We start from the raw sequence: 115,343 nt of genomic DNA on the forward strand, positions 1-115,343 counted from the left end.
GAAACTCGGTATGTTGTTTAAGAACTGATCAACATGGGGCTACCATGTCTTCTCACCGAATTAAGCAACAAAGCCAATTCGATCTACTCTTCTTATAACTTAACTCAACATAAGTATATTGAAACAACAGAAAACGAGTCTTACGTGCAAGCTAAAAATAAGTGGTTGGTCTTTCAAGCCAACGGTGCTCGTAATGCTCTGTTTCAAGTGCGTATTAAGCAGACAGGTTTAGAGACTGAAGCGATATGAAACGCCTTCTTTTTGTTAGTTTAAAAGGTGGTTGTGGCTCAACGACCGTCGCTGCGAACTTGGCACAAGCATTAGTTAAGATAAACAAACAGGTACTGGCCATTGAGGTGGTGCCTAACAGTTTACTGCAAACTCATCTTGGCTTGCCGAGGGAAGAGCAAGGAGGCTGGGCGAAACAACTTCTTTCAGATAAACCTTGGACCCAGGCTGGTTATGAAAGCCCACAAGGTGCACTTTTTTTACCGTTTGGCCATCTGAATTCTGAGCAGTTAAAAGCGTTTTTTAACGAGCGTTCTCACTACCTGTCAATGCTAGGTGAAATGACGTTGCAAGTGAGCGAAAACCGTGGTGAGCAGTGGCTGCTTTTTCACGCCGACTTAGCAGAGCTTACTGATCCTGAAGTGCGATCTTTTGTCGACTCAATGGATATGATTGTGGTGGTGGTAACGGCAGACGCCCTGAGTTATCTCACTCTTCAATCTTGGCTACAACATGAAGAGCTATCGAGATTGCTTCGCTCTGACAAATTACGTTTTTTGGTGAATAAGTATCAGCCAGAAACCGAAATTGGTCGTGATTTCATGTTGGTGCTGAAAAAGGAACTTAGCGAATCCTTGATTCCTGTTTCGATTCATCGAGATACGGCATTGCTTGAATGTGTGGCAAACCTGACGACCGTTCAACACTATTCGCCATCGAGCCAAGCCGCAAAAGATTTTCAGTCTTTTGCTTTTTGGTGTGTATCCGCGTTATCAAGCGCTCAGGACCAAAGCTAATTTATGCGAAGTCTTAATCTGATTTTCCAACGTTGGGTAGTGGACCAATTCAGACTGCAGAAGAACGCTTACGAGCAAGCCTGGAATTGCAAAACAAACTGGGTTGGTGAGTGTGCTTTGTCTTTTTGGTTTTCATTGAGTTTTGTATTTTTAAAGCCAGTTATTTCGGGTGTTCCCTCATGGAAACTACCTTTGGTTTACTATCCAAACGTTAATTTTGCTGCGCCAAGATGGTTTGATCCTGTACGTTTTATTATCCAAAGCGTGTGGTTGCTTTGCTTCAAGCAAAACGTAAATACAGCATGGTCCAAAAAAAACAGCAGCTTAGCGATGACTTTAGCCGAGCAAATTCGCAATGCGTTCTACTTGCCATTTGAATTGGTTGCAAAAGGCGTCCGCTGGTTAGAACAGACAGCGAACAACATCAAAGATCCGCAAGTTCGGGAGCATATTAAAGCAAGTAAGTCAGCGATGGCGTTGAACTACACCTTGCTGTTTTTCGTGGTGTTAATCGCTTTGCTTTGTTTTACGGTGCCATTTGGTTATCAGGCTCAGACTGTCTTTGTGCTTTTACTCTGGGCATTAGCGATGATGGTCCGTCGCATGCCGGGTCGTTTTCCTACCATGCTTTTGATCATCTTGTCGGTTACGGCCTCATGTCGATACTTGTGGTGGCGCTATTCGTCTACCCTGAACTGGGACGATCCTGTTGCTTTGTTTCTAGGGGGCGTTTTACTTCTAGCTGAGACGTATTCTTGGATTGTGCTGATGCTTGGCTATTTCCAAAATAGCTGGCCATTGAATCGCAAACCAGTATCGATGCCACCGGATCAGTCAACTTGGCCAACCATTGACTTGATGATCCCTACTTACAACGAAGATCTCGATGTTGTGAAAGCGACGGTTTATGCCTCGTTAGGTGTCGATTGGCCGAAAGACAAACTTAACATCCACATTCTGGATGACGGCAAGCGTGATAGCTTCCGAGATTTCGCCAAAAGTGTAGGGGTGAACTACATCCGCCGCCCAACGAATGAACATGCGAAAGCCGGTAACATTAACTATGCGTTGAAGCAGACCAGCGGTGAGTTTGTTGCGATTTTTGACTGTGACCATATTCCTACACGAGCATTTTTTCAGCTCACAATGGGGATGTTCCTGAAAGATCCAAAGTTGGCGCTTATTCAGACGCCGCACCATTTTTTCTCACCGGATCCTTTTGAGCGTAACTTATCGAACTTTCGTAACGTGCCAAACGAAGGCAACTTGTTTTACGGCCTGATTCAAGATGGTAACGACTTATGGGATGCGACTTTCTTCTGTGGCTCGTGCGCTATTTTACGTCGAGAGCCTTTAGAGGAAGTCGGTGGTATTGCAGTCGAAACCGTGACGGAAGATGCGCACACGTCTCTGCGCATGCACCGTTTAGGCTATCGTTCTGCATATCTTAAGCAGCCGATTTCTGCTGGTTTGGCGACAGAAACATTGTCTGCACATGTTGGGCAACGCATTCGTTGGGCTCGCGGGATGGCGCAGATATTTAGGGTAGATAATCCATTGACTGGAAAGGGGCTTAAGCTCTCTCAACGGCTTTGTTACGTCAATGCCATGCTGCACTTTCTATCTGGTATCCCGAGGATTGTATTCCTGATCGCACCCTTGGCTTATTTGTTGCTGCATTCCTACGTGATTTATGCACCAGCGCTGGCGATCATTTTGTACGTATTACCCCACATGATTCACGCCAGCATGACCAACTCTCGTATGCAGGGTGACTACCGTTATTCGTTTTGGGGTGAGGTATACGAAACCGTGCTTGCTTGGTACATCGCAAGGCCAACAACAGTAGCTTTGTTTGCGCCCCATAAGGGGACATTCAACGTAACGGCTAAAGGCGGTTTGGTTGAAAAGTCTCACTATGATTGGGTTATTTCCCGACCATATTTGGTTTTGGTTGCACTCAATATTTTGGGCTTCGCTGTAGGGATTTACCGAATGGGGTGGGGGCCTCAAGACGAAATCGGTACGGTTATCGTGAATCTCGTTTGGACGATGTACAACTTGTTGATTTTAGGTGCTGCTGTCGCCGTTGCGGTAGAAGCCAAGCAAGTGCGAAAAGATCACCGAGTAGAGGTGGCGATTCCTGTCGCGGTAAGGCTTCACTCAGGACACTTGATTCAAGCGCAGATGAAGGATTTCTCTTTGGGTGGCGTGCGCATTGAAATAGACGGAGTCGATGAACCAACCTGTGCGTACCTACTTGGCCAAACCTTAGAAGTGATCCTCAATCGCGGTGGTCAAGAGTTCGTGTTCCCGATGACGGTTGCCTATGCTCATAAGGGGATATTTGGTTTACAACTCAACGAATTGTCTCATCAACAACAAATCCAATACGTCCAATGTACATTTGCACGTGCAGATACGTGGGCGAAATGGCAACAAGGCTATCAATCAGATAAGCCTCTCTCGAGTATGCAGGCTGTACTGCAAGTCGGCTTTAATGGATACAAACGCTTGTTGCAACATTGCCCTAAATTTGTTCAGGCCAGTGTGGATGCACTTTTATTTTGTATCGAATTTATTTGGTCACTAAGACCTCGTTATGTCCCAATCAGGACCTCAAGTCATGCTAAATAATAAAAAACTAACAGCGTTGACGACGGCTTTCACTCTCATGTGTATGTCGGGCAGTCTCGCGGCACAAGAAGTAAGTCAGCAACAACCAACGCCTTTGGCACAGCAAGATGCTGAAAATTCGACCGTATTTAAGCGTGTCATTCCATTTAGTCAATTGGGTTACAGTGGTTCAATTGCTATTCAAGGTAGTGAGGCCAGTGCTTATATTGGTTTCGGTTCGCGACTCGATGAGGTGGTGTCTAAAGCCACGTTGTACTTTGACATCACACCTTCACCAGCGTTGCTCTCTTTGGTTTCTCACGTCAAAGTGTATTTGAACAACGAGCTTATGGGAGTGGCGTCAATCGTCGATGGTCAGCAAGGTAAAAAATTGAGCTTATCGATGCCGCTGGATACTCGTTACTTCAGTAACTACAACCAAATTCGCTTTGAGTTGATTGGGAATACTCAGAAAGAGTGTGCCAATCCAAATGACTCGAGCATTTGGGCTGAGATCAGCCAAAGCAGTCGAATTGAAATGTTCGCCCAAAAGACAATGCTGGAAAGTGACTTGAGCTTGTTGCCAGCGCCGTTTTTTGATGTCCGTGATTTCAGCCAGTTAAATCTGCCTGTCGTTATGGGCGGCAAATACGATCTGGATGATGTCAAAGCTGCCGGTGTCTTGAGCTCTTACTTTGGTGCTCTTGCGGGTTGGCGTGGCGCTCAATTCCCTTTTAGTGTCGACACGTTACCTAAGCGCAACGCCATTGTCTTTGTTACCAATGACAACAAACCTGAGTTTCTGAGAGATTTTCCAGACACGGATGGGCCTCGTCTTCAAGTCATCACTCACCCAACTGACCCGTACGTGAAGCTTCTTCTAGTGATAGGCCGTGACAGTAAGGATCTTAACGTTGCGGTGCAAGGTTTGGCGTTGGGAAACCAACTTCTTACTGGGCCAATCGCGAAGATTAATGAAGTCAAACAAATCAAACCACGAGTCCCGTACGATGCGCCAAACTGGGTGAGTACGGCTCGTCCCGTTGCATTATCTGAATTAGTCGAACAAAAAAGCATGTTGCAAGTGGAAGGTCGAACGCCTCCTCCAATCAATGTGAGTTTGCGCTTACCACCCGATCTCTTTACTTGGCAGAGCCGTGGTATACCGATGGATCTTAACTATAGGTATTCGCCACCAGCTGCGGATCATTCTGGTTCTCGCCTGACTTTGAGCATCAATGACCAGTTCATTGAGGCGTTTAACTTAACCACAAAAGGCCAAGGTGGTGAGTCTAACCGTGTGCGTGTTCCTCTGTTAGATGACAGTATTCTGAGTGGTGATGCGCTTGTTCGTATTCCGGCCTTTAAAGTTGGCAGTAAAAACCAAATCGAGTTTGAGTTTGGCTTTGCGTCGGTGACTGATGGGCAATGTCAGGTGACGCAACCAAGTAAGCAATACGCGGTCATTGATGGTGACTCTACGGTTGATTTTAGTGGTTTCCCTCACTACATCGAAATGCCAAATATGCGCGCTTTTGCTACTTCTGGCTTCCCTTACACACGCATGGCCGATTTGTCAGAAACTGCGATTGTTGTTCCAGAGAGAGCTCCAAAAGAAGTGTTGCAGACCTTCTTAAACGTCATGGGTTCGTTAGGAAGTGATTCTGGGTACCCAGGTATTCAGGTGCTTTTGACAGATAAATGGAATGCTGAGCAACTAAAAAATAAAGACATCCTGACGATTGGTGTTGTGGATGCACTAGAAGAAGCCGCTAATAACCCTGACCAAGTTAACTTAGTGGTTAAAGAAGGTCAGAGACAAATTCGCCTGCCAAGCAAAAATGAAAAGCAGCTCGGAATGAACTGGATGAGTCCAAGTGATGCTCGTCAAGTGGCCGCGGATTATGTTTCTGTTGAGGCAGAAGGCTCTTTTGCTGCTATTTATGGTGCAGAATCGCCATTTACGAAAAAACGCAGCGTCATTTCTATTATGGCGGCTCACCCGTCAGATTTTTCGTCGGTTGATCGCGCGTTGGCTGACTCCGGTAAAGTGGAGCACATGTTTGGCTCGGTGGTGACGTTGAGAAATAACGAAGTAGCAAGCTACAACGTGGGTTCGCACTACTATGTCGGTAAGCTTCCTGTGTGGCAGCTCGTTTGGTATCACTTCTCTAATCACCCAGTCATCGTTGCGTGCTTTGCCGCCTTGCTAGTGGTGATCGTAACCATTGTGCTTTGGCGCGTATTACGTCAAGTCGCGTCTAGACGTTTAGAAAAAACTGAGGAAGAGGAATAATGAAAAAACTCATCTCGTTCCTTATGTTGTTCGTGTCTCCTTACTTGTGGGCTAACACCTGCGAGTGGCCACAATGGGAAACATTTAAGTCGGTATACATGGAGCAAGGCCGAGTCGTTGATGGCAGTGACGAGCGTATGATTACAACCTCGGAAGGCCAATCTTACGCATTGTTCTTTGCCTTGGTTGCCAATGACCCTAAAACCTTCGATCAGGTTTTAAAATGGACTAAATCACATTTGGCTGGTGGGGATTTGACGGCAAGGCTTCCTGCTTGGTTGTGGGGAAGAAAAGAAAATGGTCAGTTCGGAGTCTTGGATTCTAACCCAGCGTCAGATTCTGATTTGTGGATAGCTTACTCCCTTGTTGAGGCGGGGAGATTATGGAATAACTACTACTATCAGACCCTTGGACATCTGATCGCGAGTCGTATTTTACGTGAAGAAACCGTCAACATAGCGGGAGTTGGAACGGTATTGTTGCCAGCTCCAACGGGCTTTGATGCCGACGGCCAGTACCGTGTGAATCCGAGTTATGTTCCGTTACAACTGATTGCTCGTATGCAGTCGCTGTACCCGCAATACAACTGGGACTCAATGTATAAGGCAAGTGTTCACATGCTAGAGAAAACGATGCCAGCTGGCTTTAGCCCAGACTGGGCAGTATTGAGAAATGGTCGTTATAGCTCAGATGTGGTTACAGGGCCGATGGGCAGTTACAACGCGATCCGCACTTATCTTTGGGCGGGTATGCTAAATGACCAAGTTTCAGAAAAAGCAGTATTAGTACAAAAAATGCAGCCGTTTGTCGCGGCAACCAAAGCCCTTGGTGCGCCAGCGAGAGAAGTAAATACTGAAACGGGTAAATATACCCAAGCAGGAAGCGCAGGTTTTTCTGCTGCGGCTCTTCCGTTACTCGCGGCTTCTGGTGAATCTGCGCTGTTGGAGACGCAGTTTCGTCGTGCTCAAAATGAACTTGTGGTGGACAAAAACGATCATTATTACGACAACGTATTAAGTCTATTTGGGCTTGGTTGGCATGAAGAACGTTACCGTTTTGGTGTGCAAGGTGAATTGCTTCCTGCATGGAGCGAGAGATGTCAGTAACAGGACGCGCGTTATGGTGGATTCCACTGGTTGCTTTGGCGACTGGTGGCGTCGGCACTGTGCATGCAGAAAGCTTTAGTTCAAAACCTCTGACAAAGTCGCAGCTCGCACAGGTCTACAAGCCTATCGAGCTGGTTCAATTTTCCACATCATTAGCACGAGTTGACTCGGTTGAGTGGTTGGTTGAGCAGCTAAAACTGGCGGACGCGATTGGCCGAGATGATATTGTCGAGAGTACTCTGGAGAGGCTGTTCGCGATTGAAGAAAGCAATCCAACGGGGCTTTTCTATCAAGCGAATATGTATCTGAAACGTAAGCAGCCAGAATTAGCAAAACCGGTATTTGAGCGCTTAATCAGACAGGCGCCTCATTCGCCTCAAGCGAAAAACTTGTCATCGATTATGGCCATTCAGGGAGAGAAAAGAGCGGATTATCAGCGCGCTCAGTTGCTTGCAAAATCTGGTCGTTACGATGAAGCGATTCAAGCTTACAAAGCTCTTTTTCCAAATGGAATGCCATCACCAGCGTTACAACTTGAATTCCTACAGTTGCAAAGTAATTTGCCTGGCAGTTGGAGCTCGGTAAAACAGGGACTGGAACGTTTAAATGCAAATTATCCTAGTGTTCCGTCTTTTCAACTCGCGTTGGCCAACCACATTCGCAAAGAGAATCCTGCCGATCCATGGATTCTCGATACCTATAAAAAGTTAGCGCTTGCTCCTTCGGTTGGAACAAATGCGGCAACGTCGTGGTTGCGTGCATTGGATCAATTGCCTATTTCAGATCAAGTTGTTCAGCAATATGCCATCTTAGCTAGCTACTACCCGTCTGACATGGAGATACAAAGAGCGAATCAAAGCGCGAAAGATCGCTGGAAAAAGGAAAAGGAATTACGCAAAGACCCCACTTATCTCGCCAAGCTCAAAGGGTTAGCGTTGCTCGAGGAAGATAAAACCGACCAAGCAGAAGCTCAGCTGCGTTATGCGTTGACGACTCGTCCGCAAGAGCCTGAATTGCTTGGTGCTATGGGTAAGGTTTATCTACGTAGAGGGCAGCAACAAAAAGCGCTCGGATACTTTAAACAGGCTCAGCACTTAGATCATAATCCTGACTCGGCCTCTAAATGGGCAGCGCTAATCGAGACTTCTCAATATTGGGCGTATCTTGATCAAGGTGATGCCTTGGTCGAAAAAGGCCAGTTTAAGCAAGCAGAAAGCGTTTATCACAAAGCGATTCAATTAGATAAATCCCAACCTTATGCTTATTCATCATTAGGCTCTTTGTATCTGGTACAAGAAAATTATGCCGCGGCAGAGAAGGTTTTCAAACAAGCTTTGCAACTGGATAGCAGCAATAGCTCTGCATTGCGTGGTCGCTTAGATGTTCGTATTCAGCAGCAAGATTGGTCTGGCGCGGAAGCACTCGCGCGCAGTTACTCAGCCCAACAGCAGAAAGTGGTCGCTGAAAAAATAGCGAGCATCAAGTCGGAAGTTATTTTGACTCGTCTGCGGATCGCAATCGCTCAAAATGATCAGGCAACGATGAAAGCGTCCGTAGAGGAATTGATTGCGCTACAGCCAACCTCCCCATGGCTAAGGCTTGATATTGCTGACGTTATTCATTCAATGGGCGACAAAGTACGCGCGGATACGCTGATGTCCGATTGGGCTACATCTAGTAATGATCCTGAAATGAAATTTGCTTACGCGCTTTATCTCGCGCAGGACTTCAACGTGAATGAGGCCATCGCTGAGCTAGAGAGTATCGCACAACATGACATGACAGACGCAATGCAGCGCAATTTAACCCGCTTGAAGCTTGATGCTCAGTTGAGAGACATTCAAACGCGTTACTTAGCTTCTCCCGAATCAGTAATGGCGACATTACGTGCGCTAGAGTCGGATTATCAAGGTCAAATTCAACCGCTCGCTCGTCTAGTGAGTGCGTGGTTAGACATTGATGAAGTTAAGGAAGCTGAGAGGATTTTCCAAAACATTTCGCTTTCAGAAGATTGGTCAACCGATGACAAACTGGCTTACGGCAGCATGATGGTAAGCTTGAATCACTTTGAAGATTTTGATCGTTGGTACGTGGACTTAGCATTAAATTCCGCAACACAAGATTTAAGTGCTTCGGAAGCATTACAGCTTGATGAACTCAAAACCCGTCGACTGTTGAGTCAAGCGGATCTGATGCTGGTTAATCAACAGCCTAAGCTTGCGTTGGATTTGTATGAACAAGTTTCTTTAAAGCCTGAGCCATTTAAAACTCAAGCAGAAATTGGCATGTTGCAAGCTAGTGCTTTGACTGGATATGAAGCGACGTATCACGACATGCACCTCATTTTGAATAAAAAGCGCGATAGCTTAACTGCGGCACAGTTGATGACAGTGGCCGCGGTGTTTAATCAACAAGGCTATCGAAATGACGCTAATGCGCTAAATCAGTTGTTGGATGCGATGCCTGATGCTGATGCATTAGCGTTTCGCAATAGCATGTCTATAGCAATGATAAATCAACAGTGGGCCTTAGCTGAAACACGCGCCTATCAAGCCTTAAATCGTGACCGAATGGATAAAAATCGTGAACCTGAAGAGGCGAAAAAAGAACCCCTAAGCTTACGCGAGCTATATGATACTGCTGACGACTACTGGTTGACTCGTAACGTCAAATCGGACATCGATAAACTGCATGATCGGAGTGATGGGCATGTCATGATTGGCTGGGATTACAGTGCACGAGATGGCCGTAATACTTCGAATCAAGTGCCCATAGAAGCCCGAATCCCGATAGAGAGCTGGGATGGGCACCTGTTGCTAAAAGCCGATTATGTTTCTATCGATTCAGGTCAGTTGGACTATTATGAAAAAACCACCGATTCTGACAGCACTTCGTTCCAAAATGACGCATCAGGTATGGCATTTGGAGTGGGCTGGCAGGCTGAAGATTGGTTGGTCGATATCGGCACGACACCAATTGGTTTCGACCATACCACATGGGTTGGTGGTGTGCGCATCAATGGGGGCCTGGGTGAGTTCGGTTGGACGGCAGAAGCTTCGCGTCGCCCAGAGACCAGTAGCACGCTTTCTTATGCTGGAATGTCTGTCCCTAGCGGCACGACTGACCCTCAAGGGACTAAATGGGGCGGAGTTGCTCGTACTGGTGTGAAGTTGAGCTCAAGTTGGGACATTGGTGGCCCTTACGGTTTTTGGAGTAGCTTGCAGTATCATGTTTTGACTGGTGAAAAGGTTGAAGACAACACTAGTTTAGGCGTGTTAGGTGGGGCGTACTACAAGTTAATTGCAACGGATGACCAGCGTTTAAGTATAGGTACGAACTTAATGTACCTTGATTACGACAAAAACCTGGGTGAGTACACGCTAGGTCACGGTGGCTACTACAGTCCGCAAAGTTACTTCTCGGTGTCTTTACCTATCAACTTTTATGGCCGATACAACAGTTCTTGGTCATATCAATTGAGTGCATCCGTCTCTAACTCTTGGACTAAGGAAGACGCGCCATACTTATCGACAGTAGCGGAGTCAGACAAAGGTGGTGGTTTTGGTACGTCGTTGCAAGCGGCGGTGGAAAAGCGAGTCAGCAAACGTTGGTACCTTGGGGCGTTAGTCGATGTACAACGTTCTGAGTTTTATACACCAAACCATTTCATGCTTTATGCCAAGTACACCTTTAATGATCGTTGGCAACCAATAGAGTATCCGCCAGCAGCACCAACGCTGTATAGCGACTTCTAACAAAAAACAAAGGCCGGAAGTCCCGGCCTTTGTTATCTTATTCCTAGAAGAATGCGACGCTTAGTACAAAATTGAGTAAAGCTGGCGACGATATTTGCTTGCTAATGCGTTACCTTGACCTAGCGCACTGAGAATATCCATAAAAGTCTTCTTCACGTCACCGTCTTGGGCGCCCAAGTCTTTTTTAAGAATATTCCACAGCAGTTCCAACGCTTCTTCATCCCGAGCAACTTGGTTGTATTGTACCGCCAATTCACAAGCGAGTTCGAAGTTTGCCATGTCTGCTGCGTATGCTTGTTCTAGTCGCTGTAACTCAGGGCTATCTGCAGCCTGCAAATGCAGCTCGAGCTTGGCTATTAGGCTCTTGTAGTAGTTATCTTGATACTCGAGAGGGATAGCGTTCAGTAGTTCTTGGGCAATATCAAATTGTTTGGTTTCTAGCAAACAATCAGCCATCGCGAGTTTCACATCACCACGCTCTTGCAGCTCTGGCGGCAAAGTGTGGATGATGCTCAAAGCCTGAGCATGCTCACCTTGCTGAAGAAGTTCACTGACTTGTTTTAATAGTTGTTCATCTGGGCTTGGCAAATGCTTTTGTAGCATGGTAGCAATGGCATCAATTGGCTGGGGGCCTCCCAGACCATCGACGGCTTGACCATTTATAAACAGCGCGATAGTTGGCAATACTTGCACGCCAAATTGAGACGCTAAAGCGGGCTGATCTTCACAATTTAGTAGAGCAAGCGTAAATGCACCGTTGTACTGTTGAGCAAGAGATTGCAACTCAGGGAGTATCTGTGCGCTTTCTGGCTGAGCGTTGGCCCAAAAGTGGATCAAAACGGGCGTGTTCATTGATCCTTCAAGCGTTTCGCGAAAGTTCTGTTCTGTTATCTCAACGATAAATGGGGATTGCATCAGAGTATCCTTGCCTTGTGTCTTGTCGTTGATATTAGATATGGAGTTGATTTAGGTGAAATTCAAGCGACATTCACCATCAATAATGAATCATTCTATTTTGAGAAAACGTGGGGTAATAGAGTGAGGTTATTGCTGCTCAGGTGTTAGATAAAAAGAAAACGCTGCCGAAGCAGCGCAATTCTAATGCTATTTGTTAGTGCGGTATCAAAATAGGATGAACATGGTCAACACTACACCCACACTAAGCCAGTTAAGCTGATTTAATGTCATTGTTGCCTCGCAGTAGTATAAACATTGCTACAAAACGTAATGGGTGGCGATACCAAATCTAAGCAACTCAATCACTTTGGGCGAAAGAATCCCCGCTGAATTGCGTAGAAATTGATTCGTTTAGTTGAGGTTTTTTCAACCTACATGTTCATAATGACATCACATTGTTACGATGAAATTACATTTCGACAAAACTTTTTTATGCAGCCTGTCGCAAAATTTTATCAAGTGCACGGGTTGGTAATAGTCTTTTCAAGACTGCGAATAATTTAGTCGGTGTAGTAATTCGATAACGAATTTTCGGTGAAACGCTAGTTAATGCATGAAGAACTGGTGCGATGCAAGACTCTGCAGGTAAAACAAATCGATTATTAGACTTGTCGTTGTTGAGTCGCTCTCTTTGTCCTTCATAAGCATGACGATGGGGGCTAGATTCAATATCAACCCACTTCTCAAAGGCTCGTAATGCATTGTTTCTAAATTGAGTTTCGATCGGTCCTGGTTCTATCAATGCCACTTTGATATTCGTATCCGCAAGCTCTAGCCTGAGCGTATCTGTCCAGCCTTCTAAGGCAAATTTTGATGCATTATAGGCACCACGGTATTTCATTGCGGCAAAACCAAGAACAGAGCTGTTTTGTATGATGCGTCCTTCGCCTTGCTGGCGCATATGAGGAAGCACCTCTCTGACCAACTGGTGCCAACCAAAAAAGTTGGTCTGAAATTGATCTTGAAGAGCCTCGGTGGGTAAGTCTTCCAGTGCTCCGGGCTGACCATAGGCACCATTATTGAACACTGCGTAAAGCTTACCTTCTGTTAACTCTAGCGCTTGCTTCACGCCCGAAGAAATGCTTTCTGGGCTATTTAGGTCCAGATTGATGCAGGTTAGCCCTTCATTAATTAGGCGCTGGACATCTTGTTCTTTCCTACAAGATGCAATGACATTAAATCCCTTGTTTTGTAGGGCGTGAGCGCACACGTAACCGATGCCGGTTGAACAACCCGTAATAAGAATCGACTTTTTCATAATTTAATTTAAGACTCAGAAACCTTGATTAGAGCCATCATTCATCAGCTCCGGTCATGAAGCAAGTGCTTGAGTGCTGGCTCTATTCTGGAGTAGCTAAATTTAAAGCCCAGTTCGGTGAGTTTTTTGGGTTTGGCTCTCATGCCATCAAACAATAAGCAGGAAGATTCTCCCATTAGGAGTTCCATCGCCCATTTAGGCGTGAACAAGATATGCGGACGTTTTAGCGTTTTAGCTAGTGTGCCGCTGAATATACGATTAGTCACAGGATGGGGGGCGCACATATTGAATGCACCGTGGGCATGTGGTGTTTCAAGCAAGTACATGATGGCGCGGACCATATCTAGGATGTGAATCCAAGGCATGTACTGATTACCGTTCCCGAGTGGGCCGCCTACGCCAAGCTTGTAAGGTAATAGCATTTTTGCCAACGCACCACCATTAAGGCCGAGTACCACGCCAGTTCTCAGTAGACAAACCCGTGTTTGTTCCGACTCTGCGCGCTTGGCTATTTGCTCCCACTTTGCACAAACCTCGTGAGGAAAGTCGTCGCTATTAACATGTAAGCACTCATCAAACGGATGGTCTTGTTGATCACCATAGTAGCCAACTGCCGAGCCACTAATAAAAACAGAGGGAGGTTCGGTACTTGCGTGGATCAGCTCAACAATTTGCTCGGTAATTTTCCAACGACTTTTGCAGATTTTTTCTTTTTGCTCGCTGGTCCACCTTTTATCCGCAATTGGCTCACCTGCAAGATTAATGACGGCATCAACGTGATTGAGATCGGCGAACGACTCGAGCGAGTCAAGGTATTCGATATTACCCAGATCAGCATGCTGTAGGCGTTGTTTTGCTCGCTCTGGAGAGCGTGTAAGTAGCATAACCTGGTGAGTTGATAGCAGCTTGAGCAACTCCGAGCCAATAAACCCAGTGCCACCTGTGAGTAATATCTTCATGTTATCTCTTTGAATGTACACGTATTAGAACATTATAGTCGTTTTGTGCTTAGCTTGATCATCTCAACACCATTATTTCTGGGATAGTGACAAGCTGGCAGAGATACTATTAACTTCACATATTAGAAAATATGTAACTAAATGTTATAGATGGCGCTAGTGCATTCACGGTAGAAGAGTGAAATCTATGCCAGACTAAAAGTTATCGCTCATTGGAACGAGCGTAATCAGTTTGCATAATCAAGGAGGATAGGCATGGAAGCATTTGTTGCGCTTTTTCGAGCGCTCCTCAATAGTGCTCGTGACTTATTACCCATCATCATTGTTATCACTTTTTTTCAATTAGTCGTTTTGCAAGAGCCGCTGCCCAACCTGGTCTCCATTCTTTTTGGCTTGTTGCTTGTCGTTTTAGGATTAACCTTTTTTATCTTTGGCCTAGAACTTGGTCTTTTTCCTATCGGAGAGAGTATGGCTCAAGCCTTTGCAAAAAAAGGCAGCGTATTCTGGTTGTTAGTTTTTGCGTTTTGTCTAGGCTTTGGCACCACGATCGCCGAGCCTGCATTAACGGCCGTAGCAGAAGAAGCATCAGAAGTTGCGGCAGAAGGAGGGATGATCACAAACTCAGAGCAATCCATGCAGGATTATGGACAAGGGCTACGAGTAACGGTGGCACTTTCTGTGGGGATCGCTATCGTTATTGGCGTTCTGCGCATCTTAAAAGGGTGGCCAATTCATTACATGATCATCGGCGGCTACGTCGGCGTTGTAATACTGACGTGGTTTGCACCTGAAGCCATTATTGGCGTTGCTTACGATTCCGGAGGTGTAACCACGTCCACCATAACAGTACCTTTGGTCACTGCACTGGGTGTCGGTTTAGCGTCTTCTATTAAAGGGCGTAACCCTATGGTGGATGGCTTTGGTTTAATCGCTTTTGCCTCGCTGTTACCGATGATGTTTGTGATGGTTTACGGAATGGTCGTAACATGATTTCAATTGATCATTTCCTAGACACTTTGTTATCGACCGTTCGAGACGTCGTTCCCATCGCCAGCATTATTTTTGGTTTTCAGTTAGCGGTGTTAAGGCGTCCTGTTAGCAACCTTAAGAAAGTTTTGCTTGGGTTCGTTTATGTGATTTTCGGGTTAGCTCTTTTTTTACTTGGATTAGAAATGGCGTTGTTTCCACTTGGGGAGACGATGGCTGTGCAATTAACGGCGCCGGAGTTTTTACAAGAGTTCAAAGTATCGGTAGGGAAAGCCTTAATGTGGGTCGACTATTATTGGGTTTACACCTTCGCCTTTTTTATAGGCTTTAGTACCACGATTGCAGAGCCTTCTTTAATCGCTGTAGCGATAAAAGCAAACCAAGTCTCTGGAGGCAGTATCAGTATTAACGGCTTGCGCGTAGCCGTTGCGTTTGGGGTGGCAATTGGTATTGCATTAGGGAGTTACCGGATTGTCGTGGGCGATCCCATTCATTATTACATCATCGCGGGTTACATCGTCGTTGTGATTCAAACGTTTTACGCTCCTAAGCTTATTGTTCCACTCGCCTACGATTCTGGAGGCGTAACAACTTCTACCGTCACTGTCCCACTTGTAACTGCATTAGGGTTAGGGCTTGCTTCGACCGTCCCTGGAAGAAACCCAATGATTGATGGCTTTGGCTTGATCGCGTTTGCCAGTCTATTTCCTATGATCTCTGTGATGGGCTATGCGCAAATAACCCAGTGGCTGAATAAAAACGTCTCGGAGGAAGAAGAAAATGCGCTTTAAATTGATACTTGCGTTTGTTGAAGACAGCAAAACAGACAAGGTGTTGGACGCTGCACGCGATGCTGGTGCGACCGGTGCAACAGTGATTAACAATGCTCGCGGGCAAGGTTTAAATCAAAAGCGAACGTTTTTTGGTTTAACGCTAGAAGTGCAAAAAGATGTGCTGCTGTTTGTGGTCGAGGAGCATCTCTCTCGACACATATTAGAAACCATTAATGAGGTTGGTGAATTTGACAGAGAGTCGGGACAGGGGATTGCTATTCAGATCGATATTGAAGATGCAGTCGGTGTCGCGCATCAAGTCGAGACATTGACCAAAGTAGTCGAGGATGAATTATGAGTGATCAAACGATAATTAGAGTTCGAGATGTTATGGCGGCAACGTATGTAATGGTTGATGGACTGATGACCGTATACGAAGGCATAACGCTAGCGAAAAAATACCAAGTCAAAGCGCTGGTGGTGAAAAAGCGAGATGATAATGATGAATATGGCATCGTGTTGATGAATGATATCGCCAAAAAGGTGCTGGCGAATAATCGTTCTCCTCAGCGCACAAATATTTATGAAATCATGACCAAGCCCGCTTTGTGTGTCGAACCAGATATGAACGTAAAATATTGTGCCCGTTTGTTTGAGCGATTTGGCATAAGCAGAGCGCCGGTCATTGAAAGTGGCGAGGTCATTGGGATGGTGAGTTATAACAATATTGTCATCAATGGTATGGTGCGAGAAGAAGTGTAATAGGTTGATATAAATGAAAAATCAACGAATTTTTTCTCAAGTCAGCGACTGTTACAAAGAACTAAAATATTTAATATATGTTAGGTTGCATATGTGTTAATTCACCATTATTCTTTGCGCCCTAAGCCTAATGTCGAGGAATCTGTATCATGCCTTTAGTCTCTTGCCCCGTGTGTGAGAAACAAATCTCAAAACGCGCTCATGCATGTCCAGGATGCGGAGAGCCCGATCCGCTGCACCATCTAGCCAAATCAAAATTTATGTCGATGGTGTTTTGGATACTGGTGTTGGTTGGAACAGCGTATGCAGCATGGTTCTATGTTTTGCCTATGGTCATTGAATCATTGCGCTATCAGTAGTATTCAAACCGTCGTAGGTTGAGCTGCTAAAAAAATGCCGTAGAATGACCTCATACTTTTTGAGGAGACGATGTCGTGAAACTATTTTTTGCCTCAGACCTGCATGGCTCTTTGCCAGCAACTAAAGAAACCATTGATCTATTTTTGGCTTCTGGTGCGCACCACCTGATTTTGCTAGGAGATACGCTAAACCATGGGCCGCGAAACCCTATTCCGGAAGGCTACAACCCTCCACAGGTAGCAGACTTATTGAACCAATACAGTGATCAAATTATTTCTGTACGTGGCAACTGTGATAGTGAAGTAGACCAAATGCTATTGAAGTTTCCAATGATGATGGATTACTCATGGGTGCTACTTGAATCTGGCAAGAGAATCTTTTTGACTCATGGTCACTTGTACAACTCTGAAAAACGGCCGCCACTGCGTGAAGGTGATATCATCGCCCACGGTCATACACATGTTCCCGTCGCAGAGATGCAAGATGGAGCCATTATATTCAACCCAGGCTCGATGACATTCCCACGTAATGGCTTACCGAGAAGCTTTGGTACTCTAGAAGGCAATAAGCTAACGGTAAAAACGCCAGAAGGCGAAGTATTAGCACAAACCATGATTTAACGGTTTTACTAAGTAAAAAATAGGGAGCGAATTGCTCCCTATTTTGTGTCTGAATGTCCTAAATCGCGTTCTGGGTCGATAATGTCTCTTACGCGCTGTTTTAGCACCTTGGCTTCAGGAAAGCCGCTGTCTTTTTTCCGTTCCCAAATTTGCTGGCCATTACAGAAAATTTCGAAGCGACCACCTGTGTCCGGGTGTAAGCTGATTGTTTCTATTTCTTCGCTAAAAGTATGCAGTAATTCTTGCGATAGCCAAGTTGAACGCAACATCCAGTTGCACTGGCGGCAGTAATAAATATCAATGATTGCTTTATCCATGAAACTTTCCTTTTAATCTTTTTAAACCAGCAACTTGATGCCCACGGCAAACGTGAGAATTTCGAATGCAACTTTAATCACTCTGTTACTGTATCGAGTCGCGGCCCATGCGCCTAAACTGCCGCCTAGAAAAGAGCTTAACAATAAAACAGGTAACCAAGCCCAGTGAATAGGCGCCCCTGCCTGTACGACGGCAATGCCTCCAATGCCATTCCAAAACAGGCCGACACAAATCATGGTGTAAGCAACGGCTTGTTTGTAGTCGTAACCAAACCAGCGCACCAAAAATAGTGTCACGAGCAAACCAGAACCTGCGGTAAGAGATCCGTTAATGATGCCGATAAACAGTAAGCCAATTCCACCAATAACCCAACCGATAGGATGACGGTTACGTATTACTTCAGCTTGGCCTAGCGATGTCTTAAATCGCGAGTAGATACCTAGCGCTAGGATCATCGTACCGAGCATCTTTTCCGCGATACCATCAGGGATCTGTACAATTAAGTTAGCCCCTAAAATCACGCCAATACTACCGGACAAGATAAGGTAGAGCGCGATTTTCCATTTAATAGTGCCTGATATTAAATGCGTGCTTGCTGCGCCTAAGCCTAAAGCGACCGAAGCCACCTTATGTGTGCCTAGCGCAACGGAGAACGGTAAGCCGAGAAAGATGAGTAAAGGGAATTGAAGCAAGCCTGCTCCGCCACCGGAAAGTGAAGCCAGCGTGTTGGCGATTAGTGAACCGAAAAAGAGAGTAGTGGTATCTAGCCAATCCATAAGCAAAACAAAGGGGGCGTCTTGCCCCCTTATCATCCAATCAAAATTAGTTTTTAAACAGTACCGAAGAACCGTGGTTCAAGCTAGTGAGCAAGAGTGTTTTTTCGTTCACGACGTCAATACGACGACTTTGCTCCGCATCTAGCTTAAAAATTTGAGTAATCAAACGTAGCTGTGCTTCGGAAAAGTCTTTTGATTGAGAAGATGAAATATCTTTAAACTCCGAAGGCGAGACCAACAAATAGTTGTCACTTACTTCCCAGCGGCCTTTTTCCGAGATATTTATCGTTGATTCTGCGGTTGAACCTTGAGCAAATAGTTTTATATTTGCTACGCGAATATAGTCACCATTAGGGAGATATTTCACGTTTGATTCAACATTAACTCGGCGTAGTGGGCCGACAGTATCGTCAGGCAAGCTGTCTGTAATGACTGTCACCATGGTCGACTGCCATTCGTTTGCTGTGAGGAGCTGCTCCACTTTTAGGTCACTTCCCCAATACAACCAACTGCTGAAAAGAACGGATACGGCCAAAACCGCAGATGCTAATTTAATCTTCATATTGGCCTCCTTTATTTGCAGATGTCTGTTGGATCGTTTTGACCTGCGAAAATACGCAGTGTTACGTTCTCGTAAGAGTGGTTACTGTCATGAATATAGTTCAGAATCAGCTGGTTATTTTGTCCACCAGTGGCAATCACTTCCACTGGCAACGAGTCTTCTGCATGGTGCTTCACGTAGCGCTCAATGCATTGCTCTATTGAAGGCAACCAGTTGTTGATTTGAGGGTGATTTACAGGTGTCATCACTGGTACATTTTGATACTCACCAATCTGACGGAATTGGGATTCCGCAGGGTTCGTGAATAACAATACGCAAACAGGAAGCAGCAGAGACAAAAAGATAATGACACGCGGTAGCCAGTTAATCGTGTTAGATGCTGGCTTCGGCTGAGTTTTAGTCGGCTCTACTTGAGGCTCAAGATCAGCAGTAGTATCGGCCACTATCTCTGTTGGTGGTGTATCGCTCGCTTCTAACTCCACTGCTGGCGCTTCGTGTTCAGAAGCGGTTTCTTCAACGTCAGTGTTAGAGTCAGTAGAAAATGGGCTCAAGCGTTCCACTGAACAAATGAGTTGGTAGCCACGTTTAGGTACCGTTTTAACAAACTCTGGAGATTTTGTTGAATCCTTCAACATCTTACGCAGAGTAGAAATCGCTTGAGTCAGGCTTGAGTCATCCACCTCAAAACCTTGCTCACGCCAAACAAACTCGTGAAGCTCGTTACGGGTTAAAACTTCGTTTGGTCTCTCTGCCAACATCAGAAGTATACGGCTTTCGTTGCTTCCTAATCGTACAACGTCGTTGCCGTTTTGTTGGTCAGCGAGCGAATTACTATTTGGATCAAAGGTGAACCTTTGAGCAAGTAGAAATTTGGTGCCAATGTTAGTCATTTAGTTCTTCTTAGATGGATGATGTTGTAATTATGGTGATTTATGTCACAAAATTACCGGGGCGCTTGGAGTGCGCACGACATTTTAGATGCTTTTAGACGGGTAGGATAATTAAAATTTTCTAAAAAAACACCGTTTTTAGCAATATTGACCTTGAATTTACATTTGTCAGCCACATGTTAAATGACATCTCGGTAAGGTGATTTCAAGGGGAAAGTCACAAACTTGTCCCTATGAAAAAGCCAATTAGTTTAGATGTTATGGAGCACACATGAGCGAAACCGTATCTCAAAATAAAGAAACTCGTGGTTTTCAATCAGAAGTAAAACAACTACTGCATTTAATGATCCATTCTCTTTATTCAAATAAAGAGATCTTTTTGCGCGAGCTGATCTCTAACGCATCAGATGCATCAGACAAACTGCGCTTTCAGGCGTTATCTAACCCAGATCTATACGAAGGTAATGCAGACCTTTGCGTGAAACTGTCGTTTGATGAAAGCGCAAATACCTTAACCATTTCTGATAACGGTATCGGTATGAGCCGTGATGATGTGATTGAGCACTTAGGAACAATCGCAAAATCTGGAACAGCCGAGTTTTTCTCAAAGCTATCTGAAGAGCAGAGCAAAGACTCTCAGCTTATTGGTCAGTTTGGTGTTGGTTTCTACTCGGCATTTATCGTTGCTGACGCCGTTACCGTGCGCACTCGCGCTGCGGGTCTAGCCGCTGATGAAGCGGTACAATGGCACTCAGCGGGTGAAGGTGAGTACACCATCGAAAACATTACCAAAGAGTCACGTGGTACCGACATCATTCTTCATATGCGTGAAGAGGGTAAAGAGTTTTTGAATGAGTGGCGTCTACGTGACGTTATCAGTAAGTACTCTGATCACATCGGCATTCCTGTTTCAATCCAAACTGTCGTTCGTGATGACGAAGGCAAGGAAACAGATGAGAAAAAGTGGGAGCAAATCAACAAAGCCCAAGCACTGTGGACGCGTAACAAATCTGATATTTCAGAAGAAGAGTATCAAGAGTTCTACAAGCACGTATCACATGACTTTGCCGATCCATTGGTCTGGAGTCATAACCGTGTAGAAGGTAAAAACGACTACACGAGCTTACTATACATCCCATCGAAAGCACCTTGGGATATGATGAACCGCGACCACAAATCAGGCTTGAAACTGTACGTACAGCGCGTATTCATTATGGACGATGCAGAGCAATTTATGCCGTCATACTTACGCTTCGTACGTGGTTTAATAGACTCAAACGATTTACCGCTAAACGTATCGCGTGAGATCTTACAAGACAATAAAGTGACTCAGTCTCTACGTAATGCTTGTACTAAGCGCGTGCTAACGATGCTCGAGCGTATGGCCAAGAATGACGAAGAGAAATACCAATCATTCTGGAAAGAGTTTGGTCTTGTGATGAAAGAGGGCCCTGCGGAGGACTTTGCAAACAAAGAGAAAGTTGCAGGTTTATTGCGCTTTGCTTCAACTGAAGTGGACTCTTCTGAGCAAACTGTGGGCTTGGCGTCTTACGTTGAGCGCATGAAAGAAGGTCAAGATAAGATCTACTACTTGACGGCAGACAGTTATGCAGCTGCGAAAAACAGCCCTCACTTAGAACAGTTCAAAGCGAAAGGCATTGAAGTTATCTTGATGTACGACCGCATTGATGAGTGGCTGATGAACTACTTAACTGAGTTTGATGGTAAACAGTTCCAGTCAATCACTAAGGCTGGGCTTGATCTAAGTCAGTTTGAAGATGAAGCAGAAAAAGAGAAGCAAAAAGAAACCGAAGAAGAGTTCAAGTCGGTTGTAGAGCGCACGAAGTCTTACCTAGGCGATCGTGTGAAAGAAGTTCGTACGACCTTCAAACTCGCATCTACGCCTGCTGTTGTGGTAACGGACGATTACGAAATGGGCACTCAAATGGCGAAGCTTCTTGCGGCAGCTGGTCAAGCTGTGCCGGAAGTGAAATACATCTTTGAGCTAAACCCTGAGCACGAATTGGTTAAGCGTATGGCTGACGAAGCCGATGAAGAAGCGTTTGGTCGCTGGGTTGAAGTTCTGCTTGGTCAGGCAATGCTAGCGGAGCGAGGCTCTATTGAGGATCCAACAGAGTTCTTAGGAGCCGTTAATCAACTTTTGACTAAGGTGTAATAACCTCTGCAAATCAAAAAGCTCGCATTTCGCGAGCTTTTTGTTTGTTGTCGCAAAATTTTGCATCTCAAGTGCTGAGTTAATAATCAATAGGGCGTGAAAGAGGGTACTGTTAACATTCTTTAGTCTTAATACACTCTTTGCTCAGAGAACCTGTGATAGAATCTGCGACTTGAATGTGAGTAATAAGGCGTGTATTTTTGCTCGCCTATATACGTTATACCGAAACTTATCGTTGCAGGTGCTTCTCAGGTTTGATGTCTAAGAGGTCAGCTATTGTGAGCTTCGGTATAAATCTTAAATATTAAAGAGGATAAATCATGCGCATCATTCTTCTAGGTGCTCCAGGTGCAGGTAAAGGCACACAAGCAAACTTCATCATGGAAAAATACGGTATTCCACAAATCTCTACTGGTGATATGCTTCGTGCTGCTATCAAAGCAGGTACAGAGCTTGGTAAACAAGCTAAAGCTGTTATTGACGCTGGTCAGCTAGTTTCTGATGAAATCATCCTTGGTCTTATCAAAGAGCGTATCGCTCAAGAAGACTGTGCAAACGGTTTCCTACTAGATGGTTTCCCACGTACTATCCCTCAAGCTGACGGCCTAAAAGAAATGGGCGTAGACGTAGACTACGTTATCGAATTTGACGTTGCAGACGATGTAATTGTTGAGCGTATGGCTGGTCGTCGTGCTCACCTTCCTTCTGGTCGTACTTACCACGTGGTTTACAACCCGCCTAAAGTGGAAGGTAAAGATGATGTAACTGGTGAAGATCTTGTTGTTCGTGATGACGACAAAGAAGAAACAGTACGTGCTCGTCTAGGTGTTTACCACGAGCAAACTGCACCGCTAATCAACTACTACGGCAAAGAAGCTGAAGCAGGCAAGACTAAGTACCTTAAGTTTGATGGTACTAAGCAAGTAGCTGAAGTTAGTGCGGATATCGAGAAAGCACTATCTTAATTTGCTGAAGTCAAAAATTTAATATTTTGATATATTGAAAGCGGCCCAAGTGGTCGCTTTTTTTAGTTTACTCGTAAACATATATCTAATTAACTTCAGCTCGGCTATTCGTTACTTCGAGGTTACTTAAATATATGAACCAAGCCGTTTACCATGAATAGGATGTTATGAAAGAGAATAATAAACAGGGTGTACTCCTAGTTAACCTGGGAACTCCTGACGCACCAACCGCTCCTGCCGTAAAGCGCTTTTTAAGTCAGTTTCTTCATGATCACCGAGTGGTAGACATGACTCGATGGCTTTGGTGTCCACTATTGCACGGCGTTATCCTTCCTATCCGAGCTCCTAAAGTTGCCAAACTCTATCAATCAGTATGGATGGAAGAGGGCTCGCCGTTGATGGTGTACTCTAAACGCCAAACGGAAAAGTTAGCACAAAAGCTTGATATACCTGTAGAGCTTGGTATGACGTATGGTAACCCAAGTTTGCAATCAGGCTTTGAAGCCCTATTGGCGCAAGGCGTTGATGAAGTCATTGTTTTACCGTTGTATCCGCAATACTCGGGCACAACAACGGCAGCGGTTTCTGACGGAATCACTAAAGCATTTAAGAACCTGCCTGTGATGCCAGGCTTTAGCTTTATTCGTGATTATTACAATCACCCGAAATACATTGAAGCGTTAGCGCATTCAGTTCGTGAACATTGGCAAAAGAATGGTCAGGGAGATTACCTGCTGTGTTCTTATCATGGTATTCCAAAACGCTATGCTGACAATGGTGATGTTTACCCACAGCATTGTGAAGAGACGACTCGCTTGCTTGGGAAAGCGTTAGGTTTAAGCGAACAACAAATTGGCATGACGTATCAGTCCCGATTTGGGAGAGAAGAGTGGCTTCAACCTTATACCGATAAGACCCTAGAGGCACTTCCTGCAAAGGGTGTGAAAAATATTAATGTTGTGACCCCTGCATTTTCTTCAGATTGTTTAGAGACGTTGGAAGAGATCTCGGAAGAGTGTAAAGAGATTTTCCTTGAAGCAGGTGGTGAAAACTTTACCTACATCCCTTGTTTGAACGATAGTGAACTTCATATCGAGATGATGGTTGAGTTAGTTCAATCTAAACTTTAGATACAAAAAAGGGTCGCAATAGCGACCCTTTCTACGTTTAGTTGAGCGATCAAGCAACTTGTACTTGCTGCTCTTCTACTTGCTCTGCCGTGCTGTGCGTATTTTCAGCGCCATGCATCCAGCGAACGAGTGTATTAGAGAATAGGAGCAAAATTACGCCACTTACGGTTGCGCTGACCGCAATACCACTAAAGATAGCCATAGCGCCTAACTCGCCTACGTGAGAACCCACATAGCCCGCAACATAGTTAGCAATCGCATTACAGCCAAACCATGCACCCATCATAAGTGAAGCTAAGCGAAGCGGTGCTAATTTAGTCACCAATGAAAGACCAATTGGTGATAAACACAGCTCGCCTAATGTGTGGAAGAAGAAAGCGCCGACCAACCATAACATCGATGTTTTTACTGTTGTATCTCCACCTTGTTCTAGCACTGCGCCAACCATACAAAGGAAACCAATCGCCAAGAAAAATAGTGCCATCGCAAATTTCACTGGCGAAGTAGGTTCACGTTTACCCAATTTTACCCAAAGGACAGCCAGAACTGGCGCTAGAGTAATAATGAAAAATGGGTTTAGTGATTGGAACCACGCAGCAGGAACTTCGAAACCACCAATCATGCGATCAGTATATTGTTGAGTGTAGATGTTCATCAGACCACCAGCTTGTTCAAAGCCTGCCCAGAAGACAATAGTGAATAAGCTCATGACCAGAATTACTTTTAGTCGATTCACTTCTTCTTTGGTGAGTGGCTGCTTCGTGGTGGCGTTTTTGTTGTTTAGATCTCGTTTCGCCGCTGGTTCGCGACCAATATCACCAAGCCATGATTGAGCCAGTACCATTTGCATCACTAGGCTAACCAGCATACCCACACCAGCGGCAACAAAGCCAGCTTTCCAACCGTAAGAGGTTGTCACAGAGCCAGAAACGACGCCGGCAAGTAATGCACCTAAGTTGATACCCATATAAAAGATAGTGAATGCGCCGTCACGACGGTTGTCACCTTCTTGATAAAGGTCGCCAACCATGGTTGAGATATTTGGCTTAAAGAGACCGTTACCAGTGATAAGTAGGCCAAGACCTAAATAGAAACTGTGTAGCGAACCAATACCTAAAGCATCAGCAGGAAGTGCAAGAGTAAACTGGCCGATGGCCATTAACGCGCCACCAAGCAAAATTGAGCGACGTTGACCTAAATAGTTATCTGCTAGGTAACCACCGATAAGAGGCGTGATATACACAAGCCCTGTGTATATGCCGTATAGGTCTAATGCGTCTTTGGTTGACCAGCCAAGGCCGCCATTCATTGTTGTATCAGTAAGGTAAAGCACGAGAATGGCACGCATTGCGTAGTAAGAAAAGCGTTCCCACAGTTCTGTACCGAACAATAAGAACAGGCCACGTGGATGACCAAAATATTGATGTTGGTTTGACATAAGCTCTTCTAATAATAGTTATTACATTTTTTAACGACTTCTACGTATACAATGCAATTCAACGAGTGACAAATAATAAAATTTTGCCATTCAACTATTTTTGTTTGTTAAGTGGCTGTTTTTGATTGGATTTGCAGATTATATGATGGTGTATTGGTTGTGCTACAAACTTAATTTCCATTTTTGCCTATGGACTTCTTTATCGTAAGTTGCTGAAAAATGTCGTTAATGCGAGCGATGTATAATCATACTTTTATAGATAAACTGAATATCAATGACTCAACTTTGGCTTAATGCTAGGATAAAAACAAAATAGAATTGGCTAGTAAAAAGATGAAACGTTGGTATCTACTTTATTGTAAACGTGGGGAGCAGGTTAGGGCGAAACAACACCTTGAAAATCAAGGTGTAGAGTGCTTTTATCCAACTGTAGAAGTTGAGAAGATTTTGCGCGGTAAAAGACAAAAAGTCGAGGAACCGCTGTTTCCTTGTTACGTATTCGCTTACTTTGATTATGAGCAAGGGCCAAACTTCACCTCAGTCCGCTCTACTCGAGGTGTTGTTGACTTTGTGCGTTTTGGTGCTCAACCGAAAGAAGTTCAAGGTGACTTGGTCTTCGAATTGATGCAGCTAGAAAAGTGTTGTAATGACAATACCGTTTCTGAATGTATGCCAAAACCAGGCGATCAAATTAGAGTTAAAAGCGGTCAATTTGCGGGCATAGATGCCATCTTCCAAGAACAAGATGGTGAGAAACGCTCAATTATGCTAGTTCAGATGATTACCAAGCGTGTGCCTGTCAGCATAGACAATAGTGATTTAGATTTAAAATAGCCTAATTCCATCAAACATAAAAAGAGGTGCAAAAGCACCTCTTTTTGATCGTATCTAATTTTTTGTCTGTTTTAAAAGGGTTGGACGAACCAACCCTTATCTTTATCGTAGAGAATTAGTATGAGTCGTTGTGAACGGTCTGTACTGCACGACCTGATGGGTCAACACAGTTTTGGAACGATTCATCCCATTCAATCGCCTTCGCTGAAGAACACGCTACTGAAGGGCCTCCTGGTACACACTCTGCTGCTGATGGAAGTGGGAATAACTCTTCAAAGATTTCACGGTACACGTAGCCTTCTTTTGTCGTTGGCGTGTTGTATGGGAATCGATATTGAGCTGTTTCCATCTGCTGGTCTGTCACTTTCTGTTCTGCTACTTCTTTCAGCGTATCGATCCAGCTGTAGCCAACGCCATCAGAGAACTGCTCTTTTTGACGCCATGCGATCGATTCTGGCAGGTAGTGCTCGAAGCACTCACGAAGGATGTGTTTCTCCATTTTACCGTTGCCACACATCTTGTCTGCTGGGTTCAAGCGCATTGCTACATCAATGAACTCTTTATCTAGGAAAGGTACGCGTCCTTCAACTCCCCATGCTGCCAGCGACTTGTTAGCACGAGCACAGTCGAACATGTTCAGAGCAAGCAGTTTACGCACAGTCTCCTCGTGGAACTCTTTCGCGTTTGGCGCTTTGTGGAAGTAAAGGTAGCCACCAAAGATTTCGTCAGCGCCCTCACCAGACAATACCATCTTGATACCCATCGCTTTGATCTTACGACCCATTAAGAACATAGGTGTTGATGCGCGGATAGTCGTCACGTCATACGTTTCAATGTGGTAAATCACGTCACGAATCGCGTCCAAACCTTCTTGAATCGTGTACGTCATTTCGTGGTGAACGGTACCAATTTGGTCGGCAACTTCGCGAGCGGCTTTCAGGTCAGGCGCGCCTTCTAGGCCAACAGCAAAAGAGTGCAGTTGAGGCCACCAAGCTTCAGACTTTTCATCATCTTCAATACGCATCGCTGCAAAGCGTTTTGCTACCGCAGATGTAATAGAAGAATCTAGACCGCCCGAAAGAAGTACACCGTAAGGCACGTCAGTCATTAGTTGGCGTTTAACAGCCGCTTCTAGCGCTTCAGTCAATTCTTCTTTGCTAGTGCTGTTACCTTGTACTGCTGCGTACTCGTTCCAGTCACGAACATAGTAACGTGTTGGCTCAGTATCTTTAGAGCTGTAATAGCTACCAGGAGGGAATTCACTTACTGTTTTACATACTGGAACAAGAGCCTTCATCTCTGATGCCACATAGTAGTTACCATGCTCATCGTGACCTTGATAAAGAGGGATAATACCAATATGGTCACGTCCGACTAAATACTCATCTTTTTCTTCGTCGTAGAGCACAAAAGCGAAAATACCGTTTAGTTCTTCAAGGAGATCTGCACCCATATCTTGGTAAAGTGGAAGAATGACTTCACAGTCTGAATCGGTTTGAAATTCGTACTTTCCTTCGTAACGAGCACGAATTTCTTTATGGTTGTAGATTTCACCATTGACGGCAAGGATGAGCTTCTTATCAGGGCTGTATAGCGGCTGTGCACCACTATTTAGACCAACAATCGCCAAGCGCTCGTGCGCTAAAATAGCACGCTCTGAAGAGTAAATCCCAGACCAGTCTGGGCCACGGTGACGAAGTTTTTTCGACATCTCTAATGCGATAGGGCGCAATGCGGCTGCATCGCTTTTAATGTCTAAAATGCCAAATACTGAACACATACTACATCCTTACTAAACTAAACAATTTCTAATCGGTATGGTTTAAATTTGCCATTACTAATAAAAAAAGCAACGTTTTGTGATTAAAAAAATGATAAAAGGCCTTGTTGTATGGAAAATATTTAACTCAACCGTTATTTTGGTGAATGAGATCAAGGTTTGGTATAAAAACTATACAAAAAAGGCTTTCTATCAATAGAAAGCCTTCCGAAAAATATCAGTGCTGTTGCTTATTTAATTGGTGTGAATTTAGGTTGAAGTTGTTTACAGACGTGTCGAGCAAAACCGCTACCAGCTTCACTATAAATATTGAATGCTGCGTCAACGCCATTTTCAAGTAAGCCTTCCAATTGATCTGGGTATTCGGCGATAGCGGCAATTTGCCCCTTATATTTTCTGCGTTTAAGCTGCTCAAGTGCTGTTTGGTTACCTTGATGATGTGGCATTGCAAGCAGAACCAGTTTTACATGACCTGTATCTAAAATTCGCTCCCAGAAATCCGGGTCGGTGGCATCACCAGAAATCACATTTCTTCCTTCTGAACGATGATGATGTGCAGCGTCTTCACGAATTTCTATACCCAATGAAATTTTGCCATAGCGTGAACGTAGCTCATCATAAGCGCCCGTTCCAATACGCCCCATACCTAAGATCAATACTTGGGCATGACCTGGGTTGATGAGTTGGTCGCGTTGATTGAGCTTTTCTACCGCTGTCTCTTGCAGCCACTTACCTGAATGTTGATAAATTTTATGGCTAAGGCGGTTAAGTGGCGCGGAAATTACAAAGGATACCGACACCGCAACCGCAATCGCAGCAAGCATATCACTTGGCATCCAGCCCATTTTATAGGCCAACCCAGCAACAATAAGACCAAACTCACTGTAGTTAAATAGTGATAAAGAGGCGAGCAAAGAGGTACGTACTCGAAACTTAAAATGATTAATAGTGACGAAGTACAAGAGTCCTTTGATTGGTAGCAGTAAGATAAATAGCAGGGCGAGAACGACGCCATTCACGCTCAATGAGGCGGATAAACCAATGTTCAAAAAGAAGCAGACTAAAAAGAGCTCCTTCATATTGAATAATGACTTGGATAGTTCTGAGGCTTTTGGGTGACCTGCGAGTAGCATGCCTAAAATTAGCGCGCCCAAGTCTGGTTTCATCCCGACCAACTCGAATAGCCCAGCACCGACAACAAGCGCGAAGAAAATACCGAATAGCACCAGCATTTCGCCGTGGCCAACTTTATCGAGCAGCTTATAGAATAGGGGACGAAGGAAAGGCAGTGCGAACAAACCGATGGCATACCATTCTGGGACTTTTCCGGTTGAAGCAGTCAGGAATACTACGGCAAAAATATCTTGCATGACCAAGATACCGATCGCGAGTGTGCCGTAGGTCGCGTTCATTTCGCCTTTTTCTTGCAATGCTTTTACGGCAAAAACGGTACTAGAGAACGATAGTGCAAAAGCTAAAAGCAGGATTTGGCTGCCGTCCATACTGGCTAGCGAAGTCAAGCCCAGTAGTTTTAAGCCGGATAACGCTAGGGCAAAAAAAGCGGTAGAGAGTATGTTGTGGGCGGTTGCCCCTCCCCATATTTCTTTGGACAGCAGGGTTTTTACATCGAGTTTGAGTCCAATAGTAAACAGAAGAAGAGTAACACCAAGATCTGCGAGAGTGACAATAACGTCATTGCTTTGGTAACCAAATGCATGCAAGCCAAATCCAGCTAGTAGAAAACCAACGAGGGGAGGGAGGCTGCATTTAAGCGCAATAAAACCAGCTAAAAAAGCGGCTGTAATTAGAATAATTTCCATACTGTTGAGCTGTATTCCTGATATACAAAAACGGGCTGTGAAAACACAGCCCGAGATTGTAACTCAATTGGTTGTATAAACTTAGTCTTCCAGTAACTTTTGTAACAAAACTCCGTTTAGCATAGCGCGTTTAATCATCGCAAATGCGCCCATCGTTGGCTGCTTATCAATGTGAGAAGCCACGATAGGGAGGTCGTTATGGAAAGTTTTAAGAGATTGATTCTCTACGTTGCGTTGAATTGCAGGGAAAACAATATCTTGTGCTGCAGTAATATCGCCAGCAATTACAATTTTCTGTGGATTAAATAAGTTAACCGTAATCGCAATCGCTTTACCTAGCTGGTTGCCCACTCGCACTAAACTCTGTTTCGCAAGTTCATCACCATTCATTGCGTGCTGACATACCGCTTCAATTGTGATGTTTTCAAGGTCGGTTAAGCTTGATTCGTATCCTTGAGTAATCAGTTGCTTCACTCGTTGAATAATCGCTGGGTTTGCAGCTACGGTTTCTAAACAGCCAAAGTTTCCACATTGGCATTGCTCACCAAGCGGGTCAATTTGGATATGACCAATTTCACCGACGTTGCGGTTAAAACCAAGAAAAACCTGGCCGTTAACGATAATACCTGCGCCAGTACCGCGGTGGACGCTAACCAAAATAGAATCCTGGCAGTCTTGGCTTGCTCCAAAGTAGTGCTCAGCCAACGCCATGCCACGTACGTCGTTGCCAACAAAGCATGCTGTATTAAACTTCTCCCCAACAATTTCACCGAGAGCAAGATTATCGATATCGGTATTAGGCATGTATTCGACCACGCCAGTTGTTGGGTTAACAAGGCCCGGTAAAGTGATGCCGATAGCGATGAGTTGATCAATTTTGTCTTCGCAACGGCTTACGAAATCTTTTAATAAATCGATAAGTCCTGCGATTAAGTCTGCTTGGTTAGTGTAGTGCAGTTCATGCTGATCTTCTGCCAGCGCGGTACCACCTAAATCGTATAAACTGAACTGTACGTAATCTCGACCTAAGCGAACGGCAATCGAATGAAAAGGTTTGACTTCAGTAGTCAAAGAGATCGCACGACGACCACCAGTTGAAGCTTGTTGGGCGACCTCCTTAATAAGGCCGCGCTCTAAAAGTTGGCGGGTTATTTTGGTAACACTAGCAGGCGCGAGCTGACTCACGTCCGCGACTTGAATACGGGAGATAGGACCTTGCTGATCAATCAGCCTATATACCGCAGCGCTGTTAAGCTGTTTTACTAAATCTACATTACCAATCTGTCCGCCATTCATGCTTAATTTTGCTCGTATTGTCCGTTAACAACCGTCGCTTTTACTTTAAAGTCACGATCGAAAATAGTCAGGTTTGCAACCATCCCTTTTCGAACTCGGCCAAGGCGATCCTCAACACCAATTGCTGTTGCTGGGTATAACGTGGCCATTCGTAGAGCTTCGTCTAAAGCGATCCCCGCGTGCTCAACTGAATTCTGAACTGCTTCAATCATTGTCAAAGCTGAGCCGCCTAGCGTGCCATTTTCATCAACACACTTACCATCTCGGTAATATACTTTCTTACCGACAAAAATAAAGTGATCAATGTTAGCACCTGCTGGAGCTGTGGCATCCGTCACCAAAACAAGCTTTTCACCTTTGATTTTATGAGCAATTCGGATGTTTGCGTAGTCGACGTGAAAACCATCAGCAATAATGCCAGCGTATACGTCAGGAGTATCGTAAATTGCACCAACAACTCCTGGTTCACGACCAACCATTGGTGTCATTGCATTAAAGAGGTGTGTAGCAAAAGTAATGCCTGCTTCAAAGCTTTTACGTGCTTCGGCGTAGGTTGCATTTGTGTGGCCAATTGAAACCACGATGCCAGCAGCCTTTAATCGCGCAATATGCTCTGGGTCGTTATGCTCAGGTGCTAGCGTTACTTTCGCTACGATATCGGCGTTTGCGCAGATAAGGTCGATCATGCTTTCGTCTGATGGGCGAATAAAATCGACGTTATGGATGCCTTTTTTCGCGACGTTAAGGTAAGGACCTTCGAGGTGTAAACCAAGCGATTGATTTTGATACTTGTTGTGGTACTCACGAGCTGCGGCAATTGCAGTTCGCATATCTTCATCAGATGACGTAATGAGTGTTGGCAGGAAGCTAGTACAGCCAGATTTGAGGTTTGCCTGGTGCATGATTTGCATGGTTTCAGGGGTAATTGCATCGTTTAGCATTACACCGCCACAACCGTTCAACTGCAGATCGATAAAGCCTGGACTTAGATTAGCGCCTGCAAGGTCTTTTACTTCGATGCTTTGAGGTAGCTCAGAAACTGGCACAATAGATTGAATAAGATCGTTTTCGATGATGACCGCATGATCGGTAAGAACATCACTACCGGTATAAATTTTACAGTTACTTAGCGCGTACATAGTCAGCTAGTCCTTATAGATGAGAATTCAATTTCTATATCGTTATCTAAGTAGAGACTGCTTCAGTCATATGGGTACTTAGTTTGTATCACTGAATTAGATAACGAGTCACATACAGCAAGTCGCGTTTTATCGATGTTATTGTCATAGTAACTAACTGAAAAGTAATAATTGTATGGTTTTTTATGATTCTTTTTCAGAGCAAAGTTACAGTGATTTACCCGCCTAGATACCAAAATAACACTGATTCTGCCTTGCATAAAGTGCGAGAATATTATCTTTAAAACGCCATTTTTTCGTATAATAAAATAAGTTTTATGATCTCGCTAGCAAAAACCTTCCGAAAGGGCAAATTGTGGTGATTATGATCACAAACGGTGAGCTTTTAATTTGCGGAGCAAAATTAATATCATAAACTTAGGATGACTAAATTGGACGGCTGAAATAAGTCATTCAACATAACATCTAATCCTATAGGGGGAACTTAAGGTGAACATTCTCGGATACTTCCAGAAGGTGGGTAAGGCGCTTATGGTGCCGGTTGCCACACTTCCTGCAGCAGCAATACTCATGGGTATTGGCTACTGGATCGACCCAAATGGCTGGGGCGCAAACAGTGCACTTGCTGCATTTCTTATTAAAGCTGGTGCAGCGATCATTGACAACATGTCAGTATTGTTCGCTGTTGGTGTTGCTTACGGAATGTCTAAAGACAAAGATGGCGCCGCTGCACTTTCAGGCTTCGTGGGCTTCTTAGTTGTCACAACGCTTTTGGCCCCTGGTGCAGTATCACAAATTCAAGGCATTGACCCAAGTGAAGTACCTGCTGCATTTGGTAAAATCAATAACCAGTTCGTAGGTATCTTGGTTGGTATTGTTTCTGCTGAGTTGTACAACCGTTTTTCTCACGTAGAGCTGCACAAAGCACTGGCGTTTTTCTCTGGTAAGCGTCTTGTACCTATCCTAACGTCTTTTGCTGGTATCGTTATTGCGTTCATCCTGATGTACGTTTGGCCATCAGTTTACGGCGGTCTGGTCAGTTTTGGCGAAAACATTCAAGGTATGGGTGAAGCAGGTGCAGGTGTTTATGCATTCTTCAACCGTCTTCTAATTCCTGTTGGTCTGCACCATGCACTAAACTCAGTGTTCTGGTTTGATGTTGCTGGTATTAATGACATTCCAAACTTCCTTGGCGGTGCGAAATCATTAGCTGAAGGCACGGCAACGGTAGGTGTTACGGGGATGTACCAAGCGGGCTTCTTCCCAATCATGATGTTTGGTTTACCAGGCGCTGCTCTAGCGATGTACCATACTGCGAAATCAAAGAATAAAGAGAAAGTGGCATCTATCATGATTGCAGCTGCGTTTGCTTCATTCTTTACAGGTGTAACAGAACCACTTGAATTTGCATTCATGTTCCTTGCTCCAGGACTGTACGTTCTTCACGCAGCGCTGACTGGTCTATCAGTTTATATCGCGGCATCAATGCAGTGGATTGCAGGTTTCGGTTTCTCTGCTGGTTTAGTCGACTTAGTATTGTCGACTCGTAACCCGCTAGCGGTAAACTGGTACATGCTCATTGTACAAGGTCTTGGTTTCTTTGCGGTTTACTACTTCGTGTTCCGTACCGTGATTGTTAAGTTTGGCCTTAAAACACCGGGACGTGAAGATGATGAAGAAGCTTCATCTAACGTGGCTGGATCAAGCAATTCTTCAGAGCTTGCTCGTCAGTACTTGAAAGCACTTGGCGGTCATGACAACCTAAGTTCTATCGATGCCTGTATTACTCGTTTGCGCCTTTCTGTGAAAGATATGAGCGTTATCAATGAGAAAACTCTGAAAGATCTTGGAGCTATGGGAGTTGTGAAGCTAGGTACAAACAACCTACAAGTTATTCTTGGTCCACTAGCAGAGATTGTTGCTGGTGAGATGAAGAATGTATCTAAAGATGAAGACTTAAGTGGTGTTCAGCTACCAGCTTAACTGTTTAATAGTGGTGTGATTGTTTGTTATTGGTATTGCAAACAATTGATACTACAACATCGCAAAAGGCCTCCGCAGGAGGCCTTTTTTCGTTTAGGCCCTTTGAATCTGCTTTGCTTTCACGCTAACTCGATAAATATTGTCGTTTTAGAGCGAGTTCTTGTTGTCTAATTGCTTAGAATTGTGGATCATTAGGAACAATGTACTCTGTGAAACCATACTTGGATACAGGGTTCCGTTTTCTCTGACAATACTAATATTTTTGAGGTGCTATAGATGAGTGAAGCTGATGCTCGTCCATCAAACTTTATTCGCCAGATCATTGATAAAGATCTAGCGGATGGTAAACACACTAGCGTGCATACTCGATTCCCGCCGGAGCCAAATGGCTACCTGCATATCGGTCATGCTAAGTCTATCTGTTTGAACTTCGGTATTGCTCAGGACTACCAGGGTCAATGTAATCTGCGTTTCGACGATACAAACCCTGAAAAAGAAGACATCGAATACGTTGAGTCTATCAAGAAAGATGTAAACTGGTTGGGCTTTGAGTGGAGTGGTGAAGTATGTTACTCATCAAACTACTTCGATAAGCTTTACGAATATGCAATTGAATTGATTAACAAAGGCTTAGCGTACGTAGATGAGCTAAGTCCAGAGCAAATTCGTGAATACCGCGGCACACTAAAGGCGCCAGGTAAACCAAGTCCATACCGTGACCGTTCTGTTGAAGAGAACTTGGCGTTGTTTGAAAAAATGCGCGCTGGTGAATTTGAAGAAGGTAAAGCGTGTCTTCGTGCTAAAATCGACATGGGTTCTTCATTCATGGTCATGCGCGATCCAGTTTTATACCGTGTGCGTTTTGCTACGCACCACCAAACTGGTGATAAGTGGTGCATTTACCCAATGTACGACTTTACGCACTGTATTTCTGATGCATTAGAAGGCATTACGCACTCTATTTGTACGCTTGAATTCATGGATAACCGTCGTCTGTACGATTGGGTTCTAGACAACATCACGATCGAAAGCCGTCCACATCAATACGAGTTCAGTCGTTTAAACCTTGAATATACAGTGATGTCTAAGCGTAAGCTTAACCAGCTAGTTACTGAAAAACTGGTTAATGGTTGGGATGATCCACGTATGCCGACTGTCTCAGGTCTGCGTCGTCGTGGCTTCACACCTGCATCTATTCGTGAGTTTTGTAAGCGTATTGGTGTAACGAAGCAAGAAAATATGATCGAGTTTAGTTCATTAGAATCTTGTATTCGTGATGACCTAAACGAGAACGCTCCGCGTGCAATGGCTGTACTGGATCCTGTTAAAGTTGTTATCGAAAACTTTGAAGCAGGCGCAGTAGAAAACTTGACAGTTGCCAACCACCCAAATAAACCAGAAATGGGCATGCGTGAAGTGCCATTCACGCGTGAATTGTGGATTGAGCGTGAAGACTTCCGTGAAGAAGCGAACAAAAAGTACAAGCGTTTAGTGCTAGGTAAAGAAGTTCGTTTACGTGGTGCTTACGTGATCAAAGCTGAGCGCGTTGAGAAAGATGCCGAAGGCAACATCACAACGATCTTCTGTTCTTACGATGCAGATACGCTAGGTAAAAACCCAGCAGATGGTCGTAAAGTGAAAGGCGTTATTCATTGGGTGTCAGCTGATAAAGCTCTTCCAGCGGAAATTCGCCTGTACGATCGTTTATTTACGGTGCCAAACCCAGGCGCAGCGGAAGATTTTGCTTCTACTATCAATCCTGAATCATTAGTTGTGATCAATGGCTTCGTCGAGCCTAGCCTAGCTTCTGCAGAAGCAGAAAAAGGTTACCAGTTTGAACGTATGGGTTACTTCTGTGCAGACTCGAAAGACTCTTCAGCAGATAATCTAGTATTCAACCGCACGGTTGGTCTACGTGATACCTGGGCAAAAATTGAGAATCAATAATCTCAATTAATGCTGAGAACGATGAAAAAATGCCAGCAAACGCTGGCATTTTTTATACCTAATCCCACAGAGTGCTATATAGATGTGCAAAACTGTGGAGAAAAAAGATGGGTGTTTAGTAGCTTTTGTTCTGTAACCAAAGTACTGACGTCTAAGGTACTGACTTCTAGAAACAAAAAACGCCAGCATGTGCTGACGTTTACTTTTTAAATTAACAAACCCTTATTTTTTCGGTTTGTGTGCATCTGGATTGTCTTTACAACCACCATCGCTACACTTGCCGTACAAGTATAAGCTGTGGTTTGTTAGTGTGACATTGTACTTAGCTGCAATCTCTTTTTGACGTTCTTCAATAAGATCGTCAGAAAATTCAATTACCTCACCACAGTCTAGGCACACTAGGTGGTCGTGGTGATGTTGAGTCGATAATTCGAAGACTGACTTTCCACCTTCAAAGTGGTGACGAGTTACAATACCAGCATCGTCGAACTGGTTTAGAACTCGGTAAACAGTTGCTAGGCCAATTTCTTCACCTAGATCAATCAACTTTTTGTACAAATCTTCAGCACTGATGTGCTGGCAGTCTGGCTGCTGAAGTACTTCTAGAATTTTTAGCCTCGGAAGGGTTACTTTTAAACCCGCATCCTTCAGCGCCTGATTATTATCTGACATATACTTTCCCGTTGGATCATCTGCAGCGATTTAACAGAATTCAATCTTCCTACCATTATAGGATAAGCGTTCGGAACATTAAACCACGAACTTCAAAGGGTTAATAGAATCTTTTTGTAAATTAGAAACAGGTCCATTATATTACAGCTCTGACCAGTTACAATTGTGTAACATTAAGCTTGGAGAGGGCAGGGATAGCGATGAATAGGCGACTAGCGAAGATATACAAACCAGGAATTGTAAAGTTCGCACTCAATATTTGGCCTCCTTTTTGGGGGGCGGGTATTAAAATCTTACATATTTCTCAAGACTTCCGTACTGTAAAGGTACGTTTAAAGCTTCGCTGGTGGAATAAAAATGCCAATCGCACCCAATATGGCGGCAGTATTTTCTCTTTAACTGATCCTATTTACTCGTTGATGCTGATGGGGATTCTACGAGAGGAATATTATGTGTGGGATAAAGAGGCAAGCATTAACTTTATTAAGCCGGGGCAAAGTGATTTGTTTGCAGAATTTGAGGTCACTGAAGGGATGCTGGAAAACATTTATCAAATGACACGGAATGGAGAAAAGTGTTTTCCTGAGTTTATTACTCATGTAAAAGATAAACAGGGGAATGTGGTTTCAGAGGTTCAACGCAAGCTTTATGTAAGAAAGAAACCTCAGTATCGCGAAGAGGAAGTACTTACCGATGCTGTGTGACAATACATACAAAAAGACCTCCAAGTGGAGGTCTTTGCATCATTCAATTTGATTAGCCTTCTAGCTCAGCTAAACACATCTCTTCATAGATCTGTTTAACCCAGCTTTCAACACGCTCGTCAGTCAATTCTGGTTGGCGGTCTTCATCAATACATAGACCTACGAATTGGCTTTCGTCACCTTCAACAAGTGCTTTAGACGCTTCAAATTCGTAGCCTTCTGTCGAGGTATGGCCAAGAATTGTGCCGCCTTTAGATTCAACGATATCACGGACTGTGCCCATCGCGTCACAGAAGTATTCTGCGTAGTCTTCTTGGTCGCCACAGCCAAAGATAGCCACTAGCTTAGTAGAGAAGTCGATTTGCTCAAGCTCAGGGAAGAAGTCATCCCAATCACATTGTGCTTCGCCGTAGTACCAAGTTGGGATACCTAGAAGAAGAAGATCGAAGTTATCAATGTCTTCTTTGCTGCTTTTCGCGATGTCTTGAACGTGAACTAGATGTTTACCTAGTTGCTTTTGAATCATCTTTGCAACGGCTTCAGTATTACCTGTGTCGCTACCGAAGAAGATACCTACACTTGCCATAGAGTCTATACCTTTACATTGTTTGTTATTGGCGATGTTACTAAGGGTTTAACCTAACCCTGAGCCTTCCCAAGTTAGCTGAATTACACCTTTTGCAATAAAGCCAGCACAGCCTAGGAAAAGGACTAACCACACAATACGACGACCAAAAACAGGTACATTGCCTTGCTTTAGCACATCTTTTATCGCCATCCCGATGAAAAAAAAGATAGCAGCAAAAAGAAGATCGAGCCCAATAGACTCGAGCATATCCATATAGTCGTAAAGCATTTTAGCCCTTCATGCCGAAAAATCTTGGGCGCACTATACCACTGTTAAACGGTAAAGTTAATGCACTACAAGAAGGGTTATTTCAATAATCTAGTGTTGCTTTTCGAATTTGTTAACTCGAAATGTATTTTCGAATGACTCTCATTACTTCTGTCGGTTTCTCGGCGTGTAACCAGTGACCAGTGCCAGCGATAATGTGTGCTTTAGCATGGTTAAATTGTCGCTTCACTGCCGGCTGATGTTCTGGCATTAAGTAGTCAGAGTCGCCGCCTTTGATAAATAAAGTTGGGATATCTGTTGGTGTGATTTCTTGCCAGCCAATAATTTGGTCATAATTCTCAAAAAGGCTCGGTACGTTAAACCGCCAATCCATCTTATCGCCATTTTTGTACAGTGATTTAGAGAGAAATTGTCTTACACCATCGAGTTCAATATGTTGAGCTAGGATATCCATGGCTTGCTGTCGATTTGCTGGTTTTTCATTAATAACAGCATGTAAGCCGTTAAAAACATTATCGTGACGGTTCGTAGTGTAGGCTACAGGCGCCATGTCGAGAACGACTAACTGCTTGACTACATTTGGCGCAATGTCCACAAGAGCCATCGCGACTTTTCCGCCCATGGAGTGACCAATAACAATAGATGGCTCAACGTTTAAGTGCTGAAGGAGCTGAGCCACATCTTTTGCCATATCGGTATAGTTATGGACTTCGGAGTGGAAAGAGAGGCCGTGATTTCTCAGATCAATACTGATCACCGTGTGATCTTTAATAAGATCGCGGGCGAGTAGACCCAGATTACTTAAACTACCAAACAATCCGTGAATCAAAACAACTGTTTGGCCTTGGCCTTCCTGCTTATAGTTGAGTAATGCTGACATTTTATCTTATTCGTGATGGGTTTAACGTGGAGTATCCGCGTGGATCTCGTTATAATCCCCCAGAGTTTAAACATTGAGAATGTGAAAAGCGAATGAAAACAATTGAGGTTGATGAGGATCTATACCGTTATATAGCTAGTCAAACTAAGCATATCGGTGAAAGCGCCTCGGATATTTTGCGACGCCTTTTAAACCTTGATGGTCAGTTGCAGGAAGCTAAAGCCGCGCCTGTAGTAGAGAAGCCACAAGGGATTGTAGTAAGTAAAGATGCGGGTAAAACGGAATCTGTTGATGTAGTGAAAGAAATGCGTTCGCTGCTTATTTCTGATGAGTTTGCCGGTCTAAAAAAAGCGATTGATCGCTTTATGTTGGTATTATCGACCTTACATAAATTGAATCCAGAAGGTTTCGCCCAGGCTACGAATGTAAAAGGACGCAAACGCGTGTACTTTGCAGATAATGAAGAAACCTTGCTAGCAAACGGTAATACGACCAAGCCAAAAGCCATTCCTGGCACACCGTTTTGGGTTATCACGAATAACAATACAAGTCGTAAAAGACAGATGGTTGAACAAGTGATGGCACACATGGGGTTCCAACCTGACTTAATAGAAAAAGTAACAGGTTCAATCTAAGAAACCTGATAGAAGCCTCATAATGCGTCGCAGTGAGCGGATATTATGAGGCTTTTTTAATTTTATTTGTATTGAAAGAAAGGATGTCAAACATGGCTATGCACCCTCGTGCTGGGCAAAAAGCGCAGCAGGAAGATCTTCACAATATCCCAGCACTCGTTGCTAACTACTTCTTACTTCAACCAGACGCGGCAAACGCAGAACACAAAGTTCAATTTGGTACTTCTGGCCACCGCGGTACTGCAGACAAGCACACTTTTAACGAAAACCACATTTTAGCGATCGCTCAAGCGGTAGCAGAAGTTCGTGCTGAGCAAGGCACAATTGGCCCGTTGTTTGTGGGTAAAGACACGCATGCGCTATCTGAGCCTGCTTTCTCAAGTGTGATTGAAGTACTGATTGCAAACGGTGTGAAAGTGATTGTCCAACAAGACAACGGTTACACGCCAACACCGGGTATTTCACACGCGATTCTGACTTACAACATCAAACACGATGAAAAAGCAGACGGTATCGTTATTACCCCATCACATAACCCACCACAAGACGGCGGTATCAAATACAATCCGACACATGGTGGTCCTGCAGAAGCTGAGTTGACTCAAGCTATCGAAGATCGTGCGAACGAATTGATTGCTGAAGGTTTACAAGGTGTTAAACGCCTACCACTAGCAGAAGCAAAAGCATCGGATCTGTTTGTAGAGATGGACTTGGTGAAGCCATACATTGATGACCTGGTGAACGTTATCGATATGGAAGCAATCCAAAAAGCGAACCTGAAGATTGGTGTAGATCCATTGGGTGGCAGCGGTATCGATTACTGGCGTCAAATTGGTCAGGCATACAACCTAGACCTAACGCTAGTAAGTGAATCTATCGATCCTTCTTTCCAATTCATGTCGCTAGATAAAGACGGCGTTGTGCGTATGGACTGTTCTTCTCCTTACGCAATGGCGGGTCTATTGGCACTGAAAGACGAATACGATTTAGCATTTGGTAACGATCCTGACTACGACCGTCACGGTATCGTTACGCCAAAAGGTTTGATGAACCCGAACCACTTCTTAGCCGTTTGTATTGACTACTTGTACCGTCATCGTGACGAGTGGGGTAAAGATGTCGCTGTTGGTAAAACACTAGTTTCAAGTGCGCTGATTGACCGTGTTGTTGCGGATCTAGGTCGTGAGCTATGTGAAGTGCCTGTTGGTTTCAAATGGTTTGTAGACGGTCTGTACACTGGTAAGTTTGGTTTCGGCGGCGAAGAAAGTGCTGGTGCGTCTTTCCTTCGTAAAGATGGCACGCCTTGGTCAACAGACAAAGATGGCATCTTGCTATGCCTTCTAGCAGCAGAGATCACTGCGGTAACGGGTAAGAACCCACAAGATTACTATGAAGAGCTAGCGGCGAAGCACGGTGAGTCGAAGTACAACCGTATTCAAGCTGTAGCAAATGGCCCACAAAAAGACGTATTGAAGAAGTTGTCACCAGAAATGGTTGCGGCTGAAACTCTAGCAGGTGATGAGATCACTGCTCGTCTAACGCATGCACCAGGCAATGGTGCTGCGATTGGTGGCCTTAAAGTAACGACAGCTAACGGTTGGTTCGCTGCTCGTCCATCAGGTACAGAAGATATCTACAAGATTTACTGTGAAAGCTTCATAGGTGAAGAACATCTGAAACAAATCGAAGCTGAAGCACAAGAAATAGTTAATCAAGTATTTGCAGCCGCTGGTTTGTAAAACATCCAATGGTCAATGTATCTAGCAAAGGGTTGATGTGAAAACATCAACCCTTTCATGTTTGAGTGCCTCGAACAGCTTTATCTCCGGGCCATGAATCTGGTACCACAAACCAGAATTGACCGTCTTCCGTTTGTGCGTGTATGAATCGATCTAAAGGCTTTTCAATAGGTTGAGAGAAATCGTCTGTACCGGTCGCCCAGCATGGTTTATGTAAATGATAAAGGGGTTTACTAATTAAATCCCATTGACTTTGATAGCACCAGTAACCACTAATCTGACTTGGATTTAATTCATAACCCAAGCACTCCTTAGGAGTTGGCTCTGGAGTAAACGGATTAATATAGAGTCGTCCTTGCATCATTAGGCGCTCTTCTGGAGAGTCGTTTAAAGGAATTATTTTTTGAAATTCCGGGCGATCGCTCATTTTCAGTTGATGCGTGAGCATTCTATCCAATTTCGCATGTAACTGGTCGTGAGCATTCGGGCCATACCAAATGCCGTTGTAAAGAAGATAAAACTTAATCGCCACTTCCCAATGTTCTATCTGATTTGATTCTGTATTCCTCAACACCAAATCGACAGCACCAATGGTCTTACCTTCAGCGTCGTTTAACTGAATTTCTTCGGCAATAATCTGATATCGTTCTGAATTAGAAAGAGCCGCAGTGCATAGGTGCTGATATAAAAAACCCAGTCTCGGATTACCATTGTATTGTTCTGAGCTATTCAAAGGTTTGACCGAGACATCTTCTAAGGTTGCAAACGGAGGGCGTAACTTGAAAAGCGGAGGTGAAGTGGCGATCCATTGGTAAAAGCGTTGCAGTTGGTTCATCCGTATCCCTAAATGTATGGTGAGGCGACAAGCTTTGTTATTGTAACTAAATTTGCTTTTGAGGGTAGGGTGGCTAGCATCGATATTAGGGTTCGAGATACACTTTAAATACCTAAATGATATCAAGGTGCCAGATGTCAAAACGTTGTTGTATCAACTAGGTTGCACACTCTCGGTCTGATTTCATCGAGAGGTTATTTAGGTTTACATGCGCTAGAAATTGGAAGTAATAATGAATAACTTAAAGCTAGAACAGATTCTTAATGACAAACTGTCACCGCAGTTAATTAAAGATTACGCACCAAACGGGTTACAGGTAGAAGGGACGCCAGCCGTAAAGCGTATTATCACTGGCGTAACCGCCTCTCAAGCCTTAATCGATAAAGCGATTGAGCTTAATGCAGACGCATTGCTTGTTCATCATGGCTATTTTTGGAAAGGTGAGCCTGAGCCAATTCGTGGCATGAAAGGTAAACGAATTCGTAGTCTGATCAAAAACGATATCAACTTATATGGTTATCACCTTCCTCTAGATATTCATCCAGAGCTAGGCAACAACGCTGAATTAGCTCGCTTACTTGAAATCGAAGTAGAAGGTGGGCTTGAAGGGCACCCTCAGTCAGTTGTTATGTTTGGGCGCTTGAAAAAGCCGATGTCTGGTGTTGAATTTGCGAGTAAGATCAACCAAGTTCTTGATAGAGAGCCTCTGCATATCGCTCCAGAGAATACCGATAAGATGATTGAGACAGTCGGCTGGTGCACTGGTGGAGGGCAGGATTTCATTGAACTTGCTGTACAGCACGGGCTGGATGCATTTATCTCTGGAGAAATTTCAGAGCGCACCACTTATACCGCTCGTGAAATGGACATTCATTACTTTGCTGCAGGTCATCATGCTACTGAGCGTTATGGTGTTCAGGCCTTAGGCAAATGGCTAGCGGATGAATATGGCCTACATGTGGAGTTTATCGATATTGATAATCCGGTTTAGCGTTCTCCATTAATAACGTTAAACGCAAAAAAGAAAAAAGGGTTGAGACGAAAATCTCAACCCTTTTGTTTGTCTATCTTCGTACTAAAAGATCATTCACGTTCGTGAAGTGGAGAAAACTCACGTTGTGTTTCGCCAGTGTATAGCTGACGAGGACGACCGATGCGGTTCAGTGGATCGCTGTGCATTTCGTTCCAGTGAGCAATCCAGCCGATGGTACGAGAAATCGCGAAGATAACCGTAAACATAGAAACTGGAATACCAATCGCTTTAAGAATGATACCTGAGTAGAAGTCTACGTTCGGGTACAGCTTCTTAGACACGAAGTACTCATCAGAAAGTGCAATGCGCTCAAGTTCCATTGCAACGTCTAGCAGAGGGTCTTGAATGTTTAGCTCTTTGAGAACTTCATGACACGTTTCGCGCATTACTGTCGCACGTGGGTCGTAGTTCTTGTAAACGCGGTGACCAAAGCCCATTAAGCGGAATGGGTCATCTTTGTCTTTCGCGCGGTCTACATATTCAGGGATGTTATCGACGCTGCCAATCTCTTCTAGCATTCTCAAGCAGGCTTCGTTTGCGCCACCGTGAGCAGGCCCCCAAAGGGATGCAATACCAGCGGCAATACATGCAAATGGGTTCGCACCAGAAGAGCCAGCTAGGCGAACAGTTGATGTCGACGCATTCTGTTCGTGATCCGCGTGTAGAGTGAAAATCTTATCCATCGCACGGGCAACCACAGGATTTACTTCATACTCTTCGCAAGGGTTTGCGAACATCATATGCAAGAAGTTCTCTGCGTAGCTAAGGTCGTTACGAGGGTAAATAAATGGCTGACCGATAGAGTATTTGTAACACATCGCCGCCAGTGTTGGCATTTTTGACAGCAGACGGTACGCTGCAATTTCGCGGTGTTCGTCGTTGTTAATGTCAAGAGAGTCGTGATAGAAGGCTGCAAGTGCTCCAACTACACCACACATTACCGCCATTGGATGAGCATCGCGTCGGAAGCCATGGAAAAAGCTTGCGATTTGCTCGTGTACCATTGTGTGACGAGTAACGGTCGTTTTGAATTGCTCGTATTGTTCTCGGGTAGGGGCTTCACCATAAAGAAGGATGTAACATACTTCTAAGTAATCTGCGTTATTGGCTAATTGATCAATCGGGAAACCGCGGTGCAAAAGAATACCTTTGCCGCCATCGATGTACGTGATTGATGATTCACAAGATGCAGTGGCAAGAAAACCTGGGTCAAAAGTAAAGTAACCATTGGCTCCCAGCTTACGAACGTCAATTACAGGTGTACCTAGCGTACCGTCCATAATTGGCAGTTCGATTGGCGCTTGACCTTCAACATGAAGGGTCGCTTTCTTATCCGCCATAACAATCTCCTTTGTTTATTATTTAATCCGTCCAGGATGTTTATGTGCCATTTTTGTACTGTTGTTAAAGCTTAAAGTCAATTTTTCTCCATCTTTGTGTGCACTTGTTATGATTTTTCTCATGAAAATCGTTAAAAATCTGTTCTATGTAGCATAATTTGTTACACCAATTGTATTAGAATGTTGCTCGCCGTATATTGGCAAAGAAAATTTTAGTTAAATCCTTATAAATTCGGGGCTAGAAACAAAGAGTGAGGTTTGTTGCTGGATTCCGTTTGTTAACAACTTGTTTACAATTATCTGAGTGGTTACTCGCGATATTTGTTAAATAGATGTTAACTTTTGTACGTTTGGAAGCTGAAATTGGTTATAACAATAAATGCTCAATGGAGCTGAGTGAGCAAGCCCGTGAAAGAAAGAAAGTCAAGACCTGTTAATTTAGATTTACAGACCATCCACTTTCCTATCACAGCAATCGCATCCATCCTACACCGTGTGTCTGGGGTAATTACGTTTGTTGCGGTGGGTATATTACTGTGGTTACTATCCATTTCTCTGTCATCCCCAATGGGTTTTATGGAAGCCGCTGACATCGTCGATAGCTTCTTCGTAAAATTCATCCTGTGGGGAATTCTTACTGCACTTGCCTACCACATCGCAGGTGGTATCCGTCACTTATTGATGGATCTAGGTCACTTTGAAGAACTAGATTCAGGCACGATGAGCGCTAAAGTCGCGTTTGGTGCAACAGCAGTATTATCATTATTGGCGGGGATCTTGGTATGGTAAAACACGTATCTTCATTTGGTCGTAATGGTGTACACGATTTCCTACTAATTCGTGCAACTGCAATCATTATGACGCTATACACGATTTATCTGATTAGCTTCTGTGCATTTTCAGATATCTCTTACGCATCTTGGACCCAATTCTTTGGTGGTACCTTCACTAAAGTATTCACCATGTTGGCACTTGTCTCGATCCTGATTCACGCTTGGGTTGGTTTGTGGCAAGTATTAACTGATTACATTAAGTGCGCGAAACTACGTGGCGCACTACAACTTGGTGTTATTGCCGTGCTATTCGGCTATGTCTTCTCTGGTCTATTTATTCTGTGGGGTGCGTAAGTGTCTATTCCAGTTCGTGAGTTTGATGCCGTAGTAATCGGCGCTGGTGGTGCAGGTATGCGCGCTGCACTACAAATTTCAGAGCAAGGCCTATCATGTGCTTTGTTGTCAAAAGTATTTCCAACACGTTCTCATACTGTGTCTGCACAGGGCGGCATTACCGTTGCTCTGGGTAACTCGCACAAAGACGATTGGCAATGGCACATGTACGATACCGTTAAAGGTTCCGACTACATCGGTGACCAGAACGCGATTGAATACATGTGTAAAAATGGTCCTGAGTCAGTTATCGAGCTTGAAAAAATGGGTCTTCCATTCTCTCGTTTTGATAACGGTACCATATACCAACGTCCATTCGGTGGCCAATCTAAAGAGTTTGGTGGTGAGCAGGCTGCTCGTACAGCCGCTGCTGCAGACCGTACTGGTCACGCACTTCTTCACACGCTTTACCAGCAAAACGTAAAACACAAAACAACCATCTTCTCGGAGTGGTACGCTTTGGATCTTGTGAAAAACCAAGACGGCGCAATCATGGGTTGTACTGCGATTTGTATGGAAACGGGTGAAATCTGTTACTTCAAATCGAAAGCAACCATTCTAGCTACAGGTGGTGCAGGTCGTATTTACGCATCGACCACTAACGCGCACATCAACACGGGTGATGGCGTTGGTATGGCACTTCGCGCAGGCGTTCCAATGCAAGACATGGAAATGTGGCAGTTCCACCCAACAGGTATTGCTGGCGCGGGTGTTCTAGTGACGGAAGGTTGTCGTGGTGAAGGTGGTTACCTTCTAAATAAAGATGGTGAACGCTTCATGGAGCGCTACGCACCAAACGCGAAAGACCTTGCTGGTCGTGACGTGGTTGCTCGTTCAATGATGATTGAAATTCGTGAAGGCCGCGGCTGTGATGGTCCTTGGGGTCCACATATCAAGTTGAAACTTGATCACCTTGGTAAAGAAGTACTTGAATCACGTCTACCAGGTATCTGTGAACTGTCTCGTACATTTGCACACGTTGACCCAGTGAAAGAGCCAATTCCAGTAATTCCAACTTGTCACTACATGATGGGTGGTGTACCTACTCAAGTCTCTGGCCAAGCAATTAAGCAGAAGGCCGACGGTAGCGAGATGGAAGTACAAGGCCTTTACGCATGTGGTGAGATTGCTTCTGTATCGGTACACGGTGCTAACCGTCTGGGCGGCAACTCATTACTAGACTTGGTCGTATTTGGTCGTGCTACTGGCTTGCACCTTGGCGAAACGCTAGCAGCGCAAGCAGAAGCTCGTCCTGCAACAGAATCTGATATTGAAGCGTCTCTAGCGCGTACTATGCGTTGGGAAAACAGCACTGGTGGTGAAGATCCGGTTCAGATTCGTAAAGACCTACAAGCATGCATGCAAAATAGCTTCTCGGTATTCCGTGAAGGCGATGCGATGGCAACCGGTCTAGAAGAGTTGAAAGTGATTCGCGAACGTTTGAAAGATGCACATCTAGCGGACAAGTCTTCAGAGTTCAACACGCAGCGTATTGAGTGTCTAGAACTTGATAACCTGATGGAAACCGCGTTTTCAACTGCCGTTGCAGCGAACTACCGTACAGAGAGTCGTGGCGCACATGCTCGTTTCGATTTCCCTGAGCGTGATGATGAGAACTGGCTATGCCACTCTATCTACAATCCGGAAACAGAAGCGATGACTAAGCGTGATGTGAACATGACGCCAACGCATCGTGAAGCTTTCCCGCCGAAAGTACGTACATACTAAAGGGAGGATACGACTATGAAATTAAACTTCTCTTTATACCGTTACAATCCGGATGTGGATACCAAGCCTTACATGAAAGAGTATACCCTTGAGGTAGACGAAGGCTCAGACATGATGGTGCTTGATGCATTGATTCTGCTAAAAGAGCAAGATCCAAGCATCGCGTTCCGTCGCTCATGCCGTGAAGGGGTATGTGGTTCTGATGGTTTGAATATGAATGGTAAAAACGGCCTAGCGTGTATCACACCGTTATCTGCTCTACAAGGCGATAAGATAGTTATTCGTCCACTACCAGGGTTACCTGTCGTGCGCGATCTTATCGTTGACATGACGCAGTTCTATGATAACTATGCGAAAGTTAAACCATTCTTGATTGATGATGGTGCATTACCACCATCACGTGAGAACCTACAATCGCCTGATGATCGTGCGCATTTAGATGGATTGTACGAATGTATCATGTGTGCATGTTGTACAACGTCTTGCCCATCATTCTGGTGGAACCCTGATAAATTCATCGGCCCAGCTGGTCTTCTCGCAGCGTACCGTTGGCTAATTGATAGCCGCGATACGGCAACAGATGAACGTTTGTCTGATCTTGATGATGCATTTAGCGTTTTTCGTTGCCATGGCATCATGAATTGTGTAAGTGTTTGTCCTAAGGGATTAAATCCGACGAAAGCCATCGGTCACATTAAGTCGATGTTGGTTAATCGTTCGGTTTAATTTACTCGCTCTTAGGAATGTCGCAGTGTTGCGGATCACCCGATATGACCGCTTCACTGCTTCAGTAATATTCGAGTAAAGAATACAAAAATTGCCGACCGTATTTTTAGTCGGCTCTTATAGCTCGGCAAAGACCGAAGCAAACGTGAAAACTACTGGTTAAGGGAAAATATGCACAACGGCGTGATGAAGGCATGGCTCGAGTCTTCACACTTGGCTGGCGCCAATGCAACGTATGTAGAGGACCTCTACGAACTGTATCTAAGTGATCCCGATCTGGTAAGTGAGGAGTGGAAACGTGTTTTTGAAGGCTTGCCTAAGCCATCAGAAGAAGTGGCAGAACAACCACATTCACGTGTCCGTGACTACTTCCGACGACTCGCTAGAGAAACAAAGCATTACAATGTCCAAGTTAGTGACCCAGATGTCGATGCAAAACAAGTAAAAGTTCTACAGCTAATCAACGCATACCGTTTCCGCGGGCATGAAGCTGCAGAATTAGACCCACTAGGTCTATGGCAACGCCCAACAGTGGCGGAGTTAGACCCTGCTTTTCATAATCTTACCGAAGATGACTTCGAAGAAACTTTCAACGTAGGTTCTTTTGCTGTTGGGCAAGAAACCATGAAGTTGAAAGATATCTATGAAGCCCTCAACAAAACTTATTGCGGTTCCATCGGTGCTGAATACATGCACATGACTGACACAGAGCAAAAGCGTTGGATTCAGCAACGCCTTGAGTCTGTCGTAGGCCAGCCATCATTCAACAAAGATGAGAAGCGCACATTCCTAGAAGAGCTAACAGCCGCTGAAGGTTTGGAGCGTTACCTCGGAGCGAAATTCCCAGGTGCAAAACGTTTCTCTTTAGAAGGTGGTGATGCGTTGATTCCGATGACGAAAGAGTTGATCCGTCATGCGGGTACAAGTGGAATGCGTGAAGTGGTTATCGGTATGGCTCACCGCGGTCGTTTGAACATGCTGGTGAACGTACTTGGTAAGAAACCTCAAGACCTGTTTGATGAGTTCGCCGGTAAACACGACGAAACTTGGGGTACGGGTGATGTGAAATATCACCAAGGTTTCTCTGCTGATTTTGCGACTCCTGGCGGTGATGTTCACTTAGCACTTGCATTTAACCCGTCGCACCTAGAAATCGTAAACCCAGTAGTCATGGGCTCAGTTCGAGCACGTCAAGATCGCTTGGGTGATAATCAAGGTAGCAAAGTGCTTCCTATCACCATCCACGGTGATTCTGCAATCGCTGGTCAGGGTGTGGTTGCCGAAACGTTCAACATGTCTCTTGCTCGTGGGTTCCAAGTTGGTGGTACGGTACGTATCGTCATCAACAACCAAGTAGGCTTTACGACGTCTAATCCTCGTGACACGCGTTCTACGATGTACTGTACCGATATCGCGAAGATGGTGCAGGCGCCAATTTTCCATGTAAATGCAGATGACCCAGAAGCAGTTGCTTTTGTTACACGCATTGCATTGGATTACCGTAACGAGTTCAAGCGTGATGTCGTGATCGATCTTGTATGTTACCGTCGCCACGGTCACAATGAGGCGGATGAGCCAAATGCGACTCAGCCTTTGATGTACCAGAAAATCAAAAAGCATCCTACACCACGCAAATTGTATGCAGATGTTCTGATCGACAAAAATGAGTCAGATATCGAGACGGCGACTCAGTTAGTCAATGAGTATCGCGATGCATTAGATCGCGGTGAAGTGGTTGTTAAAGAATGGCGTCCAATGGCGTTGCACTCTGTAGACTGGTCCCCTTACTTAGGGCACGAATGGGATATGGAGTGGGATTCAAAATACGACAAGACACGCCTTATTGAGCTAGGCAATCGTCTGTGTCAGTACCCAGAAAGCCATAAACTGCAAAGCCGTGTTAATAAGCTATACAACGATCGTCTAGCAATGATGACCGGTGAAAAAGCCATTGATTGGGGTATGGCTGAAACATTGGCGTATGCTACATTGGTTGACGATGGCAAGCGTATTCGTCTTTCAGGTCAGGACTCGGGTCGTGGTACTTTCTTCCACCGTCACTCGGTTCTTCATAACCAAACCGATGCAAGCACTTACATTCCATTAGCGAATATTCATGACAACCAAGGGCCATTCCAAGTCTTTGACTCAGTATTGTCAGAAGAAGCTGTGTTGGCGTTTGAATACGGTTACGCAACAGCCGAACCAGGTGGTTTAACTATCTGGGAAGCACAGTTTGGTGATTTTGCCAACGGTGCACAAGTTGTTATCGACCAGTTTATCTCGTCAGGCGAGCAAAAGTGGGCGCGTTTGTGCGGTCTTACTATGCTTCTACCTCATGGTTATGAAGGTCAAGGTCCTGAGCACTCATCTGCACGTTTAGAGCGTTACCTTCAGCTTTGTGCTGAGCAAAATATGCAGGTTGTGGTTCCTTCAACACCGGCTCAGGTGTACCACATGATTCGTCGTCAGGTTGTACGCCCAATGCGTCGACCTCTCATTGTTATGTCGCCGAAATCTTTGCTGCGCCACCCTCTATGTACTTCAACGATTGAAGACTTGGCGGATGGTACATTCCAATCTGCAATTCCAGAAGTAGATGATTTAGAACCAAGCAAAGTGAAACGTGTCGTGTTCTGTGCTGGTAAGGTTTACTTTGACCTACTAGAGCAGCGCCGTAACAACGAGCAAGACGATGTTGCTATCGTGCGTATTGAACAGCTTTACCCATTCCCAATGGAAGAAGTACAAGCAGCAATTGCTCAATACACTAACGTTGAAGACTTCGTGTGGTGTCAGGAAGAACCTCAGAACCAAGGTGCTTGGTACTGTAGCCAACATAACTTCCGTGCCGCTATTCCTGCAGGTGCAAATCTTAAATACGCAGGTCGCCCAGCTTCTGCTTCGCCAGCAGTTGGCTACATGTCGGTGCACTTGAAACAACAAAAAGCGTTGGTTGAAGACGCTCTGAACGTGAACTCAAAAACTTCGAATTAAGAACTAGAAGTTAAAGGAAGAAACAGATATGACAATTGAAATTCTGGTTCCAGATTTACCTGAATCAGTTGCTGATGCAACCGTAGCGACATGGCACAAACAACCAGGCGACGCAGTAGAGCGTGACGAGGTTTTGGTTGACATCGAAACAGACAAAGTTGTGCTAGAAGTTCCAGCTCCGGAAGCTGGCGTTTTAGAAGCTATTGTTGAAGCAGAAGGTGCGACAGTACTTTCTAAACAAATTATTGCTAAATTGAAGCCAGGCGCAGTTGCAGGTGAACCAACTGCAGACAAAACAGAAGGTACTGAAGCATCTCCTGATAAGCGTCACAAAGCTGCGCTTAGCGAAGAAAGTAATGACGCATTAAGCCCAGCAGTGCGCCGTTTATTGGCTGAACATGGCTTAGAAGCAAGCCAAGTGAAAGGTACTGGTGTTGGTGGTCGTATTACGCGCGAAGATATTGAAGCGCATCTTGCGAACGCTAAATCTGCGTCAAAAGAAGACTCGCCAGCAGTGGTTGACGTGCCGGCAGCGGCTCGCAGTCAGAAGCGTGTTCCAATGACTCGCCTTCGTAAGACAGTCGCTAACCGTCTGCTAGAAGCGAAGAACAACACGGCAATGCTAACGACGTTTAACGAAGTGAACATGAAACCAATCATGGACCTTCGTAAGCAGTACAAAGATCAGTTCGAAGAGCGTCACGGTATTCGTTTGGGCTTCATGTCTTTCTACGTGAAAGCAGTAACAGAAGCGCTTAAGCGTTACCCAGAAGTAAATGCTTCGATTGATGGCGATGACATTGTTTACCACAACTACTTCGACATTAGCATGGCGGTATCAACGCCACGTGGTCTAGTTACACCTGTCCTAAAAGACTGTGACAAGCTTGGTTTCGCTGATGTTGAAAAAGGCATCAAAGAGCTGGCTATTAAAGGTCGTGATGGCAAGCTAACGGTAGACGAGTTAATGGGCGGTAACTTCACTATCACAAACGGTGGTGTGTTTGGTTCACTTATGTCTACACCAATTATCAACCCACCTCAATCAGCGATTCTTGGTATGCATAAGATCCAAGAGCGTCCGATGGCAGTGGATGGCAAAGTTGAAATCTTGCCGATGATGTACCTAGCGTTATCTTACGATCACCGCCTAATTGACGGTCGTGAATCAGTTGGTTTCCTAGTAACGATTAAAGAGTTACTAGAGGACCCAGCACGTCTCCTATTAGACGTTTAATATCGCTAAAACGTCTAGTTATCGTAGGTAGCTAGACGTTAAAAATTTCAATGGCTAGACTAGCTCAACGTTTGGCCTTCATTTGAATCCTTCAGTATGAGAACTCATGATAAAGGATTGATTTGAGAAGACCCTACAGACGTACAAGCAGCCAAGACTGCAGCGTTATGGAAATAATAAATCCCTTAAGGGAAAAACAAACGGAATATCGAAATGAATTTGCATGAATACCAAGCCAAACAGCTGTTTGCAGAATTCGGTTTGCCTGTGCCAGAAGGCTACGCGTGTGATACACCACAAGAAGCTTTTGAAGCCGCAGGCCGTATTAGTACAGCCAAGAAAGTAGTTAAATGTCAGGTTCACGCTGGTGGCCGTGGTAAAGCGGGTGGCGTAGAGCTACACGATACAAAAGAAGGCGTTAAAGAGTTTGCACAGAAGTGGTTAGGTAAAAACCTAGTAACTTACCAAACAGACGCAAATGGTCAGCCAGTAACAAAAATCCTTGTTGAAGAAGCTTCAAATATTGCGAACGAACTATACCTAGGTGCGGTAGTTGACCGTGCTAGCCGTAAGATCGTTTTCATGGCTTCTACCGAAGGTGGTGTGGAAATTGAAAAAGTTGCGGAAGAAACGCCGGAACTCATCCACAAAGCAGCAATTGACCCACTAGTAGGTCCACAAGCTTACCAAGGTCGTGAGCTAGCGTTCAAACTTGGTCTTGAAGGCGACCAAATCAAACAATTCGTTAAGATCTTTATGGGTCTTGGCACTATGTTTTCTCAGTACGATCTTGCTCTGCTAGAGATCAACCCACTTGTGATTACTGGTGAAGGCAACTTGCTATGTCTTGACGGTAAGATCAACATCGACTCAAACGCACTGTACCGTCAGCCTAAGCTTCGTGAAATGCACGATCCTTCACAAGAAGATGAGCGTGAAGCACACGCAGCTCAGTGGGAGCTGAACTACGTAGCACTAGACGGTAACGTTGGCTGTATGGTTAACGGTGCAGGCCTAGCAATGGGTACGATGGATATCGTAAACCTACACGGCGGCAAACCAGCTAACTTCTTAGATGTAGGTGGCGGCGCGACGAAAGAGCGTGTTGCTGAAGCATTCAAGATCATCCTATCTGATGACAATGTGAAAGCGGTACTTGTTAACATCTTCGGTGGTATTGTACGTTGTGACATGATCGCAGAAGGTATTATCGGTGCGGTTAAAGAGGTAGGCGTAAGCGTACCTGTTGTTGTTCGTCTTGAAGGTACTAACGCTGACCTAGGTCGCGAAGTTCTTGCTAATTCTGATGTTGATATCATTGCTGCTGAGTCGCTAACTGATGCTGCTCAGAAAGTTGTTGCTGCTGCGGAGGCTAAATAATGTCTGTATTAATTAACAAAGACACTAAAGTAATCTGTCAGGGGTTCACTGGTGGTCAAGGTACTTTCCACTCAGAGCAAGCTATCGCATACGGTACGCAAATGGTTGGCGGTGTGTCTCCAGGTAAAGGTGGCCAAACTCACCTAGGTCTTCCTGTATTCAACACAGTTCGTGAAGCAGTAGAAGCGACTGGTGCAACAGCGACAGTCATCTACGTACCAGCACCTTTCTGTAAAGATGCAATCCTAGAAGCGATTGACGCGGGTATCGAGCTAATCGTAACGATTACTGAAGGTATCCCTACAACAGATATGATCGACGTGAAAGTGAAGCTAGAAGAAACTGGCGTTCGCATGATCGGTCCTAACTGTCCGGGTGTTATCACTCCTGATGAGTGTAAGATCGGTATCATGCCTGGTCACATTCACAAGAAAGGCAAAGTAGGTATCGTATCTCGTAGCGGTACTCTAACTTACGAAGCAGTTAAACAAACCACTGACGAAGGTTTCGGCCAGTCTACTTGTGTTGGTATCGGTGGTGACCCAATCCCGGGTTCAAACTTCATTGATATCCTAAAACTGTTCCAAGAAGACCCTGAGACAGAAGCGATCGTTATGATCGGTGAGATCGGTGGTACTGCAGAAGAAGAAGCAGCAGCATACATTAAAGAAAATGTAACGAAGCCAGTGGTTTCTTACATTGCTGGTGTAACTGCACCTCCTGGTAAGCGTATGGGCCATGCTGGTGCGATTATCTCTGGTGGTAAAGGTACTGCTGAAGACAAATTTGCTGCACTAGAAGCGGCTGGCGTTAAAACTGTGAAATCTCTAGCAGAGATTGGCCAAGGTCTACGTGAAGTGACGGGTTGGTAATCGACCACACTACTTAATAAGTATTAAAAAGCCTGCGATTTCGCAGGCTTTTCTTTTTCCGTTTCCGTGGATTTATGTTTGTTGTTAGCAAGGTCTTTCGCGTTTAATACTCAATGCGATTATGCTTTGCTTTTAATCAGCTGGCTCAGCATAAATAAGGATGTTGCGCTGATCACTACGGAAGGGCCGGCCGGTGTATCGAAGTGCCATGATAGGCTAAGCCCCATCAGTACTGCCACAGAGCCAATAATGGATGCGAACAATGCCATTTGCTCTGGTGATGAAGAGACTTTACGTGCTGTTGCGGCTGGGATAATTAGGAGCGAAGTCATGATCAACGCGCCAACGAACTTCATACCTACTGCGATTACTACACCCACCATTAGCATTAACACCAATCTAACTAAGTCTGTATTCACGCCCTCAACAGCGGCAAGTTCTTCACTGACAGTGCTAGAAAGCAGTGGGCGCCAGAAGACGTACAAACACGCGCTTACCGCAACAACACCTGCGTAAATAAACATCAGATCTTGTGGAGAGACGGCAAGTAAGTCCCCAAATAGGTAGCTCATTAAATCGACGCGCACGTTTTCCAAAAAGCTAACCGATACTAAACCGATAGAGAGTGCACTGTGTGCCAAGATACCTAACAACGTGTCTGTAGCCACAAGTTGTTGCTTTTGCAGAGTGACAAGCAAAACGGCCAGAGCTAAACAGCAGACGAGTAGCGCAAGGTAGAGATTTACGTTGAGCAAGAAGCCCAGCGCTAGGCCCATTAACGATGCATGAGCTAGGGTATCTCCGAAGTAAGCCATTTTACGCCAAACGACAAATGACCCAAGTGGACCGGCAATGATCGCGATACCAATACCAGCAAGAATAGAAGGTAGGAGAAACTCAATCATGATGGTGATGTCCGTGTTTATGGTGGGAGCATGATATCGCATCACCGCTTACTGGCGTTCCGGATAAATCGTGATGATGGTGCTCATGGTCGTGATGATAAAACGCGAGAGACTCTCTCGCTGCATTGCCAAATAGCGCGATGTAAGAAGGGTGCTGAGTAATAGTGGCAGGTGAACCTGAGCAGCAAACATGGTGATGCAGACAAATAACATCGTCCGTTTTCGCCATCACTAAATGTAAGTCATGCGATACCATAAATACGCCACAATCAAAGCGGTGACGAATGCTCTCAATTAAGTCATAGAGATCGATTTGACCTTGGATATCCACCCCCTGAGCTGGTTCGTCTAATACCAATAGCTGAGGACGTTGAAGCAGAGCGCGAGCCAGTAACACTCGTTGGTTTTCACCACCGGATAAGCGATGCATATTACTATTAAGTAAATGTTCAGCGCCAACAAGCCGTAATGCATCAATGCACTCCTGCTTACTGTATTTTCCTGCTAAATTTAGAAAGCGGGTTACATTCAATGGAAGGGAGTCATTGAGCTTCAACTTTTGAGGAACGTAACCAATTTTCAGTTTTCTTTGTCGGTTCAACTTGCCGCTAGTTGGCTTTTGAAGACCTAAGATAACTTTGACTAACGTTGATTTTCCCGCTCCATTGGGACCAATTAGGGTAGTTATTTTGCCCTTTTCTAATTCCATACTAATGTTATCGAGAACTCTGCGGCCATCGAACTCGACGCATAACTGCTCAAGATGGACTAAGGAAGACATGAATGAAACTCATTTGCAAATCAATAATGTTATAATGTAACATTATCTCACTTTCCACGCCATATCCCAAGTAAAACTATGAAAAGAGCATTAATTCTTGCTGCCTCAGCAATGTTAACACTGCCAGCACAGGCGGTAACGGTACTGACGAGTATCAAACCTATTCAGTTGTTAGTAACAGAGCTTACTCAAGGAGTAACTTCACCAGACGTGCTATTGCAGTCTAACACATCACCCCATGACTATGCTTTGCGTCCATCGGATGTTAAAAAGGTCGCTTCGGCTGATTTGGTTATCTGGTACGGACATGATCTTGAACCGTTTCTAGAGAAAGTTGTTTCGGATAGATCGAATACTTTGACTATTAGTCAAATTCCAAATCTAGAATTGCGTGAATTTGATAGTGAGCACAACCATGACCATGATGGGCACGATCATGGCTCACATGATCCGCACTTTTGGCTAGGTGTAAGCCAAGCACAACAAGTGGCCAAGGCTGTTGTGAATCAACTTGTATCACTTGATCCGGAAAATGCAGCTCAATATCAAGCGAACCTCAAAAAGTTTGAACTCGAGCTAAAAGACACTGACCAACAGATAAAGCAGAAGCTGGCACCAGTAAAAAGCAAAGGTTACTTTGTATTCCATGATGCTTACGGTTATTTCGAAGATCGTTATGAACTAAATCAAATGGGGCATTTTACTGTGAGCCCAGAACGCAAGCCAGGAGCGAAGACCTTAATTCAAATTCGTCAAAAGCTAAGTGGTGGAGATGTGGCTTGTGTATTTTCTGAACCTCAGTTTACCCCGGCTGTCGTTCAGAGCGTAATGAGAGGCAGTGATGTCGCTAAAGGCGAGCTTGACCCGTTAGGGAGTACAATTGAAGCAAAACCTGGCAGTTACTTTACTTTTCTCAACAATATGGCGAATAGTTTTGAGCAATGCTTGAACAAAAAGTCAGATTAAGTGCTGTCGTAATGTAGGAGTAGTCTTTTTAACGTGATCCAGTAGTAAGAATTACAACCTTTGGTAAGGCGAGCCTTTTCTCAGAAAGTAATTGAGATATCATTACCAATAATTATCAGCTCAAAATAACCGTATAAATCCATGTTTTACAAACGATGAACGGTCACTTTCAGAGCACAAATTGATACAAAAGGTTTTCGTCTTGCTACGCCAATTAGCCCTTGCTCTGTTGGGCTTTATCTTATCCTACCAAGCATTTACGCTTCATAATGCAAATGCAATCTTTTACCCTTTGCCAACTCAGGCAAAGGGTACTTTTATCGCGGCTAAAAAGTTGTTCTTGGGTGAAAAGGGCGGTTTGTGGATTCATGACGTACACGGGAGAGTCCTGTTTTACGATGGTCAAACTATATTGCCTAAATCAGGTAGCTTCCTACAAACGTCGGCCAAGCAGTTGGCTTATCATAAAGGTGCTTTTTGGACCTTTATTGAAAATGAGGTCTATCGAACTTATCCAAATCAGGAGCGACGTTTAGTCTTTAGTTTAAATCCAGGCTCACAAATAAGAAAAATAGGGTCTTCAAAGAACTATATTTGGGTGAGTGATGGCGCGCATTTCTATACCTACAATATCGACACTAGCGAGTTAAACTCTTTCTCTCTATTGCAGCTCTATCAACATAGTAATAATAGCTACGTTTACATTAATGATGCGGTGCTAGTTGAAACGAAGTGGGCACTAGCAACGACTTCCGGCTTCTATCTTTCTGAAGGTGATAAGTTTGACCATGTCGCTGCCTCAGGTCAAAACTACATTGAGAAAGTCTATTATTCACACACGCGAAGAGAAATTTTGATAGGTACATTGCGTGGCGCTTTAATTTTCAACATTTACCAGCCTGATAAAGAAGTGATTAGAATTGGCGGCTCACATGTTTTGACATTCGCAGAGACAAATCAAGAGTATTGGGTGGGGACAGAGCATGGCCTTTATTTGTACTCATTTTTTTCAGGTGAGGTCACCGAAGTCGCGCCTGCAAGCTTTCTTGAGTTAGAGTTAGATAACACGAAGATTTATTCGTTGTTGAGCGACAATATGGGAGGGATGTGGATTGCGACTAACCAAGGTATTCGTTATTACTCGCTATTTAGTAAAAAATTTGAACGAGTGACCTTTAGTAGTTATGACTCACACACCCTATCAGGACGAATTCGGCAAACTATTGAAGGTCCTGATGGTGCGCTTTGGTTTGCTGATGACCGAAAGATTTATCGTTCAGGAAAGAGTGGGATTAACCAAGTCTTAGAGTTGGAGTCGCAGATCAATGAATTTGCGTTTCAAAACGGCATGCTTTGGCTTGCAACCTCAAAAGGGCTGGAAATATTTGAGCTAAATGGTCTCAACAAGATTACATTTCCTTATTTACAGGTTATGGCTGGACATGCCGTAGAGCATGTGACCGTTGATGGTGATGACCGTCTTTGGGTATCAAGCGGATACCATCTTTACAATGTTGATACTGCTGCACAAAGCGTACGAAACTTTGGAAGTGAGTGGCTAGTAAGTCAGTATTTGCCTGCTAAGGTTACGCGCCTATATGATACTGAAGACGCCCTATTAATAGGCACCGATCATGGCGTATACCAATACAGTAATGACAACATCCAGTTTATCCGTTTTTCAGAAAAGTTTGGTGAATCATTAGACATGACCACGGCGGTTGATGGCAGCCAGTGGTTTGCTTCATCTTATGGTGTGTTTAAAACTGATACACGAAGCGATGAAAAACGTGTTGTTGAAATGAGTGAGCCCAACGCCAGACCTGCTTGCTTGATCAGAGACAGGCAAGGTGTATGGTTAGCTTCCTCTGTCGGTTTAAGCTATTACCACCTTTCGGGTGAGTTAGTGAAACATTACTCATCGTCATCAGGCTTAATGAACAATGAGTTCCTCCCTGGTATTTGTAGCGTTATACAGCAGACAGAAATTGGTGAGCGAGAGCTTGTTCTGGGGTCGAAGTACGGACTCGTAAAAGCAGAAGCATCCAAGCTGCTTGTATCTAATCCCCCAGAGTCTAAGTTTATTGTTAGCCAAGTAGTGCTTGAAAATGAAGTTCTGCAAGTTGGTAGTGCCGATCTGAATGGGCTCACACTGCCATATGGATCTTCGCTGAGTTTTTTATTCGGTGTGATGCCAAAACCAGACAGTCAAAATTTGTACTATCGATTGAACAACGATGACCCATGGCAAACGTTAGAGGGGGGCCAACTGACACTCGAGCACCTTAGTTCCGGTGAATATCACTTGCAGGTCAGTAATGAGTCTCAAGTTGCCACTGGAGTCGTTGGTTTAGAATCTCACTTTATCGTCCTTCATCCTTGGTATCTATCGCGATTTGCTATTTTAGGCTTTGTCGTAGCTAGTATTGCGGTCGTCGCATTACTTGTTTTCTGGCGCTCTCGCTACGTTGTACAGGCTAACCGTGATCTAGCAGCTCAAGTGACTCTCAAAACGAATCAGTTAAGACATCAAAGTAGAGTGTTGCTTACGAGCAACCAGCAATTACGTAAACAGATTCAAGTTAGAAACCTACTCGTAGACCATGTAGCTCTATCCATAAAATCAAGCGTCGACTTTATTGTGGCGAAACTACCTATGCCTCTCGATACTGCGACGGAGGATCATTTGGCTAAAACGAATTGGCAGTTAAATGAACTCAAAAGCGTTCCAAGTGATGTAAGTGGTGGGAGTCAGAACTACAACTTGAGTCAGATAACTCAGTCAGTGGTTGATGTATGGCAAGATGACTTTGCAAAAGCGGGTATTTTGGTAGAGCTAGAAGATGAGAGTAAGCAGAGCCGGGTTGCTCTGGAAAGCTTTAATCTTGATGTTATTTTCAATAGCATTTTTGCCAATATCATCAAGCGCTCTTTCCGGGGTCAAACGGTTAGAATTATGCTAGAAAAGGGGCATGATATTGTGTCATTGAGCTTTCTTGATTACGGGACGCAATTACCTAATAAAGTCGCGACTGGGCTTCCATCTAACTTAAATCACTCTGAGTTGAGTATTGACCACCTTGCCCAACTAGTGACAACGAGTGGTGGTTATTTGGCTGTCTTCTCTTCTGATGCTCAAAACAAAGTCGAGATTACATGGCCATCTGCGAAGGAAAGTAGTTATCTGGATGAACCGCAGCAAGAACTCAATCCTGTAACTATTGCAGAAGATCAAGTCACACCAGAGAAAGAGTGGTTGCAAAAAGTCTATCAATTAGTGGCAGAGCATTACCATGATCCTGAATTTGGCACTGCGTCAGCCGCTAAAATGCTGTATATGTCTGAACGCTCTTTGCAGAGACGTTTTAAATCTGCCTCGTCAAGAACGTTAAAAGACTATGTCACAGAGGTTCGTTTAGAAACGGCGTGTGAACAGTTATTGGCGGGTGAGAAAATCAGTGAAGTCGCCTTTAACTGTGGCTTTAATGATCCATCTTACTTTAGCCAAAAGTTTAAGCTGCATTTTGGTTTGCCCCCTTCCAAGTTTGCTTTGACTCAAGAAAGCCAAGAAATTTACTAGAAAACCTTCATTATACGCTCCCTAGTTAATAGTTAAGATGCTGGGGAGCTGCATACAGTGCTCTATTATTGCTGCAGTTGCTAACGCAGTAAGTTTCATTGTTTCTTCATCACATCTAGCCTACAAATCCATTCTCAACACGTAAGCACGATCACGTTCTATCTGTTAGTCGCGATGTTCATAGCAATAAGCATAAATGGCTTCAAGAGAATGATTTACTGATAGTTGCAACAAATAAATGACAGTTGTATTGCTGTATCAAAAGAGCGTGGTTCATTTGGGGGAGTGATGGCATGCGACATTCGTGAAAACGAAAACTGTGTTGAAAAGATGAATAAGGTAAAGAAGTTTTGAAAGAGGTGAAAAAAAATATCGTGGTATAGCCGGGGGGACTATACCACGGGTGTCAAGGACACCTTCGCTTGCTGCCGGAGTGACATGTTGCCATGCCACCTCTGGAATTTATTAGAGAGGTTGCCCTCTCGATGGAGTAACTATACGAGAGGTTACTTATTTTTCTTATAAAAATAACGCCATGTTTATATGAGAAAAGCGACAACGTTTTGTTTTTTAATTAACCCACTGTTTTAATTTGCATTTTTTGTTTTCTATCTTGGTTTGTGACATTTTTGTTTCGTTAGGTGTCATTTTTAATTGTTAATTTTGACGTAAATAACGAGAGGAAATTTACGAAGTTAACGTTTGAAAGCGTGAAAACATTTACGGAATCTTTGATTTCACACAAGGATTGAAGGGGTATAGGGGAGTAATATTGGCAACCTAAACTTATTAAATAATAATATTTCTCATTAGCAATACTCTTAAGGGCCACTATGAAGTTATCAGAGATTAATCCTGGCGATACGGTGACGATTCGGTTGTTAGATGGTCTTTCATCAGATATCAGAAAGAAACTCATGGTAATGGGGCTGCTTCCCAATACAGAAGTCAAAGTGATTCGACGTGCGCCAATGGGCGACCCTTTACAAGTCGAAGTCCGTGGTGTGTCTGTCGCATTGCGAGAAACAATTGCTCAGAAAATTGAAGTGGAGCGAGTGTAATGCAATATCAAGTGCTAACCGTAGGTAACCCTAATAGTGGTAAAACGACGCTATTTAATGGTTTAACTGGCGCAAAACAGCAAGTTGGTAACTGGGCAGGCGTCACGGTTGAAAAGAAAACGGGACAATTCAAGCATGCTGGGGATGAGTTTTTGCTCACTGACCTTCCGGGTATTTACTCATTAGACAGTGGTAATGATAGTAATAGTATTGATGAATCCATCGCATCGCGTGCGGTTCTAACTCATCCTGCTGATCTCATTATTAACGTGGTGGATGCTACAAGTTTAGAGCGCAGCTTATATATGACGCTGCAACTTCGCGAACTTGGTCGCCCTATGATTGTTGTCCTCAACAAGATGGATGCGCTAAAGCGTGAACGTCAGATGATTAACGTTGCAGAGCTTGAGAAAACGTTAGGTTGTCCGGTTGTCAGTTTATCTGCAACCAATAAAACTCAAGTGGCAGAGTTTAAAGAAAAGCTTCATAAATCCATCGTTCAAGGAGTGCCACTTAAAGAATTGTCTTTGCATTACGGTGAGAAGATGGAGTCGGCAATTCAAACGGTTTCCGCACTTTTTAACGACCAAAACGTCGCTCATCGTGCACTAGCGATTCGTGCGCTTGAAAAAGACACAATGGTGCTCAATAGTCTTTCTGATATTGATAGAAGCAAAGTCTTGGAAGTCATTACGACGTTAGATTTGGATATCGATTTGCATGTCGCGGATACTAAGTACACGCATCTGCATGAACAGTGTAAAAAAGTTCGCCGAAGCGAAGGCAAGTTAAGTCGTAGTGTGACTGAAAGACTCGACCAGTTTATTTTGAACAAGTGGATTGGAATTCCTTTCTTCTTTGTTGTTATGTACCTGATGTTTATGTTCTCGATTAACATCGGTAGTGCATTTATCGACTTTTTTGACATTGGTGCGGGCGCATTGTTGGTTGATGGTGGACATCACTTGTTAGATGGTCACCTACCTGTTTGGCTGGTTACGGTGATTGCTGATGGTTTAGGCGGCGGTATTCAAACGGTTGCTACCTTCATTCCGGTTATCGCGTGTTTGTACCTGTTCCTAGCGGTACTTGAGAGCTCAGGTTACATGGCTCGTGCTGCGTTCGTGCTCGATAAAGTCATGCAGAAAATCGGCCTACCGGGCAAAGCATTTGTACCGTTGGTTCTTGGTTTTGGCTGTAACGTACCATCAATCATGGCGACTCGTACTCTAGACCAAGAACGTGAGCGTAAACTGGCTGCATCTATGGCGCCATTTATGTCATGTGGTGCTCGTCTGCCTGTATACGCGCTATTCGCTGCGGCATTCTTCCCAGGTTCTGGCCAGAACATTGTATTCGCACTTTACCTACTTGGTATTGTGGCAGCGATCTTCACAGGTCTTTTCCTTAAGCACACGCTTTACCCAGGTAGCAGCGATAGCCTAGTGATGGAAATGCCAGATTACGAGCTTCCGACGCTACAAAACGTGGTGATCAAAACTTGGCAAAAGCTAAAGCGCTTTGTACTTGGTGCAGGTAAAACCATCGTTATCGTTGTTGCTATTCTGAGTTTCTTCAACTCATTGGGTACTGATGGCAGTTTTGGTAATGAAGACAGCGAAAACTCGGTGCTTTCTAAAGCTGCGCAAGTTGTAACTCCAGTATTCGCGCCAATCGGTGTTCAAGAAGATAACTGGCCAGCGACGGTTGGTATCATTACCGGTATCTTCGCAAAAGAGGCGGTAGTTGGTACGCTTAACAGTCTATACACCACGCCAAGTGACGGTGAAGACGCAGAATTTGATCTAATGGGCAGCCTAGAAGAGGCAGTAATGAGTATCCCTGAAAACTTAGCCGGTTTGAGCTACTCAGATCCATTAGGCATTGAAGTGGGTGACTTAACTGACTCAAATGCCGTTGCCGAAGAACAAGAAGTCGATGCTTCTATCTTCGGTAACATTAAATCGCAGTTTGCTTCTGGCAATGCCGCATTTGCTTACCTAATCTTTATCCTACTGTACACTCCTTGTGTGGCGGCGATGGGTGCTTACGTACGTGAGTTTGGTCATAAGTTCGCACGCTTTATCGCGGTTTGGACAATGGGCTTGGCTTACCTATGTGCGACGTTCTACAACCAATTGACGCATTTCGCAGATAGCCCAGTGACAAGTGGTATTTGGATGGCTGTGATCGTTGCTATCTTCTTTGGTACCTACCGCGTGTTCAAACAAGTTGGTAAGAAACAAAACGGTGCATTAGAGGCGCAAGTAGCATGATTTTAAAAGAGCTTTATCAATACATTGCAGACAAAGGAACCGTCTCCCAGTCAGATCTGGCTAAACAGTTTGGGATGAGTGAAGATGGCGCCGACGCGATGTTAAACGTGTGGATTAAGAAGGGCAAAATTAGCCGCCTAGTCGACACTAATAAAGCTCATGACGTGACTCGTGTTCGCTACTCAGTGACTAAACAAGATGGTTTGTCTTTGACAGTCACCATGTAGCGATTGTCAAAATTAGTCACCTAAAAAGTTATTACGTAAAAACGACAAAGCCGCATCAGCAATGATGCGGCTTTTCTTTTGCTGGTTATTGTTTGTGAATACAGCGAAATTAATGCTCTTCAGAGTGTTTAGTCGCGCCTAACCCTAGGAACTTCAAACCAAGACTTAAAACTAAAATCGAAATAGGTAATGTTAAGATCGTCCAATCTAAGCTGTCGAAGTTAATCAGCACGAGCTCTAAGAACTTCACAAACAAGATCACGATGATGACTTCAGCCAAAATGTTTTTTAGATGGCCGATGTTTGGGGTTCTGATCCAATGCAAAACCGACTGCTCTTGTGTTTTCGCTTTAGCTTTGTTGGAAATAAATAGTGTGTAGATGCCGTGAGCAAAGATGAACAAAACTAGTGCGACAAGAAACGTATCCAGTGACTTGATCAAATAAGCGATCGCGATGTCTGCTTTATCTAAATGTGCGAGTGCTTCTGGAGGTGTTTGATTGAGAATGAAGACCGCAAATGCCGAATAGGTTTTTGCTGCACCCATAAGAAAAAGCAAGAATGAAGCAGCCATAGAACAGATAATGGCGATCCAGCTGACGTATCGGAATGTGTTGAAGACTTGTTTCATGATGACCCTCTCTAACTGAGCTGGTAGTCTAAACAAGTTTTATTTTAGTGATAATCCCAGAAAAATGAGAAAGATTGTTACAAATACGTATTAATCTTTCTCTGTCTATTTCAGCCGTATTCAAAGGCGAATTATTTTCGCTAGCAGTGCTTATGCTTTTTGGAAAATAGAGCTCAGTGACAGCACATTTTTAATGCGACCAAGCAATTCGTTTTGCTCTTCTTCTGTACGGAATTCACCTTTGGTGTTCCCCCAAACCGGTCCCGGCCATGCTACGTCATCTTTGAAGCGAGCAATATGGTGAATGTGCAGCTGTGGCACCATATTACCTAGCGCACCAAGGTTTAGCTTGTCTGGACGGAATGTTGCTTCCAGTGCTTGGCTTACCGCTTGAGACTCTAGCAAAAACTGTTGCTGTTCTTGCATTGGCAAGTGGTGAAGCTCTTTTAGGTTTGCACGTTTAGGGACCAAGATAACCCATGGCACGGCGTTATCTTTATGCAGAAGCGCCACACACAGTGGGAAGTGGCCGATAACGGTGGTGTCTTTTGCCAGTTGAGGGTGCAGTTCAAAACTCATTATGTTGTCCGATTTGAATTGAATGACATCAGTATACGCCAGATAAAACAAAAGGTTGACGCTTTCACGTCAACCTTTCTAAATCGTCTCGATTCTAGAATCGCTTACATGCGCTCTAGAGTATCAATACCTAGTAGAGACAGACCTTGCTTGATGGTCTTCGCTGTTAGCGCTGCTAGTTTCAGACGGCTTTGTTTCACTGCTTCGTCTTCAGCAACTAGGATAGGGCACGCTTCGTAGAAGCTAGAGAACTGACCTGCTAGTTCGAATAGGTAGCTACACATGATGTGTGGTTGACCTTCGCGAGCGACAGATTGAACCGCTTCTTCGAACTGCATAAGCTTAGCAATAAGTGCTTTCTCTTTCTCATCAGTGATTTTGATGTCACCTTGGAGAGCGTCCATAGCAACACCAGCTTTAGCGAAAATAGAAGCTACGCGAGTGTATGCATATTGCATGTATGGTGCTGTGTTACCTTCAAACGCTAACATGTTGTCCCAATCGAACACGTAGTCAGTCGTACGGTGTTTAGATAAGTCAGAGTATTTAACCGCTGCCATTGCAACTGTTTTAGAGATCTTCTCTTTTTCTTCCGCATCTAGCTCAGGGTTTTTAGATTCGATCAGTTGTGCTGCACGAACTTCTGCTTCATCTAGAAGGTCGGCAAGGCGAACGGTACCACCCGCACGAGTCTTGAATGGCTTACCATCTTTACCAAGCATCATGCCGAACGCGTGGTGCTCAAGAGATACTGACTCAGGTACGTAGCCTGCCTTACGAACAATTGTCCAAGCTTGCATTAGGTGCTGGTGTTGACGTGAGTCGATGAAGTAAAGCACACGGTCTGCGCTTAGCTCTTCATAACGATATTTTGCACATGCGATGTCTGTTGTTGTGTATAGGAAACCGCCATCGCGTTTTTGAACGATAACGCCCATTGGTTCGCCATCTTTGTTCTTGTATTCATCTAGGAATACAACTTGCGCGCCATCATCTTCAACGGCAAGACCTTGTTCTTTTAGGTCTGCAACGATCTTAGGAAGCATGTCGTTGTACATGCTCTCGCCCATCACGTCGTCACGAGTAAGTGACACGTTTAGACGGTCGTAGTTGCGCTGGTTTTGGATCATGGTTACATCAACGAGTTTTTTCCACATTTCTGCACAGTACTCGTCACCGCTTTGCAGTTTCACAACGTAGTTTCGCGCCTTTACTGCGAAGTCTTCATCTTCATCGTACAGCTTTTTCGATTCGCGGTAGAAGCCTTCAAGGTCCGCAAGCTCCATAGAAACTTCGCCAGACTCTTGTTGTACACGTTCAAGGTTTGCGATAAGCATACCGAACTGAGTACCCCAGTCGCCGATGTGGTTCGCACGGATCACTTTGTGACCTAGGAACTCAAGAGTACGTACCACCGCATCACCGATGATGGTTGAACGTAGGTGACCAACGTGCATTTCTTTAGCTACGTTTGGTGCAGAGTAGTCAGCAACGATAGTTTGAGCTTCGTCTGCTGCAACGCCAAGACGTGAGTCAGCCAGTGCTGCTTCCGCTTGTTTTGCTAGGAACTCTTCGCTTAGGAAAATGTTGATGAAACCAGGACCAGCGATTTCTGTCTTGCTTGCAATACCATCTAGGTCTAGAACATCCAGTACTTTCTGTGCAAATTCTCGTGGGTTAGTACCCAGTTTTTTAGCAACGCCCATTACGCCGTTTGCTTGGTAGTCACCAAATTGTGGCTTTGCTGATTGGCGTACTGCCGCAGGACTGCCTGCAGGTGCGCCAGCGGCTTCTAGAGCCTGAGATACTTTGTCATTAATAAGTGCTTGGATATTCACACGCGTTTCCTTCAATTCAAGGACGAAGAACTCGGCGAAGTAAGTGCCGAGTTCTGTTGGAGTTCACAAAAATGGGGCTAATGATAACAACTTTATTGCTTTTCATACAGAGAGGAATTGGGGAAATTTATACTTTTTCGATTGAATGGAAATGTGGTTTGGTTTGCGTTTACTATTGCGCTCAGAGTAATGAGATAAATCGCCCCAAAAGAGAACCACAATGACGACTCAACTAGTTGAAAAACGCCTAGCGCCTAAATTGATGATCCAAGATCTGGATGCATTTATGGCGAAGATTGAAGAGCTTACATCCCTGTTAAAACTGGATCTGAGCTTTGCTCAAGCTGACCATATTGCGCTGCGAATTAATGATACTGAAACAGCAAAAGCCGCGCATGAAGCATGGAATCAATACGGTAAGGTGATTTCACAAGCGAAAATCAACGGTCGCCCGATTATTGTTATTGAATTCGACAAAGCGTTAGAAAGCCGTGGCTGGAAGATAGAGTGTCTGGAACTGCCATACCCTGCGGAAGGCAAAATCTACCCAACTGAAAGCTGGGAACATGTGGAGTTTGTTATTCCGTCTCATACCGAAACTGCAGACGAGTTTCTTGCTGATTTGAAACACACTTACCCAGCGTTTGGGGCGCGTTTTAATGAGTTGGAAGAGCTGGGTGTGAAGATCAAACTGTCGAACCCGAAAGGGGATGGCGAACGCTTGAACAACCCAACGGTGGCGTTTAAGTACCAAGGCATTTGTATCAAGCTGCACCCGCATTCACTTAAGCGTATTGTGGAGTCTGAGCAGGCTGAATAAGCAAGTTTTGAACGACTAGAAAGAAGAAAGGTTTGCAAATGAGCAACCCTTTCTTTCATTCAAAAGCGATGAACTTAAAGGATCACTGTCTTATTCCCATAAACAAAGACGTGGTCATTGATCACTTTATTCAAAGCCTTACTCAATACGTTCTTCTCTACATCCCGTCCCGCTTGCGCCATATCTTGGGCATTGAATGTATGGTCGACAGGAATTACGTCTTGCTTGATGATCGGCCCTTCATCTAAATCATTAGTCACGAAGTGTGCTGTTGCACCGATGATTTTCACACCGCGATCGTAAGCTTGTTGATATGGCTTCGCGCCAATAAAAGCAGGTAAGAAGCTGTGATGAATATTAATGATTTTGTGGTGGTATTTCTCAACAAACGTCGGCGTTAATACGCGCATGTATTTAGCTAGCACCAAAAAGTCAGCATCGTATTGATCGATCACTTCTAGCATCTTCTGCTCGTGTTCTTCACGGCTAAGGTTTTCATGGGTCACATGGTGGTAAGGAATGTCGAAGCGTTCAGTGAGAGTTTGCAGTTTGTCGTAATTCCCCACAACAGCGGCGATCTCAACATCTAGGCTTCCATCGTAGGTTTTCATCAGAATATCGCCTAAACAATGCGCTTCTTTTGTGACGAGAATGACGATGCGCTTACGGCGAGAGCCAACCAATTTACGCTTAGCACCTTGCGGGAGAGCTTGGTCCAAGTCGGCAAGAAACGTTTGATCGTTGAAGTACCCCTCCAACTCCGTTCTCATGAAAAAGTGGCCACTGGTATTATCAACAAATTCGTTATTGTGAACGATGTTGAGTTGGTGCTTGTAACAGATATTAGTAATTTTCGAGATGAGACCCGGGGCGTCAGAACAGTGGGTCAACAGTGTTTTCTTTTCCATAAATCAGGTACTTCCATGCATTAATATTTTAGCGTACGAATTTGTTATTATTCCCTGGCGGGTGTAACTGTACTGCCATGTTTCACCATAAATAATCTATTCTTACGTTGGTTTCAACAAAATATCCTTGTGTCGCCGCAAGCTGGTCAGATTGTGGGCTGATGTCACTCCTATTCCTCTGATATACTCTCGATAATTTTTCAAACTCAATACCAAGCATGATCGCAAAAACTTTTTCCTCTGATGGCGCGTTAGGTAAGGCCATTCCTGGCTTTCAAGCTCGTCAGCCACAAATCGATATGGCGGAAGCCGTCAGCAGTGCGATCAAAGATCAAACCCAGTTGGTGGTGGAGGCAGGAACCGGAACCGGTAAGACCTTCGCATACCTAGTCCCTGCGCTGTTGAGTGGTAAAAAAGTGATCATCAGTACAGGCTCGAAAAACTTGCAAGAGCAGTTGTACCATCGTGACTTACCGCTCATGGTCAATGCGCTTGGTTTTTATGGCCAAGTGGCGTTATTAAAAGGGCGCTCTAATTATCTGTGTTTGGATCGTTTGAGCCGCCAAATGGTCGAAAGCCACACTAATGAATCTGACCCGACGTTATTAACTCAACTGGTTAAAGTGCGTGCTTGGTCATCAGAAACCAAAACAGGTGACCTTGGGGATTGTGATGATCTGCCAGAAGACAGCATGATCATTCCGACCATCACCTCAACCAATGATAACTGTTTAGGTAAAGAGTGTCCGAGCTACACCGATTGCTTTGTATTGAAAGCGCGTAAGCGAGCCATGGATTCCGACATTGTTGTGGTGAACCATCACTTATTTCTTGCTGATTTAGCGATCAAAGAGACAGGATTTGGTGAACTGATTCCAGAAGCCGATGTGTTTATTTTTGATGAAGCTCATCAGTTGCCAGATATTGCGAGCGAATATTTCGGCCAGTCAGTTTCAAGCCGCCAAATTCACGATCTTGCCAAAGACATTGAAATAGCCTATCGCACCGAAGCCAAAGATATGCGTCAATTGCAAAAAGTGGGCGACAAACTCATGCAAAGCGCAATGGACATGCGGATTGTATTGGGTGAGCCAGGCTTTCGTGGCAACTGGCGTGAGGCGTTGCAATCAGGTTCTATTAAGCGAGAATTATTGCGCTTAACTGACAGCCTCGAATTGGCGATTGATGTACTCAAAATAGCTTTAGGGCGCAGTCAATTACTGGATACCGCTTTTGAACGAGCCAATTTGATCAAAGGCCGCATCGACCGCGTCTGTGATGTCGATATTACCGGTTACTCATACTGGTACGATACCTCGCCTCGTCATTTCGCTCTGCACATTACGCCTCTTTCTGTCGCGGACAAGTTCCATGAGCAAATAGAGATTAAACAAGGCGCGTGGATTTTCACGTCAGCAACCCTAGCCGTATCGGGCGAATTCAAGCACTTTACTGAGCGCCTTGGCCTCAAGCCTACAAAGCAATTTTCTCTGCCGTCCCCCTTTGATTATCAAAAACAAGCGCGCCTTTGTGTGCCAAGGTATTTGCCAGAGCCAAACAGTAACGGCTTAGCGGATAAGTTAGTCCGAATGCTTGCTCCGGTGATTGAAGAAAATGATGGTCGCTGCTTCTTTTTATGTACCTCGCACAGCATGATGCGTGAACTAGGTGAGAAGTTCCGAGAAGTACTTGAGCTGCCTGTGTTAATGCAAGGGGAGATGAGTAAGCAGAAAACCTTGGCGGAGTTTATGGAACTGGGTAACGCTTTACTCGTGGCGACGGGCGCTTTCTGGGAAGGGATTGATGTTAGAGGTGATGCGCTGAGCTGTGTTATTATCGACAAATTACCGTTTACCGCCCCTGACGATCCGTTACTCAAAGCCCGTATCGAGGATTGTCGATTACGTGGCGGTGAACCATTTGCTGAAGTACAAATCCCGGATGCAGTGATTACGTTAAAGCAGGGAGTCGGGCGATTAATTCGAGATCAGAAGGATCACGGTGCGTTGATCATTTGTGATAATCGCCTCGTCACGCGAGACTATGGTGGTATTTTCCTCGGAAGCCTACCACCTATCCCAAGGACGCGAGACTTAGATGGAATCAAAGCATTCCTGAAAGCAGAACAATCTGTCACAGACGCAAGTGCTGAGGCATAACCCAATAAATGAAAGTTGTAGAGAGTTAAATGAGCGCAAAAATTCTTGCTATCGATACAGCGACTGAAAACTGTTCAGTTGCGTTGTTGGCTAATGATCAAGTGATTTCACGTAGCGCGGTTGCACCACGCGATCACACCAAAAAAGTACTGCCAATGGTTGATGAAGTACTCAAAGAAGCTGGCCTGACTCTACAAGAGCTGGATGCGTTAGCGTTTGGACGTGGTCCAGGTAGCTTTACTGGCGTTCGTATCGGTATTGGTATCGCACAAGGTTTGGCGTTCGGTGCTGACTTACCTATGATCGGCGTTTCAACGCTGGCTGCAATGGCTCAAGGTAGCTATCGCTTACATGGTGTGACCGATGTCGCTGTCGCCATTGATGCACGTATGGGTGAAGTTTACTGGGCACGTTACACTCGCCAAGCAAACGGTGAGTGGGCAGGGATGGATGCAGAGTGCGTAATTCCACCAGCACGTCTCGTTGAAGAAGCACAAGCAGACGACAAAACGTGGACGACAGCAGGTACTGGTTGGGATGCTTACCAAGAAGTATTTGCAGGCCTACCGTTTAATTTGACGCATGGTGACGTTCTGTACCCTGATTCACAAGACATCGTGATTCTTGCTGAACAAGAATTTAAAAAGGGTAATACCGTGCCGGTCGAAGATTCGAGCCCTGTTTATTTACGTGATAATGTGACATGGAAAAAACTTCCTGGTCGCGAATAGTCCGTTTTTCATTAACCTGACAAAAAGCAGGGCGTTTGCCCTGTATTTTTATGGAGTGCTATGGCGTCGATTAATGGCTTGCCTCCTTCTTTGATTCCCGGTGCAAATCGCACTAATAAAGCCAGTCAAAAGAAGCCGGTAAATAAATCACAAACAAAGCAGCCTGTAGGTCAGCCTTCAAAGGTTGCTAACGCCGTGGCGCACTCCATAAAACACGTGGATGAGTCCCAAATTCACCGAGCTCAAGTGCAATATGACCTTCCTGAAGGGGGCGCACGTAAAGCAATGGAGCAGTACATGGATGTCATGAATCGAGCTAAAAAAGAGGAACTGGCTCAATTACTTGGTGTCGATATTTACGTGTGAGATCTCCCCAGCTTGGGGTTACTAATATTGAAAGGTGGTTTATGAAGGTTTTTGGACGGTTTTTTCTCGCATTATTTGCTACGGTTGGTTTGTCTGCGTGTAGCTCGTTGCCTGAGGAGCTAAATGCAAGCACAGAATTGGTCGTTACAGACTATAAAGCTTTTGCTGAGTCTCAGGGGCAAGTGAGTGAAGATGTTCGCCTTGGTGGAATCATCGCTAAAGTGGATAACTTTAAAGATAAAACGCGTCTAGAGATTGTAAACCTTCCTATCAGTAAGTCTGGTAAACCTGATATCGATGAAGAGCCTACGGGGCGTTTTGTCGCCTATTTTGATGGCTATTTAGAGCCTGTCGCCTTTAGTGAAGGCCGTTTGGTGACGGTTGTAGGCAAAGGAGCAGGGGAAGAAGAAGGAAAGATCGGTGAGCACGGTTACATCTTCCCGGTAATAAAGGGGGAAGGGTACCGTTTATGGAAAATTGAAGAACGTGTACGCATGTATGACTCGCCAACCTACTTTTACCCATGTTACTCGATTAACTGCCGCATGTGGCGTAATGATTTCCCACAAGACGGTAAAGTGATAAAACAGGTCAAATAATCTGCGATGCATGAGCGTCAATTCGAGCTTCCTGCCGGCAAAATGGCAGCCCTTGAGATAGGGAACGAGAAAACGGCTGACTTGTCAGTCGTTTTTCTTCATGGGTGGTTAGATAATGCGGGCAGCTTTAAAGCGCTCATGGAGCAGTTGAATCAACTTAATCCTCACTTACACCTCCTAGCCATCGATCATTTTGGTCACGGTTTATCGAGTCATAAATCTCACGATAATTATTACCCCTTTCACGACTATATTGCCGATTTGTATCAGTTTTTGGACGAATTATCACCAAACAGACTGATATTAGTAGGGCATTCACTTGGTGCTTTAATCGCAAGTTGCTATAGTGCAGCGTTTCCAGAGCAGGTCGAAGCTCTTGTGCAAATTGAGGGAGCAGGACCTCTTCATGAGGATCCTACTAACAGTTTGCCTCGTCTTCGCGATGGCGTTTTAAGTCGAATAAGACAGCAAAACAAGCCAGAGCGAGCCATTGCCTCCTTCGATCTGGCGTTAAAATTACGCATGCAAGCCAACCAATTAACCGCTGAGCAGCTTCTGCCGATAGTCGAGCGAGGAACGGAGCAGCGAGGAGATAAATGGTATTGGCGGCATGATGCCAAGTTAAAATGTGCGTCGCTTTACCGAATGGCGCAAGCGCATGCTAACTCGATTACCAGCCAAATACGTTGTCCTCATTTGATCGTGTTAGGCGATCAAGGATTTCAGAATTTACCATCTAACCAAGCTGATTGGGGAGAGAACCCGCCGCAAGTGGTTTCTGTCAAGGGTGGTCATCACTGTCATTTAGAGCAAATACTCGAGGTCGCAACGCGAATTCTTGGTGTAGTTAACAAAATTTAAACAAGTGTTTGAGAGTTGCGTGCTCAAGCACGTTCGCTGTGCTGTAATAGCTTTCAAAATAAAAAGGACGCTATTTTTTAGCCAGTTATAAACGAGGAGTAACATCGTGGATAAACCATGGCTTTCACGTTATCCAAGTGACGTACCTGAAACCATTAATCCAGAGCAATATGAGTCTTTGGTAGAAATGTTTGAGCAGTCTGTACAAAAATATGCAGACCAACCAGCATTCATGAACATGGGCTCGGTTATGACCTTCCGTAAATTGGAAGAGCGTAGTCGCGCATTCGCAGCGTATCTGCAAAACGAGTTAAAACTGCAAAAGGGTGACCGCGTTGCTCTGATGATGCCAAACCTACTGCAATACCCAGTGGCGTTGTTTGGTATTTTGCGTGCAGGTTGTATCGCCGTAAACGTTAACCCACTTTACACTCCTCGTGAACTTGAACACCAATTGAATGACTCAGGTGCGACGACGATTGTGATTGTGTCTAACTTTGCGAATACGCTAGAACAAATCGTCGATAAAACACCAGTCAAACACGTAGTGTTAACCAGTCTTGGTCAAATGCTGCCACGAGCGAAAGGTACGATTGTCGATTTTGTCGTGAAGTACGTTAAGGGCATGGTGCCTAAGTACGATTTACCTGGTGCTATCTCAATGCGTCAGGCTCTACGTAAAGGTCGTCGTCTACAATACGTTAAACCGTTTATGTCTGGGGATGACATTGCATTCCTGCAATATACGGGGGGGACGACAGGTGTCGCGAAAGGTGCGATTCTGACTCACCGCAACATGATTGCGAACGTTCTACAGGCAAAAGGCGCGTACGGACCGGTTTTATCTCCGGGGCGTGAATTAGTCGTAACAGCGTTACCGCTGTATCACGTATTTGCTCTTACCGTAAACTGTCTGCTGTTTGTCGAAATGGGTGGTCGTAACTTACTTATTACCAACCCTAGAGATATTCCAGGGTTCGTGAAAGAGCTACAAAAGCATCCGTTTACTGCGATTACGGGCGTGAATACCTTATTTAATGCATTGGTCAATAATGAAGATTTCCACGAGTTGGATTTCAGTAATCTACGTTTAGCCGTTGGCGGCGGCATGGCAGTGCAGCGCTCAGTGGCAGAAAGATGGCAAAAGACCACGGGTTGCTATTTGCTCGAAGGTTACGGCCTAACAGAGTGTTCTCCGTTGGTTGCGGCATATCCGCATGATCTTGTTGAATACAATGGCTCTATTGGTCTGCCGGTACCATCAACAGAAGTTCGTATCGTGGACGAAGAAGGCAACGCTCTTGCGAATACTGAAACTGGTGAACTTCAAGTTCGTGGTCCTCAGGTTATGCAAGGTTACTGGCAACGACCTGAAGTAACGAAAGATACGATTAACGAAGACGGCTGGCTATCAACTGGCGACATCGTTAAGTTCGATGACGAAGGCTTCCTGCATATCGTTGACCGTAAGAAAGACATGATCTTAGTATCAGGCTTTAATGTTTACCCGAACGAAATCGAAGACGTTGTAGCACTACACGGCAAAGTACTTGAAGTTGCTGCTATTGGTCAGCCGCATGAAGTGTCTGGTGAATTAGTGAAGATTTATGTCGTGAAACGCGATCCGAGCTTGACCAAAGACGAAGTGATCGCGCATTGTCGAGAACACCTAACTGGCTACAAAGTTCCGAAGTTGGTTGAATTCCGCGAAGACTTACCTAAAACCAATGTCGGTAAGATCTTGCGTCGTGTTTTACGCGAAGAGAATGACGCTGAACTTGCGAAGAAAAGCGCATAAGCCGATTTCGTCGAGTCGAGAGATTTAAAAAATGATAGAATGCCAGCGTTTTGCTGGCATTTTTTATAGCGAGAAGTATGTGAACTATCAAATTATTACTAAAAACAAAGACCTAGAAGAGGTTTGCACTCATGCCCGAGAGGCAGACGTAGTGATGCTGGATACCGAATTCGTTCGTATTCGCACTTTCTACCCGCAGTTAGGTCTGATTCAGCTTTTCGATGGTAATCGCCTCTCGCTGATTGATCCGACTGAATTAACGGATATGACGCCGTTTGTAGCGCTATTAAAAGATACTTCTGTGCTAAAAGTGCTGCACGCATGTGGTGAAGATTTAGAAGTTTTCCAAAACGCTTTTGGTTGTACACCATTCCCTATGGTGGATACGCAGCTGATGGCCGCTTTTCTCGGTCACGGCCTATCGACAGGCTTCGCATCGCTGGTGGAAGAATATTTAGGCGTAGAGCTCGACAAAAGTGAATCACGTACCGACTGGATGGCTCGTCCACTGACACAAAAGCAATTAGATTATGCTGCCGCAGATGTTCATTACTTGTTACCGTTATACGAAAAGCTGTTCGATAAGGTGACGCAAGCAGGTTGGTGGGAAGCTGTACAGCAAGAAAGTGATTTACTCGTTTCGAAACGTATTCGCGTAACCAATGAAGAGAATGCCTACCTTGATATTAAGGGCGCTTGGCAATTAAAACCTTCTGAGCTGGCGATTTTAAAGCCATTGGCGACGTGGCGTTATCGTGAAGCAATCAAACGAGATTTAGCGCTGAACTTTATCTTCAAAGAAGGTGATCTATTAACGGTCGCTCGTCTTGGTTTAACGAACTTTAAGAAGATGGAAGCAGAAGATATTGATATCCGAGCGATTAACCGCCATGGCGCGAAGATTGCCGCGATTGTTAAACAAGCGAAGCAAACACCTTCTGAAGAGTATCCTGCGAAAATTGAGCGTTTAATGGACTATCCGGGTTACAAGCAGGTCTTCAAAAATATGAAAGACTTGGTGAAATCGGCTTCGCAGAAGTCAGGTTTAGCCACGGAGTTCCTTGCCTCTAAAAAGCAGATCAATCAGTTGATCAGTTGGGTTTGGAAAAAAGATCGTGACCTAGAAGTATTGCCTGATTTGATGCAAGGGTGGCGTTTGGATTTACTCGGCGACAAGATGAACAAAGCATTAAAGTAATGAAAGATGAAAAAGGTTGGCCTCGATGCCAACCTTTTTCGTTCTAATTAGAGCATTCGTCTTGCGAGAGAAACTGATTACTTTTCTTCGTCTGGTAGCTTCACATTCAGCTCAAGAACTGAGATATCGTCGTCTTTGTGCTCAAATGTTAAGTCAACCATATTTGGATCAATTGCCACGTACTTGCTGATCACCTTCAAGATGTCTTCTTTTAATTGAGGCAAGTAAGACGGCGCAGGATCATTTTGGCTGCGGCGCTCTGCGACAATGATTTGCAAACGCTCTTTAGCTAGATTCGCAGAAGTTTTCTTCTGTGGACGGAAAAATTCTAATAATGACATGTCTAGCCTCCAAAGAGTCGTTTAAAGAGTCCTTTCTTCTCCTCAGTAAGGAAACGAAATTCAACCTGATTGCCTAATAAGCGATCAACGGTGTCAGAATAAGCCATACCCGCATCGGTGTTATCGTCAAAAGTGACTGGCACACCTTTGTTTGACGCGTTAAGCACGGCTTGGCTTTCTGGAATCACGCCCAGTAGTGGAATATGTAAGATCTCCTCTACGTCTTCAACGCTTAGCATTTCGCCTTGAGTGACGCGAGATGGGTTGTAGCGAGTCAGTAGAAGGTGCTGTTTTACTGGCTCTAGCCCTTGTTCTGCACGCAGTGACTTGGAATCTAAAATACCGAGAATGCGGTCAGAGTCACGCACAGAAGAGACTTCTGGGTTCGTTGTGACAATGGCTTCATCGGCATAGTACAAGGCCATTAACGCGCCTTGCTCGATACCTGCTGGTGAATCACAAATAATGAAATCAAAGCCCATTTCATCAAGTTCGCCGAATACGCGCTGAACACCATCTTTTGTCAGTGCGTCTTTATCACGAGTTTGAGAAGCAGGAAGAATAAATAGGTTGTCCGTGCGCTTATCTTTGATCAGCGCTTGGTTTAATGTCGCTTCGCCGTTAATGACGTTCACAAAGTCATACACGACGCGGCGCTCACAGCCCATGATTAGATCGAGGTTACGCAAACCGATGTCAAAATCGATCACCGCGGTCTTTTTTCCCTTAAGAGCTAGACCAGAGGCGATGGCTGCGCTTGAAGTGGTTTTACCAACGCCACCTTTACCAGACGTTACTACAATAATGCGTGCCATTTTTTTTCCTTTTTAGATTAAATCGCGAGAACTTCTAAATGTAATGATTCATCGGCTTTACTGATCATTACTTTCTTTTGCCAGTACTCGCTTTCAATTTGATCGCTTAACCAGTAGTCACCCGCAATGGATACCAGTTCTGCTTGTAAATCGTGGCAAATAATACGCGCTTCCTGCTGACCACTTGCTCCTGCAATCGCACGACCTCGAAGTGTGCCATGGATATGAATAGAGCCGTCAGCAATGACTTCAGCACCTGCACTTACGTGCGCTAGCACCACCAAATCACCATCTTTTGCGTAGATCTGTTGTCCTGAGCGGACAGGCGTACGAACTACTTTCGTTGGTGCCATTTTGGCAGGTGCTTGGCTTGGCGATTTGCTCGCCGACATAATGGCGAAGCCAGCTTCGGAAGCAAGGTTTTGTACACGCTTGTCTTTACAGCCCGTTACACCGACCGGAATAAAACCGGCATCTGAGATGCCTTGTTTAAGCTTAGGGAAATCAATGTCGCCTTGTACTTTTGCTATATTGATTACCAAAGGCGCGGATGCAAAAAAAGAAGGTGCTTGAGAAACTTTTTCTTGCAAAAATTCGACAGTCTTTGCGATCTCATTGTCAGAAAGGTGTAAAACTGACAATGTAAAACTGCTACCTTTAAGGTCTGGTGAATGGGTCATCGTGGACTTCTTGCCTTTATTGAAAGAGCGTTGCCTTAAACTAGGTATGTCATGTTATATTTCATCCTTTGACGCAGCAAGTTCTCTCGTGGGCAAATAGGTGAATTAATCTCAAATTTGCTATTAAGTTTGCGAGAATTTGACGTTTTCAACCTAATCCGCACTCAACGCGGCTAAATCAGCATAAAAGGCGTGTCATGCTTTGTTCTATTTATAAAAGCTCGAAAAAAGAAGGTACTTATCTCTATATTCCGAAAAAGGATGATTTTTCACAGGTTCCTGACACCTTAATGCAGATGTTCGGTAAGCCTATCGCTGTCATGACGATTAAACTTGATGGCCGTAAATTGGCACAAGTTGATATCGAAAAAGTGAAGGCTTCATTACAAAATGATGGCTTCTTTCTTCAGGTTCCACCGCCGCCGGAGAACCTATTAGAAAAGTACAAAGAACAAAAAGCCCAGCAGAAAGGCGAATAACGTCATCGTTTTTCATCTGGGATTTCTGCCTTGCTCAAGGAGGGCAATATGAAAAAGATACTGGCTACCATGCTTAGCGTTGGTATGTGTACCTCGGCTTTTGCAAGTAGCGAGGGTTTTGATGAATACTTGAATAAGCTGCGTGCTGAAGCTCGTGATAAAGGTATCTCAGAGCAGGTCATTAGTGCTGCTTTTGCTAATGTTGAGTACAAGCCCCGAGCAGTAAAAGCGGACCGAAACCAACCAGAAAAGAAACTGACATTGGATGAGTACATTCCTCGCGCGGTGCCTGAATGGAAGGTGAAGCAAGCCAGACAACTCTACAAAGAGCATTACACCGAGCTAAAGCGTATAGGCGATGAGTACGGTGTCCACCCGCGCTTTATTGTGGCACTTTGGGGAGTTGAAAGTAACTTTGGTAAGTTTACCGGCAACTTTAAAGTGATTGATGCACTATCCACAATGGCATTTGAAGGCCGTCGTGAAGAGTTTTTCCGTAAAGAGACTATGTCGGCACTGCAGATCCTCGATCAAGGCCATATTGAGCTAGAGAACTTTAAAGGCTCATGGGCTGGTGCGATGGGTCAATGCCAGTTTATGCCAAGCTCTTTCCTTCGTTTTGCTGCTGACGGCAACGGTGATGGTAAAAAAGACATATGGCAATCTGAAGCGGACGTGTTTGCATCAACCGCTAACTATTTGAGCAAGTCTGGTTGGGATGATAAATATACTTGGGGTCGCCAAGTTAAGGTTCCTAAAAATATTGATCGCAGCCTAGAAGGGCGCACGGCTGAAAAAGGCAAATACCTTCAAGAGTGGAGCCAATTAGGTATCACAAAATATGACGGTAGCCCGTTGCCAAAACTGGATGAAGACATCAAAGCATGGTTGATCATGCCGGACGACGAGAATGGTCGTACGTATCTGGTTTACAATAACTACAACGTATTGATGAAGTGGAACCGCTCTTACTACTTCGCACTTGCTGTGAGCCACTTGGCTGACCGCATTAAATACTGATCTGCCACAAACAATTCGGCATCCAGTCTTCAATACAAGGGCTCTTCGGAGCCCTTTGTTTTTTCTATAACCAAATCGAGGTAAAGCGTGTTATCTGAACGTGCCGCACAAATGGTGATTTTCTCCGCTCTTCTTAAACACAAAAGCTTCACAGCTGCTGCAAAGAGCTTAGGCGTGTCGGTGTCTCATGTGAGTAAACAGTTGAGTCAGTTAGAAGCGTCTCTTGGTATCAAGCTTGTTCAACGCACTACGCGAAGCTTTACGCCGACTGAGGCAGGGAAAACCTTTTTTCATCACTGTGAGCAAGTGGTACAAGCGGTGAGCAGCGCCACATTAGAGATGGAAACCCAGCGGGATGAAGTGGCAGGTTTGGTACGTCTTGGGTTGTCGCAATCATTTGGTACCTTACACATTATTCCAGCGATTCAAGAGTTACGCGAACTGTATCCTCAACTTCAAGTGGAAGTACATCTGTTTGACTATAAGGTCGATATGTTAGCCGAAGGGCTCGATTTATGGGTAACCAACAACGAGCATTTGCCTGAAGGTTACATTGCGCAGCGTTTGACGGATTGCCAGTTTGTTGTTGCGGCATCGCCAGATTACTTATTGAAACATGACACGCCAACAGAACCGGATGACCTATCTGCTCACAACTGCCTCATATACAGAAGCTGGGAGCGTGACTATACGGGGTGGGCGTTTACCAAAGATCAGCAAGAATTGAACGTAAAAGTCTCGGGTAACTATTCAGTAGATCTGGCAGAAGCCGTTCGGGATGCGGCTATTGCAGGTTGGGGTATTGCCTACCTTGCCACTTACTTGCTGGGTGATGAGTTCAGAACGGGTAAGTTAATACAGCTTTTACCTGATTGGAAAGCCAGCCAGTCGATGCCGTTTTATGCGGTATACCCAAGCCGCCAGCATATGCCAAAAAAAATATCCGCAGTGATTAACTTTATCAAACAGAAGATCGGCAACCCTTGTCATTGGGACCAACGTTTGGCGCCTTACATCTCTATTCCTAAATAACAGGATCAATGACGTTGTAGAACGACACATAAGGTGATTCACTTCACAAAAATTTTTCCTGAATCAGAAACATATTTTCTATATGGAAATAATTAAAATAAGCAAACGTTTATCTTCAATAAATTCAATTGGTTATTTTGTTGGTCAGTTATTGGTCGCTTAAACTTTTCACACTGTTAACATCCTCAACTTGCAGCATTTTGAGTCCGCTATACAATCCGGTGCCTTCTATATCCCCCTTCTGTCGGATTCATTTTATGAACTCAATTATTGGTATCGTAGCCATACTATTCCTAGCATGGCTACTTTCTACAAATAGAAAAAATATAAAGCTGAGAACGGTGTCGTTTGCGTTTGCTTTGCAGGTACTGTTTGCGTTGTTGGTTTTATATGTACCCGCAGGACGAGATGCGCTGAATTCAGTGAGCAGTGTTGTGTCGAATTTGATCAACTATGGTCAAGAGGGCATTGCGTTTTTATTCGGTAATTTGGCGACAGGGGGCTTCACCTTTGCGATCAATGTTCTGGGTATCATCGTTTTCTTCTCCTCTCTTATCTCAGGTCTTTATCACATTGGTGTGATGCCAAAAATCATTAACTTTATCGGTGGTGGTATTCAAAAGCTGCTGGGTATCGGTCGTGCTGAGTCTTTGTCTGCTACGGCGAATATCTTTGTTGGCACCATTGAAGCACCATTAATGGTAAAGCCTTACCTAAAACACATGACTGACTCGCAGTTCTTTGCAGTTATGACAGGTGGTTTAGCGTCAGTTGCTGGCGGAACGTTGGTTGGTTACGCATCACTGGGTGTCGACCTCAACTATCTTATTGCTGCTGCATTTATGTCGGCACCTGCCGGCTTGTTGATGGCAAAAATTTTAATGCCAGAAGATACGGATAAAGCAGCAGATATCGACATTAGCCAAGTTGAAATTCCACGTGCAACCAACGTAGTAGAAGCATTAGCCGATGGTGCCATGGCGGGTGTTCGCATTGCTGTATCGGTCGGTGGTACGTTATTGGCGTTTATTAGTGTCATTGCAATGCTAAACGGCATGTTAGGCTGGATAGGTGATCTTATTGGGACACCATTAAGTTTTGAGCTCATCCTAGGTTTTGTGTTTGCGCCAGTCGCTTGGTTGTTGGGTATACCATGGCAAGAAGCAACCACAGCAGGCTCGCTGATTGGTAACAAGATTGTGGTGAATGAGTTCGTCGCTTTCATCCAGCTTGCAGAAGTGAAGTCTCAACTTAGTGAACACTCACAAGCAATCGTGACGTTTGCTTTGTGTGGCTTTGCAAATATCTCAAGCATGGCGATGCTGATTGGTGGGTTGGGCTCATTGGTACCAGAAAAGCGTGCATTTGTTTCTAAGCATGGTTTCCGTGCGATTATCGCTGGTGTCATGGCGAACTTAATGAGCGCTTCGATTGCGGGCGTGATTTTAAGTCTGTAATTGAAATAGATATCAACAATTAGCAAAAAGGCTCCTTGCGGAGCCTTTTTCGTATCTGAAATTTACGTTATTTGTCTGTGTGGAACTGTTCGCAAGCGAGCATCGTGTTCTCAATTAAACTTGCGACGGTCATTGGGCCAACGCCACCAGGAACGGGAGTAATAAAGCTCGCACTTTCACGTGCTTTGTCGTATTCCACGTCGCCAACTAGTTTGCCTGAATCAAGACGGTTAATACCGACATCGACCACCACTGCGCCTTTTTTAATCCACTCACCAGGGATAAAGTTAGGCTTACCAACCGCAACCACGACAACGTCAGCTTGACGCACATGACTCTCTAGGTCTTTGGTAAAACGGTGACATGTTGTTGTTGTGCAGCCCGCAAGCAGCAGCTCAAGTGTCATTGGACGACCAACAATGTTTGATGCACCAACCACAACCGCATGTTTACCACGTAGCTCAATGTTGTAGCGGTCGAGTAGGGTAATTATGCCCTTTGGCGTGCAAGAGCGAAGCTTTGGAATACGCTGCGCAAGACGACCAACGTTGTAAGGATGGAAGCCATCCACGTCCTTCTCTGGGTGAATGCGCTCTAAAACATGTGTTGTGTCTATGCCCGCAGGAAGGGGTAATTGCACTAGAATGCCGTCAATTTCATCATCGTTGTTTAATTCATCAATCAGCGCTAGTAACTCTTCTTCTGAGCTAGACGCAGGAAGGTCAAAAGACTTAGAAACAAACCCAACTTCTTCACATGCGCGGCGTTTGCTACCGACATAAACCTGAGAAGCAGGATCTTCACCAACTAGAACCACTGCTAAACCAGGAGCACGTAGCCCAGCTTCAACACGTGCTTTAACACGTGCAGCCACTTCGGATCGAACAGTTTGGGAAATGAGAGTTCCGTCTATATTTTGAGCAGCCATGACTTTCCTTATAAATTAAGAAGGCAGATTATCTGCGGCGCATTGTCGCAGAATTTCTTATCAACATCCATACGCAAACGTTTGCTTTGTGGTGTTTTTGAACATTAAGCGTTTTAATGGACTTTTTTTAGGCATTCAGATGAGAATGTTATGAAAACCCGTTGATTTACCCGTTTGAACTCGTATAATCCTGTCCCTGTAGCGCGCCCTTAGCTCAGCTGGATAGAGCACGTCCCTTCTAAGGATGTGGTCATTGGTTCGAATCCAATAGGGCGTGCCATTTATCCAAAAGCCCCGATAACTCTTTGAGTTGTCGGGGCTTTATCGTTTTTAGGTTTTTGGCTGTAATTGCCACTCTATCTACAACTTTTGAATGGCATTCTAGCCATTGCAATTTCTAGCAATCTGGATAGCCACCAACAAAAAAGCGCTGGTTAACCAGCGCTTTTGCATTTATTAAGGGCATTACATCTTTTTAAAGATGATGGAGGTGTTGATGCCGCCAAAGGCGAAGTTGTTACTCATCAAATATTTCACGTCCAGCTCTCGGCCTTGTCCGGCGATGTAGTCTAAATCGCCACATTGCTCGTCGAGGTTTTCTAGGTTGAGCGTTGGGTTAAACCAACCTGTGTGCATCATTTCTAAACCTAGCCACGCTTCAATCGCGCCACAGGCGCCTAGTGTGTGGCCAAAGTAGCTCTTGAGTGAACTTATTGGCACTTTGCCCAGAGCATTCGATGTTGCGTTGCTTTCCGCAATATCGCCGCGGTCGGTGGCAGTGCCGTGAGCAGATACATAGTCGATCTTCTCAGCAGGAATGCCCGCGTTTTGCAAAGCCATTTCCATACAGATTTGCATGGTTTCCATCTGTGGTTGAGTGACGTGTGCGGCATCACAGTTGCTGGCAAAACCGATGATTTCTGCATAGATTTTCGCGCCACGAGCGACGGCGTGTTCGTACTCTTCCAGAACTAGCGTTCCCGCACCTTCACCAATCACCAAACCATCGCGATCGGAGTCATAAGGTCTTGGTGTGCTTTTCGGGTCTTCATTCTTTAGACTGGTGGCAAAAAGGGTATCGAAGACAGCGGATTCCGTTGGGCACAATTCTTCAGCGCCACCAGCAACCATGACCGTTTGGTAGCCGTGCTTGATCGCTTCGTAGGCGTAGCCGATTGCTTGGCTGCCAGAGGTACATGCACTGCTGGTTGGGATCACTCGGCCTTTCAAACCGAAAAATAGACCAACGTTCACTGCCGTGGTATGCGGCATCATTTGCACGTAAGTCGTTGCGGTGATCGCTTTAGTTGTTTTCTCATTCAGCATGACACCAAATGCGCCGATTGCGTCAGTACTGCCTGTTGATGAGCCGTATGCGATACCCGTTTGACCATTGGTGAGTACGTCGTTACCAATCAAACCTGCTTGGCTTAGTGCGTTTTCTGTTGCGACGGTCGCCAATTTGGAAACACGCCCCATGCCGCGTACTTGCTTGCGCTTGTAGTGCTTTGGCAGTTCAAAATCTAAAATGGGTGCCGCGAGCTTGGTGTTCAAACCTTCATACTGTTCGTAAGAAGGCATGTATTGCGTCGCGTTCTGGCAGTCACGCAGTTTTGGTTCGACAGATTGCCAATCGTTACCAAACGCAGTCACGCCCGACATTCCGGTTACAACAACTCGACGGCTCATACTAGGCCTCCGTTTACCGAAATGACTTGGCGAGTTACATAGCCTGCGATGTCAGACATAAGGTAACTGACTAAACCAGCAACTTCTTCTGGCTCTCCCATGCGGCGCAAAGGAATTTGCGGCATCGCATGTTCTTTCACGTGTTCGTCTACCATGCCTGTGTCGATAAGCCCTGGAGCAACGCAGTTGACGGTGATTTTGCGTTTTGCCAGTTCAAGCGCGAGTGATTTTGTTGCACCAATTACGCCCGCTTTCGCTGCGCTGTAGTTAGTTTGACCACGATTCCCCATTAGGCCCGAGACTGATGCAAGGGTAACAATTCGGCCGCCTTTGCGCTTTTGCACCATTGGCATAACACAAGGGTGAAGAACGTTGTAGAAGCTATCTAAGTTGGTATGAATCACTCCATCCCATTCTTCTTCGGTCATCGCAGGGAAAGCGGTATCTTTTGTGATGCCAGCGTTGTTTACGACGCCATAGTAAGCGCCGTGTTCGGCGATATCGGCTTCTAGCTTCTCACGACAATCTGCACGGTCACTGATGTCGAATTGGATAAGACGACCGCTACCACCATGCTGTTCGATGGTGTTTAGGGTGTCTTGCGCGCCTTGTTGATCGCCCATGTAATGGACAATGACTTGGAAACCATCTTTGGCTAATTGAACGGCAATGGCTTTACCGATGCCTTTGCTGGCACCTGTAACGAGGACTTGTCGGGTCATTGTTGACTCCTGATTTTCATTTCTTGTAATTTTTCTTCTGATGGAACGTAAACGTTCAATTGGCAAGTCGCTACAACAGTTCCTTGTAGCTCAATACGGGCTGAAAAAACCGCCATACCGTTATCTTCCATAACTTTTTCAGCATACACATCGAGCACCTGTCCGCGAGAAAACGTATCGCATTCAGACGTGTATCGACGGCTACCAAGCAAAAAGCCAATCGGTGGCGCTTGTTCCTTCATTAATGCGTGGTAACCAGACCACGCCGCGACAGATTGCGCCATAAACTCAATGCCAACGTAAGCTGGCACGGTTTGAGAGGTCGAGTCGAAGAACGGGTTGTGTTCTGCGATATCAACCTGGCAGTGAATCGTATCTTGTTGAACATCCAAAGCACGATCAACCAAGATCATTGGTTTGTCGTGTGGCAAAAGTTGTTCGATGGGAGGAAGTTTAGTCATGAGCGTAACCAAAAATAAGACTAATGTTATTGCCACCAAAAGCAAAAGAGTTGCTGAGAATCGCTTTGTTACCCAGTTTGGTTGGCGTCTCAACTAACGATATATGGATATCGTCTGCTTTGGTTTCGCAGTGTTGTATTGGCAAATCAAGGTTGTACTTGAGAATATGCCAAGCGATCGCGGCTTCCGTAGCACTTGCTGCGCCTAATGTGTGTCCGGTAAGTGGCTTTGTCGAGCTTACGGGAACGGAGTCTCCAAAGCAGCGATGAATGGCTTTGCTTTCCATCGCATCGTTTAACGGCGTTGCTGTGCCATGCGCGTTGATGTAACCAATGTCTTGCGCTGTAAGTCCTGCATTGGCCAACGCTTTTTTCATCGCTTCTTCTGCGCCTAACCCTTCTGGATGTGGTGCGGAAATATGGTGTGCGTCTGAGCTGTCGCCAGCTCCGAGAAGAGCAACGGGCGCAGGTGTTTTGCTTAGCAACATTAATGCTGCGGCTTCGCCGATATTGATGCCGTTACGATGTTGGTCAAACGGTTTGCAAAGAGTATCGGATAGAGCTTCTAAACCGTTAAAGCCGTTTAGTGTGAGGCGACAAATGCTATCCACACCACCCACAATGACCGCATCAACAATGCCAGAGCGAATCAGGCGTTGCGCGGTTAAAAAGACACGACCACTAGAAGAACAGGCGGTTGAAACTGAGTAATGTGGGCCGCTCAAATCAAAGTAGGCGGCAATAAAATCGCTGCAGTTTCCAAGCTCTTGTTTGGTGTAATGGTAGTCGACAGGAAAATTACCGTTTGCCAGCTTTTCACCAAATGCGATTTCGCCATCTGAAATGCCAGATGTGCTGGTGCCGATCACGACCGCGATACGGTCACGACCATATTTAGCAATGGCGTCACGCACGTCGCCTTCGATTTGCTGCAAAGCCGAAAGTGCGAGGCGGTTGTTTCTCGTATCAAACTGGCTGAGTGCGGGTGGTAATTGCGGTAACGTCTGTGCAATTCGACCGATTACTGTTTGGCGGCCTGAATTTAAAATATCTTGGTCAACCACCATGTTGGATGGCTTCGCTCCCGATAAACACTGGTGGATGAGCGCATCATCTTGTCCCATGGCAGAGTGAAAGCCACAGGCCTGAATATACAAAGGTTGAGAAGAGCGAATAGGCATATTGTTATTCTAAATTGTTCTTAGTTAATCTGATGTTGCAGTGTTTGAATAGAAATTGAAAACTGATGTTTGAGGTGATGAAAATCAATCTTACCCTCTAACTTGTTAGAAGAGCTGTATTGAATCTCAATGATCTTTTCACCGCCGCTATCAAAGATGGCGCGAGAATTATTTTTATCAATAATTCGCCACCTTACCTCATTTAACGATCCTTCCCAAGCGGAACTCGGCCAGAGCGTGATCATCAAGTTAAATAATACCTGTTCTGGCTGCGGTAGCGAACCTTGTAAACCGTTGAGCACTTCGGTTTGAATTTGTTCTCCATCGTAAGACAGTGAGAGTACTCTCGTCCCCCAGGATGAGAAGCCTGCCAGCACCACTTCGTTGTTGATCACTTGCAGTTGTACCGGAAGTTGCTCAGATTTGGTTTTACCATCTATTGCCCAAGAAGCCGTAATTAACTGACTGGCAGACAACTGATAGCCCAAGCTTGCGGGAGTGGGCAAGCTAACTTGGGTGTGCTCGGCAATGTCGACCTGAGGCGTCGATTGGTGAGGGACCAAGCTGCATGCACTTAAAAACAGGCTCAGTGCGAATAACGTCGCGCAGCGAAAGGCGTGATTGAAAATCATGACGTCGTTTCCTCTGTTTTAATTGCAATCGGAGAGAGCAGCCAAGCGACAAAAATACCACTTAACACCGTTATGCCAAAACTGTGAATCGCGTGAGTTTGGCTGAGTGACAGCAATCCAAATGACAACACAGTGGTCATTGCCGAAAGGGTGATCGCCAATAGTGTGCTCACACTGCGGGCTTTCTCGGCAAAGAACAGAGTGTAATCGATCCCTATACCAAGAATGAGCACCAAGCCAAGCAAGTTGAACAGGTTTAATGTTGTTCCCATCGCGACAGCAGTTGCCAGACCGCAGGCGCAAGCAATCAATGATGGCAGTAAAACTCGGCAACTGTGTTGCAGACCGTACCGCTTGATTAATACCAGAAAGATCACAGCACTGGCGGCTGCCAATAGCTCTATGATTTTGATTCGGTATTCACCAAATAGGGTGGATATTTCTTCAGCTTTGTTTAGGTAGACAACATCAGACTGTGATTTGGCAAATGCCTTAACAACAGCGGAGTCTTGCAATTGGTTTAACACCACTACCGTTGCCGATTTTTCTTTAATTTTACCCAAATGAAGAAAACGTACAGGCGCTGATACCGGGTTTTGCAAGTACTGTTCAACCGTAACAGGGATAAAGTCGGCGTCCATTTTGGGCTTTTTACTTAAGCCCAGCCCGGAAGTAAGTGGGCTGGATTGTGTCGCGTAAAGATCGCGAATCAATTGATAGTCTTGTTGCTGACGTTCCACTGAGCTCAAGTAGCGGCTCAGGCTCTGGTAGCTTTCGATGGTGCTGTCCGCTTTCCACGCTTCTAATGTTGGCGTCAAAGACTCCAGCTTTTTCATTAGGTTTTCGTCATCGTCGGCGGTAACGACCAACATTTGCTGTGAAGATTGCATGCCACTGAGCGTCGTAATCAAGGTTTCTTGCTGCTTGAGATCGTTCGGCATCGTTTGCAGTAGACGAATGTCGTCATCGTAGTTCAATTGCAGCAAGAAAAAGCCACTCGCAACCACACATAACATCGGCAATCCGACTTTAATTCGAGGTTGATTCCAAAGCGTTAACCATTTCGCCAACAGTGATTGTCCCGGTAAAGTCGAAATGGTGCGCGATGGGTTACGAGCCAGTATCGGATACCAAGCCACCACGGTGATGTAAGCGGCAATCAGACCAATGGATGAAAACAGCGCAAGCTGCTGCAAACCAGGAAACGGTGCCACTAACATGCCCAAATAGCCGATCAAACTGGTGATTAAGCCCAGTGTGATCGCTATGAAAATATGCTTTAACCCTTGCTCGCTATCCCATTCATTTCCCGCCGCAAGACGTTCCGTTAGGTAGTGGAATGCGTAGTCGATAGACACACCGATTAAACTTGCGCCAAACACTAAGCTGAACAGATGGACTTTTCCAAAAATCCACGTCGTAACGGACAACGCAACGAGCAGACCAATGGTGATGGAAAGCAGTGCTAGGGACAGCGGCATCACACTCCGAAAGACCAGCAAGAACAATGCAATGATACCGAGTAGAGAGAATACACCGATGGTGCTGATCTCCGATTTTGCACTTTGCGTACCAAAGTCAGCGTAAAATAGAACGCCAGTATGTGCGACTTCAGCGCCATATTTCTGCGCGACGCCTTGTTCTAGCGCTTGAATATCAGGGACTGCAAGTTGCCCAGTTAGGCTATAAGGCGAGTCTTTTAGCTCGGCAGTAATAAGCAAGTATTGAGCACCGTCTTTTTCGACGGACAGATAGCCGTTATCCAATCGGAAAGAGGACGATTGCTGGGTAACTTGGCTCAAATAATCACGAAATAGCAAGAAAGGATCATTTTGTAACTCTTGCCCGGTCACTCCAGAAAACGGGTTGTACAGCGACTGAATCACATGCTGCACTTGCTGTTCTGGATTTTGGCTTAAACGCTCTCGTTGTTCAGGCGTCAGCAATTGGAAGCGGTGCTTAAAGTAGTAACTCGCCCAAGCTTGCTGCTCTTGAGGTGAGATTTTTCCCACCACATCGCGAAAATGATTACTCTGACGCAAACCCTTATCAAATTCAGCGGCTGCTGCAAAAAGGGCATTTTTGTCCGGCGCTGTGATCACGAAAATGACTTTGTCGCTCATACTTGCCGAGACCGACTCAAAGGCTTGCTCAGCCACCGGGTTTTGTTGGTTCTTCGGCAACAGTTTTAAAATGTTGGTCTCAATCGGAGATTCTGCACTCCAAACCCATTGTTTGAGTAGCAACGCGCCCGCTAAAACAACGAGATTGAGCCAAACCAGAGCAAAGGTGTGAGTGCCAAGACTGAGTTTAGAAACGGAATTGAGCGTCTTCGGCATCCGTGAGTTCCTGAGGTAGAGAGGTCTGGTTTGTAAACGTGATTTCGGTCTTATCGCCGCGCAGCTCTTGCAGGGTTAGGCGATCAATATGCGTTTTACCGGAAAGGGTGATGGCTTTAAACACCGCATTTAATGGTGACTGTTTGGGCACTAAAACGAGCTGCCACTGATTGTTCTCAACTGAAAAATCGAGTGTGAATTGTTCTTGCAGTGCAGAAGTATCCCCGTGGAACACGGATAAAAACACATGACTAAAGTAGAACGCCATTGGGTTTTCTTGTGCAGAGATCGTTTTCGGTGCTTGGTCGGCAAAAGTTTGACGAAGTTTGTTTTCCGTCAATACCAAATTGACTGCGAAAGGTTCTGTTTGTTGCCACAACAAGCCATGTGTTTTGCTCAGTGTGAACTGACCTTTAGAGGTTAGAGGTTGACTGAACATTTCCAGATGACGCTGCTGCGTAAAATCTCCGCGCACGATTTCATGCTGAGACAACTGCTGTTGAAGCGACGCCAAATCTGTTACGTTTGCTGTCGGTGTGGCCAGTGCTGGAACAGAAAATATCAACAAAAAAGAGAGTAACCACTTTTGCATTAGTTCAGGCTCCCATGGTTGTGCCATTGCTCTACTTTATCTAAAAAGATTGCCGGAGAAACAAAGCACATCTCTTGCTTTTCAATGGATACAGCGACTTGCGTTGTATGCGCTTTGCACATACGTTGATTCGTTTCGGCGTCGTAAATCACGTAATCCACACGTAAGCGGTTTTCCCACTCAGTGAGTTGCGCGGTAATACGAATGGTGTGATTAAACGGAATCGCCTTCACGTATTTAACGCGCGTATCGATGATCGGCCACATGTACCCAGAGTCTTGCATATCGCGATAGCTGTATTGGAGCTTCTCCATCAGCACACGACGCGCTTCTTCAAAATATCGAAAGAAGTTGCCGTGATAAATCACGCCCATCGGGTCAGCATCTTGGAATGAGGTGACCATAGTCACCTCCGCTTCTAATGGGTAGAGAACCTGCTCTTGCATTATACCTCCGCGTAGAGTGGCCAATGACGTTGCTGAATGCGTTCAATGAAATGACGCAAATCTTGTTCCAATGGGCGATCTTCAATCACAAATTCAAACTCGCTCAGTACTGCGTCACGAATTACTCGCAAACTCTGACTCATGTGGTGTTCGTCCAATTCGTTATGACGGCGACGAATCTCAACCGCTTGAACGCTTGCTAGGAGTGAAGCCGCAGCAACTTGCTCTGTTAACTCAAGTACGCGTAAGCAATCACGAGCCGCGATGGTGCCCATGCTCACTTTGTCTTGGTTGTGACATTCGGTTGAGCGAGAAAAAACGCTTGCTGGCATGGTGTTTTTCAACGCTTCTGCCGTCCAAGCTGAGATACCAATCTGAACCGCTTTAAAGCCGTGGTTGATCGGTTTACGCTCGCCTTCTGCACCGGTTAAGTTAAACGGCAGGCCGTTATTGAACTTGTAATCCATCAATTGCGCCATCTGACGATCCAGCAAATCAGCTAAGTTGGCAATGTTCACTTTCAACGTATCCATCGCCATTGCGATATGACCACCGTAGAAGTGACCGCCGTGCAGAACGCGCTCATTGTCGCCATCGATGATTGGATTGTCGTTGGCACTATTTAGTTCATTCTCAATCAATTGACGTAGCCAAGGCAGTGAGTCTTGCACCATGCCAATGACGTGTGGCGCACAACGCAGCGAGTAACGATCTTGCAGTCGGTCGCTATTGCGTGGCGGACGCTCAGCATTGAGATCATCACGCAGCCAAGCCGCAACTTGCTGTTGACCAGGATGAGGTTTTACCGCAAACAACGCTTCATCAAAGTGGAAGTCATTACCTTGCATACCCACAGAGACCATCGCGGTAATCTTGGTGCAAAGCTGCGCTAGGTATTCTGCACGTTTGTAGGCAAGACAGGCGAGGGCTGTCATCACGGATGTACCGTTCATTAACGCCAAACCTTCTTTTGGTTTTAGGCGAATTGGCTCAATGCCCAGCTCTGCAAACACTTCTTGTGTTGGTCGCACATCACCTTTGTAAAGCACTTCACGTTCGCCAATTAAGGTCGCCGCTAGGTAAGACAGAGGCGTTAAATCGCCACTTGCGCCCACCGAGCCCTCTTGTGGAATACGCGGCGCAATGTCGTGGTTGATAAGCGTAACGATTTGGTTCAACAGATCGTGAGACACGCCAGATACGCCTTGCGACAATGAACATAAACGTGTTGCCAGCACCGCACGAGCTTGCTCATGAGAAAGGATTTGACCTAAGCCACAACCATGGAAGCGTGTAAGGTGCAACGGAAGTTCATCCACAAGAGCGGGTGGAATCGCCACAGTACATGAATCGCCGTAACCCGTGGTCACGCCGTAAATAACGCCTTCTTCCTTCAGTAATCGTTCCAGAAACGCCACGCCACGATCAATTTTCGCGGTAAATTCTGGCGAGGTGTTCATGTGTGCCTTTGCACCTTGAGCAATGGCAACGACATCTTCGATGGTTAAAGATTGGGCACCAAAAGTGATGTTGTGATTATTGTTGTTTGTCATGTGGCTGATTACTTAAAGTCCAGAAGTTAAAAAAGTTGTACCACTGTAACGGCGCTTGCAGTGTGTGGTGTTCTAATCTTTGTGCGTACTGTTGAACAACGCGTTCTAGTGCCTGCTGACGCTCCTTGCGTGGTAGCGTGACTTGGTCACTAAAGTGTTCAAAGTACACATTAAAATGCGGAGTGTTCGCTTCATCGTCGCGTAGGCCGAAGAGTAAGTAAACCGGCGCTTTTAATACCGAGGCTAGCATGAATGGGCCTTGCGGGAATGGTGCAGGTTTACCAAGAAAATCTGCCCAAACGACACGATTTTCTTTGCTGGTGGAAGTGCGATCGCCAACGATCACCACCCATTCGCCTTGCTCGATTTTTTGTTGAAGCAGAATCGCGGTGTCTGGTCCCATTGAGCTGACTTGAATCAGATTCAGTTCCGAATTTGGGTTTACCGCCTTCATTACCGCATTAAATTGTTCAGCGTGTTGGGTAAATACCAAGGCATTGATTTTGACATGAGAGTGTCGACGACCAAGCGCGCGGCAGAGTTCGATATTGCCAAGGTGCGAGCCTAAAATGAGCACGCCTTGTTTTTTCTGCGCCATCTCTTCGAAATGATGCTGGCCGTGAATGGTTAGGTTGTCGACATTAAAGTCACCTTGCCATGCTGCCAGTTTGTCGAGCATGGTACGCCCAAAAGAAAGCAGATGATGATAGCTGTCCAACTGTTTTGGTAGTGAGATGTTCTGCTGCGCTGCGTAGCGCTGTAAGTTTTGCAGGTAAACCTCAGACGCTTCACGGGCAGATTTACCCGTGAAGTGGTAGTAGCGCATGACTAGCTTTAAAATCAGGTCGAACGCTTTTCTACCGAACAAGCGGTAAACCGCGAGCAAGGTTTTGATGCCTAAAATCGTGCCTTGTTCTTTTCGTTTCGACCAGTGGGCATTACTGTCATCTGTGTTTTGGCGCTTTCTGGCGAGTAGCGAAGGAATGCGCGGCAACATGCCAAAAAATAGGCGAGTGTGCATCCAGCTTATCTTGACGTTGTCCCACAATGCGTCGAAGTGGGAAATGCCACCTTCAGGGTAGATCACGCGCGTTGGAACAAAATCAATATCGACGCCTTCCCAGTACATTCGCACCAGAATTTCGATATCAAAATCCATGCGTTTGCCGATGTTGTACTTGTTCAACACGGCGACCGTTTTCGCCACTGGGTAGGCGCGAAAACCGCACATGCTGTCTTTGATAGACAGTGACAAGGTTTCTATCCACACCCAAACGTGCGTAGCGTAGCGACCATACAAACGGGATTTAGGTACGCTCTCGTCGTATATCGGTTGGCCCGAAATCAGGTTATCTGGTTTTGTTTCGCTGGCGCTGAGCAATTTCGGCAATGCTTCTAGGTCGTGTTGACCGTCTGCGTCGATTTGAATGGTGTGCGTAAAACCAAGCTGGTGAGCTTGATGTAGGCCAGCCATCACCGCGCCACCTTTGCCTTGGTTTTCACTCAAACTAATCAGTTTTATCAGCCCTTGCTTGCTCAAAGCAGAAAGCGCTTGTTTGGTGTCTTCATTGCTGCCGTCGTCAACGGCCAGCACTGGCAAAGCGAAAGAGGATAACGACGCAACCACGTCTGCAATTGTGCTGCCGTGGTTGTAGCAAGGAATTAAAAAGCAGGGACGATAATCACTCACGTGACTCACCCAGTTTCATTTTTCCTGACGAGTGAGTCACCAAGGTTTCACCGTTTTTCGATGTGTACTTAAAGGTCAATTTCTCGCGCTCATTGTCCCAAGAGAGTGAGAGACAAACGTCGGCGTTTGGCAGAATCGGCTCTTGAAATTTGATGACTTCCATTCCTTTAAATACCTTGGGAGTGTTCAAATATTGAACGGCGTAGAACAACGCCCAGTCAATTTGAGTGACGCCGGGTAAAAGAGGAAAGTGACTGAAATGACCTTGGAAATCTAAGATGTCAGCATCCACACGCAGCGAAAGCTCCGCGGTGTGGTCACTCACTTCAATATTCTGAATGGTTGGTTTTCTTTTATCCATGTTACTAGCTTTATTGGAATAGTTTTTCAATTTCAGCAACTTGGCGTTTGCCTTGGCTGTTCAATGGAATTTCGTCGACCACTCGGAATTTTCTCGGGATAGCGATCGGTTCTAGCCAATTGCGCAGTGCCTTGCGAAGCTCAAGCCAAAATTTGCCTTTACCAAGTTCATTAAGCACATCGCTGCCTTTATCGTTAAGTACGATGATCGAGACTAACGTGAGGCGACCAGATTCTTCCATTGGGATCACCACGCTTTCTTGAACCCACGGCAATTGATCTAAACGTTTTTCCACTTCCACAAGGGAAATACGCTTTTCTTCGACTTTGACGATTCGGTCAGTGCGTCCACGCAATTCAAAAGAAATACTATCATGGAAATAGCATTCATCCGCAGTTTGGTACCAAGTGTTTTCATCAATGTGTGGCGAGCGGAGCTTTAAACAATTTTCATGGTTAAGCTCGGCTTCAACACCAGGGAATAACGTCCAGGGAGTACTGGCTTCGTGCTGCTGACGGTAAGCAATGCCGCCGGTTTCTGTGCTGCCAAAAACTTCAATAGGAAGTGACCCAAACAACTGCTGGCTGTGCTGCGCCGCTTGGTTTGGCAAGGGGCCACCAGAAGAAAATACACACCGAATCGCAACCGGATCGTGCTCTTCACTGAGTCGTTTAAGTAACGCAGGGCTACTTACTAGCGTGGTGTCAGCATCGGCGTGATGGACAATTTGCTCTGGGAACTCTAGGTTGTGTGCTGAAAATGGACGTGCAGAGCACAAAGGCCACAATACGCGGAACAGCAAGCCGTAAATGTGTTGATGAGAAACGGTGCTTTCAACGCGTGTGTTGGCAACTGTGTCGCCCCATAGGTTATCTAGAATAGAAACTTCGATATCGAGCTGTTTAAGCGTTTTTGCAATGGCTTTTGGTGTGCCGCTTGAACCCGAAGTGAATAGCGTTACCGGTATTTCCGCTAGGTTTAATTCTCGCCAAAAATAAGGTTGTTTGGCCTCTGGCTCGTTAATCACGGTGGTTTCTAGCAATGATTGAGCTTCGATCAAAAGCGAGCTCACCAGTTCTGGAACCGAGACATCGGCATCATGCAGCAACAAATCGTAGTGCTCACTGAGCTCTTTGAGTGCTTCTGGTTGGTAATTACCAGGTAATACAATGGATTTTCCTGCATAACAACAAGCAAAAAAGCCAACGGCAAACAGGTAGCTGTTGCCAAAACACAACGCAATGTTTTGCGTTGGTTGGGTTTCTAACTGCTGAGCAAGTGTTGCGACGTGCTGCTGGAAATCACCCCACGTGATAACCGTGTCGCGCTCGTAAGAGACTGGGGATTGCTCAGACCTCTCTGCGATGAACAAGGTCGCTAGGGAGGTAAAGCTCGAATACGTTGTATTCATACGATTAGTGTTCCTTTCGAACAAATTGACGCACGATCCATTCTCCAGCGAACAAGCCACCAGCAAGTAAGTAGCTGATGAGGCCGTTATAAAGCGTCCATATTTTTACTGGTAGGAAACAGGTATAGAGTGCAACAGCAGCGTTGAGCGTAAAAAAGGCGCACCAAACCATCGTCACTTTGCGAGTGTAAGCCACACCACTAGCCGGAAGGTCGGGTTCTTGCAAGCGAGCAAGCCTCTCTATGATCGATTGCGGCTGTTTTAAGCTCAGTCCAAATACACACAGCATACATACATTGACAACGACAGGGTAAAACTGAAGCCACCCATGTTGTTTAAACACCATGCCAAGCGTAATTAGGACAATGCCAACAGCGCCCGTAACGAGCGCCAAGAACTTAAACTCTTTTAGTGGGGTCTTATTTGCGACGAAAACACGCAAAAGTAACGCAGCAATTAACAAGCCCCCAACTAAGTTCAAGCCAAATTTATCTATACCGAAATAGACGGCGAAGGGGTAGGCAAACAGTACAATTGCAGACAGACCAGTCAGCAATTGGCGCATTAACTTTCCTTCAATAACTCAGTAACAGCGTTAACCACATCGTCGACGGTTCTTACTGTACTAAACTCTGCCGGCTTGATTTTTTTGCCAGTGACATTCTGTAGGTGTACGACCAAATCAACGGCGTCAATGCTATCAAGATCGAGATCTTGGTATAAGTGCGCATCTGATTGAATGTCGGCTGCATCAATTTCGAACAGCTCAACAAGCGCATCTTTAACTTGTTCAAATACTTGATCTTTATTTACATCAGTCATGAATATACCTACAACTTATTCATTAGTTTGAGAAGAAACGTATTTCGCTAGATTTGCTACAGACGCAAAGTGTTCGCGCGTATTTGAGTCGTCGGCATCAATAACGATGTTGTATTGTTTTTTTATTGCGAGTCCAAGCTCAAGCGCGTCGATAGAATCTAAGCCAAGTCCATCACCAAAAAGTGGTGCATCCGTTTCAATATCATCTACGGTTAAATCTTCAAGGTTTAAAGCATCAATAATAAGTTGCTTAATGTCGTTGTGTAACTGTTCCACTGGGACCTGCTTATTAATAAAAGTTTTCTGGAAAAATGTTTTCAGCTAGGTGCTGTTGTAAGCGTCGCGCCGCTATTGTCGGCGACGTAGTTTGCTTTATAAAGGGGGTAATCTCAACTTTATCCTTAACTTCAACCCTGAAAAAGGGCTTTGTTGCCGGTACTTGATACCATTTTTTCTCTTTTGTGAGGAAACTTGGCGTTACCGTAATATGGACAACTCTTAAATCTCGTTCTGTTCTTACCGCAATTTGTGCTGCACCGCGTTGTAATTTCGGCTCTACACCTGGTGTTGTTCTTGTTCCTTCAGGAAATATAAGCAACACGTTGCCTTTGTTAAATCGCTCATCACAAAGTGCTAATAAATCATCCGGTGCTTCATTGGGAATATATCCGGCTGCTTTTACGATGTGCTTCATAAAAGGATTCGACCATATTGCCGATTTTACTAAACAGTCGCAGCGATTTAATTGTGAAGCAATGAGAACGTAATCGATTAAACTAGGGTGGTTGGCAACAATTAAACAATTACGATCTTGTTGAAGAATATCGGCACCAATAATTTGATAATCGATTGCGCCACTTAGCTTCATCAATTTACAAAATGTGTTGAATGAATATCGAATCGCACCCTGAACTTTATATTCGCGTTCCGTTTGGTCTGAAACAAAAATACGAATGGTCGGAATAACAATGAAACTCAGTACTAAACCACCTAACCCAAATACTGAAAAACAAAAGCCTGTTGCTAGCACACGCCAATACTGATTTAAGCGAGTCATTTTTTGTGCCATTCCCAAGCTTGTTGCGGAGCGAAAATAGTCCACTGGCTTTTATCTAACAAGTATTGTTGCAAAAATACTAAACCTTGAGGAAGAGGATGACCGGAACGTTCTGCGTTTATGGAGCTTTGTATCGCGAACTTGTCTCCATGAGAAAGTATTAAGCCAAGTCCAAACCCTTGGTATTGTTGGTTTTCATATTCTAAATAAGAGTCAGGCATAGGCTCATCAAAATCAACAAGCAGTACTTTTTTGTCAGGATTGTCGGACAAAAACAGCCATGCTTCTAATATTGCGCTTTGGAATGTGTTTTCTGCCGCAGCGATAGAAGTTAGGGGAATGGGTTGTTTAGTTGCGATAGTGGCAAGCCCTGCGGCGGTATTGTGCACCGATTGAGAAAAAGCCATCGGAGACGCCTCTTCTCCATTAATTATATCTTCAACTAGTGCGACGCTGCGATGCAGTTCACCATGACGGCTTGAAAATACAAGGTAATCAACTTGATGTTGATTAAGCATTTCGATTGCAGTTTGTACCGCCAGTTTACTGAGTGGGCTCATTCTTCTGCGCATCATCGCAGGAATATTTGCAACATTGATTTTGCCATCTTCTGGCCATTTTATCTCTGTTGCCCATTGTTTCCATTCATTGGATTCGGATAAACCGAATGAATTCGCTGTCCACGCATCAATATTGAACGAAATGTTGATCTTCGAGTTTGGCATATTGGGTTAAATTGTTTATTTTACAGCTCGATACAAATTGGGGTTGACCCAAATTCACAATAAAAAGGAAATTATCATGTCGCGTTTTAAGCTGTATGTCTCGTTATTATTAACTTTGCTTCTTGTTGGTTGTGGACGAGTACAACCTGTAATGAATGTGGAGGATACTCCAGTTGCTTATGATCTTCAAAATAAACAAGTAAAAATGGCCATAGTGCAATCAGCAACTAACCGAGGCTGGACGATCGAAGAAGTAAGCCCTGGTGTTCTTATTGCAAAAATCCACGTTCGTAAACACTCTGCAGAAGTAAAAATCCCATACAATAATAAATATTACTCAATTATTTATCTCAACTCAGTAAATCTCAAAGCAAGTGATGGCAAAATCCACCGCAATTACAATCGTTGGGTAAACAACTTGAATGTTGATATTCAGCGAGCTATTGCATTGTTGGGCAATCAATCTCAACAATAAAACTATTAATTGCAGTTAGGTTTTTCCGTGTTAAATCAAAATAATGACCCTTTTAATGCTTTTGAAGCGAAGACAGAAGCTCAGAAGTTATCTTTTGCACCAATCGTGTTCCAGACCGCCAAAACGCTTCGAGATTTAGGTATTTTAGCCGCTTTAGACAGCGCTGGCGCTCAAGGCATGAGTGCCACAGATATTGCCGAGAAAACGGGAGTATCAGAATATGGTGTTAAAGTACTGTTGGATATGGCGATTAGTGCGCATATTGTTTTATGGGAACGACCTAACTATTCGCTTGCAAACCTTGGTTTTTACCTTCTTCATGATGGTATGACGAATGCAAACATGGATTTTACGGCAGATGTTTGTTACGCCGCGATGATGCATTTGACGGAAGCAATTCAAGAAGGTAAACCGTCAGGTTTGAAAGAGTTGGGCAATTGGGAGACCATTTATCAAGGTCTATCGACGTTACCAGAACAAGCCAAACAGAGCTGGTTTAAGTTCGATCATTTCTATTCGGATCGCTCGTTCCCACTTCTGCTTAAAGAGGTATTTGCAAGGAAGCCAAAGCATCTTGTGGATATTGGCGGAAATACGGGAAAATGGGCGATTCAGTGTTGTAAACATGACCCTGACGTTCAAGTGACGATTGTTGATTTACCGCAGCAATTAGAAGTAGCGATGAAGAATGTTTCAGAAAACCAGTTCGTCGAGCGTGTACGTCCATACCCTGCAAACATGCTTGATAAAGCACAAACATTGCCTGAGCATGCTGACGTATGGTGGATGAGCCAGTTCTTGGATTGCTTTTCCCCAATTGAGATCCTCAATATCCTTAAAAAAGTTAAAGCCCAGTTAACGAAGGGAGATACTATTTACGTATTGGAGCTGTTTTGGGATGCTCAAAAATACGCGGGAGCTTCCTATAGCCTTAATGCCACTTCTCTTTATTTTACCTGTTTAGCTAACGGTAATAGTCGCTTTTATCGCAGTGATGATTTCTTAGAAATTGTCGAAGCGGCAGGTTTATCTGTCGTTGAAAGAACCGACAATATTGGCCTTGGTCATACCTTATTAAAACTACAAGCAAACTAAATTCAGAATGAAAATAGAGCTCAAGCAAGTTGTTGTCGTAGGAGCGGGGCCATCAGGTTCAACCGTTTCTGCCTTATTAAAATCGCGTGGCATAGATGTTGTTGTCTTAGAAAAAGCGACTTTTCCACGTTTTTCCATAGGAGAAAGCCTACTCCCTGCATGTATGGAAGTTGTTGAACAAGCAGGAATGACTCATGCAGTAAAGCAGTTTGGTTTCCAGTATAAAGATGGTGCTGCATTTCGTCGTAATGGCGTATACACCCAGTTCGACTTTACAAACAAATACACTCCAGGACCGGGCACGACGTTTCAGGTTCAACGTGCCAACTTTGATAAAGTATTGGCAGATAGCGCTGAAGAGCAAGGCGTAGAGATTCGCTATCAGCATGAGCTGCTCAACCTAGTGTTTGAAGGGAAAAAGTCTCGATTAGAAGTGCTCGACTCAAATAAGAAGGCTTATCAAATTGAAGCAGATTTTGTGTTGGATGCAAGTGGCTTTGGGCGTGTTTTGCCACGCTTGTTGGAGCTAGAAGAACCTTCTTGTCTTCCGCCTAGAAAAGCGATCTTTACCCATATCGAAGATCATATCTCTCCCCAAGAGCCGGAATACGATCGCAACAAAATTTTAATTTCAGTTCATCCTGAAAATCACGACGTATGGTACTGGCTAATTCCATTTTCTAATGGTACTTGTTCGTTTGGTGTGGTGGGTGAGCCAGAATTTTTCGAACAATACCCAGAAGATAAGATTGCAGCGTTGCAGCAGTTAGCCAATGAAGAGCCGGGTTTGGCTTCTTTGTTGCGAAATGCGAATTACCCGAATCCAGCAGGCGAGTTGGGTGGCTATTCTGCTAACGTCAAACGTTTAGCGACAGAGCACTACGCGTTGCTTGGTAATGCTGGTGAGTTTCTTGATCCTGTATTTTCATCGGGTGTCACTATCGCCATGAAATCGGCAGAGTTTGCAGCGGACTGCGTGGTTCGTCAGCTGAATGGTGAAAAGGTTGATTGGCAAGAAGAGTACTCGCAACGCTTAATGGTGGGAGTGAACACATTCCGCACTTATGTGGAAGGCTGGTACAACGGCACGTTGCAAGATGTGATTTTCTATCAAAACCCGAACCCACGTATTAAACAGATGATTAGTGCGATTTTGGCTGGATATGCTTGGGATACGAATAATCCTTACGTAAAACAAAGTGAGCAGCGTTTGTCGACGCTTGCAGAACTGGTTCGGGAAGCTGAACTGTAAGAATATACATTCGCTTATCCGAGAATCAGTAAGCCCAGGTCTTACCAAAAAATTGGTAAGACCTTTTTAATGCCTCCCTACTTTTATTTCTAGCGTGTTGGAGACACATTGACCACTTACATCGGTGTGTATCGAATTTGAGAATTTTTATGGTGACATTGATCACATCTAGAATTCCTGTTGCTGATATTTATATTAAATTTGTAGGAAATGGATTACATTCTGGGAGTGTTCCCTACATCCGGCTTCGTTGTGAAAACGGTTTATAAGCAACTGTATAAGTTAGTAAAGTTCCAAAAACTACATCAAAAAAAAGACAAGTTTCTTACCAAATCAATTCGCTTGGTGAGTTCGAGCCATCGACTACGCCAAACGCTTCCTCTACTTTCTAAAATTGTCGAAGAACATGACGCATCAACGGTCTCTTCGATTGCAGATCCCGAGAACGCGGTAGCGTGGGGAGGTAAAGTTTCTCCAGAGTTCAAATCTAAAGTCATCCGTATTAGTAAAGAGCTAAAGATCAATCCTAATCATCTTATGGCGTGCATGGCATTTGAAACTGCTGAAACTTTCAGTCCAAGCATCAAAAATGGTTCCGGAAGCGGGGCTACAGGGTTAATTCAATTTATGCCCTCTACTGCAGAGTCATTAGGAGTGAACACAAAGACTCTTGCGAGAATGAGCGCGCTTGAACAACTTGACTATGTGAAAGCGTACTATTGGCCCTATCGAAATAAAATTAATAGCTTAGAAGATGCTTACATGGCCATTCTCTACCCTGCTGCGATTGGTAAACCGCCGTCTTTCGTTTTGTTCAGACAAGGCTCAATTGCCTATCGACAGAATGCAGGTATCGACCGCCACAAAACGGGGAAAATCACGCTTAATGATGTTTCCTACAAAGTGAGGCAAAAATTAGAAAAAGGTTTGCAGCCCAATTTCATGGGCTAAGATTGTGTCATGTTCCTAGTTTTTCGCGCATGAATCCTTCTGTTACTTCACGGGGATTCTGATACACTACGCGCCCATTTCCTCTGTTGAGACCTTTCTATGCCATTTTCTAAGCTTGGTTTAAGCGCATCGATTGCTGATGCAGTAAAAGCGCTAGGTTATGAAAAACCCACTTCTATCCAACAAAAAGCCATTCCTATCGTATTGCGTGGCCGCAATTTAATTGCAGCAGCGCAAACGGGCACAGGTAAAACGGCCAGTTTTGTTCTGCCAATCTTAGAAAAGCTTAGTCGAGGCGAAACGCAACGTAAAAAACGCGCTCGGGCGATTATCCTAACGCCAACACGCGAACTTGCGCTTCAGGTTCATCAAAGTATTGAAGCTTATGGTAAAAACTTACCATTACGCTCAATGGCGATGTTTGGTGGTGTGGATTATGCACCACAAAAACAAGCCTTGATCGAGGGTGTCGATATTGTGGTAAGCACGCCTGGGCGCTTGATTGATCTGTACGGTCAACGCGCGATTCACTTTGATGAAGTGGAAATGCTAGTGCTTGATGAAGCCGACAAAATGTTGGATATGGGATTCATCGATGCGATCGACAAAATCGTCGACTGTATGCCAGAACATGTGCAAAGTTTGCTGTTCTCAGCGACGTTATCTAACCCTGTTCGTGACTTGGCGAAAAATGCGATTATTGATCCTGAAGAGATCACGATTGCAAAGCACAGTGCCTCAAAATCAAATATTAAACAGTGGATCACGACCGTCGATAAAGACATGAAGTCGTCGCTGCTAAGTCACTTGCTTAAAGAAAGTGACTGGTCGCAAGTACTGGTATTTATTGAAACTAAACACGGCGCAGCCAAACTGGTAAGCCAACTTGAGAAACGTGGCATTGTGGCAGAAGCATTCCACAGTGGCCGTAATCAGCGTGTTCGCCAGGAATTAATAGAAAAGTTTAAAGCGGGTGAAATCCAGTACTTAGTCGCAACCGGCGTTGCTGCGCGCGGTATTGATATTGATAATCTGCCAGTTGTCATCAACTACGATTTACCTTACCCAGCGGATGAGTATGTACATCGTATTGGTCGTACAGGTCGTGCTGGCGCGAAAGGTGAGGCGATATCACTGGTTTCAAAAGACGACTTTAAGAACCTCTGCATGATTGAAAGTCGTTTAGGGCACTTGCTAGAGCGAGTGGAAATTGAAGGTTTTGCGCCAAGAAAGCCAGTACCAATTTCAATTTTAAATTACGTGCCTAAGAATAAACGTAAACCGCACGATAAGCGCGAATCAAAATAGCCAGTTTATCCCATGATCTAAAAGCCGCATTCTTGCGGCTTTTTGCGTTTTAAGGCATCCAATTATGTAGCCATCGCGACGGTTTCTATTCGGTAATGAGGAAAAAAGTTAATCAGTGTCATACGCTTAACACGTAAAGTGAATCAAGGTGCGTTAAGCTTTTGTCAATTATCTGTCCGCAGGTTTGCACAAGGTAAGGAATGGGCGCAAACTTTTTTGCTTGCTAATGAATGCATAAGATGGGGCACAAATGAAAACAGGTGATAAGCAATTCGCCGTTATTGGTCTTGGCCGATTTGGTTTGGCAGTGTGTAAAGAGTTACAAGATTCAGGCGCTCAAGTTTTAGCCGTTGACATCAACGAAGACAGAGTTAAAGAAGCCGCCAGTTTTGTTAGTCAGGCGGTTGTGGCTAACTGTACTCACGAAGAGACGGTTGCTGAGCTCAAACTTGATGATTACGACATGGTGATGATTGCCATCGGAGCGGATGTCAATGCCAGTATTCTTGCGACATTGATTGCTAAAGAGGCGGGAGTAAAGTCAGTATGGGTTAAAGCCAACGACCGCTTCCAAGCTCGTGTTCTGCAAAAAATTGGCGCAGACCACATTATCATGCCTGAGCGTGACATGGGGATACGTGTCGCGCGTAAAATGCTCGATAAACGGGTTCTTGAGTTCCACCCATTAGGCAGTGGCTTAGCTATGACGGAGTTTGTGATTGGCTCTCGTTGGATGGGTAAGACACTAAGTGATTTGGCTCTGTGCAAAGTCGATGGCGTGCAAGTGCTAGGGTTTAAACGGGGCCCAGAAATTACCAAGGCACCTGACCTTAATACCACACTAGAAATTGGTGACCTAATTATTGTGGTCGGCCCTCAAGATGCGCTCGCAAATAAATTAAAATCGCTATGACGTATTTTCATCAGAAAGGTGTTTTTTACGCACCAGATGGTAAACAAGAGAAAGCGAAAGGCAACGAACCGCGAATTATATTGCTCAGTTTTCTCGGTGTTTTACTGCCTTCTGCGGTATTGCTAACCTTGCCAGTTTTTTCTGTTACGAGCCTGTCGATAACGGATGCTTTGTTTACTGCAACGTCCGCTATTAGTGTGACAGGGCTTGGTGTTGTCGATACTGGGCAACACTTTACGCTTGCGGGTAAAATCTTGCTGATGTTTTTAATGCAAATCGGCGGGTTGGGGCAGATGACGTTGTCGGCAGTCTTACTCTATATGTTCGGCGTGCGTTTGAGTTTGCGTCAACAAGCGCTGGCGAAAGAAGCATTAGGGCAAGATCGGCAAGTCAATCTAAACCGACTAGTAAAGCGGATTGTTGTTTTCGCGCTTGTTGCAGAAACGGTCGGGTTTATTTTTCTCTCTATCCGCTGGGTCCCTGAAATGGGCTGGCAGACTGGTATGTTTTACGCCTTGTTTCATGCAATTTCTGCATTTAACAACGCTGGGTTCGCGCTGTTTTCTGACAGTATGATGAGCTTTGTGAATGATCCGTTGGTTATCTTTACACTGGCGGGGCTATTCATTTTTGGCGGGCTTGGTTTTACTGTTGTGGGTGACATCTGGCTAAACTGGCGCAAAGGTTTCCACTTTTTGCATCTTCACACCAAAATCATGCTGATTGCGACACCGATATTGCTCTTAGTCGGAACGATGATGTTTTGGTTACTTGAGCGAAGCAACCCAAACACAATGGCGTCTTTACCTGCAGCAGGGCAATGGTTGGCGGCATTCTTTCAATCTGCGAGTGCTCGAACGGCAGGGTTTAATAGTGTTGACTTGGCGTTGTTTACTCAGCCGGCCTTACTGGTCATGATTGTTCTGATGTTAATTGGAGCGGGTTCCACCTCAACGGGGGGCGGTATTAAAGTTTCCACATTTGCTGTTGCGTTTATGGCTACGTGGACCTTTTTACGCCAAAAGAAACATGTGGTTATGTTTAAGCGAACCATAAATTGGCAAACTGTGACTAAGTCATTGGCAATTATCGTTGTGAGCGGAGCCATCCTGACAAGCGCAATGTTTTTATTGATGCTTACCGAGAAGGCCAGCTTTGATAAGGTTATGTTTGAAACCATTTCCGCATTTGCCACAGTGGGGCTCACCGCCGGTTTGACTGCGGAACTTTCTGAACCTGGTAAATACATTATGATCGTGGTGATGATCATTGGTCGTATTGGGCCGCTCACGCTTGCCTACATGTTGGCACGTCCTGAACCTACCTTGGTCAAATACCCAGAAGACGCCGTTCTTACAGGTTAATATAGCGTTAAACAATGGCCGCGCGACCATTACGAGCATTGATTAATAGCAGTGCTCGTACATTTATAGAATATGTGGAATGTTGCCCAATTTTACCTACAAATTCGTAGAAGTTCATTTCTTCTTCCTTTCGTTTCGATACTATTCATTCACTCAATTTATATTCTCAGAAGCTACGCTCATAACAGCGTTTTGGAATCCGACGCTTTTGTAGTGTGACACCAAACTACGTCGTGTTATCTGAGCGAATTGATACCAGCCTTCGTCAATAGTCACTCAGTCTTACTCTATGCCCATAGGGTTACTTTGTGTTTGTTGTGCTTGGTATTAATTAACGAATCGAAAAGATGGAGTCGTACTTTGAAATTCAACACACTCGCCATGGCTATGTTAACTGCGCTTCTTGCAGGGAAGAGCATGGCAACTACTCCGCCATCACCGGTTTGGCATACTATTGCGTTGAGCGATGGTAGCTCCAGTGAGGCAATTCTACGTGGAACGGCAGATTTCCACTGGTTTGAAGATAAGCAGGGCAATGCCTTACTTCAGGAAGACGGCGTTTGGTTTTTCGCGCAGATTCAGCGCGAGTCAGACACGCCAATATTGATCTCGACAGGTGTGGTGAAAACGCAGTCGAGTGAGCCACCTGAGTCGGCGAGGTTTCGCCCGGATTTACAAGTTAAACCGCAATTATCTTCTTTAAAAACCATTGAACCGATGGCACGAAAAAACCTACTGCGTTCGGCGCAAGGTTACCAGGCGATGAGCAGTTCAACGGTGAAGCAGCAGCCCCTATTGGTTGTGCAAGTTTCGTTTGATGACCAAGCAATGGTGCATGATTTTGAGCAACGCGTATTTAATACCAATGGTCAAAGCGTTGTGGATTACTTTGATAAAAACTCTCAAGGTAAATTCAAAGTTGTTCCTGCACTTGAGAGTTACGGCACCGCCAATGACGGTGTGATAGATGTGACTGTGGCACAAAGCCACCCTAACTGTCACTCTAGTTCGACTGATAAGACATGCACCGCCAAGTTGAATGCGGTTTTCACCGAGGCTTATCAAAAACTGGATCCATACTTTAATCTTTCGGCCTACGACAGCAATCAAAATGGTACCGTAGAACCGTCAGAACTCTCTGTCATGTTTATTTTTGCGGGGGGCGATCGTTCAACAGGGGTTCTCAACCGTCCTGCGATTTGGCCGCACAAATTCTCTCACGATGATGTCACACTAGATGGTAAAAAGATCACAGACTATTGTGTGTTCGCTGACTATCAAGTTGATCATCAAGCGACCTTGGGCGTGATCGTACACGAGCTTGGCCACTTAATGCTTGGCTTACCGGATTTGTACGCAAGGAACAGTGATGCCTCGATCGGCTCTTGGGGCGTGATGGGTGGCGGTTCATGGGCGCAGAAACCGGGAGATTCATACGCTGGTGACACTCCGGTGAACATGAGTGCATGGAGCAAACACGCTGCTGGTTTTGTTGTACCAACGGTAACTCATGAAAGTCCAGCGCCTATTTCTGTGAACAACGACGATGTCAAGCTGGTGTATCTCGACCCGTACTTGAAAGAGTTTGGCCCACGTATTTACTTGGAAAATCGCACCTTTAGCGGTTACGACCGAGCATTGGCGGCTGAAGGTATCCTAGCGACGTCGGTCAATGTCCAGAACCGCTTTAATGATGTTGGCGCGATGCAGGTTCAAATCATGCAGGCTGATGGTCTGAATGAGTTAGAAAATGATGGTAGGAGTGACGCTGACGATTTATACCCTAATGGTGGCGATGTCATTTCAGATACATCGACCCCGGGTCTGAGAGCGATCACAGGGTTTGATACTGGGGTTCGTATTTCCAACATTGCCAGCAACACCAACGGCGGTAGCTTTTCTCTTGAGCATACAAACGAACCAAATAAATCAGCATGGCTGAACTCTCTTCACCAAGGTTATGTGTACGCGAGTGGGAGTAACACTCTGGCGGTGTCACTGGACTTGAATAGTGATACAGAGCTTGATGGTCTTCAACTTTACGCGCAAAGAGATAGCGCTCAAAGTGACATGACTTATCGAGTTTGGCGATTCCCATTTTCTGGAAACATTGGCTATCGATTAATATTGAATCAAAACAACGCTGAGCTTTTACAGCAAGGTAACTTCCAAAAGTCATCTCGAATTTTATTCCCCCAACCAAGCCAATTGAGTGCGGGTCAGCATTTATTGGTCGTTGAATTGGAAGGCGGTCAATTTGATGCAAACTTTGATTTCGGTCGCTTGCTAAAAACTGAAAAAGCCTCTCTACCTGTAATGTGGACTGGTGATTACAGTGAGATTGGCACGTTTGGTCTAGAAAAAGCCGGGTTCTCTTATATTCCGTTTGCAGCATTATTGAATGTGGATGCGAGCAACTTGGTTGAAGCGAAATCTGATTCGTTACAAACCAATAAAAATACGCCAATCAAACTGAACCTGATGGACAATGATTTCATGGCGGTAGGGTATCAGTTCAATGTGGACATTGTGCAGAAGCCTGAGCACGGCACCATCTCTGGCAACCAGTACCAACCTGAAGCTAACTTCGTTGGTCTGGACACTTTCCAATATCGTTTGTTGTCGGTTGATGGTGCGTACTCATCTTCAATCGTGAATGTGCAGGTGGAAGTGCTTGGCAGCAACGAAGCGCCAGTGGCTGTGATTGATGTTGATAATAAAGACATGACGGTTGGGCAGCGAGTCACGTTGTCTGCGTTAAATAGTACGGATGCTGATGGTGATGTGTTGAGTTATAAATGGGAGCAGTTGGCTGGCACTTCAGTTTCTCTTGGCAATGCAACCAGTGTTAGCACAAGCTTTACGGTGCCTCAAGGTGCAAAAGCTGGTGAGGTTCTGACATTCCGTTTAACCGTGACTGATCCTAGTAATGAAACGTCCAGTGCTACCGTCGATTTAACCATGAAAAACGCAGCGCCACTTACGCTTGCAGATACGGCGACCGTTGCCGTTGGTGAAAGTATTCTGATTGATGCAGCGAGCAATGATTCGGATGTGAACGGCGATAAACTGGTTGTAGAAAGTGTACAGAACGTAACGGGTGTGGGAAGTGCGAGTGTAGAGAATGGCAAAATCCGTTTTCAAGCACCGGATAGCCCTACTGACGGCATCAAGCTGCAATATACGGTTTCAGACGGTCATGGTGCCACTGCTACGGGTGAAGTTATCGTGACGGTTGTTGCTTCTTTGAAGACAACGACATTCAAGAACTCTGAAGGTAGCGGCAGTGTTTCTTATTGGGCTTTGATGTTACTTGCAACATTAGGCTGGCGACGTCGCGTCTAAAACGGTATTGAATTGCGGTATAAGCCACTCACATTGAGTGGCTTATTTTTTATCTGATCTATTTTGGTTTCGTTCTCATTGTCTTATGAGATGTGTTTCTCATTATTTTTAAAGCGATTTTTCTACTCTGCGGTTACCCTAGGGGCCGATTTTTATGAACTAAGGATGTTATATGTCTACCGAGGGCTTTTCTGTTTCGGAAATATGCCGAGAAGCGGCAGTGATGGTCAGAAGGAATCTACTCGCAATTGTTATTGCTTGTATTCCGTTGATTATCGTGCACTCAATTTTTGCTTTTATGTATCCTGAAATGACGGGGAAAGATCAAGCGAACGTTCAAGAAGGCAATGTCGCAGGATTTTATTTCGTCACAATTATTTTGTACCCACTTGTTGCCGCTATGGCGGCTGTGCGTGTGCATCGAATTTATTTAGCCGGCGATTACATGCACTCTGCGTTGGATGTATTTCGTTTGTCAGCTCGAGAATTCCGTTTCATAGGCTGGTGGATACTGTTTGGACTGATGATGATGCTCGTTATTGGTATCCCGATCTTTGTGTTGTCGTTTATCTACATTGCAGAAAGTGGTGAAGCCGACTTTGTTGCTATGGCTATTATCACAACGATTGCAAGCATTCCTGGCTATTGGGTAATGGCGCGATGGTCATTTGTGTTGCCAGCGACTGCAATGGATCATCAGCCGCGCAGTTTGCGTCGTTCGTGGAACCAGAGCAGAGCATACAACAAACAAGTATTCATTTTGATGGGACTAATTCCATTGGGTGCGGGCTTGCTCAGTCAGCTGATCTTTAGCCACTTTACGAATCTCTTTATGTTGAGCCTTGTCGGTGTGGCCTATGGTATTTTTGGCGCGTACCAGCTGGCATTGTTATCGTTGAGCTATAAAACGGTAGTGGATATCGAACGCGCTCGTTTTGATACGCCATCACAGCCACCAAAAACGGGTGAAGAATTTTCCGCTTAACCCTTTGATCGTTTTTACATGCTACCTCCGTTTAGGAGACGGTCTGCGGCAGGTTGATACCTTCCTGCCGCTTTCGCGTTATTCACGCAAAATACCCATGTCCATTTCATGGCTGAATGACAGGGACATTCACACGTATACTCACAACAGTACTTCTTTTTATTAAGGAACCCTACATGTCCATTTGGCAACGGGTCAATTTCACCCATCGCTTTAGTCAATTACCGTCAGCGTTCTATACGTTGGTCGAGCCACAACCCTTGGACAACACTCGCTGGGTCGCTTGGAATGGTGAGTTTGCACAGCAGTTTGGTTTACCAGAAGAGCAAAACGATGAGTTATTGGCGGTTTTTTCTGGGCTAAGCGAATTCGAACAATTTCGTCCTCTTGCGATGAAATATGCAGGTCATCAGTTTGGCGTTTACAACCCAGATTTGGGCGATGGACGTGGATTACTGTTGGCAGAAATTGAGCATCAGGATGGTACTTGGTTTGATCTTCACCTCAAAGGTGCAGGGCTAACGCCTTACTCGCGAATGGGGGATGGGCGAGCGGTATTACGCTCGACTATCCGTGAGTACCTGTGCAGTGAAGCCATGGCGGGCCTTGGGGTTCCCACGACACGTGCTCTCGGTATGATGGTCAGTGATACACCTGTTTATCGAGAAAAAACGGAATCGGGCGCTTTGTTACTTCGAATGGCTGAAACCCATGTTCGATTCGGTCACTTTGAGCATTTCTTTTACACCAACCAGTTAGCAGAGCAGAAGCTGTTGGCGGATAAGGTGATTGAGTGGCACTTTGCTGATTGTGCATCGGCGGAGAAACCATATGCCGCGATGTTTGACGCCATCGTGACTAAAACAGCCGAGATGATCGCATATTGGCAAGCTTTTGGTTTTGCGCATGGCGTGATGAATACCGATAACATGTCAATTCTTGGGCAAACTTTTGATTATGGTCCGTTTGGCTTTCTTGATGATTATGAGCCGGGATACATTTGTAATCATTCAGACTACCAGGGTCGTTACGCATTTGATCAACAGCCTAGAATTGCGCTTTGGAACCTGTCAGCACTGGCGCATGCGTTATCGCCACTCGTTGAACGAGAAGATTTAGAATCGTCGTTGAGTCAATTTGAAGTTCATTTAAGCCAGCAGTTCAGCCGTCTCATGCGTGAGAAGTTGGGCTTAAAAACTAAGATAGCGGAAGACGGGCGTTTGTTTGAAGCTATGTTTGAGCTTCTTCACCAGAACAAAACGGACTACACTCGCTTCTTCAGAACACTCTCAAACCTTGATAATGCGCCTTCCCAAGCCGTAATCGATTTATTTCTCGACCGAGAAGCAGCGCGAGCTTGGCTTGATCTGTACTTAGCTCGGTGTGAGCTAGAGGTTGATGAACTAGGGGGCCTGATTTCAACCGAACAGCGTTGCAAACAGATGCGTCAAGCCAATCCCAAATACATCTTGCGTAACTACTTGGCTCAGTTGGCGATTGATAAAGCGGAAGAAGGGGACTTTAGCGAATTACACCGATTGGCCGAACTGTTAAAACGCCCATTTGATGAGCAACCCGAGTTTGATGATTATGCGAAATTGCCGCCGGAATGGGGGAAGAAAATGGAGATAAGCTGTTCTTCATAAATGGGTCATTTCCCACCCATTTGTATCTTTTTATTGGGTGGAATTCACTCGTTACACTTCGGATTCATGTTAATGGGCTATGTTAATTTATTGAAATGAATATAAATTTTAACATGGTCCATTAATTGCTCTTTGTTGAACATCCGTACCCATCGCCTAACACCTAGTTACTCATGGACGGGATGGGATGTGATTCAACAAGGAGAATAATAATGTTTAAGCCTCTAACTCTACTATCTGTCTCTGCACTTGCTGTTACCAGTTTTAATGCTGCCGCAAATTGTGACCCGGGTGAAACGGTCATCAAGTTTAGCCATGTAACGAACGCGGACAAACACCCTAAAGGCATCGCGGCTTCGTTACTTGAAAAGCGCGTCAACGAAGAGATGAACGGTAAAGTCTGTATGCAGGTGTTTCCTAACTCAACACTTTATGATGATGACAAAGTGTTGGAAGCGCTACTGAATGGTGATGTTCAACTCGCTGCTCCTTCTCTTTCTAAGTTTGAGAAATTCACCAAGAAGTACCGCCTTTTCGATCTTCCTTTCTTGTTCGATGATGTCGACGCGGTTGACCGTTTCCAAAACTCGGAAGCGGGTGAAAAGCTGAAAAATTCAATGAAACGTCGTGGCCTACAAGGCATTGCGTTTTGGCATAACGGCATGAAGCAAATGTCAGCCAACAAGCCGCTCATTTCTCCAACTGATGCTGAAGGACTTAAGTTCCGTGTTCAAGCGTCTGATGTACTCGTTGCTCAGTTTGAGCAGCTAGGTGCTAACCCACAAAAAATGTCGTTCAAAGAAGTTTACGGCGGTTTGCAAACTAAGGTTATTGATGGTCAAGAAAATACTTGGTCAAACATTTACGGCAAAAAATTCTTCGAAGTTCAAGATGGCATTACGGAAACGAACCACGGAATTTTGGATTACTTAGTTGTGACGTCAAACGACTTCTGGAAAAACCTACCAGATGCTCAGCGCGAGCAGTTAAATACCATTATTCAAGAGGTAACTGCACAGCGTAATGCTGAGTCAACCAAAGTAAACCTTGCGAATAAGAACAATATCATCGAAGCCGGTGGTGTGGTTCGTACTCTAACGCCAGAACAGCGTCAAGAATGGGTCACTGCACTTCAACCAGTATGGAAGAAGTTCGAAAAAGACATTGGTTCTGACCTAATCGAAGCCGCTTTGGCGTCTAACCAAAAATAATAACAGCTAGCACATTTAGCCCTCTCAAACTGAGGGGGCTCTTTCCCCCTACAGACGACGTGATGTAATTATGGAACAGACTTTTTTTGCCAAGGCTGGACGAATCACCGATGCCATTGAAGAGACTTTGATTGCTTTCTTCTTGGGTGCCATGACCTTGCTGACTTTTGCCAATGTCATCTTTCGTTATGTCTTTAACGACAATATTCTTTGGGCGCTTGAGCTCACCGTTTTCATGTTCGCATGGATGGTGTTGGTTGGCGCATCTTATGGTGTGAAAAAACACTTTCATATTGGTGTCGATGTCATTATTAACATCGTTCCGGAAGGTAAACGAAAAGCCCTGGCGCTTTTTGCAGCAATGTGTTGCTTAGCCTTCTCTATTTTGCTGTTAATTGGCGCTTGGAACTACTGGTATCCGTTCGCTACTGACCGAGCGTGGTATGAAACGGACGATATTCCGATGCCTGAAATGCTCCAGTTCATGGCCGACTGGTTAAATGAGGGAGAGCGTTATGAAAAGCTGCCACGTTTTATTCCTTACTTCGCTTTGCCACTTGGAATGGCGCTACTAACGTTTAGATTTGTTCAAGTCACGTGGCAAATCGCTACTGGTAAGCTCGATCGCTTGATTGCAGGACATGAAGCGGAGGAAGAGCTCGAATCTCTTAAAGCTGAGATGAGTGACGCTGAAGACGTAATGGCTCCAAAGGCCTCGCAAGACGCTAAAAACAAGGAGCAATAAGCCATGGAT

At 44.9% G+C, this 115,343-nt stretch carries 105 protein-coding genes and 1 tRNA gene (1 of these 106 running past the window's edge); 61 read left to right on the forward strand and 45 right to left on the reverse strand.

Annotated features, from left to right (window positions below):
* Positions 1-33 precede the first annotated feature (33 nt).
* From R8O10_RS14790 to R8O10_RS14815, 6 genes are read left to right on the forward strand one after another with little or no spacing between them, the layout of a single operon-like run.
* A complete protein-coding gene (locus R8O10_RS14790) occupies positions 34-249 on the forward strand; it encodes a hypothetical protein (RefSeq protein WP_318191513.1) in 216 nt (71 codons plus the stop codon).
* The gene (gene bcsQ, locus R8O10_RS14795; protein ID WP_318191514.1) at positions 246-1,025 is read left to right on the forward strand and encodes a cellulose biosynthesis protein BcsQ; all 780 of its coding nucleotides are present in this window, start codon (positions 246-248) and stop codon (positions 1,023-1,025) included. Before R8O10_RS14790 ends, bcsQ begins: the two co-directional genes overlap by 4 nt.
* Positions 1,026-1,028: 3 nt before the next feature.
* A complete protein-coding gene (gene bcsA / locus R8O10_RS14800) occupies positions 1,029-3,662 on the forward strand; it encodes a UDP-forming cellulose synthase catalytic subunit (RefSeq protein WP_318191515.1) in 2,634 nt (877 codons plus the stop codon).
* Positions 3,652-5,937 carry a cellulose biosynthesis cyclic di-GMP-binding regulatory protein BcsB gene (gene bcsB, locus R8O10_RS14805; protein ID WP_318191516.1) on the forward strand — a complete coding sequence of 762 codons (2,286 nt, stop codon included), beginning with the start codon at positions 3,652-3,654 and terminating at the stop codon, positions 5,935-5,937. Before bcsA ends, bcsB begins: the two co-directional genes overlap by 11 nt.
* A complete protein-coding gene (gene bcsZ / locus R8O10_RS14810) occupies positions 5,937-7,043 on the forward strand; it encodes a cellulose synthase complex periplasmic endoglucanase BcsZ (RefSeq protein ID WP_318191517.1) in 1,107 nt (368 codons plus the stop codon). Before bcsB ends, bcsZ begins: the two co-directional genes overlap by 1 nt.
* Positions 7,034-10,798: a cellulose synthase subunit BcsC-related outer membrane protein gene (locus tag R8O10_RS14815; protein ID WP_318191518.1), complete on the forward strand. Its 3,765-nt coding sequence runs from the start codon at positions 7,034-7,036 to the stop codon at positions 10,796-10,798. The genes bcsZ and R8O10_RS14815 overlap by 10 nt, the downstream gene beginning before the upstream one ends.
* A 60-nt stretch (positions 10,799-10,858) precedes the next feature.
* Here R8O10_RS14815 and R8O10_RS14820 read toward each other — a convergent pair whose 3' ends face one another.
* The 3 genes from R8O10_RS14820 to R8O10_RS14830 form a co-directional block, all read right to left on the reverse strand.
* Entirely contained in the window at positions 10,859-11,713 is an 855-nt protein-coding gene (locus R8O10_RS14820) for a co-chaperone YbbN (protein WP_005382073.1), read from the reverse strand.
* Positions 11,714-12,185: 472 nt separating this feature from the next.
* The gene (locus R8O10_RS14825) at positions 12,186-13,013 is read right to left on the reverse strand and encodes an SDR family oxidoreductase (protein WP_203346043.1); all 828 of its coding nucleotides are present in this window, start codon (positions 13,011-13,013) and stop codon (positions 12,186-12,188) included.
* 44 nt (positions 13,014-13,057) lie between these two features.
* Positions 13,058-13,972, reverse strand: a complete 915-nt coding sequence (locus tag R8O10_RS14830) for a TIGR01777 family oxidoreductase (RefSeq protein ID WP_104978879.1) — start codon at positions 13,970-13,972, stop codon at positions 13,058-13,060.
* Between the two features lie 255 nt (positions 13,973-14,227).
* Here R8O10_RS14830 and R8O10_RS14835 point away from each other — a divergent pair, with 255 nt between their 5' ends.
* From R8O10_RS14835 to yfcE, 6 genes are all read left to right on the forward strand, one after another.
* Positions 14,228-14,962, forward strand: coding sequence for a DUF1538 domain-containing protein (locus tag R8O10_RS14835; RefSeq protein ID WP_017634823.1), 735 nt, complete (start codon positions 14,228-14,230; stop codon positions 14,960-14,962).
* The gene (locus R8O10_RS14840; protein WP_005382078.1) at positions 14,959-15,750 is read left to right on the forward strand and encodes a DUF1538 domain-containing protein; all 792 of its coding nucleotides are present in this window, start codon (positions 14,959-14,961) and stop codon (positions 15,748-15,750) included. Before R8O10_RS14835 ends, R8O10_RS14840 begins: the two co-directional genes overlap by 4 nt.
* Positions 15,740-16,090 carry a P-II family nitrogen regulator gene (locus R8O10_RS14845; RefSeq protein WP_005382084.1) on the forward strand — a complete coding sequence of 117 codons (351 nt, stop codon included), beginning with the start codon at positions 15,740-15,742 and terminating at the stop codon, positions 16,088-16,090. Before R8O10_RS14840 ends, R8O10_RS14845 begins: the two co-directional genes overlap by 11 nt.
* Complete coding sequence (locus R8O10_RS14850) at positions 16,087-16,494, forward strand: CBS domain-containing protein (RefSeq protein WP_005382085.1); 408 nt, start codon at positions 16,087-16,089, stop codon at positions 16,492-16,494. Before R8O10_RS14845 ends, R8O10_RS14850 begins: the two co-directional genes overlap by 4 nt.
* 149 nt (positions 16,495-16,643) lie before the next feature.
* A complete protein-coding gene (locus R8O10_RS14855) occupies positions 16,644-16,853 on the forward strand; it encodes a hypothetical protein (protein ID WP_005382086.1) in 210 nt (69 codons plus the stop codon).
* Positions 16,854-16,928: 75 nt separating this feature from the next.
* Positions 16,929-17,474, forward strand: coding sequence for a phosphodiesterase (gene yfcE / locus R8O10_RS14860; RefSeq protein WP_047102892.1), 546 nt, complete (start codon positions 16,929-16,931; stop codon positions 17,472-17,474).
* Between the two features lie 38 nt (positions 17,475-17,512).
* On the opposite strand, the gene R8O10_RS14865 is transcribed toward yfcE, so the two are convergent.
* From R8O10_RS14865 to R8O10_RS14880, 4 genes are read right to left on the reverse strand one after another with little or no spacing between them, the layout of a single operon-like run.
* Complete coding sequence (locus R8O10_RS14865; RefSeq protein ID WP_005382088.1) at positions 17,513-17,791, reverse strand: SelT/SelW/SelH family protein; 279 nt, start codon at positions 17,789-17,791, stop codon at positions 17,513-17,515.
* A 21-nt stretch (positions 17,792-17,812) separates the two neighbouring features.
* Positions 17,813-18,568, reverse strand: coding sequence for a sulfite exporter TauE/SafE family protein (locus R8O10_RS14870; protein WP_054728937.1), 756 nt, complete (start codon positions 18,566-18,568; stop codon positions 17,813-17,815).
* Between the two features lie 46 nt (positions 18,569-18,614).
* The gene (toxS, locus tag R8O10_RS14875; RefSeq protein WP_005382091.1) at positions 18,615-19,130 is read right to left on the reverse strand and encodes a transmembrane regulator ToxS; all 516 of its coding nucleotides are present in this window, start codon (positions 19,128-19,130) and stop codon (positions 18,615-18,617) included.
* Positions 19,131-19,141: 11 nt separating this feature from the next.
* A complete protein-coding gene (locus R8O10_RS14880; protein ID WP_318191519.1) occupies positions 19,142-20,020 on the reverse strand; it encodes a transcriptional regulator in 879 nt (292 codons plus the stop codon).
* Between the two features lie 271 nt (positions 20,021-20,291).
* On the opposite strand from R8O10_RS14880, the gene htpG reads away from it, so the two are divergent.
* The 3 genes from htpG (at position 20,292) to hemH (ending at position 24,291) form a co-directional block, all read left to right on the forward strand.
* Entirely contained in the window at positions 20,292-22,196 is a 1,905-nt protein-coding gene (gene htpG / locus R8O10_RS14885; RefSeq protein ID WP_017819957.1) for a molecular chaperone HtpG, read from the forward strand.
* A 320-nt stretch (positions 22,197-22,516) separates the two neighbouring features.
* Positions 22,517-23,161: an adenylate kinase gene (gene adk / locus R8O10_RS14890; RefSeq protein WP_005382094.1), complete on the forward strand. Its 645-nt coding sequence runs from the start codon at positions 22,517-22,519 to the stop codon at positions 23,159-23,161.
* A 167-nt stretch (positions 23,162-23,328) separates the two neighbouring features.
* Entirely contained in the window at positions 23,329-24,291 is a 963-nt protein-coding gene (hemH, locus tag R8O10_RS14895) for a ferrochelatase (RefSeq protein ID WP_064353706.1), read from the forward strand.
* Positions 24,292-24,340: 49 nt separating this feature from the next.
* On the opposite strand, the gene R8O10_RS14900 is transcribed toward hemH, so the two are convergent.
* The gene (locus R8O10_RS14900) at positions 24,341-25,729 is read right to left on the reverse strand and encodes a peptide MFS transporter (RefSeq protein ID WP_005382097.1); all 1,389 of its coding nucleotides are present in this window, start codon (positions 25,727-25,729) and stop codon (positions 24,341-24,343) included.
* Positions 25,730-26,062: 333 nt separating this feature from the next.
* Here R8O10_RS14900 and rfaH point away from each other — a divergent pair, with 333 nt between their 5' ends.
* A complete protein-coding gene (rfaH, locus tag R8O10_RS14905) occupies positions 26,063-26,563 on the forward strand; it encodes a transcription/translation regulatory transformer protein RfaH (protein WP_005382098.1) in 501 nt (166 codons plus the stop codon).
* Between the two features lie 115 nt (positions 26,564-26,678).
* Here the strand turns inward: rfaH and asnB are convergent, their stop codons facing one another.
* The 4 genes from asnB to nagA all read right to left on the reverse strand — a co-directional run bounded on the left by asnB (position 26,679) and on the right by nagA (position 32,598).
* A complete protein-coding gene (gene asnB, locus R8O10_RS14910) occupies positions 26,679-28,343 on the reverse strand; it encodes an asparagine synthase B (RefSeq protein ID WP_318191520.1) in 1,665 nt (554 codons plus the stop codon).
* 230 nt (positions 28,344-28,573) lie between these two features.
* Positions 28,574-30,163, reverse strand: coding sequence for a cation:proton antiporter family protein (locus R8O10_RS14915; protein WP_005384981.1), 1,590 nt, complete (start codon positions 30,161-30,163; stop codon positions 28,574-28,576).
* 81 nt (positions 30,164-30,244) lie between these two features.
* Complete coding sequence (gene nagC, locus R8O10_RS14920) at positions 30,245-31,459, reverse strand: DNA-binding transcriptional regulator NagC (RefSeq protein WP_005382105.1); 1,215 nt, start codon at positions 31,457-31,459, stop codon at positions 30,245-30,247.
* A 2-nt stretch (positions 31,460-31,461) separates the two neighbouring features.
* The gene (nagA, locus tag R8O10_RS14925) at positions 31,462-32,598 is read right to left on the reverse strand and encodes an N-acetylglucosamine-6-phosphate deacetylase (RefSeq protein ID WP_005384983.1); all 1,137 of its coding nucleotides are present in this window, start codon (positions 32,596-32,598) and stop codon (positions 31,462-31,464) included.
* A gap of 489 nt (positions 32,599-33,087) precedes the next feature.
* Between nagA and nagE the strand changes: the two genes are divergently transcribed.
* Together nagE and glnS are read left to right on the forward strand one after the other, a co-directional pair.
* A complete protein-coding gene (nagE, locus tag R8O10_RS14930) occupies positions 33,088-34,581 on the forward strand; it encodes an N-acetylglucosamine-specific PTS transporter subunit IIBC (RefSeq protein ID WP_203346039.1) in 1,494 nt (497 codons plus the stop codon).
* A 276-nt stretch (positions 34,582-34,857) separates the two neighbouring features.
* Positions 34,858-36,528 carry a glutamine--tRNA ligase gene (gene glnS / locus R8O10_RS14935; RefSeq protein ID WP_203346038.1) on the forward strand — a complete coding sequence of 557 codons (1,671 nt, stop codon included), beginning with the start codon at positions 34,858-34,860 and terminating at the stop codon, positions 36,526-36,528.
* A gap of 222 nt (positions 36,529-36,750) precedes the next feature.
* On the opposite strand, the gene fcrX is transcribed toward glnS, so the two are convergent.
* The gene (fcrX, locus tag R8O10_RS14940; RefSeq protein WP_005382141.1) at positions 36,751-37,200 is read right to left on the reverse strand and encodes a ferric iron uptake transcriptional regulator FcrX; all 450 of its coding nucleotides are present in this window, start codon (positions 37,198-37,200) and stop codon (positions 36,751-36,753) included.
* Between the two features lie 200 nt (positions 37,201-37,400).
* Here fcrX and R8O10_RS14945 point away from each other — a divergent pair, with 200 nt between their 5' ends.
* Positions 37,401-37,904 (forward strand): DUF4442 domain-containing protein, encoded by a 504-nt coding sequence (locus R8O10_RS14945; protein ID WP_005382144.1) that lies wholly within the window; start codon positions 37,401-37,403, stop codon positions 37,902-37,904.
* Between the two features lie 52 nt (positions 37,905-37,956).
* On the opposite strand, the gene fldA is transcribed toward R8O10_RS14945, so the two are convergent.
* The 3 genes from fldA to R8O10_RS14960 form a co-directional block, all read right to left on the reverse strand.
* The gene (gene fldA, locus R8O10_RS14950; protein ID WP_005382146.1) at positions 37,957-38,490 is read right to left on the reverse strand and encodes a flavodoxin FldA; all 534 of its coding nucleotides are present in this window, start codon (positions 38,488-38,490) and stop codon (positions 37,957-37,959) included.
* A 48-nt stretch (positions 38,491-38,538) separates the two neighbouring features.
* Positions 38,539-38,760, reverse strand: a complete 222-nt coding sequence (locus R8O10_RS14955) for a DUF2788 domain-containing protein (RefSeq protein ID WP_005393038.1) — start codon at positions 38,758-38,760, stop codon at positions 38,539-38,541.
* 112 nt (positions 38,761-38,872) lie between these two features.
* Positions 38,873-39,640 (reverse strand): alpha/beta fold hydrolase, encoded by a 768-nt coding sequence (locus R8O10_RS14960; protein ID WP_017819953.1) that lies wholly within the window; start codon positions 39,638-39,640, stop codon positions 38,873-38,875.
* Positions 39,641-39,732: 92 nt separating this feature from the next.
* On the opposite strand from R8O10_RS14960, the gene seqA reads away from it, so the two are divergent.
* The gene (gene seqA, locus R8O10_RS14965) at positions 39,733-40,275 is read left to right on the forward strand and encodes a replication initiation negative regulator SeqA (RefSeq protein ID WP_005382149.1); all 543 of its coding nucleotides are present in this window, start codon (positions 39,733-39,735) and stop codon (positions 40,273-40,275) included.
* A gap of 92 nt (positions 40,276-40,367) precedes the next feature.
* Complete coding sequence (gene pgm, locus R8O10_RS14970; RefSeq protein ID WP_318191521.1) at positions 40,368-42,014, forward strand: phosphoglucomutase (alpha-D-glucose-1,6-bisphosphate-dependent); 1,647 nt, start codon at positions 40,368-40,370, stop codon at positions 42,012-42,014.
* 55 nt (positions 42,015-42,069) lie between these two features.
* Here pgm and R8O10_RS14975 read toward each other — a convergent pair whose 3' ends face one another.
* Complete coding sequence (locus R8O10_RS14975; RefSeq protein ID WP_318191522.1) at positions 42,070-42,849, reverse strand: DUF1853 family protein; 780 nt, start codon at positions 42,847-42,849, stop codon at positions 42,070-42,072.
* 232 nt (positions 42,850-43,081) lie between these two features.
* Between R8O10_RS14975 and R8O10_RS14980 the strand changes: the two genes are divergently transcribed.
* The gene (locus tag R8O10_RS14980) at positions 43,082-43,840 is read left to right on the forward strand and encodes a Nif3-like dinuclear metal center hexameric protein (RefSeq protein ID WP_318191523.1); all 759 of its coding nucleotides are present in this window, start codon (positions 43,082-43,084) and stop codon (positions 43,838-43,840) included.
* 92 nt (positions 43,841-43,932) lie between these two features.
* Here R8O10_RS14980 and R8O10_RS14985 read toward each other — a convergent pair whose 3' ends face one another.
* Complete coding sequence (locus R8O10_RS14985; protein WP_005382163.1) at positions 43,933-45,222, reverse strand: citrate synthase; 1,290 nt, start codon at positions 45,220-45,222, stop codon at positions 43,933-43,935.
* Between the two features lie 396 nt (positions 45,223-45,618).
* On the opposite strand from R8O10_RS14985, the gene sdhC reads away from it, so the two are divergent.
* The 8 genes from sdhC (at position 45,619) to sucD (ending at position 55,328) form a co-directional block, all read left to right on the forward strand.
* Positions 45,619-46,011 (forward strand): succinate dehydrogenase cytochrome b556 subunit, encoded by a 393-nt coding sequence (gene sdhC / locus R8O10_RS14990; protein WP_017634811.1) that lies wholly within the window; start codon positions 45,619-45,621, stop codon positions 46,009-46,011.
* A complete protein-coding gene (gene sdhD, locus R8O10_RS14995; protein WP_005382169.1) occupies positions 46,005-46,349 on the forward strand; it encodes a succinate dehydrogenase, hydrophobic membrane anchor protein in 345 nt (114 codons plus the stop codon). The genes sdhC and sdhD overlap by 7 nt, the downstream gene beginning before the upstream one ends.
* Positions 46,350-48,116 (forward strand): succinate dehydrogenase flavoprotein subunit, encoded by a 1,767-nt coding sequence (gene sdhA, locus R8O10_RS15000; protein ID WP_005382172.1) that lies wholly within the window; start codon positions 46,350-46,352, stop codon positions 48,114-48,116. It begins immediately after the preceding gene.
* A gap of 15 nt (positions 48,117-48,131) precedes the next feature.
* Entirely contained in the window at positions 48,132-48,842 is a 711-nt protein-coding gene (locus R8O10_RS15005) for a succinate dehydrogenase iron-sulfur subunit (protein ID WP_005382174.1), read from the forward strand.
* A 171-nt stretch (positions 48,843-49,013) separates the two neighbouring features.
* On the forward strand, positions 49,014-51,839 hold the full coding sequence (gene sucA, locus R8O10_RS15010) for a 2-oxoglutarate dehydrogenase E1 component (protein WP_005382176.1): 2,826 nt from the start codon (positions 49,014-49,016) through the stop codon (positions 51,837-51,839).
* A gap of 28 nt (positions 51,840-51,867) precedes the next feature.
* Positions 51,868-53,076 carry a 2-oxoglutarate dehydrogenase complex dihydrolipoyllysine-residue succinyltransferase gene (gene odhB / locus R8O10_RS15015; protein WP_005382177.1) on the forward strand — a complete coding sequence of 403 codons (1,209 nt, stop codon included), beginning with the start codon at positions 51,868-51,870 and terminating at the stop codon, positions 53,074-53,076.
* Between the two features lie 213 nt (positions 53,077-53,289).
* Complete coding sequence (sucC, locus tag R8O10_RS15020; RefSeq protein ID WP_005382179.1) at positions 53,290-54,456, forward strand: ADP-forming succinate--CoA ligase subunit beta; 1,167 nt, start codon at positions 53,290-53,292, stop codon at positions 54,454-54,456.
* The gene (gene sucD / locus R8O10_RS15025) at positions 54,456-55,328 is read left to right on the forward strand and encodes a succinate--CoA ligase subunit alpha (protein ID WP_005382181.1); all 873 of its coding nucleotides are present in this window, start codon (positions 54,456-54,458) and stop codon (positions 55,326-55,328) included. The genes sucC and sucD overlap by 1 nt, the downstream gene beginning before the upstream one ends.
* A 119-nt stretch (positions 55,329-55,447) precedes the next feature.
* Here sucD and znuB read toward each other — a convergent pair whose 3' ends face one another.
* Both znuB and znuC read right to left on the reverse strand, forming a co-directional pair.
* Positions 55,448-56,233 carry a zinc ABC transporter permease subunit ZnuB gene (gene znuB, locus R8O10_RS15030; protein WP_005382183.1) on the reverse strand — a complete coding sequence of 262 codons (786 nt, stop codon included), beginning with the start codon at positions 56,231-56,233 and terminating at the stop codon, positions 55,448-55,450.
* A complete protein-coding gene (gene znuC / locus R8O10_RS15035) occupies positions 56,226-57,014 on the reverse strand; it encodes a zinc ABC transporter ATP-binding protein ZnuC (protein WP_017634809.1) in 789 nt (262 codons plus the stop codon). The genes znuB and znuC overlap by 8 nt, the downstream gene beginning before the upstream one ends.
* A 78-nt stretch (positions 57,015-57,092) precedes the next feature.
* Between znuC and znuA the strand changes: the two genes are divergently transcribed.
* From znuA to R8O10_RS15060, 5 genes are all read left to right on the forward strand, one after another.
* Complete coding sequence (znuA, locus tag R8O10_RS15040; protein ID WP_176310841.1) at positions 57,093-57,980, forward strand: zinc ABC transporter substrate-binding protein ZnuA; 888 nt, start codon at positions 57,093-57,095, stop codon at positions 57,978-57,980.
* A gap of 202 nt (positions 57,981-58,182) precedes the next feature.
* Positions 58,183-61,560, forward strand: a complete 3,378-nt coding sequence (locus R8O10_RS15045; RefSeq protein ID WP_318191524.1) for a helix-turn-helix domain-containing protein — start codon at positions 58,183-58,185, stop codon at positions 61,558-61,560.
* A gap of 833 nt (positions 61,561-62,393) precedes the next feature.
* The gene (locus R8O10_RS15050) at positions 62,394-62,621 is read left to right on the forward strand and encodes a FeoA family protein (RefSeq protein WP_005382190.1); all 228 of its coding nucleotides are present in this window, start codon (positions 62,394-62,396) and stop codon (positions 62,619-62,621) included.
* Positions 62,621-64,897 carry a Fe(2+) transporter permease subunit FeoB gene (feoB, locus tag R8O10_RS15055; protein WP_017819946.1) on the forward strand — a complete coding sequence of 759 codons (2,277 nt, stop codon included), beginning with the start codon at positions 62,621-62,623 and terminating at the stop codon, positions 64,895-64,897. The genes R8O10_RS15050 and feoB overlap by 1 nt, the downstream gene beginning before the upstream one ends.
* Complete coding sequence (locus R8O10_RS15060; protein WP_005382192.1) at positions 64,894-65,124, forward strand: FeoC-like transcriptional regulator; 231 nt, start codon at positions 64,894-64,896, stop codon at positions 65,122-65,124. The genes feoB and R8O10_RS15060 overlap by 4 nt, the downstream gene beginning before the upstream one ends.
* 109 nt (positions 65,125-65,233) lie before the next feature.
* Here R8O10_RS15060 and R8O10_RS15065 read toward each other — a convergent pair whose 3' ends face one another.
* The 3 genes from R8O10_RS15065 to argS all read right to left on the reverse strand — a co-directional run bounded on the left by R8O10_RS15065 (position 65,234) and on the right by argS (position 68,172).
* The gene (locus R8O10_RS15065; protein ID WP_042523163.1) at positions 65,234-65,755 is read right to left on the reverse strand and encodes a YqhA family protein; all 522 of its coding nucleotides are present in this window, start codon (positions 65,753-65,755) and stop codon (positions 65,234-65,236) included.
* 150 nt (positions 65,756-65,905) lie between these two features.
* A complete protein-coding gene (locus R8O10_RS15070) occupies positions 65,906-66,334 on the reverse strand; it encodes an HIT family protein (RefSeq protein ID WP_005382194.1) in 429 nt (142 codons plus the stop codon).
* Between the two features lie 104 nt (positions 66,335-66,438).
* The gene (argS, locus tag R8O10_RS15075) at positions 66,439-68,172 is read right to left on the reverse strand and encodes an arginine--tRNA ligase (protein WP_005388349.1); all 1,734 of its coding nucleotides are present in this window, start codon (positions 68,170-68,172) and stop codon (positions 66,439-66,441) included.
* Positions 68,173-68,392: 220 nt separating this feature from the next.
* Here argS and R8O10_RS15080 point away from each other — a divergent pair, with 220 nt between their 5' ends.
* Positions 68,393-68,992 (forward strand): VOC family protein, encoded by a 600-nt coding sequence (locus R8O10_RS15080; RefSeq protein WP_262635062.1) that lies wholly within the window; start codon positions 68,393-68,395, stop codon positions 68,990-68,992.
* Between the two features lie 74 nt (positions 68,993-69,066).
* Here the strand turns inward: R8O10_RS15080 and purU are convergent, their stop codons facing one another.
* Complete coding sequence (gene purU, locus R8O10_RS15085) at positions 69,067-69,900, reverse strand: formyltetrahydrofolate deformylase (protein WP_005382206.1); 834 nt, start codon at positions 69,898-69,900, stop codon at positions 69,067-69,069.
* Positions 69,901-70,118: 218 nt separating this feature from the next.
* Between purU and R8O10_RS15090 the strand changes: the two genes are divergently transcribed.
* The 7 genes from R8O10_RS15090 (at position 70,119) to rnd (ending at position 77,612) form a co-directional block, all read left to right on the forward strand.
* Positions 70,119-72,059 (forward strand): ATP-dependent DNA helicase, encoded by a 1,941-nt coding sequence (locus tag R8O10_RS15090; protein WP_262635061.1) that lies wholly within the window; start codon positions 70,119-70,121, stop codon positions 72,057-72,059.
* Positions 72,060-72,088: 29 nt separating this feature from the next.
* Positions 72,089-72,790 carry a tRNA (adenosine(37)-N6)-threonylcarbamoyltransferase complex dimerization subunit type 1 TsaB gene (gene tsaB / locus R8O10_RS15095; protein WP_318191525.1) on the forward strand — a complete coding sequence of 234 codons (702 nt, stop codon included), beginning with the start codon at positions 72,089-72,091 and terminating at the stop codon, positions 72,788-72,790.
* 60 nt (positions 72,791-72,850) lie between these two features.
* Entirely contained in the window at positions 72,851-73,156 is a 306-nt protein-coding gene (locus tag R8O10_RS15100) for a hypothetical protein (RefSeq protein ID WP_005382213.1), read from the forward strand.
* Between the two features lie 41 nt (positions 73,157-73,197).
* Positions 73,198-73,755 carry a Slp family lipoprotein gene (locus tag R8O10_RS15105; protein WP_005382214.1) on the forward strand — a complete coding sequence of 186 codons (558 nt, stop codon included), beginning with the start codon at positions 73,198-73,200 and terminating at the stop codon, positions 73,753-73,755.
* A gap of 6 nt (positions 73,756-73,761) precedes the next feature.
* On the forward strand, positions 73,762-74,616 hold the full coding sequence (locus tag R8O10_RS15110; RefSeq protein WP_005382215.1) for an alpha/beta fold hydrolase: 855 nt from the start codon (positions 73,762-73,764) through the stop codon (positions 74,614-74,616).
* A gap of 106 nt (positions 74,617-74,722) precedes the next feature.
* On the forward strand, positions 74,723-76,414 hold the full coding sequence (gene fadD, locus R8O10_RS15115) for a long-chain-fatty-acid--CoA ligase FadD (RefSeq protein WP_318191526.1): 1,692 nt from the start codon (positions 74,723-74,725) through the stop codon (positions 76,412-76,414).
* Positions 76,415-76,493: 79 nt separating this feature from the next.
* Complete coding sequence (gene rnd, locus R8O10_RS15120; protein WP_318191527.1) at positions 76,494-77,612, forward strand: ribonuclease D; 1,119 nt, start codon at positions 76,494-76,496, stop codon at positions 77,610-77,612.
* A gap of 77 nt (positions 77,613-77,689) precedes the next feature.
* On the opposite strand, the gene minE is transcribed toward rnd, so the two are convergent.
* From minE to minC, 3 genes are read right to left on the reverse strand one after another with little or no spacing between them, the layout of a single operon-like run.
* Complete coding sequence (gene minE, locus R8O10_RS15125; protein ID WP_005388332.1) at positions 77,690-77,953, reverse strand: cell division topological specificity factor MinE; 264 nt, start codon at positions 77,951-77,953, stop codon at positions 77,690-77,692.
* A 2-nt stretch (positions 77,954-77,955) separates the two neighbouring features.
* Positions 77,956-78,768, reverse strand: a complete 813-nt coding sequence (gene minD, locus R8O10_RS15130; protein WP_005388331.1) for a septum site-determining protein MinD — start codon at positions 78,766-78,768, stop codon at positions 77,956-77,958.
* 17 nt (positions 78,769-78,785) lie between these two features.
* A complete protein-coding gene (gene minC / locus R8O10_RS15135) occupies positions 78,786-79,448 on the reverse strand; it encodes a septum site-determining protein MinC (RefSeq protein WP_005382304.1) in 663 nt (220 codons plus the stop codon).
* 197 nt (positions 79,449-79,645) lie between these two features.
* Between minC and R8O10_RS15140 the strand changes: the two genes are divergently transcribed.
* From R8O10_RS15140 to R8O10_RS15155, 4 genes are all read left to right on the forward strand, one after another.
* Complete coding sequence (locus tag R8O10_RS15140; RefSeq protein ID WP_005382303.1) at positions 79,646-79,927, forward strand: YcgL domain-containing protein; 282 nt, start codon at positions 79,646-79,648, stop codon at positions 79,925-79,927.
* Between the two features lie 48 nt (positions 79,928-79,975).
* Entirely contained in the window at positions 79,976-80,947 is a 972-nt protein-coding gene (locus R8O10_RS15145; protein ID WP_005388330.1) for a lytic transglycosylase domain-containing protein, read from the forward strand.
* Positions 80,948-81,034: 87 nt separating this feature from the next.
* A complete protein-coding gene (locus tag R8O10_RS15150; protein WP_017634801.1) occupies positions 81,035-81,979 on the forward strand; it encodes a LysR family transcriptional regulator in 945 nt (314 codons plus the stop codon).
* Between the two features lie 257 nt (positions 81,980-82,236).
* Positions 82,237-83,436, forward strand: coding sequence for a NupC/NupG family nucleoside CNT transporter (locus R8O10_RS15155; protein ID WP_005382298.1), 1,200 nt, complete (start codon positions 82,237-82,239; stop codon positions 83,434-83,436).
* Between the two features lie 67 nt (positions 83,437-83,503).
* Here R8O10_RS15155 and folD read toward each other — a convergent pair whose 3' ends face one another.
* Positions 83,504-84,364: a bifunctional methylenetetrahydrofolate dehydrogenase/methenyltetrahydrofolate cyclohydrolase FolD gene (folD, locus tag R8O10_RS15160; protein ID WP_318191528.1), complete on the reverse strand. Its 861-nt coding sequence runs from the start codon at positions 84,362-84,364 to the stop codon at positions 83,504-83,506.
* A gap of 203 nt (positions 84,365-84,567) precedes the next feature.
* Between folD and R8O10_RS15165 the strand changes: the two genes are divergently transcribed.
* Positions 84,568-84,644: transfer RNA gene (locus R8O10_RS15165), tRNA-Arg, on the forward strand.
* Positions 84,645-84,829: 185 nt separating this feature from the next.
* Here R8O10_RS15165 and R8O10_RS15170 read toward each other — a convergent pair.
* The 17 genes from R8O10_RS15170 to R8O10_RS15250 are packed head-to-tail and all read right to left on the reverse strand — an operon-like array spanning position 84,830 to position 100,044.
* Positions 84,830-86,053: a beta-ketoacyl-ACP synthase gene (locus R8O10_RS15170; protein ID WP_318191529.1), complete on the reverse strand. Its 1,224-nt coding sequence runs from the start codon at positions 86,051-86,053 to the stop codon at positions 84,830-84,832.
* Complete coding sequence (gene fabG, locus R8O10_RS15175) at positions 86,050-86,775, reverse strand: 3-oxoacyl-ACP reductase FabG (protein ID WP_005388326.1); 726 nt, start codon at positions 86,773-86,775, stop codon at positions 86,050-86,052. Before fabG ends, R8O10_RS15170 begins: the two co-directional genes overlap by 4 nt.
* Complete coding sequence (locus tag R8O10_RS15180; RefSeq protein WP_005388322.1) at positions 86,772-87,236, reverse strand: hotdog family protein; 465 nt, start codon at positions 87,234-87,236, stop codon at positions 86,772-86,774. Before R8O10_RS15180 ends, fabG begins: the two co-directional genes overlap by 4 nt.
* On the reverse strand, positions 87,229-88,416 hold the full coding sequence (locus tag R8O10_RS15185; protein WP_318191530.1) for a beta-ketoacyl-[acyl-carrier-protein] synthase family protein: 1,188 nt from the start codon (positions 88,414-88,416) through the stop codon (positions 87,229-87,231). Before R8O10_RS15185 ends, R8O10_RS15180 begins: the two co-directional genes overlap by 8 nt.
* A gap of 20 nt (positions 88,417-88,436) precedes the next feature.
* Positions 88,437-89,048: a DUF3261 domain-containing protein gene (locus R8O10_RS15190; protein ID WP_225473948.1), complete on the reverse strand. Its 612-nt coding sequence runs from the start codon at positions 89,046-89,048 to the stop codon at positions 88,437-88,439.
* Entirely contained in the window at positions 89,045-91,387 is a 2,343-nt protein-coding gene (locus tag R8O10_RS15195) for an MMPL family transporter (RefSeq protein ID WP_318191531.1), read from the reverse strand. The genes R8O10_RS15190 and R8O10_RS15195 overlap by 4 nt, the downstream gene beginning before the upstream one ends.
* Positions 91,359-91,979, reverse strand: a complete 621-nt coding sequence (locus tag R8O10_RS15200) for a LolA family protein (RefSeq protein ID WP_017819935.1) — start codon at positions 91,977-91,979, stop codon at positions 91,359-91,361. Before R8O10_RS15200 ends, R8O10_RS15195 begins: the two co-directional genes overlap by 29 nt.
* The gene (locus tag R8O10_RS15205; protein ID WP_054702228.1) at positions 91,979-92,425 is read right to left on the reverse strand and encodes an acyl-CoA thioesterase; all 447 of its coding nucleotides are present in this window, start codon (positions 92,423-92,425) and stop codon (positions 91,979-91,981) included. The genes R8O10_RS15200 and R8O10_RS15205 overlap by 1 nt, the downstream gene beginning before the upstream one ends.
* A complete protein-coding gene (locus R8O10_RS15210) occupies positions 92,425-93,978 on the reverse strand; it encodes an HAL/PAL/TAL family ammonia-lyase (RefSeq protein ID WP_047102876.1) in 1,554 nt (517 codons plus the stop codon). The genes R8O10_RS15205 and R8O10_RS15210 overlap by 1 nt, the downstream gene beginning before the upstream one ends.
* On the reverse strand, positions 93,962-95,668 hold the full coding sequence (locus R8O10_RS15215) for a glycosyltransferase family 2 protein (protein WP_318191532.1): 1,707 nt from the start codon (positions 95,666-95,668) through the stop codon (positions 93,962-93,964). Before R8O10_RS15215 ends, R8O10_RS15210 begins: the two co-directional genes overlap by 17 nt.
* Positions 95,661-96,029 carry a hypothetical protein gene (locus R8O10_RS15220; RefSeq protein ID WP_021449611.1) on the reverse strand — a complete coding sequence of 123 codons (369 nt, stop codon included), beginning with the start codon at positions 96,027-96,029 and terminating at the stop codon, positions 95,661-95,663. Before R8O10_RS15220 ends, R8O10_RS15215 begins: the two co-directional genes overlap by 8 nt.
* A 10-nt stretch (positions 96,030-96,039) precedes the next feature.
* Complete coding sequence (locus tag R8O10_RS15225; protein ID WP_318191533.1) at positions 96,040-97,440, reverse strand: AMP-binding protein; 1,401 nt, start codon at positions 97,438-97,440, stop codon at positions 96,040-96,042.
* Positions 97,441-97,444: 4 nt separating this feature from the next.
* Entirely contained in the window at positions 97,445-98,005 is a 561-nt protein-coding gene (locus R8O10_RS15230; RefSeq protein WP_025766967.1) for a hypothetical protein, read from the reverse strand.
* The gene (locus R8O10_RS15235; protein ID WP_025766966.1) at positions 98,005-98,262 is read right to left on the reverse strand and encodes an acyl carrier protein; all 258 of its coding nucleotides are present in this window, start codon (positions 98,260-98,262) and stop codon (positions 98,005-98,007) included. Before R8O10_RS15235 ends, R8O10_RS15230 begins: the two co-directional genes overlap by 1 nt.
* 15 nt (positions 98,263-98,277) lie before the next feature.
* A complete protein-coding gene (locus tag R8O10_RS15240) occupies positions 98,278-98,538 on the reverse strand; it encodes a phosphopantetheine-binding protein (protein ID WP_005382278.1) in 261 nt (86 codons plus the stop codon).
* 13 nt (positions 98,539-98,551) lie between these two features.
* Complete coding sequence (locus tag R8O10_RS15245; RefSeq protein ID WP_005388305.1) at positions 98,552-99,319, reverse strand: lysophospholipid acyltransferase family protein; 768 nt, start codon at positions 99,317-99,319, stop codon at positions 98,552-98,554.
* Complete coding sequence (locus R8O10_RS15250; protein ID WP_017819930.1) at positions 99,316-100,044, reverse strand: beta-ketoacyl synthase chain length factor; 729 nt, start codon at positions 100,042-100,044, stop codon at positions 99,316-99,318. Before R8O10_RS15250 ends, R8O10_RS15245 begins: the two co-directional genes overlap by 4 nt.
* 76 nt (positions 100,045-100,120) lie before the next feature.
* On the opposite strand from R8O10_RS15250, the gene R8O10_RS15255 reads away from it, so the two are divergent.
* From R8O10_RS15255 to R8O10_RS15315, 13 genes are all read left to right on the forward strand, one after another.
* Positions 100,121-100,519 carry a hypothetical protein gene (locus R8O10_RS15255; RefSeq protein WP_005382272.1) on the forward strand — a complete coding sequence of 133 codons (399 nt, stop codon included), beginning with the start codon at positions 100,121-100,123 and terminating at the stop codon, positions 100,517-100,519.
* 27 nt (positions 100,520-100,546) lie between these two features.
* Entirely contained in the window at positions 100,547-101,614 is a 1,068-nt protein-coding gene (locus tag R8O10_RS15260; RefSeq protein ID WP_017634791.1) for a class I SAM-dependent methyltransferase, read from the forward strand.
* 7 nt (positions 101,615-101,621) lie between these two features.
* The gene (locus tag R8O10_RS15265) at positions 101,622-102,866 is read left to right on the forward strand and encodes an NAD(P)/FAD-dependent oxidoreductase (RefSeq protein ID WP_225466560.1); all 1,245 of its coding nucleotides are present in this window, start codon (positions 101,622-101,624) and stop codon (positions 102,864-102,866) included.
* Positions 102,867-103,076: 210 nt separating this feature from the next.
* Positions 103,077-103,817 (forward strand): transglycosylase SLT domain-containing protein, encoded by a 741-nt coding sequence (locus R8O10_RS15270; RefSeq protein ID WP_080276914.1) that lies wholly within the window; start codon positions 103,077-103,079, stop codon positions 103,815-103,817.
* A 99-nt stretch (positions 103,818-103,916) separates the two neighbouring features.
* The gene (locus R8O10_RS15275) at positions 103,917-105,125 is read left to right on the forward strand and encodes a DEAD/DEAH box helicase (protein ID WP_256913588.1); all 1,209 of its coding nucleotides are present in this window, start codon (positions 103,917-103,919) and stop codon (positions 105,123-105,125) included.
* 250 nt (positions 105,126-105,375) lie between these two features.
* Positions 105,376-106,038, forward strand: a complete 663-nt coding sequence (locus R8O10_RS15280) for a potassium channel family protein (protein WP_005388291.1) — start codon at positions 105,376-105,378, stop codon at positions 106,036-106,038.
* Positions 106,035-107,402: a TrkH family potassium uptake protein gene (locus R8O10_RS15285; protein WP_318191534.1), complete on the forward strand. Its 1,368-nt coding sequence runs from the start codon at positions 106,035-106,037 to the stop codon at positions 107,400-107,402. Before R8O10_RS15280 ends, R8O10_RS15285 begins: the two co-directional genes overlap by 4 nt.
* 360 nt (positions 107,403-107,762) lie before the next feature.
* Entirely contained in the window at positions 107,763-110,747 is a 2,985-nt protein-coding gene (locus R8O10_RS15290) for a M6 family metalloprotease domain-containing protein (protein WP_318191535.1), read from the forward strand.
* 172 nt (positions 110,748-110,919) lie between these two features.
* Positions 110,920-111,732 carry a sugar transporter gene (locus R8O10_RS15295; protein WP_136976368.1) on the forward strand — a complete coding sequence of 271 codons (813 nt, stop codon included), beginning with the start codon at positions 110,920-110,922 and terminating at the stop codon, positions 111,730-111,732.
* Positions 111,733-111,908: 176 nt separating this feature from the next.
* Complete coding sequence (locus R8O10_RS15300; protein ID WP_053303268.1) at positions 111,909-113,378, forward strand: protein adenylyltransferase SelO; 1,470 nt, start codon at positions 111,909-111,911, stop codon at positions 113,376-113,378.
* Between the two features lie 212 nt (positions 113,379-113,590).
* Complete coding sequence (locus R8O10_RS15305; protein ID WP_047102866.1) at positions 113,591-114,589, forward strand: TRAP transporter substrate-binding protein; 999 nt, start codon at positions 113,591-113,593, stop codon at positions 114,587-114,589.
* A 70-nt stretch (positions 114,590-114,659) separates the two neighbouring features.
* Positions 114,660-115,334, forward strand: coding sequence for a TRAP transporter small permease (locus R8O10_RS15310; RefSeq protein ID WP_005382256.1), 675 nt, complete (start codon positions 114,660-114,662; stop codon positions 115,332-115,334).
* Positions 115,335-115,337: 3 nt separating this feature from the next.
* On the forward strand, positions 115,338-115,343 hold the start of the coding sequence (locus tag R8O10_RS15315) for a TRAP transporter large permease (protein WP_176310854.1). The gene runs 1,356 nt beyond the window's last position; only the first 6 of its 1,362 coding nucleotides appear in the window; it begins with the start codon at positions 115,338-115,340; its stop codon lies off the right edge, out of view.

This window comes from Vibrio sp. 1727, from assembly GCF_033344415.1.
In the GTDB taxonomy this organism is placed as follows: Bacteria; Pseudomonadota; Gammaproteobacteria; order Enterobacterales; family Vibrionaceae; genus Vibrio; species Vibrio alginolyticus.

Coding starts and splice junctions, on each gene's coding strand:
- R8O10_RS14790 (WP_318191513.1), top strand. CDS start 34: ATGGGGCTACCATGTCTTCTCACCGAATTAAGCAACAAAGCCAATTCG.
- bcsQ (WP_318191514.1), top strand. CDS start 246: ATGAAACGCCTTCTTTTTGTTAGTTTAAAAGGTGGTTGTGGCTCAACG.
- bcsA (WP_318191515.1), top strand. CDS start 1,029: ATGCGAAGTCTTAATCTGATTTTCCAACGTTGGGTAGTGGACCAATTC.
- bcsB (WP_318191516.1), top strand. CDS start 3,652: ATGCTAAATAATAAAAAACTAACAGCGTTGACGACGGCTTTCACTCTC.
- bcsZ (WP_318191517.1), top strand. CDS start 5,937: ATGAAAAAACTCATCTCGTTCCTTATGTTGTTCGTGTCTCCTTACTTG.
- R8O10_RS14815 (WP_318191518.1), top strand. CDS start 7,034: ATGTCAGTAACAGGACGCGCGTTATGGTGGATTCCACTGGTTGCTTTG.
- R8O10_RS14820 (WP_005382073.1), bottom strand. CDS start 11,713: ATGCAATCCCCATTTATCGTTGAGATAACAGAACAGAACTTTCGCGAA.
- R8O10_RS14825 (WP_203346043.1), bottom strand. CDS start 13,013: ATGAAAAAGTCGATTCTTATTACGGGTTGTTCAACCGGCATCGGTTAC.
- R8O10_RS14830 (WP_104978879.1), bottom strand. CDS start 13,972: ATGAAGATATTACTCACAGGTGGCACTGGGTTTATTGGCTCGGAGTTG.
- R8O10_RS14835 (WP_017634823.1), top strand. CDS start 14,228: ATGGAAGCATTTGTTGCGCTTTTTCGAGCGCTCCTCAATAGTGCTCGT.
- R8O10_RS14840 (WP_005382078.1), top strand. CDS start 14,959: ATGATTTCAATTGATCATTTCCTAGACACTTTGTTATCGACCGTTCGA.
- R8O10_RS14845 (WP_005382084.1), top strand. CDS start 15,740: ATGCGCTTTAAATTGATACTTGCGTTTGTTGAAGACAGCAAAACAGAC.
- R8O10_RS14850 (WP_005382085.1), top strand. CDS start 16,087: ATGAGTGATCAAACGATAATTAGAGTTCGAGATGTTATGGCGGCAACG.
- R8O10_RS14855 (WP_005382086.1), top strand. CDS start 16,644: ATGCCTTTAGTCTCTTGCCCCGTGTGTGAGAAACAAATCTCAAAACGC.
- R8O10_RS14865 (WP_005382088.1), bottom strand. CDS start 17,791: ATGGATAAAGCAATCATTGATATTTATTACTGCCGCCAGTGCAACTGG.
- R8O10_RS14870 (WP_054728937.1), bottom strand. CDS start 18,568: ATGGATTGGCTAGATACCACTACTCTCTTTTTCGGTTCACTAATCGCC.
- toxS (WP_005382091.1), bottom strand. CDS start 19,130: ATGAAGATTAAATTAGCATCTGCGGTTTTGGCCGTATCCGTTCTTTTC.
- R8O10_RS14880 (WP_318191519.1), bottom strand. CDS start 20,020: ATGACTAACATTGGCACCAAATTTCTACTTGCTCAAAGGTTCACCTTT.
- htpG (WP_017819957.1), top strand. CDS start 20,292: ATGAGCGAAACCGTATCTCAAAATAAAGAAACTCGTGGTTTTCAATCA.
- adk (WP_005382094.1), top strand. CDS start 22,517: ATGCGCATCATTCTTCTAGGTGCTCCAGGTGCAGGTAAAGGCACACAA.
- hemH (WP_064353706.1), top strand. CDS start 23,329: ATGAAAGAGAATAATAAACAGGGTGTACTCCTAGTTAACCTGGGAACT.
- R8O10_RS14900 (WP_005382097.1), bottom strand. CDS start 25,729: ATGTCAAACCAACATCAATATTTTGGTCATCCACGTGGCCTGTTCTTA.
- rfaH (WP_005382098.1), top strand. CDS start 26,063: ATGAAACGTTGGTATCTACTTTATTGTAAACGTGGGGAGCAGGTTAGG.
- asnB (WP_318191520.1), bottom strand. CDS start 28,343: ATGTGTTCAGTATTTGGCATTTTAGACATTAAAAGCGATGCAGCCGCA.
- R8O10_RS14915 (WP_005384981.1), bottom strand. CDS start 30,163: ATGGAAATTATTCTAATTACAGCCGCTTTTTTAGCTGGTTTTATTGCG.
- nagC (WP_005382105.1), bottom strand. CDS start 31,459: ATGAATGGCGGACAGATTGGTAATGTAGATTTAGTAAAACAGCTTAAC.
- nagA (WP_005384983.1), bottom strand. CDS start 32,598: ATGTACGCGCTAAGTAACTGTAAAATTTATACCGGTAGTGATGTTCTT.
- glnS (WP_203346038.1), top strand. CDS start 34,858: ATGAGTGAAGCTGATGCTCGTCCATCAAACTTTATTCGCCAGATCATT.
- fcrX (WP_005382141.1), bottom strand. CDS start 37,200: ATGTCAGATAATAATCAGGCGCTGAAGGATGCGGGTTTAAAAGTAACC.
- R8O10_RS14945 (WP_005382144.1), top strand. CDS start 37,401: ATGAATAGGCGACTAGCGAAGATATACAAACCAGGAATTGTAAAGTTC.
- fldA (WP_005382146.1), bottom strand. CDS start 38,490: ATGGCAAGTGTAGGTATCTTCTTCGGTAGCGACACAGGTAATACTGAA.
- R8O10_RS14955 (WP_005393038.1), bottom strand. CDS start 38,760: ATGCTTTACGACTATATGGATATGCTCGAGTCTATTGGGCTCGATCTT.
- R8O10_RS14960 (WP_017819953.1), bottom strand. CDS start 39,640: ATGTCAGCATTACTCAACTATAAGCAGGAAGGCCAAGGCCAAACAGTT.
- seqA (WP_005382149.1), top strand. CDS start 39,733: ATGAAAACAATTGAGGTTGATGAGGATCTATACCGTTATATAGCTAGT.
- pgm (WP_318191521.1), top strand. CDS start 40,368: ATGGCTATGCACCCTCGTGCTGGGCAAAAAGCGCAGCAGGAAGATCTT.
- R8O10_RS14975 (WP_318191522.1), bottom strand. CDS start 42,849: ATGAACCAACTGCAACGCTTTTACCAATGGATCGCCACTTCACCTCCG.
- R8O10_RS14980 (WP_318191523.1), top strand. CDS start 43,082: ATGAATAACTTAAAGCTAGAACAGATTCTTAATGACAAACTGTCACCG.
- R8O10_RS14985 (WP_005382163.1), bottom strand. CDS start 45,222: ATGGCGGATAAGAAAGCGACCCTTCATGTTGAAGGTCAAGCGCCAATC.
- sdhD (WP_005382169.1), top strand. CDS start 46,005: ATGGTAAAACACGTATCTTCATTTGGTCGTAATGGTGTACACGATTTC.
- R8O10_RS15005 (WP_005382174.1), top strand. CDS start 48,132: ATGAAATTAAACTTCTCTTTATACCGTTACAATCCGGATGTGGATACC.
- sucA (WP_005382176.1), top strand. CDS start 49,014: ATGCACAACGGCGTGATGAAGGCATGGCTCGAGTCTTCACACTTGGCT.
- odhB (WP_005382177.1), top strand. CDS start 51,868: ATGACAATTGAAATTCTGGTTCCAGATTTACCTGAATCAGTTGCTGAT.
- sucC (WP_005382179.1), top strand. CDS start 53,290: ATGAATTTGCATGAATACCAAGCCAAACAGCTGTTTGCAGAATTCGGT.
- sucD (WP_005382181.1), top strand. CDS start 54,456: ATGTCTGTATTAATTAACAAAGACACTAAAGTAATCTGTCAGGGGTTC.
- znuB (WP_005382183.1), bottom strand. CDS start 56,233: ATGATTGAGTTTCTCCTACCTTCTATTCTTGCTGGTATTGGTATCGCG.
- znuC (WP_017634809.1), bottom strand. CDS start 57,014: ATGTCTTCCTTAGTCCATCTTGAGCAGTTATGCGTCGAGTTCGATGGC.
- znuA (WP_176310841.1), top strand. CDS start 57,093: ATGAAAAGAGCATTAATTCTTGCTGCCTCAGCAATGTTAACACTGCCA.
- R8O10_RS15050 (WP_005382190.1), top strand. CDS start 62,394: ATGAAGTTATCAGAGATTAATCCTGGCGATACGGTGACGATTCGGTTG.
- feoB (WP_017819946.1), top strand. CDS start 62,621: ATGCAATATCAAGTGCTAACCGTAGGTAACCCTAATAGTGGTAAAACG.
- R8O10_RS15060 (WP_005382192.1), top strand. CDS start 64,894: ATGATTTTAAAAGAGCTTTATCAATACATTGCAGACAAAGGAACCGTC.
- R8O10_RS15065 (WP_042523163.1), bottom strand. CDS start 65,755: ATGAAACAAGTCTTCAACACATTCCGATACGTCAGCTGGATCGCCATT.
- R8O10_RS15070 (WP_005382194.1), bottom strand. CDS start 66,334: ATGAGTTTTGAACTGCACCCTCAACTGGCAAAAGACACCACCGTTATC.
- R8O10_RS15080 (WP_262635062.1), top strand. CDS start 68,393: ATGACGACTCAACTAGTTGAAAAACGCCTAGCGCCTAAATTGATGATC.
- purU (WP_005382206.1), bottom strand. CDS start 69,900: ATGGAAAAGAAAACACTGTTGACCCACTGTTCTGACGCCCCGGGTCTC.
- R8O10_RS15090 (WP_262635061.1), top strand. CDS start 70,119: ATGATCGCAAAAACTTTTTCCTCTGATGGCGCGTTAGGTAAGGCCATT.
- tsaB (WP_318191525.1), top strand. CDS start 72,089: ATGAGCGCAAAAATTCTTGCTATCGATACAGCGACTGAAAACTGTTCA.
- R8O10_RS15100 (WP_005382213.1), top strand. CDS start 72,851: ATGGCGTCGATTAATGGCTTGCCTCCTTCTTTGATTCCCGGTGCAAAT.
- R8O10_RS15105 (WP_005382214.1), top strand. CDS start 73,198: ATGAAGGTTTTTGGACGGTTTTTTCTCGCATTATTTGCTACGGTTGGT.
- R8O10_RS15110 (WP_005382215.1), top strand. CDS start 73,762: ATGCATGAGCGTCAATTCGAGCTTCCTGCCGGCAAAATGGCAGCCCTT.
- minE (WP_005388332.1), bottom strand. CDS start 77,953: ATGTCATTATTAGAATTTTTCCGTCCACAGAAGAAAACTTCTGCGAAT.
- minD (WP_005388331.1), bottom strand. CDS start 78,768: ATGGCACGCATTATTGTAGTAACGTCTGGTAAAGGTGGCGTTGGTAAA.
- minC (WP_005382304.1), bottom strand. CDS start 79,448: ATGACCCATTCACCAGACCTTAAAGGTAGCAGTTTTACATTGTCAGTT.
- R8O10_RS15140 (WP_005382303.1), top strand. CDS start 79,646: ATGCTTTGTTCTATTTATAAAAGCTCGAAAAAAGAAGGTACTTATCTC.
- R8O10_RS15145 (WP_005388330.1), top strand. CDS start 79,976: ATGAAAAAGATACTGGCTACCATGCTTAGCGTTGGTATGTGTACCTCG.
- R8O10_RS15155 (WP_005382298.1), top strand. CDS start 82,237: ATGAACTCAATTATTGGTATCGTAGCCATACTATTCCTAGCATGGCTA.
- folD (WP_318191528.1), bottom strand. CDS start 84,364: ATGGCTGCTCAAAATATAGACGGAACTCTCATTTCCCAAACTGTTCGA.
- R8O10_RS15170 (WP_318191529.1), bottom strand. CDS start 86,053: ATGAGCCGTCGAGTTGTTGTAACCGGAATGTCGGGCGTGACTGCGTTT.
- fabG (WP_005388326.1), bottom strand. CDS start 86,775: ATGACCCGACAAGTCCTCGTTACAGGTGCCAGCAAAGGCATCGGTAAA.
- R8O10_RS15180 (WP_005388322.1), bottom strand. CDS start 87,236: ATGACTAAACTTCCTCCCATCGAACAACTTTTGCCACACGACAAACCA.
- R8O10_RS15185 (WP_318191530.1), bottom strand. CDS start 88,416: ATGCCTATTCGCTCTTCTCAACCTTTGTATATTCAGGCCTGTGGCTTT.
- R8O10_RS15190 (WP_225473948.1), bottom strand. CDS start 89,048: ATGATTTTCAATCACGCCTTTCGCTGCGCGACGTTATTCGCACTGAGC.
- R8O10_RS15195 (WP_318191531.1), bottom strand. CDS start 91,387: ATGCCGAAGACGCTCAATTCCGTTTCTAAACTCAGTCTTGGCACTCAC.
- R8O10_RS15200 (WP_017819935.1), bottom strand. CDS start 91,979: ATGCAAAAGTGGTTACTCTCTTTTTTGTTGATATTTTCTGTTCCAGCA.
- R8O10_RS15205 (WP_054702228.1), bottom strand. CDS start 92,425: ATGCAAGAGCAGGTTCTCTACCCATTAGAAGCGGAGGTGACTATGGTC.
- R8O10_RS15210 (WP_047102876.1), bottom strand. CDS start 93,978: ATGACAAACAACAATAATCACAACATCACTTTTGGTGCCCAATCTTTA.
- R8O10_RS15220 (WP_021449611.1), bottom strand. CDS start 96,029: ATGGATAAAAGAAAACCAACCATTCAGAATATTGAAGTGAGTGACCAC.
- R8O10_RS15225 (WP_318191533.1), bottom strand. CDS start 97,440: ATGAATACAACGTATTCGAGCTTTACCTCCCTAGCGACCTTGTTCATC.
- R8O10_RS15230 (WP_025766967.1), bottom strand. CDS start 98,005: ATGCGCCAATTGCTGACTGGTCTGTCTGCAATTGTACTGTTTGCCTAC.
- R8O10_RS15235 (WP_025766966.1), bottom strand. CDS start 98,262: ATGACTGATGTAAATAAAGATCAAGTATTTGAACAAGTTAAAGATGCG.
- R8O10_RS15245 (WP_005388305.1), bottom strand. CDS start 99,319: ATGACTCGCTTAAATCAGTATTGGCGTGTGCTAGCAACAGGCTTTTGT.
- R8O10_RS15250 (WP_017819930.1), bottom strand. CDS start 100,044: ATGCCAAACTCGAAGATCAACATTTCGTTCAATATTGATGCGTGGACA.
- R8O10_RS15255 (WP_005382272.1), top strand. CDS start 100,121: ATGTCGCGTTTTAAGCTGTATGTCTCGTTATTATTAACTTTGCTTCTT.
- R8O10_RS15265 (WP_225466560.1), top strand. CDS start 101,622: ATGAAAATAGAGCTCAAGCAAGTTGTTGTCGTAGGAGCGGGGCCATCA.
- R8O10_RS15270 (WP_080276914.1), top strand. CDS start 103,077: ATGGATTACATTCTGGGAGTGTTCCCTACATCCGGCTTCGTTGTGAAA.
- R8O10_RS15275 (WP_256913588.1), top strand. CDS start 103,917: ATGCCATTTTCTAAGCTTGGTTTAAGCGCATCGATTGCTGATGCAGTA.
- R8O10_RS15280 (WP_005388291.1), top strand. CDS start 105,376: ATGAAAACAGGTGATAAGCAATTCGCCGTTATTGGTCTTGGCCGATTT.
- R8O10_RS15285 (WP_318191534.1), top strand. CDS start 106,035: ATGACGTATTTTCATCAGAAAGGTGTTTTTTACGCACCAGATGGTAAA.
- R8O10_RS15295 (WP_136976368.1), top strand. CDS start 110,920: ATGTCTACCGAGGGCTTTTCTGTTTCGGAAATATGCCGAGAAGCGGCA.
- R8O10_RS15300 (WP_053303268.1), top strand. CDS start 111,909: ATGTCCATTTGGCAACGGGTCAATTTCACCCATCGCTTTAGTCAATTA.
- R8O10_RS15305 (WP_047102866.1), top strand. CDS start 113,591: ATGTTTAAGCCTCTAACTCTACTATCTGTCTCTGCACTTGCTGTTACC.
- R8O10_RS15310 (WP_005382256.1), top strand. CDS start 114,660: ATGGAACAGACTTTTTTTGCCAAGGCTGGACGAATCACCGATGCCATT.